Genomic DNA, 115,343 nt, shown 5'->3' on the forward strand with positions numbered 1-115,343 from the left:
GCTTCGCGTTTCCCGAGAAGGTCTGGTTTATGGAAGAGGTTTGGCTCCAGGCACAATCCAATCTCGCTAAGGTTCTCACGCATCAGACCTTTAATACTTGGATCGAACCGATCAAGTATCTCGGATCCAAGAGGAATGTGCTGCTTCTCGAAGCCCCGAACCAGTTCGTCAGGGACCGGGTGAGCGAAAGCTATCTTCCCATGATTCTCGAATCGGTTCAATCCCTTACCGATTCCCAGACCAAGATCGAACTTCTGATCGCAAAACCCAAGCTCGAAAAACCCAAACAGCCTGCGGCCCCCGAAGCCGCTGCCGCGGAACCGGAAACCTGTGCGGGGCCCGATCACTCGACCAACCTGAACCCCAAGTACACCTTCGACACGTTCGTCTGCGGCGGCAGCAACCAGTTCGCCCACGCGGCTGCCCAATCGGTGGCGAACAGCCCGGCCGGCAAGTACAATCCCCTTTTCATATACGGTGGCGTGGGGTTGGGTAAAACCCACCTCCTCAACGCGATCGGCAACCATGTCCTGTCGGTGAACCGCAAGGCGCGGATCTGTTTCTACACGTCGGAAAAGTTCATGAACGAGCTCATCAACTGCCTGCGGTACCAGAAGATGGACCAGTTCAGAAACAAGTTCCGCAAGATGGACATTCTTCTTATCGACGACATCCAGTTCATCGCCGGCAAGGAACGGACCCAGGAGGAGTTCTTCCACACCTTCAACTCGCTCTACGAATCCCACAAGCAGATCGTGGTGACGTCCGACAAGTTCCCCAAGGATATTCCCGGCCTGGAAGAGCGCCTCCGCTCACGCTTCGAGTGGGGCCTCATCGCCGATATCCAGGCGCCCGACACGGAAACCAAGGTGGCGATCCTGCGCAAGAAGGCGGACGCGGACCATATCTCGCTCCCCGACGATGTGGCTCTCTTTCTGGCGTCCAGCTCCACCACCAACGTACGGGAACTGGAAGGAATGCTCATCAGGCTCGGTGCCGTATCGAGCCTGACCGGCAAGAACATCACCCTCGACATGGCCCGGGAAGTCCTCAAGGACATCATTGTGGACAAGTCGAAGGAAATAACGGTTGAAATGATCCAGAAATTCGTGGCCGAGCACTTCGCCCTCAAGGTGGCCGACCTCAAGTCGGACAAGCGGCTCAAGGCGCTGGTGATACCGCGCCAGATAGCCATATACCTGTGCCGCGACCTTACCAAGTCGTCGTATCCGGAGATCGGCGAACGGTTCGGCGGCAAGGATCACTCAACCATCATCCACTCGGTGAAAAAGGTGGAAAAACTCCTCAGCCAGGATTTCGAACTCAGGAATACCGTCGACACCCTGAGGAAAGGGCTGTTGAGCTGAGTGGCAACAACCCTGTGGACAGAGGAGCGGTTATCGACATGCCGTCGCCCCTGTCCGGGCCAGTCCGTGGATAACCCACGCCGTGCCCACAGGACAGCATGCTGAAAAAAACGAGCTGCAAAGGGGCGTTGGACGATTATCCCCATATCCACAGCCCCTACTGTTTCTACTGACGTTTAAAGAAACCATAACCATAATCATGATGACCTGTTGAAAAGGAGGAGCGATGGAATTCACGATTGACAGGGACACCTTCTCGCGGGCTCTCCAGAAGATCCAGGGGATCGTCGAAAAGCGCAACACCATGCCGATCCTCTCCAACGTCCTCATCGAGGCACTGGAAGACCGGATCGAACTGACCGCCACCGACCTGGAAGTCGGGATGAAGAGCTCCTACCCCACAACGGTGGCAGGCCTGGGCAAGATCACCGTATCGGCCAAAAAGCTCTATGAGATCGTCAAGGAGCTTCCCGACGAAACCATCACGTTTCTGACCAAGGCCAACGACTACGTGGAGATCCGCTGCGGCAAGGCCAAGTTCACCATCGTGGGTCTCTCCTCCGAGGAGTTCCCCTATTTCCCCAAGGTGAACGAAGAGAGCTTCATCAGGATCGAAAGCGGCCTGCTGGCCGACATGATAGAGAAGACCTCCTATGCCATCTGCTTCGATGAGACCAAGTACAATCTGAACGGCACCTTCGTGAAGGCGTCCGAGGAGGATGGCCGCTCGATACTTCGCATGGTTGCCACTGACGGCCACCGGCTCTCCATCACCCAGAGGGAATTCAACGGTGTCGTGAGCCCTGAGATGGCCAAGGGGGTCATCTTCCCCAAGAAAGGCATCTTTGAGCTGAAAAAGATGTGCGAGGAGGAGTCGACCCAGCTTTCCCTGGGCTTCATGGACAACAGCGCCGTGATCGTCAAGGGAAACACCGTCGTGGTGATGCGCCTGGTGGACGGCGAGTTCCCGGACTACACCCGGGTGGTGCCCGTGGCCAATGACCGGATCGTCACCGTGGCGCGGGATCCGTTCTTCCATTCGCTGCGCCGGATGTCCATCCTTTCCAGCGAGAAGTTCAAGGGCATCAAGATGGATATCCAGGAGAGCGGCATGGTGATCTCCTCCAGCAACCCGGAACTGGGCGAGGCATCCGAGGAACTGGACGCCGTATTTGCCGGTGATGCCCTTTCCATCCGCTTCAATGCCAAGTACCTCATCGATGTGCTGGCAGTGCTGGATGAGAGCAGCGTGGCACTCCACCTGAAGGACGAGCTGTCTCCGGCCATCGTGAGGCCGGCTGGCGACGACGGTTTCACGGCGGTGATCATGCCCATGCGTCTGTAGGGAGTAGGTATTTCGGAGACGAACAGGCAAAGGCCGCTCCCCGGGAGAGGCCTTTTGCCGTTTCTTGCAGGCCGGTCATTTCATGCACCTGAACACTATCGCCATCAGCGCCTTCCGCAATATCGACCAGATGGAAATCTCGTTCGATCGGCGGTTCAATGTCCTGCACGGTGCCAATGGACAGGGGAAAACATCGGTTCTGGAGGCCATTTACCTCCTGGGGACCATGAAATCGTTTCGGATGGCCAAGGCCCAGGATCTCATCGCCTGGAACGCCCCCCACTCCCTGGTGCGTGGCCACATCGAAAAGGCGGGGGTCAAGCGTGAAATAACCCTCTATCTCGGCCGTGAGGGACGCAAGGCCCGCATTGACCGCAAACCGGTCACCAAGCTTGCGGATTTTTTCGGCGCTGTGAATGCCGTGGTATTTTCACCTGAGGAAATAGGCATGGCTCGCGGCGGCCCCGAACTCAGACGCCGCTACCTGGACCGGGCCATTTTCAACGGCGATCTGGGGTACCTGCTCCTCCACCATGAGTACCACCGGTTGCTCAAGCAGCGCAATGCCCTGCTGAGACGGGGCGAGCGGGACGGTCTGGAGGTCTGGACGATCCAGTTGGCCGAGGCCGGAGCCCGGCTCATGGCAAAGCGAAGGGCCTATCTTGCACAGATAGAGCCGCTGGTGCGGCAGTTTTACCGGGATATCGCCGGTGCGGGCCAGGAGGTGGGACTTACCTACCGCTGCCAGGGATCAGGGGCCGCCAAGGGTGAACGCGATTGTGCGGCGGCCCTCCGGGAGCTCATGGCGGCCCATGAGGCCGAGGAACTGCGCCGGGGGGCCACTGGCGTAGGCCCCCACCGGGACGATGTGGATTTCGTCCTGAATGGCCGGGTCATCCGCCACCATGGCTCCCAGGGAGAGCAGCGGAGCTTTGTCCTGGCCGTAAAAATGGCCGAGATCGAGTACCTGGAGCGGCTCAACGGTGTCCCGCCGGTGCTCCTGCTGGATGATATCTCGTCGGAACTGGACCCCGTGCGCAACGCGAACCTGATGACCTTTCTCCGGGGAAAACGGATGCAGGTCTTCATCACCACCACCGATATCTCGACCCTCCGCCTGGAGGGGATCGACACCCACGCGTCGTTCCGCGTTTCACGTGGAACGGTGACGCCTTCATAGAGGGAGAAGTATGGCTGATCAACAGACTAACGACTACGGCGCGGACAAGATCAAGGTCCTGGAGGGGCTCGAGGCGGTACGCAAGCGCCCCGCCATGTACATCGGCTCCACCGCGGCCCAGGGGCTCCACCACCTGGTCTACGAGATCGTGGACAACTCCATTGACGAGGCCCTGGCCGGCTACTGCAACGAGGTGAACGTCACCATCCATCTGGATGGTTCCCTGACGGTGGTGGACAATGGCCGCGGCATTCCCACCGACATCCACCCCACGGAGGGGAAGCCGGCGGCAGAGGTGGCTCTCACGGTCCTCCATGCCGGCGGCAAGTTCGACAACACCTCCTACAAGGTATCCGGCGGGCTCCACGGGGTCGGGGTCTCGGTCGTGAACGCCCTGTCCAGGAAGCTGGAGCTGGAGATTCGCCGGGACGGGAAGGTGTACCGCCAGTCCTACGCCTGCGGCGACCCCCTCTGCCCCCTGGAGGTGGTGGGAGAAACCAAAAAGCGCGGGACCAAAATCACCTTCCTGCCCGACGACACCATCTTCGAGACCACGGAATTCTCCTTTGACGTTCTCTCCCAGCGGCTCCGGGAGTTGGCCTTCCTGAACGCCGGGGTGAAGATCACCATCAGCGACGAGCGGGAGGAGGGGAAGCACCACGACTTCCACTACGAGGGAGGGATCGTCTCCTTCGTGGAGTATCTGAACAAGAACCGCACGCCCCTCCACCCGAAACCGGTCTACTTCCGGGGGGAGAAGGCCGGCATCGACATGGAGATCGCCTTCCAGTACAACGACTCCTACGACGAGAAGGTCTTTACCTTTGCCAACAACATCAACACCCACGAGGGGGGGACCCATTTGGTGGGGTTCCGGGCGGCCCTGACCCGCACCATGAACTCCTACGCCGGCGCCAACGAGCTCCTGAAAAAGGAGAAGGTCTCCATCTCCGGCGAGGACCTGCGGGAAGGGCTCACGGCAGTCATCTCCGTCAAGATTCCCCAGCCCCAGTTCGAGGGGCAGACCAAGACCAAGCTCGGCAATTCCGAGGTGAAGGGGTACGTGGAATCCCTCATGAACGAGCAGTTGGCGGTCTTTCTGGAAGAGAACCCCAAGATCGCCAAGGACATCATCGGCAAATCCATCGAGGCGGCCCGCGCCCGGGAAGCGGCCCGCAAGGCCCGTGAACTGACCCGGCGCAAGGGTGCCCTGGACATCTCCAATCTCCCGGGCAAACTGGCTGACTGCCAGGAGCGGGATCCGGCCCTGTGCGAACTCTACCTGGTGGAGGGCGACTCCGCCGGCGGTTCCGCCAAACAGGGGCGCGACCGGAAATTCCAGGCCATCCTGCCGCTGAAAGGAAAGATCCTCAACGTGGAGAAGGCCCGGTTCGACAAGATGCTTTCCTCCCAGGAGATCGGGACCCTTATCACGGCGCTCGGCACCGGTATCGGGAAAGACGACTTCGATATCGCCAAGCTCCGCTACCACCGGATCATCGTCATGACCGACGCCGACGTGGACGGCTCCCACATCCTGACGCTGCTGCTCACCTTCTTCTTCCGGCAGATGCCGGAGGTGGTGGAGCGGGGGCACCTCTACATCGCCCAGCCCCCCCTCTATAAGGTGAAGCGAGGGCGCAAGGAGCTCTATCTCCGCAATGAGGCGGCCATGCAGGCCTACCTCCTTGAGGAGGGGACCGAGGACATGGTCCTTTTTCTGGAGAGCGGCGAGAAGACCTACAGCGGCAAGCAGATCATCCCGATCCTCAAGCAGTTGGTGGAGTATCGGACCATCCTGGACAAGGTAGTGCGCAAGGGGATCAACGAGGAGCTCATACGGGTATTCCTGCGGCTCGGCGTCAAGGGGGGGATCGAGGACATGGAGCAGCTGGTGCCGTTCCTGACGAACATCTCCCGGGTCTATGGCGGCGGCGATTTCAGCCCCCTGGACGACGGGCGGGTCATCGTGCGGCTCGGCAACCTCCGGATCGCCCTGGATCAGCATACCCTCGACCTCATCGGTTCCTACGAGTACGGGCTCCTGGTGGAGAGCTACCGGAAGGTCAGGGATATCTTCGGCGACGGCCGGGCCGTGGTCTCCAGCGAGGGAAAGGAACTCTTCGCGACCACCATCGGGCTCGACCTCCTCTCCTTCTTCATGGACAGCGCCAAGAAGGGGCTCTCCATCCAGCGCTACAAGGGTCTCGGCGAGATGAACCCGGAGCAGCTCTGGGAAACCACCATGGAGCCCGTCAACCGGACCCTGCTCCAGGTGAAGATCGAGGACGCCATAGAGGCCGACACCATCTTCACCATCCTCATGGGGGACCAGGTGGAGCCCCGCCGGGACTTCATCGAGCAGAACGCCCTGAACGTGTCGAATTTGGACATTTAGACGATTATGTGGGGGTGTGATTCATCGCGCCCGGGTGCAATGAATCACACCCCTACGGGTGCCATGCCGTTATCGGGCGAGGCATCGTCTCGACCCTACATGTATTTGGAAATAAAGAGGTTTATGAATGCTTGAACAGACCCTGAACAAGACAGCCGTCAACATCGAAGACGAGATGAAGCGCTCGTACATGGACTACGCCATGAGCGTCATCATCGGCCGGGCCCTCCCCGATGTGCGGGACGGGCTCAAGCCGGTGCACCGCCGCTGCCTCTACGCCATGTACGACATGGGCAACGATTACAACAAGCCCTACAAGAAATCGGCCCGGGTGGTCGGGGACGTGATCGGTAAGTATCATCCCCACGGCGACGCGGCGGCCTACGATACCATCGTCCGGATGGCCCAGGACTTCTCCCTCCGCTATCCGCTGGTGGACGGCCAGGGGAACTTCGGCTCCGTGGACGGCGACTCGCCGGCGGCCATGCGGTACACCGAGATCCGGATGGAGCAGTTGGCCCACGAGCTCCTGAACGACCTGGAGAAGGAGACCGTGGACCTGGGGCCCAACTACGACGGCTCCCTCACGGAGCCCCTGGTGCTCCCCTCCAAGTTCCCGAACCTCCTGGTGAACGGCTCCTCCGGCATCGCGGTCGGCATGGCCACCAACATTCCTCCCCACAACCTCTCGGAGGTCATCGACGGGATCGTCGCCACCATCGAGAATCCGAATATCAGCTTCGAGGAGCTCCTGGCCCTCATCCCCGGCCCCGACTTCCCCACCGGCGGGTTCATCTACGGCCGGGAGGGGATCCTCCAGGGGTACCGGACCGGCCGCGGCATCGTCCAGATGCGGGCCCGGGCCTCCATCGAGACCCACAAGAAGACCGAGCGCCAGTCCATCATCGTCACCGAGATCCCCTATCAGGTGAACAAGGCGAACCTCATCACCAAGATCGCCGAACTGGTGCGGGAGAAGAAGCTGGAGGGGATCAGCGACATCCGCGACGAGTCCGACCGGGACGGGATGCGGATCGTCATTGATCTCAAGCGGGACGAGAATCCCCAGGTTATCCTGAACCACCTCTACAAGCAGACCCAGATGCAGACCTCCTTCGGCATCAACATGCTCGCAATCGTGGCGGGACGGCCGCGGGTCCTGATGCTTCGGGATGCCATCGGCCATTTCATCGACCACCGGCGGGAGATCGTCACCCGGCGCACCATCTTTGATCTCAAGAAGGCCGAGGCCAGGGCCCACATCCTGGAAGGGTACAAGATCGCCCTGGACTGGCTCGACGCGGTCATCGAGCTGATCCGCGGGTCCAAGACCCCGGCCGAGGCCAGGGAAGGGCTCATGTCCGGCCTCTTCTCCGACGAGGAGTGGCTGAGGAAAATGGGGCTGCCGCTGCCGGCCATCCATAGCCAGTACCAGAAACCGGTCCGCCTCACCGAGGTCCAGGCCCAGGAGATCCTGAACCTGCGGCTCCACCGCCTCACGGGCCTGGAGCGGGACAAGATCCTCCAGGAGTACGACGATATCCTCAAGTACATCGCCCGGCTCAAGGAGATCCTCGCCTCCGAGGCGGAGATCCTCAAGATCATCGTGGGTGAGCTGCGGGAGCTGAAGGAGAAGTTCGGCGACGAGCGCCGCACCGAGATCGTGGACCGGAGCGCCGAGATCTCCCTGGAGGACACCATTGTCGAGGAGGACGTGGTGGTCACCGTCTCCCACACCGGCTACATCAAGCGGACCGCTGTCTCCCAGTACCGTTCCCAGCGCCGGGGGGGCAAGGGGAAGACCGGCATGAAGACCAAGGAGGAGGATTTCGTCGAGCACCTCTTCGTCGCCTCCAGCAAGGACTTCATGCTCTTTTTCACCGACGCCGGCAAGGTCTACCAGATCAAGGTCTACGAGATCCCCGAGGGGGGCCGGGCCACCCGTGGCAAGGCCATTGTCAACCTTCTGAACCTTCAGGAGAATGAGCAGATCACCGCCATCCTCTCGGTGAAGGGATTCGACGACGAGCGGAACATCCTCATGGCGACCCGGCTGGGGGTGGTGAAGAAGAGCCCGCTGCGGGAGTATGCCAACATCCGGAGCGGCGGCATCATCGCCGTGAACCTGGACGAGGGGGACAAGCTCATCGCCGTGGCCCTGACCGACGGCAGGCAGGACGTGCTCCTGGCGTCGAAGAACGGCAAGTCGATCCGCTTCCACGAAGGGGATGCCCGCCCCATGGGACGGGTTTCCCGCGGGGTGCGGGGTATGACCCTGGAGGACGATGACGTGGTGATCGGCATGGAGGTCATCAATTCCAGCGCCACCGGCTCCACCATATTCACCGTTACCGAGAACGGCTTCGGCAAGCGGACCGAGCTGGACGAGTACCGGGTCCAGTCCCGCGGCGGCAAGGGGATCATCACCATCAAAACCACCGAGCGCAACGGTTGCGTGGTGGACATCATGCAGGTGACCGACGAGAACGACCTGATGCTCATCACGGACCAGGGGAAGATTCTCCGGATCCCGGTGGCCCCCTTTTCGGTCATCGGTCGCAACACCCAGGGGGTGAAGCTCATGACCGCCGAGCAGAACGAGCGGATCGTGGCCGTTGCCAAGCTGGCCGAGAAGGATGAAGGGGACGAGGGGGTCGACAACGGCGATGACCTCCCCGAGGCGGAGGTTGTCGAGGAGTAGCCGCGACGGATCGCGACCCGCCACCGGTCTATGAGTTATTCCGGTTCCTGGTCTCCGGTCCCCGGTCCCCGTTATGGAACGACACCGCACCATCGACATGAGCCTGCGGGAGCGTCGCGATATCCTCGACCTCCTTGAACGCCTTAAGAAAGAGGATCTGACCCCTGCCGAGATGGACGAGATCGGCTCCTCGCTCCGCAAGGAGGGACGCCGTGCCCTTTCCCCACTTTTCCGGCGTTTGCGCCGCGAAACGGACCCGGAGTTGATCGCCCGCTACGCGGGGTTGCTGGAATTCTTCGAGGACGACGCCTGGCTCGACCAGCTCGTGGCCATCACCCTTGCCCGCCGCGACCTGGACGACGAGGGGAAATCGGCCCTTTTGTCGATCCTGAGCGAGTACGGCGTGGACGTCTCCTCGCCCCTCTTCACGCCAATCTCGGACCGGTCGGGGGGGCTGCGCCTCACCCTTCCCCGGCTCCTGGATAGGGGCGAGCGGGGGCTCATCACGTTCGTGGAGGGGCTGGTCACCTACACGCCCGAGGCCCAGCAGGCCGTGGTGCGCGAGCTGCCGTTCGTGGACGACCTGCGGGTTGTGGAGCTCTTCCGGGTCCTGCTGGGCTTTGATGAGCCCGAGACCCTGCGGACGGTCATCGAAACCCTCGGCCGTATCCGGTATCCGGAAGCAGCCGAGCTGCTGCGGGATTTCCTCACCGGTGCGCCGGACGCATACCGGGCCCCGGCTGAGCGGAGCCTGCGCCGGCTTGCCTTTCTGGGGTTCGCGCCGGCGGGCGAGGTTCCCGCTCCCCTTCCCTTTGAGGCGGCCTTTGCCGGCACCGCCGATGCGTCCGGATTCTCCTGCGTGATGGTCGCCCGCTGGACAGGACCCGGCATTATCGATACCCTGTTCATGGAACTCCATGAGAGCGAGGGGATGCGCGACGCCTGGGGGTGGAGCGGCCTCTCCTCCGAGGGGTTCCAGGATCTGCTGCGGCACAACCATGTGGAGGACACCCTCGTGGCGGTGGATCCCGCCTTTGCGGTGCTGTTGGTGCGGGACGCCATCCAGAGGAGCATCGGGAGCGGCTTTTACCTCCCCCCCGAGTTTTACGTCCGCCGTTCGATTTTTGCGGGGGTAGACCTGACGCCGGCCGCCTATGAGCCCCCCTTCGGGGAGGATGACGTCGCGGAGGCCTGCACCCCGTCCCGGATCGCGGCGGGAGACGACCTCATTCGGGACTGGTTTTTCGATGGCTGGTTCATCTTCAACGAACGGGTCCGGCTCCTTGCCGATGAGTTGGACCGGCTGGAGGGGGACCCCTTTGGCCGGGGGGACGAAGCCGCGGTCGACCGGTTCCTGGAAAGCTGGTGCCGGGGCCATGTGGCACCGCGCCGGGAGCGGCTCGTCCGGCGCCTCGTGCTTGCCGCCGATCTGATGGCGCGCAGCGGCCGGGAGCGCCCGCTGGTGGAGCAGAGTCTGGCTGCAGCCCGGAGCATCCGGGAGGAACTGGTCCCGCTCCACCGTCAGCCGCTCATCAGGCGCTGGCTGCTGGATCTGATCGATATGGTCCGGGAGGCCCGGGCCGAGGGATACGAGTTCCCCCCCGCCCGGGAGGACGAGGAGTACGAGGGAGAGTGGGACGAGTGACGGGCAGGACGGCAGCACATCATCGGTTGGGAGTGGCGGACATGAGTGAACGTATCGGGGTGATCGGAGCGGGAAGCTGGGGCACGACGCTGGCGAATCTGCTGGCCCGGAAGGGGCTTGACGTGACGCTCTGGGCCTATGAGGCCGAGTTGGTGGAAGAGATGCGCGCAACGCGGGTCAACTCCTTCTTTCTCCCCGGCATCGAACTCGCTCCAGGCCTCTCGTTCACCAACTCCCTGGAGGAGGCGGCCGCCCGGAAGGACTTTCTGGTTCTTGTCTCCCCCTCCCAGGTGATGCGCGGAGTGCTGGCGCAGCTCGCGCCGCTGCTGCGTGCCGGCGTGGTGCTGGTGAACGCCTCCAAGGGGATCGAGCTCGACACCCTCATGACCATGGACCAGGTCTGCGCGGCGGTCCTGCCGCCGGAGGTCGCCCGGTGCTTCAGCGTCCTGTCCGGCCCCAGCTTTGCCCGGGAAGTTTCCCTGGAGATGCCGACGGCGGTGGTGGCGGCATCGGGCGATGCCGCCGTGGCGGCGGCAGTGCAGCGACTCTTCACCACACCGTCCTTCCGGGTCTACACCAATACCGACGTGGTGGGAGTGGAGATCGGCGGCGCCCTCAAGAACGTCATTGCCGTAGCGGCCGGGATTTCGGACGGTCTGGGCCTCGGCCACAACACCCGTGCGGCCCTGATCACCCGCGGCCTGGCGGAGATGACCCGCCTCGGGCTCTCCATGGGGGCCCAGGCGGAAACCTTCGCGGGTCTTGCCGGCATGGGCGACCTGGTTCTCACCTGCACCGGAGACCTTTCGCGCAATCGGACCGTTGGCATGAAGCTTGGGCAGGGGATGAAACTGGCTGATATCCTGGGAGAGATGCGCATGGTGGCGGAGGGGGTGAAAACCGCCGAGTCGGCGTACCGGCTTGCCCGCCGGACAGGGGTTGAGATGCCCATAACCGAGAAGGTCTACCAGGTGCTCCACGAGGACAAACCGGCCCGCCAGGCAGTGATGGAACTGATGACCCGCGACCTCAAGGCGGAGCGCTGGTAAGAGATCATGGGGCCTCGCAGTCCCTTCACACTGATGAGCGGTACCGTTCGTGTATCCGTGCCCGAAAGAGACCGGCAACGGTCTTGCTGAAGGGATTGCAATGAAATCGTTGCTCGCGATCCGCACAAAAATATTTCTCGCCATCCTGCTCATTCTTCTCGTTTCCTATTCCTTTCTCGTCGTTATCACCATTAGAACCATCGATTCATCCCTCGAGGGGGAACTGTCCCGCAAGCTGGCCGAACAGGTCCGGTATGCCAAGGACCAGTACACGAACCGGGCCGAGCAGATCCAGTATTCTCTCATGCATCCGGCCTCTGCGCCGCCCGTCCGCGAACGCATGGCCGCCCGCGACACCCCTTGGCTGCGGGATGCCGCCCGCCGCTGGATGACGATCCTCCCCTTCGTGGAGCTGATCGTGTTTGTGGATTCACGGGGGACGGTCATCGCCGGCGGGAACCAGTATCGCAGGGACAGAACGTTTGAGCTGACGCCGGTCGTGGAGCGCGCTCTCAGGGAGAGGCGTCCCCTGGTCTCCACGGAACTCGTGACAGCCGACTTCCTCTGCGGCGAAGGGTTGGTAAACTACTGCCGCGGGGGAGGCGCCGGGAAAACGGGCGAGGTCATGATGCTGACGGTGGTGGTGCCGGTCATGGATGCCAAGGGGGCCATGGTCGGCGCTTTTGTGGCCGGAGACATCATCGAGACCGACACCGGGATCCCGTCGCAGGTTCAGGAGGTTTTCGGCAGACAGGTGTACGTGGCCATCACCCACAAAGAGATCATCCCCCCCGACAGTTTCGGCAAAAGCGGTTCCCAGCCCATTCCTGCGCGGATTCTGGAGGGCCTCAGGCAAGGTTTCCCGTTCAGGGCGATGCGGAGATCGGCGGCAAGGTCTACACCGCGGCCTTTGATCCCCTCACCAACAGCAGGGGCGATTTCGTCGGTGCCCTGGCCGTGGCGCTTTCCCGTGAAGACTTCAAAGGAGCCCTGCAGGGGAGCCTGGGCAACATCGTGGCCTCGGCGATCCTGGGCCTCGTGTTGTCCTTTGTCACTGCCTACTGGGTGTCGCTCAGGCTGACGAAGCCCGTTCGCGAGCTTGCGGACGGGGTTCGGCGCATCGAGGAAGGGGAGCTGCAGCAACGGGTCGCGGTCATTTCTTCCGACGAGATCGGAGAACTGGCCGAGGCATTCAACCGGATGGCCGCGGCCATTGACGAGCGCGACCGGACCATCCGGACCAAGGCCCACGACCTGGAAAACCTCAACCTCAAGCTCACGGATATGAACGAACTCCTGGAGCGGCGGGTGGATGAGCGGACCGCCGCGCTGCAGGTGGAAATGGGACGGCTCGAGGCGATCCTCACCAGCATGGCCGAGGGGGTCGCGGTGACCGACCGGGACGGGCGCGTCATCCTGTTCAATCCTGCGGCCCAGCAACTCTTCGAGATGGTGCCCCACCGCGTGGTTGGCCGGCCCATCCTGGACATCTGCAACCAGGGGGAATTCTGCCGGCTCGTGGAGCACATCACTTCCATGGGGGAGAACCGCGGCCTGGCAACGGTCAGGGAAGTGGATCTCGATGCCCGGGGGAAAAAGCTCAAGGTAACCCTGGCGCCCCTGGTCGATGGGGACGGGCACTTTGCCGGCGTGGTCATGTCCATCCGCGACGTGACCGCCGAGGAGGAGGTGGACCGGATGAAGACCGAGTTCATTTCCACCGTTTCCCACGAGCTCAAGACCCCCCTCACCTCCATCAAGGGATCGCTCCAGTTGATCGTTGACAAGAGCAGGGGCTTTGCCGATGTGGAAAAGGAATTGCTCAGCGTCTGCCTCCGCAACACCGAGCGGCTCATCAGGCTGGTCAACGACATCCTCGATATTGCCAAGATCGAATCGGGCAAGATGGAGTTTGCCCTTTCACCCCACTCGCCGGCTGAGCTGGTGGAGTGGTCGGTGCGGGAGCTGGGGGGATTTGCGCGGGAGCACGGCGTGACGGTCGTCAACGAGGTGTCGGCCGATCTGCCCGCCATATACGGGGACGGCGACCGGCTGGGGCAGGTGCTGACCAATCTCATTGCGAATGCGGTGAAATTTTCACCCCGGGGAGCAGTGGTAACCATCTCTGCCGAGCAGAGCGACAACTTTGTCGCCGTTTCGGTCAAGGACCGCGGGCGTGAGATCCAGTGGGCCGACCGGGGAAAACTCTTCAAGCGGTTTCAGCAGATCGACAGCGGCGACCGGCGGCAGCACGGCGGCACCGGCCTGGGGCTTGCCATCTGCAAAGAGATCGTCGAGCGGCACCACGGCAGGATTTTCTACTCCGAAGGAATCGGCGGAGGCAACGTGTTCACCTTCACCGTTCCCATCCACGAGGGAGAGCCATGAGCGGCTACAAGGTATTCATCGTCGACGACGAAGCGGATATCGCCCTCATCCTCAAGCTGCAGCTTGAGGATGCCGGCTATCTGACCCTGCGGGCGCGGGACGGAGTCGAGGCCCTGGAAGCTCTCGAGCGGGAGAGCTTCGATCTGGTATTGCTCGACATCCGCATGCCGCGCATGGACGGTATCGAGGTTCTGGAGCGGATACGGGACCGGTGGCCCGACCTGGTGGTGATCATGATGACCGCCCACGGGAGCGAGGACATCGCCGTGGAGGCCATGAAAAAGGGAGCGGTGGATTACATCTCCAAGCCCTTTTCCTCCGATGACATGAAAAAGCGGGTGGAGCGCGCCATCCAATTCAACCGGACCAAGCTCGAAAACGAGCGGCTGCAGCGGGTGCTCGACGAGGAGCGGCGGAAGATGGGGGCGATCCTTCGGGGGATGGCTGACCTTCTCGTGGCGGTTGACCGCGAGGGGAAGATCATCACCATCAACCGAGCGGCCGAAGAACGCTTCGGCATTGCAGCCGGCGGAGTACAGAACCAGCCGGTTGAGCTTCTCCTGAAAACCGATATCCCGGCTGAGCGGCTCCCCTGCCGCGTGGTGCTGGCCACCGGCGACCCCTGCCTCGACGTGACCTATGCCGTGCAGGCGGGCGGCGGCATGATCCCGGTCCTGTCCAGCGCCACCCCCCTCAAGGGGGCTGATGGGGAAATGATGGGATGCGTGGAAATCATCCGGGACATCTCCACCCTCAAGGCCCTTGAACGGGAGCGCGAGGATTTCGTCTCAATGCTTTCCCACGACCTTAAGACCCCCATCACCGCCGTGGTCGGCTCCATCGACCTGGTGCGGGAGGGGCGGATCGGCCCGGTGAACGCCGAGCAGCGCTCCTATCTGGATTCGGCCATGGAGAGCTGTGCCGAGATGGTGGACATGATCGACACGCTGCTCGACGTCCACCGGTTCGAGGCGGGGCGAATGGTCATGGCGGCCCGGCGCGAAGACCTGGGACCGCTCATGGCCCGGACCCTGGGGCGTTTCGACTCCGTGGCCCGGCGGGCGGGCATTGCCCTGGTGCTGACGCTCCCCGACCATCCCCTGGCCCTGTCGCTGGATCGCAACCAGTTCGCCAGACTCATGGGCAATCTCATTGCCAATGCCATCAAATTCACCCCCGAGGGGGGAGAGATCGAGGTCAGCGCCCGGTGTCTGGGCGACCCGGCGGAACTGGCGGGCCGCATCCCCCGGGAAAGCTATCCCGATGTGCCGCTGCCGCCGCTGAAACCCCACCTGCTCATCACGGTGCGGGACACGGGGGTCGGCATCCCGGCCGATTCCCTCGCCAGCATCTTCGACCGCTTTGTCCAGGCCCGTAACCGCAGGCTGGGAAAGTCGACCGGCACGGGGCTCGGCCTGGCCTTCTGCCGCAAGGTGATGGATGCGCACCAGGGTTTCATCTGGGCAGAGAGCGTCGAAGGGGAAGGCAGCGCCTTCCACATGCTATTCCCCCTCGCGGACGAAGAGTACGCGACGGCGGGAGGGTAACGCGGCATGGACAACGGGCATCGCTGTGCTCCCCGGCGGATTGCGGGCATCTACCTGGTGGTGGGGATGCTCTGGATTCTCTTTTCCGACCGCATCCTGACGGGGATCGCACCGGAAGCGGCGCAGCTCACCCGACTGCAGACCGCCAAGGGGTGGTTTTACGTGGTAGCCACCGCCGGACTGCTCTACTGGCTCGTCCGCCGCTACGCGCTGAGCGCTGAACGGGCCGAGGACGAGCTGCGCGTCCGCAACGAAGAGCTGTGCATGGTGGAAGAAGAACTGCGCCAGCAACTGGACGAGTATGAAAAGAGCCAGATGGAGCTCCACGAAACAAACCAGGCCCTGCGGGAGTCAGAGGAGCGCTATCGCCTTCTGTTTGCCAGTAATCCCCACCCCATGTGGGTGTATGACATGGAGACCCTGGCCTTCATGGAGGTGAACGACGCGGCGGTTGCACACTACGGCTACACGCGCGAGGAATTCCTCGCCATGACCATCCGGGATATCCGTCCATCCGCCGATGTTGCGGCCCTTGAAGAGAGCGTGGCCAAGGCGCGGCGCTGCCCCGGCCTCGATCTGGCCGGTGTCTGGTGCCACCGGAAAAAGGACGGAGCCGTCATGGCGGTGGAGATCACGTCCCATCCCCTTGATTTCGGCGGTCGGCCCGCCGAGGTGGTGCTGGCCAATGACGTGACCGAGCGGATCAGGGCCGATGAAGAGATCCGCCGCCTCAACGCCGAGCTGGAGGAACGGGTGGAGGCGCGCACCCGGGAGCTGCAACGGGCGAATCGCGAGCTGGAGTCGTTCAGTTACTCCGTTTCCCATGACCTGAGGGCGCCGCTCAGGCACATCGACGGCTTCAGCAGGATGCTGGCGGAGGATTACGGGGGGCGGATCGATGCCGAGGGAAAGGGATACATCCAGAGAATCAGGTCGGCTGCCCAGCGCATGGAACGCCTCATCGACGATCTGCTCCAACTGGCCAACGTGAGCCGGAGCGAGCTGGAAAGACGCCAGGTTAACCTGAGCGCGCTCGCCCAGGTGATCGGCCTGGGGCTGAAGCAGATCGAGGGGCGGGAGGATGCGACCCTGCGCATCGCGGAGGGGGTCACGGCGTTCGGCGACCCGCGGCTGCTGCGGGTCGTGCTGGAAAATCTCCTGAGCAACGCATGGAAGTATACCGGCAAGCGCGCCGGAGCCGTCATCGAGTTTGCCGCCGAGGAACAGGGCGGGCGGCCCGTCTACCTGGTCCGGGACAACGGGGTCGGTTTCGACATGGCCTTTGCGGGCAAACTCTTCACCCCCTTCCAGCGCCTGCACAGTGCCGACGAGTTCGAGGGGACCGGCATCGGCCTCGCCACGGTGCGCCGCATCGTGGAGCGGCACGGCGGTACCGTCTGGGTCGAGGCGGCCCCGGACCACGGCGCCACATTTTACTTCACCCTGGGCGAGGAAGAACGCCTCGCCCGGAATTCCGACAAAGAGGACGGGACAACCCCATGACCGAAAAGAAACTGCGGCTGCTTCTCGTGGAGGATAGCGAGGATGATGCCCTGCTGCTCCTCAACGACCTGAAACGCGGCGGCTACATCGTGGAGCACGAGCGGGTCGAAACCGCGGCTGCCATGCGCGAGGCACTGGTGAAGCGGGAGTGGGACATCGTTATCTCCGATTACCGCCTGCCCCAATTCAGCGCGCCGGCAGCCCTTCAGATCCTCAAGCGCAGCGGTCTCGACCTCCCCTTCATCATCGTGTCGGGAAAGATCGGCGAGGACATGCTCGTGGACGCCATGCGCGCCGGCGCCCATGATTACCTCATGAAAGGCAACCTCTCCCGCCTCATTCCGGCAGTGGACCGGGAAATCCGCGAGGCATCGGAGCGCCGGACCCGTCGCCGGGCCGAGCGGTCCATCCGCCAGGGCAAGATCGAGTGGGAAGCCGCCTTCGACGCCGTGTCGGACATCGTGGTCCTGACCGATCCCACCGGCACCATCATCCGCTGCAACAGCAAGCTGATCCAGTACTTCGATACCACCTACAACGACGTGATCGGCACAAACATCAGCGAGCTCTTTTACGGCAACGATCCTGCCGGCGAAAGCATTTTCAACCTCTGTGCCGATCTCAAGGCGGACGAGGACGATGTCCGCTTTCCCCGGCTGCGCGGGTGGTACAATGCCGCCTGCTATCCCATGCACCCCACCGAAAACGAACACGGCTACGTCTATGTGATCAAGGACATCACCAAGCGCAAGCGGATGGAAGAGGAGAAAAAGCTCACGGACCGGGAGCTCCTCACCCTCTATGCCGTGGCCTTTCGCCTCAATTCCCAGCGGGGCTCCAAGCGGATCATGGTGGATCTCCTCTCCCAACTGCACCAGATGCTCCAGATCGACTGGTCCTGCATCCACCTTATGGAGAGGGGAAGCCTGCGCCTCAGCGCCTGGCTGGGGCTGTCGCGGGAGTTTGCCGAGTCCTTCGGCTCCCTGTCGCGCGGGCTCACCTGGGTCAAGGACGTGCTCGACGGCAAAAGCTTCAAGGCCGCCGGGATCGCCGGCCATTTCGGCCCGGAGGCGGAAGCGGCCGCCGAAGCCATGGGCATGGGAGCCTGGTGCGCCCTCCCCCTCAAGATCGGCTCCGGCGTCCTGGGCACCCTGTTCGTGGCCCATCGCCCCAACCGGGAATACACCGACCGGGAGGTGTTCCTCCTCAATTCCATTGCCAACCAGATGGCGGTTCTCATCGAGAACCACACCCTCTACGACCGGATGAAGGAAAAGAACGAGGAGTTGGTCCGCAGCCGCAAGGCCCTCAAGGAGAACCTGGAAGAGGTGAAGCGGGCGAACATCGAGCTGGGACGACTGAATGCCTCCAAGAACAGCTTCATCGGCATGGCCTCCCACGAGTTGAAGACGCCGCTCACCTCCATAATGGGGGGATTGCAGTTTCTCCTCTTCTACAGCGACATCCCCATGACCCCCGAGCAGAAGGAGATGATGCAGTCGGTGTACGAAGGGGTGACCCAACTCAAGGGGATCGTGGACGATCTCCTCTCTATCTCCCGGATCGAGGCCAAGGGGTTTGCCGTCCATACCCGCCCCGTGAAGCTGTCGGATCTTTGCCAGGAAGTACGGCAGACCCTGTTGCTCCCCCTGTCCGAGCGGGACATCCGGCTGGAAATCGCCGACGATCCCTGCCGCGTACCGGCGGACGAGGGCTTTTGCCGCCTCGCTGTCCGCAACCTGATGGAAAACGCCATCAAATTCACCCCCGACGGAGGACGGGTCGCCATTGCCGGCCGCCTGGTCACCCTGGAGGAACTCACGGCGGAAGAGGAACTGCTGCGCCCGTTCTATCGGGATTTTCCCGCCACTATTGAGGGGCATCCCGGGTTCTACCGCCTCGACGTGGCCGACACGGGGATCGGGATTCCTCCTGACGAGGCGGTGCGGATCTTCGAGAAATTCTACGGCGTCGGCGACATCGAATACCATTCGTCCGGCAAGACCGGCTTCATGTCCAAGGGGTCCGGGCTCGGCCTCTCCATTGTCAAGGGGATCATGGACGCCCACGGCGGCATGGTCTGGGTGACGCCGGGCGAGGGGGGCACGGGGAGTGTCTTCTCCCTCCTGTTCCCCATGGACAACACCTGCGTCGTCCCCTCCCGGGGCGAGGCGAGGTAACGGGCGCGTGCCTGCCGCCCTCTCGCTGCACGAGCTGACCAAGCGCTACGGCACCCTCACGGCCGTGGACCGCTTCTCCCTGGAGGTCGAACGGGGTACCATCTTCGCCCTGCTGGGCCCCAACGGCGCCGGCAAGACCACCATCATCCGCATCATCACCACGATCCTCCGCCCGGACAGCGGCACGGCCCTGGTGGAGGGATTCGACGTCCAGCGCCAGGGACGGGAGGTGCGCCGGCTTATCGGCGTGGTGCCCCAGGACAACAACTTGGACCGCTACCTCACCGCCCGGGAAAATCTGGTCATGCAGGCCCGGCTCCACGGCATGCCGCCGGCGGAAACCAACCGGCGGGTTGACGAGCTTCTGGAGCTCGTGGGGCTCTCCGGGCGGCGCAACGATTTCCCCGACACCTTTTCCGGCGGCATGCAGCGCCGGCTCGTGGTGGCGCGTGCCCTCGTGCACCGGCCGAAGGTCCTCTTCCTCGATGAACCGACCACGGGGCTTGACCCCCAGTCGCGGCGCGCCGTCTGGGACTATGTGGCTTCCCTCAAGGATGCCATGACCATTTTTCTCACCACCCACTACATGGATGAGGCCGACGCCCTCTGCGACCGGATCGTGATCATGGACCACGGCCGGCTGCTGGTGGACGGGAGCGCTGCCCAGCTCAAGGAACGGATGGCCCATGCCCACCACTACGAGCTCCAGTTCCGGGCCCATGCCGACCGTTACGAAGCAATGCTGAAGGGGTTCCCCTTTGTCCGGTCCCTCCAGCGCATGGACGACCTGTTCCGCCTCTCGCTTGCGGGCGAGGAATTCCTCAAGCCCCTCATGGATGCCATCGGCACCGAGGACATCCGGAAGGTCTGCCTCCGGGAGCCCACCCTGGAGGACGTCTTCATCGAACTGACGGGTCGTGACGTGCGGGAATGAGAGCGGGCGGGGCAACGGCGGGAAATATGGAAGGGGGGGCATGGCGCCCCCCTTTTCTGTTCAGCGGGATGTGAGCTGGGCAATGGCCTCGCCGGCCGTGCGGTTGGCGGCGGCCACGCAGTCGTTGAGGCCGATGCCCCGGTAGGAGTTGCCGGTGAGGAAAAGCCCCGGCAGGGAAGCGGCCCCCTGCTCCAGGGCGGCCACCCGCCTGGCGTGCCCCACGGTGTACTGGGGAATGGCCTGGTGATGGCGGAAGATGCGGACGAATGAGGGAGATGCCGTGATGCCCATGATGGTGGCAAGGTCATTCTTCACCCGTGCAGTGATCTCCTCGTCGCCCAGGTTGACGTATTCGGGGAAGCAGGCCCCCCCCATCATGCTGCGCAGGAGGACCTGCCCCTCCGGCGCCCGGTTCTCGAAGATGCTCGAATCCCAGAGCGTGCCCAGGGTGTTCATCCCCTCCTCCTTGGGAATGAGATAACCGAATCCGTTCAGGTCGTGGGCGATCCGCTCCCGGTCATACCCGAAGCAGACAACGGTCATGGTGGCGTAGGGGATCTGCCGGAGGACGCCGGCCATGGCGGCGTCCACTCCCTGGATGATGGAGGCGGTGGCGTAGGCTGGGGTCGCCAGGATCACCAGATCCGCATCCATGTCGATGCTCCCGGTCCGTACCCGCCAGGGGAGCTCCCGCCCCGCGAAACTTCCAGCACTTCCTGGCCCGAAACGATAGCGTCCGGGCCGAGACGCCCGGCCAGGATGTCGGTGAGGGCCTGGATGCCGTCCCGGAACGAGGTGAGCACCCCCCCGGGTCCGGCGGCGCTGGCCACCGCTTTGCCCTGGGCAATGTCCTGCTTCTTTTTTTTCGCCAGCCGGATCATGGCCCGCACCAGGCTGCCGTATTCATCCTCCAGCTCGGCGATGCGGGGAAAGCACGACCGAAGGGACATGGTTTCCGGATTGCCGGCAAAGATTCCCGACACCATGGGAGCGATCAGTTTGCGCAGTGCCTCGTCCCCCAGCCGGCGCCGGCCGAAGGCCGCCAGGGTTTCGTCCTCGCCGCCCGCCTTTTTCGGAATGAACGGTTCCATGGCGAGCCGCAGCTTGCCCGGCCAGGAGATGAGGCCGCTCTTGAGGAACATGGGCCCGTTCTCGGGCAGGCGGTTCAGCGCCCCGCCGGTATAGATGAACCGCTTGCGGGCGTTGTCGTTGCTCCGCAGGAGCAGGTCGGACGCTCCCAGTTCCCGGCAGAGGTCGAGGGTCTGGGGTTTGGAGTCCAGGAACCCGTTGGGACCCCACTCGCAGAGATACCCCTCTTCCTTGATGCTCCGGATTTTGCCCCCCAGGCGTTCCTCCCGCTCCACCAGGGTCACGTCCAGTTCAAATCCCTCCTGCGCGGCCCGGGTTTTCAGCAGGTACGCGGTGGCGAGCCCTGAGATGCCGCCGCCGGCCACAATCGCCTTTTTCATGGTTCTCTCTCCTTCCGCTGTAGATAAACTGTCTTTGTACGGTTATTCGAGTTTGCCGAGGACATCCGCAATGGTCTCGAACGCGGTGGCGAGGCGTTCCTGGTCCCCTTCGGGCAGCCGGGCGAAGAGCTGCCGGTAGTTTTCGACGATGCCGTGCCTCAGTTCGCGGATGAGCTCTTCACCCCGGTCGGTGGTGTAGATGATCACCTGGCGGCGGTTATCTTCATCCACGGCCCGATAGACGATGCCCAGGTTGACGAGGCGTTCCACCATCTCGCTGGCTGAACTCATGGCGATTCCCAGCTCCCGGGCCAGCAGGTTAAGGGGGCAGCTCCCCTTGTCGTAAATGGTGAGGAGCATCTTGTACTGGTTGTAGGTCAGGTCCATGCCGTCGTGCACGAGGCTCCTGATCCGCCCCATCACGCGCATGATCACGGGGTACAACTGCGCTATCCGTTCAATCTGTTCCATACGATCATCCCTGTTACGGTATACGAAATGTTCGGGTTCCTAAATATTAGACTGATGAACTGATCCTGTCAACCCCTGTTCATTGACAGGGGGGCAAAGTACCATTACATTCTGAGGGCCACATCATCGTGAAAGGATCTATGTCATGGCGCAGCACGACTATTATGAAACCCTCGGCCTGAAGAAAGGGGCTTCCGAAGAGGAAATCAAGAAGGCCTACCGCAAACTGGCCATCACGTATCACCCGGACAAAAACCCCGGCAACGCCGAGGCTGAGGAAAAATTCAAGGAGATCAACGAGGCTTATGCTGTCCTCTCCGATCCCCAGAAGCGGGCCCAGTACGATCAGTTCGGTTCCAGCGGATTCCACCAGCGCTTCTCCCAGGAAGACATCTTCCGGGGGTTCGATGTGGGGGATATGTTCAAGGATATGGGGGTCGGTACCGACGATATCTTTTCCCGCATATTCGGAGGAGGATTCCGCCAGGGAGGCTTCGGCTTCACAGGGACACGGCAGCGGGGCGAGGATTTCACCATGGAGCTTTCCGTCACCTTCCGGGAGGCTTACGCGGGCTGCGACAAGCGGGTCGCGTACCGGCGGGGCGGCACGCGGGAAGATATCTCCGTCAAGGTCCCGGCCGGCGTCGAAACCGGGGCGCGCCTGCGGGTGGCGGGCAAGGGAGGGTTCGGCAGCGCCAGCCCGGGGGACCTTTACCTGATTGTCAAGGTGGGGGGCGATCCGCAGTTCCACCGGGACGGGGATGACATCGTGGTGGAACGGGAGATCAGGTTCACCGACGCGACTCTCGGCACGAGCCTCGACGTGCGACCCTGGAGGGGACCAAGCGGGTCAAGGTTCCCGCCGGCATTCAGCCCGGTACCAGGATTCGCCTGAAGGGCCTGGGTTTTCCCCACATGGGGAAAACGGGCAAGGGTGATCTCTACGTGCGCATCAGCGTAGCAGTTCCCCGGTCCCTTTCCGCCGAGCAAAAAAATATTCTGGAAAAACTGCGTGAGGCAGGGCTGTAGCGAGGGAGCCGTCTGAATCCCGGCGTAAAGAAGATGGGTATGGCATGAAAAACCCCCCGGAGCCGCGGCTCCGGGGGGTTTTTCATGCTCTACTCTGCTGGGCGGCTACGGCCGCAGTTCGATGGCCGCTCCCTTGCGCAGGTCAGCCACCCACTGGTTGAAGCGGTCTTCCGATTTTTTGCGGTACACCAGGTCCTCCACCTCGGGCTTGACCTGCTCGAACGGCTTGGGGGTGCCGAGGGAGCGCTCCTCCAGCTTGACGATGTGGAGCCCCGTGGCGGTGTAGATGAGATCGCTCACCTCGCCCGGCTGCATCCGTACCAGTTGCTCCTCGAATTCCGGCAGGATGTCCCCCTTGTGGAAGGTTCCCAGATCGCCACCGTTGCCCTTGGCTGCCGGATCGTCGGAATACTGGCGCGCCAGCTCGGCAAAGTCTTTGCCCGCCCGGGCCTCGTGCAGGACGGTCATGGCCGTGGTCATCACCTTTTTCACCTGCTCGGCGGACATCGTATCGTCGAGCTTGAAATAGATGTTCCGCGCCCTGAAGATATCCTCTGCCCCGAACTTCGCCTTGTTCGCCTCGTAGTACTCCCGCATCTCCCGCTCACCCACCTGGATCTTGGAGCGCACTTCCTGGCTCACGAGCCGCAGCCGCTCCAACTGCTCCTTGATCTGGGCCTTGTACTGGTCAAAGGAGAGCCCCTGGTTGGCCAGGGCCGCCACAAGGGCCTCCTGGGAGAGCTTGTTCTGCCGTTTCACGTCTTCAATGGCCTGACGTACCTCCTCCTCTCCCACCCGGATGTCGAGTTCGCGGATCTTCTGTTCCACGAGTTTCTTGTCGATGAGCCGGTTGAGGGCGACCTCGTCCAGGTTGGCAAGGGTCTTGGGGTCGGGAGGCGGCTGCTGGCGCTCGGCTTCCTTGAGAAAAGCCCGTTTCTCCTTGTCCACGGCGTAGGAGGTGACGATCTCATCGTTAACAACGGCGAGGATTCGGCTTATCACCTCGGCTGACGAGAGGGACGTGAGGATGAGGACGATGGCGAGAGATAAAGGTATGAGGCGTTTGATCATGGTCCGTTGTCTGCACATGAAAGAGGAGGGGGCGACCCCTGGTGCGGTACCGCCCCCTCCTGAAGGTGATTACGTCACTACTTGGCGGTGGGTGCCGCGGCAGGCTGGGCGGGAGCGGGATGCTCGGCCGCCGCGCTCTGGCCGCCGAGCCCCTTGAGCACGTCTTCCTTGATGGAGATCGTCGCGCCCTTCTTGATGTCTTCCTTGAGCTTCTGGAAGACTTCCTGCTGCTTGCCCGGCAGGACTGCGGCCTTGATCTGGTCCTTCACTTCCTCAAGGGTACGTTCGCCGGCGGGACGCTTGCCGGTCACCTTGATGATGTGGTAGCCGAACTGGGTCCTGACGATGCCGGAGGTCTCCCCTTCCTTGAGGCCGAAGGCGGCCTTCTCGAATTCGGGGACCATGTTCCCCTTGCTGAACCAGCCCAGATCGCCACCCTTGGCGGCGGCTGAGTCGATGGAGTGTTTCTTGGCCAGCTCTTCGAAGTTGGCTCCGCCCTTGAGCTCCTTTACGATCTCCCGGGCGAGCTTTTCATCCCGCACGAGGATGTGGCTGGCCTTGATCTGGGCGCCGGACTTGAACTTGTCCTTGTTCTGCTCGTAGAACTTCTTGAGTTCCTCGTCGGATACCTTGACCTCTTCCTCGACCTTCTTCTTGAGGTATGCCTCCACCACGACGCGCTTCTTGAGCTCTTCCACCCGGTCGGCAATCTCGGCACTCTTGTCGACGCCGTCTTTCTTTGCCTGCTGGTAGAGGAGCTCGCGCACCACCATGGTGTCCAGCAGTTCCTTTTTCCCCTCCGGCGTGTCCGCCATGGGCTTCAGGTAGGGAGGCAGCCCCTCAAGCTCCTTGTTGAAACTTTCCACGGTGATGGCGTCACCGTTGACTTCCACGAGAACCTGGCCTGCCTTTTTGGCCGGAGCTGCCGTCGTGCCGGACTCGGTCTTGCCCTTGCAGCCGCCGAGGGCAGCCAGGCAGAGGGAGACCGAAAGGATGGTGACGATAGTGTGTCTCTTCACGGACGAACTCCTTTTAGCTAACTGATTTAACTACTGAACAACCTTGCGAAAGCTAGCACATCACCCTAGCCTTTTCAAGAGATTTCTGGCTTCGGCCAGGACCCCCTCGAAGCTGGTGTCGGCCAGTTCCGCCACGAGACGGAAGTCCGGGGTGAACTGATACCGCGTGGGGTTTCCTTTAATGAGACCGATAATGGTGTCGGGCGAAACCGGGGTCTTCTCGTGGAAGGAGAGGCAGAGCCGTTTACCGTCGAACTCGGCCATCCGGACCAGGAAGTGCTTGAGCATGATCCGCAGCTTCATCACGTCCAGGAGGTAGGTGGCCGCCAGCGGCAGCGTGCCGAACCGGTCCACCAGTTCCTCCATGACCTCGTCCACCTCCTCTTCGGCCGCGGCCTGGGTCAGTTTCTTGTAGATGACGAGGCGCTGGTTCGGCTCGCGCACATAGTCCTCGGGGATGAAGGCCGGCACCCGCAGGTTGATTTCCGGCTCCACCCGCTCTACCGGCTCCTCGCCCCTGAGTTTCTGGACCGCCTCTTCCAGGAGCTCCGTGTAGAGGTCGAAGCCGACGGCGGCAATGTTGCCCGACTGCTTGGCCCCCAGGAGATCGCCGGCGCCCCTGATCTCCAGGTCGTGGGTGGCCAGGCGGAAGCCGGCCCCCAGCTCGTTCAGCTCCTGGATGATCCGGAGCCGCTCCCGGGCATCGGACGAGATGGCTCCTTCGCCGGGGATGAGGAGATAGGCGTAGGCCCGCTGCCGGGAGCGTCCTACCCTCCCCCGCAACTGGTAGAGCTGGGCCAGGCCGAAGGTGTCCGCCCGGTCCACGATGAGGGTGTTGGCGCTGGGGATGTCCAGGCCCGACTCGATGATCGTGGTGCAGAGCAGAAGGTTTGTTTCCCCGTGCATGAAGCCGAGCATCACCTTCTCCAGCTCGCCCTCGTCCATCTGGCCGTGCCCCACGGCGATCTTTGCCTCGGGCACGATGCGGCGCAGATGTTCGTACCACGCCCCGATGGACTGGACCCGGTTGTGGACGAAAAAGACCTGCCCTCCCCTTCTGAGCTCCCGCAGGACCGCTTCGCGGATGAGCTCGTCGGAGGTGCGGGCCACGAAGGTCTTAACCGCCAGCCGGTCCACAGGCGGGGTGTCGATGATGGAGAGGTCGCGGATGCCCATGAGCGACATGTAGAGGGTGCGGGGGATGGGGGTGGCGGTGAGGGTCAGGATGTCCACCGCTGCCTTGTACTTTTTCAGCTTCTCCTTGTGGGTGACCCCGAAGCGCTGCTCCTCGTCCACGATGAGGAGCCCCAGATCCTTGAACGTCACATCGCTCTGGAGGAGCCGGTGGGTGCCGATGATGACGTCCACGGTCCCCTTCTTCACCCGCTCCAGGATGTCCTTCTGCTCCCTGGGGGTCCTGAAGCGGGAAACCATCTCGATGGTGACCGGGTAGGCGCCCAGGCGCGTCCTGAAGGTTTCCAGGTGCTGCTGGGCCAGGACCGTGGTCGGCACCAGGACCGCCACCTGCTTGCCGTCCATGACCGCCTTGAAGGCCCCCCGCATGGCCACTTCGGTCTTGCCGTAGCCCACGTCGCCGCAGACCAGCCGGTCCATGGGCCGGTTGCTGGTCATGTCGGCGATGACATCTTCGATGGCAGCAAGCTGGTCGGAGGTCTCCTCGTAGGCGAAGGCGGCCTCGAACTCCCGGTAGAGATCGTCGGGGGGGGAGAACCGGTGCCCCTCGTGGAGCTGGCGGGCCGCGTAGATCCGCAGGAGCTCCTCGGCCATCTCCTGGACCGCCGCGCGGGCCTTGCCCTTGGCCTTTTCCCAGGAGGTGCCGCCGAGCCGGTCGACCCGCGGTTCGATCCCCTCGGCCCCCACGTAGCGCTGCACCAGGCTGAGCCGGTCCACCGGCAGGTAGAGCTTGTCCCCGCCAGCGTACTCCAGCAGCAGGAAGTCGCTGGCGCAGCCGCTGAGCGAAAGGTGCTGGAGCCCACGGTAGATGCCGACCCCGTGGTCCAGGTGAACCATGTGATCGCCCGGCTTCAACTCCGCCAGGGAGGTCATGATCTGCTTCTTGCGCAACTCGGTGATGCCGCGCCGTTTCTGGCGCCTGCCGAAGATCTCCTCTTCGGCGATGACCACGAGCCGTCCTTCCGGCAGCCTGAACCCGCGGGAGATTTCGCCGATAACGATGTCCACCCTGCCGTCGTCCCGCTCCCGCTCCGCCGGGAACGGGCGGTCCGAGACGGTAAGGGGGACCGGGTAATGGGCCAGCAGCTCGTACAGCCGCTGGGCTTGGCCGCGCTGGTGACAGGCGACGATCACCCGCTGCCGCTCCTCGATCCAGCCGGTGAGGCGTGCGGCCAGCGGCCGCAGGACCCCTTCGCTGTCGGGCGAAATATCCGCCTTGAGGTCGGCGTTCGTCTCGGTGGCGATGTCGATGGTCTCCGGGGAGTCACCCTCGTTCAGGTGCAGGAAGGGGATGGTTGCCAGTCTCCCCGCAGCCAGGGCTGCCGCGGTGTCCGTGGGGGCGAGGAAGAGGCTTTCCGGCGCGGGAAAGAGCTCGCCCCGCTCCCGGGCGCGGCCCGCGGCCTCTTCCAGCTCCCGCGAGAGCCGTTCCCCCTCCTCTTCCAGGGCTGCCGGATCGACCAGAACCCGCACGGCATCGCCGGCATAGTCGAGCAGGGTTTCCAGATTCTGGTGAAAGAGGGGGAGGAGCCATTCGACTCCGGCCGGGTAGAGGCCGTTTTGGAGCTGTTCCAGCAGCTCGCGGCGGACCAGGGGGGATATCTCCAGATCGTCGCAGCGCGCCTTGATGCGGGACGCCGCCCCCTGAAGGGTATCGGCAGTCAGGAGCAGTTCCCGCGACGGGAGCAGCAGCAGTTCCTCCAGGGGCTGGAGGGAGCGCTGGGAGAGCGGCTCGAAGCTCCGGATGGTATCGACGAAGTCGCCGAAGAATTCGATCCGCACCGGCAGATCGAAGCCCGGTGGGAAGATGTCGACGATGCCGCCCCGCACGGCAAAGGTCCCCCGGTCCTCCACCAGCGGCACGTTGAGGTAGCCGAGGGTCACGAGCCGGGACAGGAGCTCGTCCCGGTCGCTCTCTTCGCCGGGCAGGAAATAGAGTGAGGCGCTGTCCAGGAGAGAGCGCGGCACTACCCGCTGGCGCAGAGCCTCCGGCGTGGTTACCACGGCAGCGGTCCTGCGGTCCGCCAGCCGGCGCAGGGCTGCCAGACGCTGGGCCGTCACGTCGGCGTGGGGCGATGCCTTTTCAAAGGGCGAGGTGTCCCAGGCGGGAAACAGGAGGATGTCGTCGGGTCTCCCCGTGAAGAACCGGAGTTCAGTAGTGAGCTCGGCTGCGGCATCGGCATCCGGGGCGACCACGAGGAATGGGGCTCCGGTCTCCCCGATGAGCCGGGCCAGCAGGTAGGCTGGCGACGACCCCCTGAGCCCGGCAAGGGTGAGCCGGGCGGCAGGGGGAGTGAGGCGGTCGGCGAGGCGTTTGATGAGGTCGGTATCGGTCTGTGTCATTGCTCGGTTCGTGTCGGATTGCTGGGCGGCCATGATCGCCGGAACAGGATAGCAGATAGGCGCCGGGCTCGCCAATCACATCATGGCGGCGCCCAGTTCACCAAGGGTATGGATGGCCCGCTCCACCCGATCGTCCCACCAGGCGGCGTTCAGGCGGATGCAGTTGCGGTACTTGCCGGTGGCCGAGAAGATGGGTCCCGGCGCAATGGTGATACCCCTGGTGAGCGCCTGCTCGTAGAGAACCAGGGAGTCGACCCGCTCGGGGCATTCGACCCAGAGGACAAACCCCCCTTCGGGCCGGGTCACGCGGGTGCCGGCCGGGAAGGCTCGCCCCACGGCCTCGGCCATGAGGGACATCTGGCGGGCGTAGGTCCTGCGGATGCGCCGCAGGTGGTGATCATAGCCGCCGTTGGCCAGAAACTCCGCCACGGCAAGCTCCGTGGGTGTAGAGCAGGCGATGGTGGTCACCGCCTTGAGCCGCTCGATCTCCTTCTGGAAGATCCCCGGCGCCACCCAGCCGACCCGGTAGCCCGGCGCAACGGTCTTGGTGACCGATGTGCAGTACAGGACGAGCCCCGCCTCGTCAAAGGCCTTGGCCGCCCGGGGGCGCTCCGGGGAGAAACTCAGATCACCGTAGATATCGTCCTCGATGAGGGGAACCCGGCGGGCCGCCAGCATCGCCACCAGTTCGCGCTTGTGGTCGTCGGGCATGAGACTTCCCAGGGGGTTGTTGAAGTTGGCGACCACCAGGCAGGCCCGGATCGGGGTGTGATCAAGGGCGTAGCGCAGGGCGTCGAGGCTGATCCCCGTGCGGGGATGGGTGGGGATCTCCAGGGCCTTGAGCCCCATCAGGTCGATGGCCTGCAAGAAGTTGTAGTACACTGGCGATTCCACCGCCACCGTGTCCCCGGGACGGCAGATGGCCCGCAGCGACAGGACCACCGCCTCGATGCAGCCGGAGGTGGTCACGATCTGGTCCGGTGCCAGGGCGCACCCCACGGCCAGCATCCGCCGGGCGATCTGGACCCGCAGCCGCTCGCAGCCGGGCGGCATGTCGTAGGAAACGCTGGCCACGGCATGTTTCCGGCTCTCGGTGGCGAGCATCCGGTTGAGCCGGTCCACCGGCAGCAGCTCGGGATTGGGAATGGCGGCGCCCAGCGGGACAAGGGCCGGGTTGCGGGTATCCCGCATCACCATCATGGAAAGTTCCGCCGTGCCGACCGTCGTGGGTTTCAGGGGGGGCGCCGTCATTTCCGGCTCGGCAGTCGAGCCGGGGAAGCGGGCTCTCACGTAGTACCCCGACTGGGGGCGGGCCTCGATGAGCCCCCGATCCTCGAGGAGCGTGTAGGCCTCCATCACCGTGGTGAGACTTACCTGGAACTGCCGCCCCAGGGCCCGCACCGACGGAATCCGGTCCCCTGCCCGGAACGTTCCCTCGCCGATGAGCTGGGCTACGCGGTCGGCCACGGATTCGTAGAGGGGTATTTTGCCTCCGCCTTTCATCGTGTTCATCGCTAGCGTCATGGTTCTTGCCTCCCCGGGTGCGTGTTTTCCTTCCGGCACACTCCGTGGATGAAAGTATACGTCGCAATTCCGTATGCCGAATAGACACAGTCGTCCTTCAATTAAACCATAACAGTTGGCTAAATGTCACTATTGTATGTGTACAGATGCGCCCTGCCCTACCCTGTGCCGCGGAAAAAATATGTAAAGGAATCGGAGGATGATCCGATAAGCGAGAGTAGGGAAAGAGGCATGATGCTCTCCGCTCCCCGCTTCAAACCCACGAGAGGCAAGCGTATTCGACTATGCCGAGGTATCTGCTCAGGCTATTCCTGTCGCTCATGGCGGTGGCGTTCATCTGGGGCCACGCCGTCGAGTCCATGGCATCCGCATCCGGGCGGGGGGGTAAAAAAAGGCCCCTCGGCTACGAGGAGTACGTCCGCCTCATTTCTCCCCGGACGGGCGCACCCCGCAAGGCTGCGCGCAAGGAACCGCGCAAAGAGTCTCGCAAACCCAAAGTTGAGGTTGCTGCGGCTGAAAAACCGGCTGCGGCCCAACAGCCCGTGGCAGCGGCTCCAGCGCCGCGCCGTGCCGTAACACCCGCGTCCGGCCGGGACGGATGGCGTCCTTCCCCCGAGCAGGTTCACGAGATCCTTCGCACCTCCCGCAATCTGGCGGGAGCCATCCTGCGCGGCGCCGTATTGGCCGGCTTCGATCTGCGAGGGGTAACCCTGGCCGGAGCCGATCTCTTCGGCGCGAACCTGGCGGGAGCCAATCTCGATGGAGCCAATCTGCGGGGTGCGTCGCTGGAAATGGTAAATCTGCGGGGAGCCAGTCTCAGGGGAGCCAACCTGGCCGGCGCGGGGCTGTTCAAGACTGATCTGGAAGGGGCCGACCTCCAGGGGGCCAACCTTTCGGGCGTGTATGCCGTGTGCGCCAATCTGCGGGGTGCCAGCCTGGCGGGCGTTACTACCGTTGGCGGCCACTTCGCCCAGGCGGCCTTCGATGGCAGGAACCAGGATACCGCGGTGGTGCAGGCACGGGGAGAGGATGCGAAGCGGAGTGGCGTCGTCCCTGTTGTGGGAGGAGAAAAGGCGCTGCCGTCGGACAGCGAAAAGGGGCGGGTCCTGCTTCTGGATTTCTGAAACCGCCGCTGACCATGTCGGGAACCTGAACGGAGCCGGCCCTTTGGGGACCGGCTCCGTTTGTTTCAGCGGTCCGCGCCTTCCTCAAGATATTCCCGCGAGTAGCGCACGTAGTTGTCTGCCGAGCGCCTCAGCCAGGCAATCTCGTCGGGGGTCAGGTCGCGCTTGTACTTTGCCGGCGCCCCCACCCAGAGGGTATGGGGCGGGATGACGGTCCCCTCCGTCACCAGTGACCGGGCGCCTACGAGCGCTCCTTCGCCCACCACCGCATTGTCCATGACCATTGCCTGCATGCCGATGAAGGCGCCATTGCCGATGGTGCAGCCGTGGAGGGTCACGCTGTGCCCGACGGTCACGTCATCGCCGATGACAAGGGGGGCTCCCGGGTCGTCGGCGTGCTTTTTGTGGGTCACATGAAGCATGGAGAGATCCTGGATGTTGCTCCGGGCGCCGATGCGGATGAAGTTGACGTCGCCTCGGGCAACCACGTTGTACCAGATGCTGCTTTCGGGGCCGATGGTCACGTCACCGATCACAACGGCGGTTTCGGCAATGAAGGCCGACGGGGCGATCTGCGGGCTCATCCCCTTGAAAGGGCGAATCATGGGATACCTCTGGCTGTGGTGATAGGTCCGGTGTCAATCCCGGGGGATGGCGATCATCCGGTCCAGGGCGCGCTTGGCCGGCACCCGGATATCTTCGGGGACCTTCACCACCGGCGACATGGCCTGCAGGCTCGCCAGCACGTCTTCCAGTGAGGTCAGCTTCATGTTGGGGCAGATGAGCGCCGGCGAGGCGAGGATAAACTCCTTGTCCGGATTCTCCAGGCGGAGCCGGTAGAGAATTCCCGCCTCAGTGCCGATGATGAACCGCCGTGCCGGGCTTTTACGGCAGTATTCGTACATACCGCTCGTGGAGCAGACGTGGTCCGCAAGGGCCACGACCAGGGGGTTGCACTCGGGATGGCAGATGAAGAGGGCGTCGGGGTGCGCTTCCTTGAGCCTCTGTACGTCGGCGGGCTTCAGCCGCTCGTGGGTGGGGCAGAAGCCGTCCCAGAAGTGGAACGTCTTGCCGGACTGCTTTGCCACGAACTGCCCCAGGTTACGGTCGGGAACGAAGATCACCTCCGGGTCCGGGAGGGAATTCACCACCTTGACCGCATTGGCCGAGGTGCAGCAGATGTCGCTGACGGCCTTCACCGCCGCCGAGGAGTTCACGTAGGTGACAACCGGCACGTCGGGGTGACGGGCCTTCATCTCCAGCAACGCCTCGGCGGTTACCATGTCTGCCATGGGGCAGCCGGCATCCATGCGCGGCAGAAGGACCGTTTTATCCGGCGAGAGGATCGAGCCGACTCGGCCATGAAGTGAACCCCGCAGAAAACAATGACGTCCGCGCCGGTGCGGGCCGCCTCCTGGGAGAGAGCGAGCGAGTCGCCGGTTATGTCGGCAATCTCCTGCACCTCGTCCCTCATGTAGTTGTGGGCCAGGAGCACAGCGTTACGCTCCTTCAGGAGCTTCCGTATGCCCTGGCTGATGTCGTTGGCGTGCATGGCGCGCTCTCCCGTGTCACAGGCGCCCGTATACGGCGCGAAATGGGGTAGATGGTAATCAATGTTCGCCGCGCTGTCAAACCCTTTAGACCGCCTTCTGCAGGCTGCGCTTGACATAACTGGGCAGAACACCTATTATTTTCACAGCCGCGCGGTCTGGTTTCTGTTGCGCGTGCAGCCAGATGCGGCGGATCGGAGGCACCGGCTGCCGAAAAGAGGAGGAAGGACATCATGTTTGGAATCGGGATGCCGGAGCTTATCGTCATACTCGTCATCGCCCTGATCGTCATCGGGCCCCAGAAGCTCCCCGACATCGCCCGTTCGCTCGGCAAGGGGCTGGCGGAGTTCAAGCGCGCCTCGGACGATTTCCAGCGGAACCTGGCTGAAGAGGTCCGGACGCTGGATGATAAGGAAAAGGCGGAAAAGGGGGAGGCCGCTGCCGAGCCTGTCAAGCGGGACCTGGCTGCCGAGGTAAAGGCCTACGAGGACCAGGCCGCCAGTGGGGCGCATCAGGGCGGACCGGCCCCGGTTGCGGGCAACCCGGAATCCGAGGAAAAAACAGCCTAGAACATCGTTGGTCAGGGTACAGAAACAAACAAGGCGGGGTGAAAACCCCGCCTTGTTTCATTTCAGCTCCTTGAGCCTGTCTTTTGCCCGTTTGGCCTCCTCGGAGGCGGGGTAGTCGTCCACGAGCTTGCGGAGGACGAAGCGGGCGCTTTTGGCATCGCCGATCTCAGAGAAGGCCGCTGCCTGCTTGAGCATGGCGGCCGGCACCTTTTCCTTGCCCGGGTAGTTCTTGATGACCTCCTGGAACTCCAGGATCGCCTGTTCGAATTTTTTCTCGCTGTAGTAGGTTTCGCCCGTCCAGTACCGGGCGTTGGCCGCCAGTTCGTGCTTGGGATGCTGTTCCAGGAAGCGGGTAAAGCTTTCGCGGGCAACGCCGTAATTTCCCGCCCGGTAGGCGTCAAGACCCTTCTGGTACAGGGCTTCGGGAGTCGGCTTTTCCGCCTCCTTCGGCGGGGTTGCCTGCTCGGCAACCTTTTTCTGCAGCGCCTCGATCCCTGTCTCGGTCTTGGCCAGGCGCTGGTCAAGGGCCGTAAGCCTGCGCTCCAGATCCTCCCGCAGGAGGGTCAGATCGTCGCCCGGTTTCTTGGCGGCGAGCTTAACGTCGTCCAGGGTGCCCGCAAGGACTTGCATGTCCACCTTTATCCCGTCCATGGCCGCCTGCAGGTCGGCCAGCCCCTTGCGTACTCCGGCCCGTTCCGAGTCCAGGTCCTTGAATGAGCTCTCAATGCGTGCAGTCGCCTCGGTCCGTACGCCGCCGACCTCTTTCTCCATCTGGAACTGGCGGTTCTTGAGTTCGTCCAGATCGCGCCGGACAACGTCAAGGTCACTGCTGGTGACACACCCTCCGAGGGTGAAAAGGGCCAGGGCAGTCAAAGGCATGGTCAACTGTTTCATGGGCTAATCGGTCTCCTTTGGCTGGAGGGACGGTGTTATCATAGAAAAAGGGAGCCGTCAACGGCTCCCCTTCGTGCCAGCCCTTGCGGGATTATTTTACGATCACGAATTCAGCCCGCCGGTTTTTCGCCCAGGCCTCTTCGCTGTGGCCGGGGTCGAGGGGTTTTTCCTCGCCGTAGCTGATGATCGACAGCCGTGCGGCCGGCACGCCCAGGGTGATCAGGTAGCTCATGGCCGCCTTTGCCCGCTTTTCACCAAGAGCCAGGTTGTATTCGTCGGAGCCGCGCTCGTCGCAATGCCCTTCGATGGATACCTTGGCGTTGGGCATCTTCTTCAGCAGCGCCTCGGCATTGCGGGAGAGCGTGTCGCGGGCGGTCTGGGAGAGGACGAACGCGTCGAACTCGAAATAGATGCGTTCAAGGGATGTTTCGGCGGCCTCGGCTCTGCCTGAGGTGTCCGATGTCTGTGAAGCCACCGCCACGGGGGCTTCGGTTATGGTCTGGGCTTTGACCGGTTCCTCTCTGGGCTGGGCAGGCTGCGGCGCCGGCGATGCGGGCGCGGCGGCAACCGGCGGAGCGGCCTGGTCGGGTTTCACCATTTCCTTCTTTGCGCAACCGCCGACGAGAGACAGGGCGAAGCAAGCCAGGGCAACGACACCGAGTGTGCGAGAATGCATGGTTCCTCTCCTTTTCGTTAATGCAGTGGTCGGGCGGGTACGACCCGCGCCGCGTTAACGCGATCAATTATATATAATGGTGATGCTTTTTCAATGGTTTAGGCAGTATACCCCCAAAAAACAGGGTGTTACCATCGTGGTGACCAAGCCGGATGGGATGCTTTTCCCTTGCTTCGGTAGACCCGCGTCTGGCCGCTGCCGTCGGAACGCATGACGTAGATGGCTTCGCCTCCGTCGCGGGTGGAACTGAACGTCAGAAACCGTCCGTCCGGGGACCAGCGGGGATGCTCGTTGCTTCCTTCGCTGGTGAGGCGGGTGTCGTCGGTTCCGTCCGGTGCGATGGAGTAGATCTGGAAGCCCCCCTCCTGACGGCAGTAGACGATCCTGTCTCCCTTGGGCGACCAGCGGGGCGAGACATTGTAGGCGCCGCTGGTTGTGAGCCGCCGCACGTCGGAGCCGTCGGCGTTCATGATGAATACCTGGGGCTTGCCGAGCCGGTCCGAGACAAAGGCGATCCGCTTGCCATCCGGAGACCAGGCGGGTGAAACATCAATGGCCTGGTGGGTGGTGAGCCGTCTGGGCTCCCTGCCGTCCCGGGAAATTACGTAGATTTCGGAATTGCCGTCCCGGCTCATGGCAAGGGCCAGTTGTTTGCCGTCCGGGGACCAGGTGCCGGTAACGTTGATGCCCCGGTGTGACGATACCACCGCTTCCGTTCCGGTGAATATTTCGCGCCGGAAAAGATCCGGATTGCCGCGACGATAGGAGGTATAGGCGAGCTCACGGCCGTTGGGGGAAAAATCGGGGTTCAGGTTGATGGAGCGGTTCTTCGTGAGACGCTGCACGGTGTGCCCGTCGTAGTCCATCAGGTAGATCTCCTTGTTGCCGCTCTCGGTGGAGACAAAGGCGATCTTGCCCGTGAAGGGGCCCCGTTCCCCGGTCATTGCCTGCATGATGTCGTCGGAAAAGGTGTGGGTGATCCGGCGCAGATCCGAGCGTTTGCCGGTATAGCGCTTGGCAGCGAGCTCGCGTCCCTGGGTGGCGTTGTAGAGGCGGAACTCCACGGTGACAGAGTCACCGGCGATGGTGTAGCCGCTCTTGACCAGCAGATCAACGCCGGCGTTCCTCCAGGAGCCCAGGTCGAACTCGCCGGGGCGAATTCCCCCCGGCGCGGTGCCCGCCGGCGGAGCCACCACGCTGAAGGGGCCCGCCAAGGTCATGTCGAACCTGAGTACTTCGGCCATGTCCCGGGCCAGGGCGGCATCGTCGGCACCGCCGAGATTCCGTGGATTATCCACGGCAAGGGTGAGGTTGTGCGCCCCCGAAGCGGTCACCTCGCGGTAGACATCCTCGGAATGGATCACCGCCGGCATGACGGCGGCGACCAGCAGGGCGAGGAGCGTGGCAATGATTCGTACGCGTTTCATTATCTCTTCCCTACCCCCTCCGGCCTGAAGATGAAGCCGGTTTCGAACTCCCCCCCGGACGGCGGCGGAGTGAACGTTTTCTCCGCCATGGCGATGGCCTTCATGACCGATTCCTCGAATATCCGGTCGCCGGTCGAGCGTTCGATCCGCTGGCGCGCTACGCGGCCGTGGGGGTCTATGGTCAGCCGGATCACCACTTCGGGCGTCTTTGACTGGTGGGCGATGGTGTAGCGGAAGGCGTCCCTGAGACGTGACTGGATGTACGCGGCGTAATCGCTTCCGGCCTGGGTGCCGGTCGCACCGGGCATTCCTGCCGGTTCAGCCCGGCCGCTGCCGTTCACTTTGCGCCTGAGAGCATCGAAAGCCGCTTCCTGGCGCCGCTCGTCCACATTGCGTTTGAGCGCGGAAAGCCGATCTTCGAACTCTTTGCCGGTGTCGGCTGTGGTGGACGATTTTTTGCCAACAGCGGCAGGAGCGCGGGGTGCCGGCCGGGAAATGGTCATGGCCTGGCTGGCGGGAGGGGGCGGCTCGGGAGGGGCTCCGCCGACCGTGGGGCTTCCGGCTCTCGGAGATGCTACCGGCAGGTTCACCACGTCCACATAGTAGACCGGGGCCTCCGTGTAGCGCGGTACCTGAAAGCGGACGACCAGGGCCAGTGCGGCGAGGGCCAGGTGAAGCAGAGCCGATGCCGCGAACCCCCAGCCAAGGCCCGATTCTCGATGGGTGATACTGCGATTCATTTCCCCGGCGCGGGCTCCGTCACCATGCCGAGCCGCTCGATGCCGGCACCTTTGATTTCGGCCATGGTCTTGACCACCTGGCCGTAGGGGACATCCCGGTCGGCCTTCAGGAAAACCTCCTTCTTGGCCCGGTTTGCCACCATGGCGGTCAGCTTGGCCGTGAGGTCGCCGGAGGCCACTTCGGTGCTGTTCACGAACACCTTGCCGGCCCGGTCGATGGAGACCACCACCGCCTCGTCCTGGGCGGTCATGGCCTTGGTTTCGGCCTTGGGAAGATTTACCTGGACCCCCTGCTGCATCATGGGTGCAGTCACCATGAAAATGATGAGGAGCACGAGCATGACGTCAACCAGGGGGGTGACATTGATCTGCGACATGGTGCCGCGGTCGCCGCTGTTTCTGCTGCCGACTTCCATACAGACTCCCTATTTTCCCGCAAAGGTCCGCTGGACGATGTTGAGGAATTCGGTGGAGAAGTTGTCCATGGAGGCGATGAGGACCTTGATCTTGTGCTGGAAGTGGTTGTAGGCCATGACCGCCGGGATGGCAGCCACCAGGCCGATGGCGGTGGCGATCAGCGCCTCGGCAATGCCCGGTGCCACGACGGCCAGCGATGCGGAGCCGGTTTCACCGATTCCCTTGAATGCGTTCATGATCCCCCAGACCGTCCCGAACAGCCCGATGAAGGGTGCCGTGGAGCCGGTGGTGGCCAGGAAGGTCACGTACTTCTCCAGCCTGGTGATCTCCGAGGTGGTCGCGCGGCGCAGCGCACGGGCGATGTTCTCGATCCCTCCCAGGTCGGTGCTCACCACGCCCGGCTCGTCCCGCTGTTCTCCTCCTTTGTCGAGAAGCCGGCGCAATTCGGCGTAGCCTTCGCTGAACAGCACCGAGAGGGGGGAGTTTCCGAACCGGTCCAGTTGGGAGCTGATGGCATCGAAACGCTTGGTTTTCCAGAAGAAGTCAAGGAACCGGTCCGACTCGCCGTTTGCCCGGTTGATCTGCAGGAGCTTGAAGAAAATGATGGCCCAGGAAACCACGGAAAAGAAGATGAGCACGACCAGCACCAGCTTGACCACCAGCCCGGTCCCAGCGAAAAGTGTCACGATACAACCTCCGGTTGAGGGTATCCGCCCTCGGAATAATGTAACTAGGAACGAAAAGGTAGCTTAGACCTTGTCCTTGTGCCCGTCAACTGTTTCAGTAGCAGGACGGTCTGCGGTCGGCGAAGCAGGGTATCTGGCCGCGCCATGTCTCCATCACCTGGAAGTCGAGGGTTGCCATGGGTTCGCATGCTTCGTAGCCGCCTTCGGCCAGGAGTTCTCCCTTGGGGCCGATGATCAGGCTGGAGCCGAAGAAGTCCAGCTTGCCCTGTACTCCGCAACAGTTGGCGGCCACCACGAAGAGCTGGTTCTCGATGGCCCGGGCCCGCAACAGCGTCCGCCAGTGTTCTTCCCGCGGTTTGGGCCACTCGGCCGGGACAACGATGATTTCGGCTCCTTCAACCGCCAGCCGTCGCGCCAGTTCCGGGAAGCGAAGGTCGTAGCAGATGAACACGCCGAGCCGGCCCACGTGGGTATCGACCACCAGCCACCGGTCGCCGCCATCCAGGGAGCGATCCTCCCCCATGAGGGAGAAGAGGTGGATCTTGCGGTAGGAGCCGAGCAGTTCGCCATGATCAAGAACATACGCGGTGTTGAACACCTTTTCGCCATGGGGTTCCGGCATGCTGCCGACGATGACCATGTCCAGTTCCCTGGAGAGCCGGCCCAGCTCCGCCACCACCTCTGGGGTCCGCTTGGCCAGTTCGTTGAGTTCCTTGTAGCGTAGCCGGTGCTCCACATCTCGGGGAGAACCGCAAGCCGGCACCCCTGGGATGCCAGTCGCCGCAGGGCCTCCTGGACGTACGCCACGTTGGCGTCAATGTCGCCGAGCCTGACAGTGAATTGTACGGCTCCTGCCTTGACGGTCCGATTCATGGGAAAGCCTCCGGGTTCAGGGGATACAAACCCTGTGGATGACGAAAGAGTGTACCGTTAACCCGCTTATATTTCAACTCAATAGATGGTGGACGGCCGGCTGGGCAGTGGCGTATCATGGGGGGCATGAGTGAGCCGCTGCATCTCTACGTCCATATCCCTTTCTGCCTGAAGAAGTGCCGTTACTGCTCTTTCGTTTCACGGTCGGACGCGCCCCTGGCGATCGACGACTACGCATCCCTCGTGGCCCGGGAGATGGAGATGCGGGTCGCGGCGGCGAATCCCCCCCCCCTCTCTCCAGCGACTACCCTCTACCTTGGCGGAGGGACCCCGTCGCTTCTGTCGCCGGCGGCCGTGGAGCGCATCATCGGTGCGGCAGCGCGCTGCTATGGCCTTGGCCCCGGCGCGGAGATAACCCTGGAGGCCAATCCCGGCACCGTCACCTTCCAGCGGCTCGCCGATTTCCGCTCCGCGGGGGTGAATCGCCTCTCCCTGGGCGTCCAGTCCTTCGACGACGGGATGCTGGCCCTGCTGGGCCGGCTCCACACCGCCCGCCAAGCGAGGGAGGCCGTTGCGGCGGCCCGCCGTGCCGGCTTCGACAATATCGGCATCGACCTCATCCACTCGCTTCCCGGTCAGACGCCCGACCAATGGCGCGAGCAACTGGCCTGTGCCGTGGCTCTTACTCCCGATCACGTTTCGGCCTACGGTCTCACGGTTGAGGAGGGCACCCCCTTCGGGGTCATGGAGGAGCGGGGAGTGCTGGTGCTGCCCGATGAAGAGGGGTCGGCCCTCATGTTCGAAGCCACGGCGGCCGTGCTGGTCTCAGCCGGCTTCGAGCACTACGAGATCGCCAATTTTGCCCGTCCCCTCCGGCGTTCGCGCCACAATCAGGCTTACTGGCTCCGTCGGAACTATCTGGGGTTCGGCGCGGGCGCCCATTCCTTTTTGCGCGTTCCGGCCTTTGGCGTGCGCTGGAAGAATCCCGACGACCTGGAGCTCTATCATGACACCCTTGCGGCGGCGGAGCTTCCCGGGGAGGCGGAGTCGGCCCTTTCCCGCGCCGACGCCATGGCCGAGTATTTTTTCCTCGGGCTCCGACTGCTGGACGGGGTGCGGGAAGAGGATTTTGCCCGGGAGTTCGGCGATACGGTGAAAAACGTGTACGGCTGCGAAGTGGACCGCCTCTGCTCGGCAGAACTCCTCGTGCGCGGGGGGGGGCGGCTGAAGCTCACCCCCCGGGGGACCATCCTCGCCAACCGGGTATTCGCCTCCTTCCTCTGACCCGTCTGCGTCACTCGTCTATCCCCTCTCCGGAAGCGGGAAACCCCCTTGACAAAGCGGGGGTCGGTTGTTACTTTAGCAACCAGTTAGCACTCACGTCCCTTGAGTGCTAATCTGCTTTGTGGGGCCGAGAGATGACAGATATTTCCGAGCGTAACAAGCTTATCCTCGAAGCCATCATCGAGGATTACATCTCGACGGCGGAGCCGGTCGGCAGCCGTGCCGTGACCAAGCGCCACGGCCTGACCCTGTCGCCGGCAACGGTGCGCAACGTCATGGCCGACCTGGAGGAGATGGGGTTCCTCGTCTCTCCCCACACCTCGGCGGGGCGGGTGCCCACCGACAAGGCCTACCGCTTCTACGTGGACTCGCTCCTGGCGGTTCGGCGCATCGACAAGGCCGAGCGGGAGCGGATCCGCAAGCGCTATGTGGGGGCCGGCCGGGATATCGGCGCCGTCCTTCACGAAACGAGCCGGCTGCTCTCCTCGGTTTCCCACTACACCGGGATCGTCCTGGCTCCCCGCTTCTCAGCCACTATTTTCCGGCACATCGAGTTCGTAAAGCTGGGAGGGCGCCGTATCCTCGCCATCCTGGTGGCCGATAACGGCGCAGTCCAGAACCGTCTCATCGAATCCGACGAGGAGTTTTCCTCCGAAGAGCTGATCAGGATGTCCAACTACCTGAACGAGCTTCTGGTGGGGGTGCCGGTGGGCCAGGTCCGCATGCGGATGCTGGAGGAGATGAGGAACGAGAAGGTCCTTTACGACAAGCTCCTCGCCCGTGCGCTCCAGTTTTCGGAGCAGAGCCTGAATGACGACGGGGCCCAGATCTTCATCGAGGGGCAGACCAATATCCTTGAACAACCCGAGTTCGCCGACTCGCGGCGGATGCGGGATCTTTTCCGGGCGTTCGAGGAAAAGAATCAACTGGTGGGGCTCCTGGACCGGTGCCTCGATGCCCAGGGCGTCCAGATCTTCATCGGCGCCGAAACCCATCTCAGCCAGATGGAGGGATTGAGCATCATCACCTCCACGTACCTCACGGGCAAGAACACCCTCGGTGTACTCGGGGTCATCGGCCCGACTCGCATGGGCTATGCCAAGGTGATCCCCATCGTCGACTATACCGCGAAGCTGGTCAGCAGGCTCCTGGAAGGGGAATAGGGGCGGTTCGGCAGCATATTCGCAGGGAGGACAATCAGCGTGGATAAAAAGAAACACGGCACCGCACAGGGTGCAGATGAAACCATCACGGCCGCTGGCCATGCCGGCGAAGCCGCCCAGGGGAAGGGCGAAGACGTACGGCACCTTGCCGGCGACGAGCGGATCGGGCAGCTTGAGGCCGAACTGGCGGCCAAGGAGGCCGAGGCGGCTGCGAACTGGGACAAATTCGTGCGTGAGCGGGCCGACCTGGAGAACTATCGCCGTCGGACCCAGAAAGAGAAGGAAGAGCTGCTCAAGTACGGCAACGAGAGCCTCCTGCAGGACATCCTGCCGGTGGTGGACAGCATGGAGCGGGCCTTGGGCCATGCGGACAGTGAAAGCCTGTCCGCGGTTATCGAGGGAATCAGGATGACCCACGGCATGCTGGTGGGCACCTTGAAGAAATTCGGCGTGGTCGCCGTGGAGGCCGGCCGGGGAACTGTCTTCGATCCGGCGTATCACCAGGCCATGTGCCAGGTGGAGGTTGCCGAGCTTCCCCCCAATACGGTGGTCGAGGTCTTCCAGAGGGGGTATCTGCTGAACGAACGGCTCCTTCGCCCCGCCATGGTATCCGTGGCCACAGTGCCCAAGGATGCCGCGTAAAAATTTCCGCCGACCCCTTGCGTTTGGGGAGAGCGATGACTACGTTGTTTCCAGAGAGACCACAAGGAGGATTATACTCATGAGCAAAGTAATCGGTATCGACCTCGGCACCACCAACTCCTGCGTTTCCGTCATGGAAGGTGGTGAGCCGGTTGTCATAGCCAACGCAGAAGGAAGTCGCACCACCCCGTCCATGGTTGCCTTTGCCGAGAGCGGCGAGCGGCTGGTGGGCCAGCAGGCCAAGCGCCAGGCGGTGACCAATCCGGAGAACACCCTGTTCGCCATCAAGCGGCTCATCGGCCGCAAGTACGATACGGAAGAGGTCCGCAAGGACATCTCCATCTCCCCCTTCAAGATCGTCAAGGCCGACAACGGCGACGCCTGGGTTGAGGCGCGCGGCAAGATGTACTCGCCCCCCGAGATCTCGGCCATGGTGCTCCAGAAGATGAAGCAGACCGCCGAGGACTACCTGGGCGAGACCGTGACCGACGCGGTCATCACCGTCCCGGCCTACTTCAACGACTCCCAGCGCCAGGCCACCAAGGACGCCGGCAAGATCGCCGGCCTGAACGTCCTGCGGATCATCAACGAGCCGACCGCCGCCGCATTGGCCTATGGCCTCGACAAGAAGAAGGACGAGAAGATCGCCGTCTTCGACCTGGGGGGCGGAACCTTTGATATTTCCATCCTGGAACTGGGAGACGGCGTCTTCGAGGTGAAGTCCACCAACGGCGACACCTTCCTCGGCGGCGAGGACTTTGATCAGCGGGTCATCGACTGGATCGCCGACGAGTTCAAGAAGGATCAGGGAATCGACCTGCGCGGCGACAAGATGGCCCTGCAGCGCCTCAAGGAGGCCGCCGAGAAGGCCAAGTGCGAGCTCTCCACCTCCATGGAGACCGACATCAACCTTCCCTTTATCACCGCCGACGCCACCGGGCCCAAGCACCTCACCATGAAGCTGTCCCGGGCGAAGCTCGAAGCCCTCTGTGCCGACCTGCTCAACAAGCTGGAGGGGCCCTGCCGCACCGCTCTCAAGGATGCCGGCCTGTCCCCCTCCGAGGTGGACGAAGTGATCCTGGTCGGCGGCATGACCCGCATGCCGGCGGTCCAGAAGAGGGTCCAGGAGATATTTGGCAAGGTTCCCAATAAGGGGGTGAACCCCGATGAGGTGGTCGCCATCGGCGCAGCCATCCAGGGCGGGGTGCTCAGGGGCGACGTGAAGGACGTGCTGCTGCTCGACGTGACCCCCCTCTCGCTCGGCATCGAGACCCTCGGCAGCGTCATGACCAAGCTCATCGAGAAGAACACCACCATCCCGTGCCGCAAGAGCCAGGTCTTCTCCACGGCCAGCGACAATCAGCCGGCGGTAACCATCCACGTGCTCCAGGGCGAGCGGGAGATGGCGATCGACAACAAGACGTTGGGGAATTTCGAGTTGACCGGCATCCCGCCGGCACCCCGCGGAGTGCCCCAGATCGAGGTAACCTTCGACATCGACGCCAACGGCATCGTCCATGTCTCCGCCAAGGACCTGGGCACCGGCAAGGAGCAATCCATCAGGATCACCGCCTCCTCCGGCCTCTCCAAGGATGAGATCGACAAGATGGTCAAGGAGGCCGAAGCGCATTCCGCCGATGACAAGAAGAAGCGGGAGCTGGTGGAGGCCCGTAATCACGCCGATACCCTCATCTACTCAACCGAGAAGTCCCTCAAGGAATACGGGGACAAGATTGGCGCCGACGAGAAGGCCAAGATTGAAGAATGCCTTGCAAACCTCAAAAAGGCCATGGAGGGAAGCGATGTAGACGTCCTCAAGAAGACCACGGATGAGCTCACCCAGGCTTCCCACAAGCTGGCCGAGGCGGTCTACGCCAAGGCCCAGGCCGAAGGCGGCCAGCCGGGCGGTGAAGCGGCGGGTGAACCCTCTGCCGCGGACGAGAAGGTTGTTGACGCTGATTTCGAAGAGGTCAAGGACGACAAGAAGTAGCCGAATGGGGAGAGGGGTGGCGTGAACGCCCCCCTCTTCCCGTCTACCAATCAACCATGCGGAGCAGCAGGGGAGTGGATCTCGGTGCTGCTTTTTGCATTGGAAAGGATCGATTTTGGCGTCAGAGAAACGCGACTACTATGAGGTTCTGGGCGTCCACAAGAACGCCTCGGATACGGAAATAAAGAAGGCCTTTCGCAAGCTTGCCATCCAGTACCATCCGGACAAGAATCCCGATGACAGGGAAGCGGAGGAGAAGTTCAAGGAGATTACCGAGGCCTATGAGGTCCTGTCGGATCCCCAGAAGCGGGTCCAGTACGATCAGTTCGGCCATGCCGGGGTCGGTGCCGGCGGCTTTTCGGGGGGCGGCTTCGGCGGCTTCGGCGCCGGCACCCCCTTTGGCGACATTTTCGGTGATATCTTCGGCGATATCTTCGGCGGCCGCCCCCGCGGCAGTCGCGGCCGCCGCGGCGACGACCTGCAGTACAACATGGAACTCTCCTTTGAGGAGGCCGCGTTCGGCGCGGAGAAGGAGATTCAGGTCCCCTACGGCAAGCGCTGTGGCGATTGCGGGGGCAGCGGCGCCACGCCGGGGACCGAGCCGAAGGTCTGCCCCACCTGTCGCGGCGCTGGCCAGGTTCGTTTCCAGCAGGGATTCTTCAGTGTCAGCAAGACCTGCAACCACTGCAACGGTGAAGGGCGCGTGGTGGAGAACCCCTGCACCTCATGCCGCGGCAGTGGCATGGTCCGTGACACCAAGACCCTGTCGGTCAAGGTCCCGGCCGGGGTCGAAACCGGCACCAGGCTCAAGCTCACTGGCGAGGGGGGGCAGGGAATCAAGGGCGGGGGCAACGGCGACCTCTATGTGGCCATTGCGGTCAGGGAGCATCCCATCTTTACTCGCGAGGACAACGACGTTCTCTGCGAGATTCCCGTCAGCTTCGTGCAGGCGGCCCTCGGCTGCGAGATCGAGGTGCCGACCCTCGATGGCAAGGTTTCCATGAAGATTCCCGAGGGGACCCAGTCGGGACGCATCTTCAGGCTGCGCGGCAAGGGAGTTCCCCAGCTCCAGGGCTACGGCCGCGGAGACCAGCTCGTCATCATCAAGGTGGAGACTCCGTCAAACCTCAACAAGCGCCAGCGGGAACTCCTGGAGGAGTTCGCCCGCATCAGCGGCGAAGATGTCCATCCCATGAAAAAGAGCTTTTTCGACAAAGTGATGGATTTTATCAGTTGACAGACGGTTGCCCCATCACCTGCGACGGCCGCCATCTTTCATTGAAAAGAGGCGGCCGTTTCTGCTTCTTTCCCCTCCCCTTTTCTTTCGGTCAGCCGTTCAATGGATAGGATGCCTCGCGCCGGTGCAGGGCGCCGTCCGCAGTCAGGGTGCTCGAATAGAGGTGGAATGCCTCCACGGTGAACGGCTCCGTTCTGAACCCGCCCTGTTTGGCCTTAAAAACGGTGAAACCCGTCGATTCGGCATCCTTGAGGCGCGCCAGCGTTATGTGCGGGGAAAACCGGCGCTCCTCCGGGGGGATCCCCGCCGCTGCAACGGCCTTTTCCACCGCGCCCTGCAGGAGGACCAGCCGCTCGTCGGCGGTGATCCCAGCCCAGATCACGCGGGGGCGCCCTGGGGATGGGAAACAGCCGACCCCTGCCAGGGCCAGGCTAAAAGGTGGTGACGTGACGGTCGCCAGGGCGTCTTTGATCCGCTGAAGGCATTCGTTGTCCGCGCCTCCGATAAAGCGGAGGGTCAGATGGAGCTGGTCAGGCGGAACTCTGCGGGCATCGTCCAGTTCCCGGCCGAGATCGGCAAGCTGTGCCCTGATGGAATCGGGCAGATCAATGGCAACGAAAAGACGATACATGGCCTGCTCCATTCACTGCCTGCTGGCGAGCCGCGCATTCGGCTCCGCAGGCGCGACGAGATGGCTGCCAGCGGTGGAGGTGACGACCGTGCCAAAAGGGGCTGACAGGCGATTCAGCCGGTCCACCACGTCCGCTGCCCTGCGGCCCGTGAGGATGGTCGGCTGGAAGCGCACCTCGCGGAAAAGGACGTTGAGGGGTATGACCTCCACAACCGGCGGCCCTTTGCCGAGGGTGACCCGGGCGATGATGCTCCGGTCGGCCGAGGGGCTCCGGCTGCCGAAGGCAAAGTTGCCGAGGCTGTAAAAGATCGGTTTTCCGCGATAGATTTCGATTCCCTGGAGGACATGGGGGTGGTGGCCGATGACGACGTCAGCCCCTGCATCGATGGCGCGATGGGCTGCTTCGATCTGGTGGGGCGATGGTAGCGCGGCCCGTTCCTGTCCCCAGTGGAAGGAGACGACCACATGATCGGCGCTGCTGCGGACCCGTCGGATATCCGCGGGGTAGTGGCCGGCATAGCCGGGCGCGGTGCCGGGGCGTCCCGCAGCGGCGAAGAATTCGATCGGCTGGGTGAGCGAGTAGGCCAGAAAGGCAACGGTCTGCCCTCTGACCGCCACGGACGCTTCGCGCCGGGCATCCGCGATCGACGACCCTGCTCCCGCGAAGGCGATGCCGTTACGATTGAGGTGGCGGATCGTGTCGCTCAACCCCTCGGCGCCAAAGTCCATCATGTGGTTATTGGCCAGTGTCATGACCGAGAAGCCGGCCCGTTTCAGGGCCGCTGCCGCAGCGGGAGAAGCCTTGAAGCGGAAACGTTTGGCGCGGAACTCGCGTCCCCCCTCGGTGAGGGGGGCCTCCAGGTTGCCCACCACCAGGTCGCTGCGTCGCAGCTCTGCGGCGGTGGCGGCAAACGGATAGCTATAGCCGTACCGCTGAAGGGTGTCGGTTGCGCTGCCGGCCAGCATCACATCACCCACAAAGGACAGGCTGATGCGCTCGGCCAGAGCCCCGGCAGGGACCGCGAGCAACGCGAGCACGAGGCTCAATGCGGCGGGGAAGAAGGTCATTTCTGCTCCGGGGGCACAAAAATATTGACTAATTCGCAGGTTAGTGCTAAACACTATAACTTTCATGTCGCAAAAGTAAAGGCTTGAACCAATGCTTGACGCCAAATATCTGCGAGAGAATCTGCAAGAGGTGGAAGCGCGGCTTGCCACCCGGGGCTCCGAGGTGAGTCTCGGCCGGTTTCGCGAGTTGGACGAGCGCCGGCGCACGCTCCTTGCGGAAAGCGAGTCGCTCAAGGCGTTGAAAAACTCCGCATCCGAGGCCATCAGCAAGGTCAAGGACAAGAGCCAGATTCAGGACAAGATCGCCGAGATGCGTGAGGTGGGGGGCAGGATCAAGGGGCTCGACGACGAGTTACGCGGCATTGAGGATGAGCTGCAGATGGTGCTGCTGACGGTCCCCAATGTGCCGCATCCGACGGTACCCGTCGGAGCGTCGGAAGCGGACAACCGTCAGGTGCGGACATGGGGTGAACCCCCCTGTTTTGCGTTTGACCCCAAGCCCCATTGGGAGATAGGCGAAGGGCTCGGCATACTCGATTTTGAGCGGGGAGCGAAGCTTACCGGTGCGCGGTTCACGCTCTATCGCGGCGCAGGTGCCCGACTGGAGCGCTCTCTCGTCAATTTCATGCTCGACCTGCACACCGAGCGGCACAATTATCTTGAAATGCTCCCGCCCTTCATGGTAAACAGGGAAAGCATGACCGGAACCGGTCAGTTGCCCAAGTTTGAGGACGACCTCTTCCATCTGGAAGGGGTCGATTATTTCCTCATCCCCACGGCAGAGGTTCCCGTTACCAATATTCATCGCGCTGAAATCCTCAAAGCCGCAGACCTGCCGCTCAGCTACACGGCCTACACCCCGTGCTTCCGCAAGGAGGCCGGCTCCTACGGCAAGGACGTCCGCGGACTCATACGGCAACACCAGTTCAACAAAGTCGAGCTGGTGAAGTTTGTTCATCCTGCGGCATCCTATGATGAGCTGGAAAAACTGCTCTCCAATGCCGAAGAGGTGTTGCGCCAGCTCGGACTGGCCTATCGGGTCGTTGAACTCTGTACCGGCGACATGGGATTTTCAGCTGCCAAAACATACGATATTGAAGTCTGGCTTCCCGGCCAGGAGACTTATCGGGAAATTTCTTCGTGCAGCAACTTCGAGGATTTCCAGTCCCGGCGGGCCTCGATCCGGTTCAGGGAAGACGAAAAATCAAAGCCTGAATTCGTCCACACGCTGAACGGTTCGGGGCTTGCAGTCGGTAGAACGCTGGTGGCCATCCTTGAGAATTACCAGCAGGAAGACGGGTCGGTAGTAATCCCGGACGTGCTCCGGCCGTACATGGGGGGACTGCAGAAGATCGGCTAGGCTTTCGGAGGGATGGCCGAGTGGTTTAAGGCGGCGGTCTTGAAAACCGTTGAACGAAAGTTCCGTGGGTTCGAATCCTACTCCCTCCGCCATAATTGACAAACAACGATCGGAGAGATGGCCGAGTAGGTCGAAGGCGCTCGCCTGCTAAGCGAGTATACGGGCAAAACCTGTATCGAGGGTTCGAATCCCTCTCTCTCCGCCAGATATCTATAGCCCGTGTCATCGCGGTAAGGTTCTGGAGACGAGGAGGACACGTGAAGGTGTTGTTCAGGCTGGTGGTCGTTGCCCTTGCCGTGGTAGCTGTTGTCGGGTGCTCTCAGAAGGAAGAGCAGAAAGTCGGCGGCGACGCCGGAACGCAGCACGGCCAGGCGACAAAGAAGGAATCGGTAGTTGTTGTCCCGGATAAGGTTAAGGGGAAGTGGAAGTCAGTAAAGATAGCCGTTACCGATAAGGCCGCCAACAAGGAGTCGGTCTATACCGTCAACGTCGGGGCTGAACTGGCAATTCCGGAGAGCAATCTCACGATAGCGGTAGACAATTTCCTGCCTCACTTCACGATGGACGGGACAACTCTTACCTCCCAGTCCAACGAGCCGAAGAATCCGGCTGCACAGATCCGGATTCTGGAGGGGGGAAAAGAAGTTTTCAAAGGGTGGTTGTTCTCTCTGTACCCGACAACCCATGCCTTCAACCATCCCAAGTACGGTTTTACGCTGGTGGATTTTATTCCCGCCAATTAACAATGCGCTCGTAGCTCAGCTGGATAGAGCACCAGACTACGAATCTGGGGGTCAGGAGTTCGAATCTCTTCGAGCGCGCCATTAAAACAAGGGGTTACGGTTTGCACCGTAGCCCCTTTGTCGTTGTATGTGAGACAGTATCGTGACTATAGGCTAACGTGTTGAAATTGCGCAGTCCCGGTAGCCGTTGAATTGCGGGAGGCATGACAAGGCGTGACAGTGCAGAGCCAGAGCCGACTGCCGCCCGCTCGATCTTACCAGAAGACTGGTTGGCTCCGTTGTAGAATTGATCAAAACTCGCCCGGAGCGACCCGATAAAGTGAAGCCGACTTTTGGCAACGTCGAGATAACGCAGAAGAAGGACCTTGGGAGATCGCCCTCAAACAGGAGAAGACATCACCAGCACGGCCCCGCGTTACACCAAGCCCGCTGCTACGGAAGGCTGTAACCAGGCAGGCTGCTATAGGGGGGGCCTGAAATGACCAGCCTCTTCCGTTGATCCCCAACAGGAGAGGCTTTTTGTTCAACTATTCCTACCCCGCTAGGTACAGTGAGTGAACTGACATCGCTGAGTCGGATATCCACCGGCACCTGACACAGAGATCAGGCTTAACGAATTATGCCATAAACAATTCTTGACTAAATTCAGGCAGGCCGCAACTATGGTATGCTTCAACCCAAAACGGCCGGCGAAAGCATTTACCGCAAAGGACTCAGAGGAAGACACGTTGAGCATTTCACCGGCAAGGTGACTGTCTGCCCGCGAAACTAGGTCCCGTGAATGGCCCGTAATTGAGAGGAATCTCCTCCCTAACCCGCAGTGTCCCCTGTGATTAACCCAACGTACCGGATGGTTGCAAAGGCTAACCCCATGGATCTTCTGAAAAATCTCAACCCGCCCCAGCGGGCCGCGGTCCTCCACGGCGAGGGTCCGCTCCTGGTTCTGGCCGGTGCCGGCTCCGGCAAGACCCGGGTCATCGTCCACCGGATCGCTCACCTGGTCCGTGAGCGGGGAGTTCCCGCCCCGCAGATCCTTGCCGTGACCTTCACCAACAAGGCCGCCGGCGAGATGCGCGAACGGGTGCAAAAGCTCGTGGGAGGGGAGGCGCCCCTTATCGCTACCTTCCACTCCACCTGCGCGCGGATCCTTCGCCGGGAAATCCACCACCTGGGCTACGATTCCGCCTTTGCCATCTATGACGACAAGGACTCCGGCAAGCTCCTGAAGGAAGTGATGGCCGGGCTCGGCTTGGACGAGAAGCGTTTCCCCGTGGCTTCGCTTGCCTCGGCCATCGACGACTGCAAGAACCGGGGGCTTGCACCGGAGGATCTCCCTGCGGACACCTTCACCGGTGAGGTTGTCGGCCGTGTCTACGCCGCCTACCAGAAACGGTTGAAGAAGTGCAACGCCCTCGACTTCGGCGACCTCATCATGCTGACCGTGCGGCTCTTCGAAGTGCACCCCGCCGTGCTGGAGCGCTACCGGGACCAGTGGCGCTGGATCCTGGTGGACGAATATCAGGATACCAACCCCATCCAGTACCGGCTCGTGCGACTGCTGGCCGGCGAACACCGCAACCTCTGCGTGGTGGGGGACGACGATCAGTCCATCTACCGCTGGCGCGGGGCAGACATCCGCAACATCCTTGACTTCGAGAAGGATTTCCCCGGTGTCACCACCATCAAGCTCGAGCAGAACTACCGCTCCACCCGGAATATCCTTGCGGCGGCGGGAGCAGTGGTGGCACGCAACCGGGGCCGGAAGGCCAAGGCCCTCTGGAGCGAAAACCCGCCGGGCGATCCCATCGTCTACCGTCGCTTGGCCGACGAGCGGGAGGAGGCCCGCTTCGTCTGCCGCGAGATCGAGCGATACGTTCGCCGTGGCGGCGATCTGCGGGACGTGGCGGTCTTCTACCGCACCAACGCCCAGTCCCGGGTGATGGAAGACGCTCTGGTGGCCGACGGCATCCCCTACCACATGGTGGGCGGCATGCGGTTCTATGAGCGGATGGAGGTAAAAGACATCCTCGCTTATCTGCGGGTTCTGGCAAACCCGGCGGATGAGGTTTCGCTCAAGCGGATCATCAACGTCCCGGCCCGGGGGATCGGCCCCGGCACCGTGGACAAGGTTTCCGAACTGGCCGTCCGCCAGGGGATCACCGTCCTCGATGCCCTGGGAGAAGCGGCCACCGGCGGACTTCTCTCCTCGGCACCCCGGGGTAAGGTGGCTGCTTTTGCCGCAGTCATGGAGAGGTTTTTCGCCCTGCGCGACCAACTCCCCCTGGCAGAGCTCACCACCCGCATCATCGAAGAGTCAGGCTACGCCGACCGGCTCCGGCAGGAGCGGACCGACGAGGCCGCGGACCGGCTCGCCAACCTTCAGGAACTCGTGGCTGCCATGGAAGAGTTCGAGCGGACCAGCGATGAGCGGGGACTTGCTCCGTTCCTGGAACAGGTGGCCCTCGTCTCGGATCTGGAGCGTAGCGGCACGGGCCGCGAGTCGGCAACGCTCATGACCCTGCACGCGGCCAAGGGGCTCGAGTTTCCCATGGTTTTCATGATCGGCATGGAGGAGAAGCTCTTTCCCCATGTCCGCTCCCTGGACGACCCCGAAGCCATGGAGGAGGAACGCCGGCTCTGTTACGTGGGGATGACCCGGGCGCGGGAGCGGCTCTGCCTCACCAATGCCCGGCGCCGGCGGATCTTTGGCCAGGACCAGGTGAACATGCCCTCCCGCTTCATCGCCGACATTCCCCGGAACCTCCTGGATCTGGAGGATGAATGGTCGCAGCCGGCATTCGGCTCCTTCTCGTCCGACGCTGCCGGGCGGGGACGGGAGCCCGCCCGCCACAACCTGGCCTCCATCCTCGAAACCGAGATTGAACCGGATTTCGCCGACGTGGAAATCGTCCCCGACGAGCCCGAGGAAAGTGGAGTCTGGCTCGGCATGAAGGTGCGGCACGGCAAGTTCGGCGTCGGCACAATCCGCAAGATTGAAGGCCAGGGGGACGAGCAGAAGGTAATCGTTTGGTTCAACGCAGTGGGACCGAAGAAGCTTCTGGTCCGTTTTGCCGGTCTGGAGCGGGCCTAGCCCTTATCAGGTGATTCCTTCACGTAAATTCGATTTGTTGGCCGCTGCAGGCACTGTACCTCCTTGACAGAAACCATCCTGCCGGCCTTGCCTGCACCCTGGCCTCGATCAGACTGCCTCGGCCGGCCTTCCCGGGATACCGGACATGCAAAAAGGCCGTCTCTCCTGCCGGAGGGGCGGCCTTTTCATGCGGTGGTACTCTTCATGGTCATGTTTTCTTGTGCATCCTCCTTTCTGCAGGACGGTCCCTAGTTCTTTGCCACCGCCTTGCGGCCTACGCTCTCGGCCACGCCTTTGGCCATTCCGATCATGGTAAGAACCGCGGGGGCCAGTTGTGCCACGATGATCAGTGCACAGAAGCCGAGGAAGATCCATACCAGCACTCCACTATTGTCTTCCCGTGCCCCTGACGCCGCCAGGGCCGATGTTACGCTCCCAAGAACCATTGCCAGTGTGCTGGCTGCAACGTTCGCTTTCATGGCTGTCTCCTTTCCGTATCCCTCTCCGGTGCTGCCTCGGCGGGCAGCACCCTTGTAGGTGTCTGTCAGCGAGTCGTGGCTCCTTCTTCCACCTTCGGCGCGAAGAGTCCCTTCAGCATCGATCCCATCAGCATGAAGGCGGGAACGGTCTGGAAGGCGACAATGGCGGCTCCAAAAGCCAGGAAGAGAGGGGCGAGGAACCCGCCTTCGTCAATGGCGGCGCCACTGGCACCAAAGGCGGTGGTTGCGGTTGCGATCGTGGCGATAAGTGCGATGGCTGTGGTTTTCATGACTCCCTCCTCATTGCCCGCCGGTGGTGACCGGTTGGTTTTGTCTTTTATATAGCAGCGATCGTGCCATAGTGGAGATGAGAGTTGATAAAGCATGTAATCTATTGAAATTAAAGGATTTAATTTTTCAAGACATGAGGAGTGGAGCAGGCATAGACCGTCTATTGTATGGGGTGGGTATACATGAAAAGGGAGCACGGTGGGGGCGAGGGCCAGGGGTGAGGTGCAACTGCTCGAAAACATTGAAGGGATGTGTGCGGCCAGGGTGCATTTAAATTACATACATCTCATGTATGAAGAGTGGCGGCTCCAGCAGGCAGACTCTGTGGCCGATTGAAAAACTGCTGGGGAGGCCGCCTGTTGTGGTGCTCAGCCCTCCGCCTATTCCGCTGATACTGAGACAAAACCTGTTTATGCTGTCGAGTAGGTACCTTGCGTTTTAGCATGTCTCTGGTGCGGTGCTCCGCGCGCTGTATCCGGCCTTCCTTGCTACGTATTACAGCAGCATGCTATGTCCGCCGCCAGCAGTTCGATGTCCTGGTCGCTCGTTTCCCAGGAGCACATGAAGCGCGCCCCTCCGGAGCCGATGAAGGTATAGAAGTGCCATCCCCGCCCATGGAGTGCCTCGGCTACCCCTGGTGGGAGATCGGTAAAGACCGAGTTTGCCTGGCGGGAAAACCGGATGTCGACGCCGGGGATGTCGCGGAGCCGGGCTTCGAGCTTGGCTGCGCAGGCATTGGCATGGGCTGCGCGGGTCAGCCAGGCACCGCTTTCCAGCATGCCGATCCAGGGGGCGGCGAGAAAGCGCATCTTCGAGGCCAGCTGCCCCGCCTGCTTGCAGCGGTAGTCGAACTCCTGGGCAAGCTCCCGGTTGAAGAATACGACCGCTTCACCAACGGCCATGCCGTTTTTGGTTCCGCCGAAGCAGAGCACATCGACCCCGGCCTTCCAGGTGAGCTCGCTGGGGTGGACGCCGAGGGCGGCAACGGCGTTGGCAAAGCGGGCCCCATCCATGTGGACTCGGAGATCCAGGCGTCGAGCAAGATGGCCCAGTTCGCGCACTTCATCCACGGAATAGAGGGTACCCAGTTCCGTTGCCTGGGTGATGCTGAGGGCCTTGGGCTTAGGGTAATGAATGTCGAGGCGTCGTTTGACCGTGTGCTCAACGGCGTCCGGGTCGACCTTGCCGTTGGGGCCGGGAACCAGGAGTATCTTGGTGCCGTTGGAAAAAAATTCGGCGGCCCCGCATTCGTCGGTTTCGATATGGGATGTCTCGTGGCAGATGATGCTGTGGTACGACTGGCAGAGGGATGCCAGCGCCAGTGAGTTGGCCGCTGTGCCGTTGAAGACGAAGAACACCTCGCAGTCGGTTCCAAAGGTGTCGCGCAGCAGGCGGCATGCCCGTTCCGTCCAGGCGTCGTCGCCGTAGGAGCAGGCATACCCCCGGTTTGCCTCTTCCATGGCCTGCCATGCCTCGGGGCAGATTCCGGCATAGTTGTCGCTGGCAAACTGGTAACGGCGTTCGGTGGTCGTGCGGTTGTCAGTGCTCATGTTCGGGTCGTCCTTTTGCAAAGGGTGCGTCGACGCGTCCGGGTCAGGTCGCCGTAGACGTTTCGGGTGATCCGCCGCTGGGGGCAAGCTCCGATATCACCATGCCCGCAAGAATGAGAAGCGCGCCCAGGTAGCCGAGGGTGCCGAGGCGCTCGTCGGCGGCCCAGAAGGCGTAGAGCGCCGCGAAAACGGGTTCGAGGCAAAAGATGAGAGCAGTGTGCGCCGGGCTGAGAACGCGCTGCATGGATGTCTGGACCAGGAAGGCGAATACCGTGGCAAAGACGGCGCAGATCAGCAGCGCCCAGAGAATTCCCGGGTGCCAGACCATGGTCCGATGGCCGCCGACCTCGGCAACAAGGAGGCTCAGGAGCGCCACGGTGCTCAACTGCATGGCGGTGAGCCACCACACGTCGTTATCGCGGGCGAACTTCCCCGTGAGTATCAGGTGAAGGGAGACGCAGACGGCACAGACAGCGGCCAGCACGTCGCCGATGTTCAGGGCGAATGCGCCGTTGGTGCAGAGAAGGAACAAGCCGGGCACGGCCAGAGCCACCCCCCACTTGATTCCCTGCGAGACGGCCTGCCTGAAGAGAAGCGCGCCCAGCATGGGCACCAGCACTACGCTGAGACCCGTGAGAAAGCCCGTGTTCGACGCGGTGGTGAACCGGAGGGCCATGGTCTGGAAGGCGTAGGAGCCGAACAGAAACAGGCCGAGAAACAGCCCGTGGCGAACGGTCTGCATGGTGAGCGACACGCGGCGGCAGATGCAGAACGGCACCAGGAGCACCACGGCCATGAGGAACCGCTGGGCCAGGAAGACAAAGACGTCCACCTGCGCCACGGCGTCCTTGACGATGGTGAAGGTGATTCCCCAGAAGAAGGTGGTGAGGAGCAGGGCTACGATGGCTTTTGCTTTATTCACGGCTCGTCTGGTTACGAAAAGGTGACAAATGGTGTAATATTTTTGAACATTTTGAAGGAAAAGTAAACAGAAATGGCGGTAACCTGCCGACAGACCGGCAAAAAGCCATTGACATCAGGAAAAAATAATCATAAAAGTAGCGTCGTTTAGGCGCAGTAAACATCATTGAATGCCAGTAATCAAGGGAGGAATTATGAACCTCGTGCGTCGTACCCTGATGGTACTCACACTGGCCGCCTTGTGTCTGACGGCTGCAGTTCCCCGGCAGGCCGAGGCAGCGGGCCGTACGGTAACCGTTGCCACGGATGCCACCTGGCCGCCCATGGAAATGGTTGACGCCAACAAGAAGATTGTCGGCTTCGACATCGATTTCATGAACGCCATCGCCAAGGAAGCCGGTTTCGCCGTCCAGTTCAAGAACACTGCCTGGGACGGTATCTTCGCGGGGCTCGGCGCCGGCCGCTACGACGCCATCATCTCCTCCGTCACCATCACCGAGGAGCGGAAAAAGCAGTATGACTTCTCCGACCCCTACATCAACATCGGCCAGATTCTCGTGGTGCCCAAGGCTGAGAAGGGGATAAACCTGGCCGCCCTCAAGGGGAAGAAGGTCGGCGCCCAGATCGGCACCACCGGAGCCTTTGAAATCAAGAAAGTGCAGGGCGTCGAGCTCAAGAACTACGACGAGATCGGCCTGGCCTTCGAGGACATGGCCGCCGGCCGCATCGCCGGCGTGGTCTGCGACGAGCCCACCGCTGCCCACTATGCTCTCCAGAAGACCGAGTACAAGAACAAATTCAAGATCGTGGGCAAGTCCTTTACCGCCGAGTCCTATGGCATCGTAGTGAAGAGGGGCGACAAGGAACTGCTTGCCCTGATCAACAAGGGCATCAAGCCGTCAAGGCCAAAAAGGTCGACGAGCAACTCCGGAAGAAGTGGCTCAGATAAATGATCGATCAGGACAGGGCACGGCCGGCTATCGTCGAGGTCGGTGACGGCGCGGCTATTCCGAGCAAAAGCGACATCGGGCTCTTCACTGCCTGGCGCATCGCCTTCATCGGCGCAATCGGCCTCCTGGCCTTTCTGGCCATCACGAAGCCGGACCCCTATCTCAACATCCTCAAGTTCGTTCCCGACGGTATCCTGGTCACCTTTCAGGTTACCGTCGGGGCCATTCTTCTGGCTCTGGTCATCGGTCTCGTGGCCGGCCTCGGGCGCATTTCCTCCAACCGGGTCATCAACGGCATCGCCTCCCTCTATGTGGAAATCATCCGCGGCATCCCGCTGCTGGTTCAACTCTTTTACATCTACTACGCCCTGGGTCGCTTCGTCCACGTCCCCGACATGGCGAGCGCCATCATCGCCATGGCGGTCTGTTACGGCGCCTACATGGGCGAGGTGATCAGGGCCGGCATCCAGTCGATTCCCAAGGGTCAGATGGAGGCGGCCCGCTCCCTTGGCATGACCAAGGGCCAGGCCATGCGCCACGTGATCCTTCCCCAGGCCGCCAAGGTCGTGCTTCCCCCCATCGGTAACGAATTCATCGCCCTGCTCAAGGATTCCTCGCTGGTGTCCATTCTGGCGGTTGCGACATTCTGCGCCGGGGGCGGGAGTTCGCGTCGGAGAGCTTCACCTATTTCGAGACCTATACGGTCATTGCCCTCGTCTATCTGATCATTACCCTCTTCTTGTCAAAGCTCATCGGAATCATGGAGGAACGGATCAGTGCGGGAACCTGAACGGGGCGGCATGGTAGAAGTACGCGACGTAAGCAAGAACTTTGGCGGGCTCAAGGCCCTCGACCGGGTAACGTTCGACGTGAAGGAGGGAGAGAAGGTGGTCATCATCGGCCCGTCCGGGTCGGGCAAGAGCACCCTCCTTCGCTCTCTGAACAAGCTGGAACAGATCGATACGGGGCGGATCCTGGTGGACGGCATCGATCTCTACGGCCAGGGGACCGACATCAACAAGCTGCGGGAAGAAGTGGGCATGGTGTTCCAGTCCTTCAACCTGTTTCCCCACAAGACCGTCCTGGAGAACATCACCCTGGCCCAGTGCGTCGTGCGCCAGCGGAGCACGGCCGAGGCGGACGAGAAGGCCATTGGGCTTCTGCGCAAGGTGGGACTGGAGGAGAAAGCGGGCGCCTATCCGGCCAAGCTCTCCGGCGGCCAGCAGCAGCGGGTCGCCATTGCCCGTGCCCTGGCCATGGATCCGAAGCTCATGCTCTTTGACGAGCCCACCTCCGCCCTTGACCCCGAGATGATCGGCGAGGTGCTCGACGTCATGAAGAGCCTCGCCCGGGAGGGGATGACCATGGTGGTCGTCACCCACGAGATGGGATTCGCCCGGGAAGTTGCCGACCGGGTCATTTTCATGGACGCGGGAAGGATCGTGGAGGAAGGGACACCCGAGCACTTTTTCCGGAATCCGACCCACGAGCGGACCAGGCTGTTCCTGAGCCAGATACTCTGACTACTTCGACAGTCAGCGACAGCGGCGTCGCTTTCCTCACAAAGAAGGGAGGTGGTTGGACAATCGCTGGTCGCACGACGTGAAGCAGCACAACCCTACAATGTTGTTAATCATCGCAACGAAGGAGGAGTACATGGGTTTCAAGAAATCGCTCATCGCAGTCACCGCAACGGCGGCTATTGCCGCCTCCGCCGTCCCGGCCCTGGCCCTGGAGAATGAATTCCACGGCATGTTCAGGCTGTTCGGGGCGGTGAGTAATTTCAATGGGTCGCTTAGCGGCCAAGGTTTTTTCAATCCATCTTTCCATGATGAGGGTGGAGTCCCCGTCCTGTCCGGTAAAGATGCCCCCACTGCCACCTATTTCGCACAACGGGCCCGCCTCATGTACATTGCCAAGGCCAATGACGATCTGAAGCTCGTGACGCACTTCGAGATCGACTCCCGTTGGGGCGACTCGGCGTACACCAGCGCCAGAAACCAGGGTGGCGCCATCGGGGCCGACACCGTCAACATCGAAACCAAGAGTGTCTACCTGGACTTCAACTGCCCCATTACCGGTGCCAATGTAAAGGTGGGCATGCAGCCCCACGACGACGCCTTCAAAGGGGTCCTCTTTGGCGCCGACATGGCAGGCCTCCTTGCCTCCCGCTCCTTTGGCAATCTCGATGCCTCGGCCGGTTTCTTCCGGTTCGACGATAAAGGGACGCTTCCCGGCAAGAGGGCCCGTGACATGGTGGCAGCCACCGCCAAGTACGCCGTTACCAAGGACATTAGAATCGGTGGCGCCTATTACTTTATCGACGACGACCGCAGCGGCGACTTTGGCTATGTGGACCAGCAGCAGGGTGATACAAACACCGTTCACAACGTCGGCGTCAATGCCGAGGCGAATCTCGGTCCGGTCACCCTTGACGGCTTTTTCCTCTACCAGTTCGGGTCCCTCCGGGCTCCGGCGTCCCGCCACGTCAGTGCCTTTGCCGGCAACGTGGGCGCCCGGGGCAACCTCGGCCCCGGAACCGCGCGGGCTGAGTTCCTCTACGTCTCCGGCGACAAGGGGGGGAGCAGCACCACCAATGCCTTCCAGAGCGTCGACGATGAGCACGGCTTCTACAACGGCAACATGCAGCTCCTGTTCCGTGATGCCTATGCCATGACCATCGATAATGCCGTGGTCTACACTTCCAATAACAGGGATCAGGGTGTCATCGCCGGCTTCGTCGGCTACGACCTTCCCATCACCTCCAAACTTTCCACCAGCGTCAATGCCGGGTTCGCCTCTGTCGCCAAGGAGAACGACAAGACCCTTAACAGCTCCAACGGTAAGTATCTGGGGACCGAACTGAACGCTTCCGTCGACTACAAGCTCTTTGACAACATGACTGCCAGCCTGCGGGGTGCCTATGTTGTCTTGGGCGACTACTACGACGGCGTTGCCGCCGGCGGTGAGACTCCCGACGATCCCTACATGGCATCGCTCATCCTGAACTACGCATTCTAAACACGGCCACGGCCGGGGCGAGTGACTGCCCCGGCCGCATTCGTCCGCCACCTTACCGATCGACAGGAGGTTTATCCCATGAAAAAGATGGCTGTTCTCATGCTGACCGCGTTCGCGTTCTCCGCCACCGTTCCGGCCTTTGCCGCAGAAATGTCCAAGGAAGAGAAGGACATGTGCCTCCTCGCCTCCAAAAACTGCGCCGGCGAGGTCGATAGCCTCCAGAAGAAGGTCAAGAAGCTCCAGGCCGAGATCAAGAAGGGGAAGAGGGTCTACACCGCCGAGGAGCTCAAGAAACTTGAGCAGAAGCTCAAGGAAGCCAATGAGATGGTCGACGTCCTGATGAAACAGGGCGGCGGCAAGTAATTCCCCCTGCTGCACCATTCATTCAACAGGAGGAGCATTCAATGAAATTCAGAAAAATTGCATCGCTGCTGACCGTTGCCGCAGTGGCCACCGCCCTTTCGATGGGCTTTGGCTGCAAGAAGAAGGAAGAAGCCCCGGCCGGCGCACCGGCCGCCGGCGACACCATCAAGATCGGCTTCCTTGGCGCTCTTACCGGCGACGTGGCCATGTTCGGCAAGCCGACACTCGACGGCATGAAGATGGCGGCCGAGGAGCTCAACGCTGCCGGCGGCATCCTCGGCAAGAAGATCGAGATCGTCGAGGCCGACAACCGCGGTGACAAGCAGGAAGGTGCGTCGGTCACCCAGAAGCTCATCAGCCGTGACGGCGTCGTTGCCATCGTGGGCGACCCCACCACCGGCATCACCAAGGTTGCGGCTCCCATCGCCCAGAAGGCCCAGGTGGTCCTCCTCTCCGCCGGCGCCACCGGCCCCGGCGTCGTGGAGAACGGCGACTTCATCTTCCGCAACACCCTGCTGGACAGCGTCGCCATCCCGGCCTGCATCGACTTCTTCGCCAAGGACCTGGGCTACAAGAAGGTGGCGATCATCACCTCCGACAACAACGATTACAGCGTGGGCCTCTCCCAGACCTTCCGCGATGCGGCCAAGAGCAGGGGGGTGGAGATCGTTGCCGACGAGAAGGTGAAGGACGGCGACAAGGATTTCAGCGCCCAGATCACCAACATCAAGGGCAAGAAGCCCGATGTTATCTTTTTCTCCGGCTACTACACCGAGGCCGCCCTCATCATGAAGGAAGCCCGCAAACAGGGGCTCAAGGCCAAAATGTTCGGTGGCGACGGCCTCTTCTCGCCGAAGCTGATCGAGTTGGGCGGCGATGCGGTCGAGGGCGCCATGGCCGCCCTGGGCTTCTCCCCCGAGCAGGCTTCTCCGGTGACCGCCAAGTTCGTCGAGGCGTACAAGAAGAAGTTCAGCGGCGCCGAGCCGGGTCTCTTCGACGCCCAGGGATATGACGGCGTCATGATGCTGGCCGATGCAATGAAGCGCGCCAACAGCGCCGACCCGAAGGTGTTCAAGACCGCCCTCGGCCAGACCAAGAACTATGAAGGAGTCTCGGGGACCATTACCATCCGCGATAACCGCGAGCCGATCAAGTCACCGCTGGCCCTTCTGGAAGTAAAGGGCGGCAAATTCGCCCTGAAGGCCAAGGTCCCGGTCAAGATGGACTAAGAGCCGACTGTTTTTCACGATGTGAAAAAGCCCCACGGGATAACTCCCGTGGGGCTTTTGTTGTTCAATCATCCTAGAGCTGACGTCCGAACCGCCGGTAGAGCGACGGCAGGACCACCATGTTCAGCACCGTGGAGCTCAGCAATCCGCCGAGGATGACAATGGCCAGGGGTGAGAGGATCTCGTTCCCCGGTTTGTGGGCAGCCACGGCAAAGGGGACGAGCGCCAGCCCGGCGGCCAGGGCCGTCATGACCACCGGCCGGAGCCGTTCCCGGGAGCCCCGGTCAACCGCCTCTGCCAGGTGCTGTCCCTCCTCCATCAGGTGACGGTAGTGGGATACCAGGAGAATCCCGTTGCGGACCGCAATGCCGAACAGGGTGATGAAGCCGACAAGGGTCGAGACGTTGATGACCCCGCCGGTAATGAAGACCGCCACGATGCCGCCGATGAACGCGAGCGGCAGGTTGACCATGACGATCCCCACGTCGCGGAATGAGCGGAACTCCAGGTAGAGGACCAGTCCGATAAAGAGGAACGACACCAGGGAGAGGAGCCCGATCATCCGGGTCGCCTCGGCTTCGCTCTCGAACTGGCCGCCGTATTCGATAAAGTACCCTTCCGGAAGCTTCACGCCCGCCTCGATCCGCCCCCGAGCCTCCTCGAAGACGCTCCTCAGGTCGCGTCCGGACACATTGGCCTGGACCACGATCTTGCGCTGGACGTTTTCCCGGCTGATGGCGTTGGGCCCCTTGGCACTGGTTACCTGGGCCACGGCGGCAAGGGGAACCTTCACCCCGCCCGGGGCGTCCACCAGAATGCCGGCCACGGCGCTTCCCGTCGCCCGCGCCTCATCGGGGAAGCGGACCATGACCTCGTAGGTCCGGTCCTTCTCCAGGGTCCTGGTCACCACGGTGCCGGCGGTGGCGGTCTCCACCGCTTCGGCAACGGCTGACACGGAGAGATTGTACCGGGCCATGGCTTCACGGTCGGGGATCACCCGCAGTTGCGGCACGTCAACCTGCTGCTCCACCGACAGATCCTCAAGCCCCGGTACCCCGGCGATGGTCCGCTGGATATCCTGGGCGATGCTCCTGAGCCTGAAGAGTTCCGGCCCGTAGATTTTAATGGCGATATTGGCGGCGGTGCCCGACATCATGTGATCGATCCGGTGGCTGATGGGCTGGCCGAAGGAGACAATCGTGCCGGGAATCCCACCGGTCAGGTGGCGCAACTCGCCGATGACCTCTTCCAGCGTGCGCCCTTTCAGGTCCAGTTGGGCCTCGATCTCCGAGGCGTTGGGGGGCTTGCCGTGCTCGTCCAGGTCTCCCCGGCCGGTGCGGCGGGCCGTGAGGGTCACGTTGGGGTGTCCCTTCACCAGCGTTTCCACCCGGGCGGCGATGTCCACCGACTGCTCCAGGGACGTGCCAGGGGGAGTGGCAAGCGTGATGGTGAGCGACCCTTCGTTGAAGGGGGGCAGGAATGAGCGGCCAGCCATGGCCAGGGGGATGAGGGAGAGGATGAAGGCCGCTGCCGCGAGCCCCATGACCAGGTTCTGCCGGGTGAGCGCAAGGTTGAGGACCGGCCCGTAGGCGTTTTGGAGCCAGGTGAAGACCCGGCCCTCGTCATGACGATCGAGAAAGCGCGCCCGGGGAAGGAGGTAGGAGCAGAGGGCCGGGGTGACGGTGAGGGCCACCAGGAGCGAGGCGCCGATGGAAACCATGTAGGAGATCCCCAGGGGCTTCAGGAGCCGGCCCTCCACGCCGGAGAGAAAGAAGAGGGGGAGGAATACCAGGACAATGATGAGGGTGGCGTTGACGATGGATGAGCGAATCTCCCTGGAGGCATCGAAGATCACCTTGCCGGCGGGTTCCCGCCGGGCCTCGGGCTTGGCGCTGTTCTCCCGCAGCCGTCGGTAGACGTTCTCCACGTCGATGATGGCATCGTCCACGATGACGCCGATGGCGATGGCCATTCCCCCCAGGGTCATGGTGTTGATGGAGATGTCGAAGAGCCGCAGGGTGAAGATGGCGAAGATGAGCGACAGGGGCATGGCCACGATGGAGATGAAGGTGGTGCGCATGCTTCCCAGGAAGAGGAAGATGATGGCCACCACCAGCACCGCCCCCTCCACCAGGACCTTGCGGATGTTGTCCATGGCCCGCTGGATGAAGTCGGACTGGCGGAAGATGTCGCCCCGCAGCTCCATGCCGGCGGGGAGCCCTTTGCGGATCTCGGTCAGCTTGCCGTCGAGCAGGGCCGTGAGGGTCAGGGTGTTGGTCTCCGGGTGCTTGGCCACGGAGATGAGAATCCCCGGCTTGGTATCGACGCTGGCATCTCCCACCTTCAGGGCCGAGCCCACGGCCACGCGGGCAACATCCCGCACAAGGACCGGGATGCCGTTCCAGGCCGAGACAACTACCCGCCCCAGGTCGTCGGCGGTCTGGTAGCGTCCCACGCCGCGGATCAGGTAGTCCTGGCCGCCGCTCTTCATGATGCCGGCGGCAAAGTTCTCGTTGTTCCCCCGGACCGCTTCCAGAACCTCGCCCACCGAAACCCCGAATGAGGCGAGCCCAAGCGGGTCCAGTTCCACCTGGTACTGCCGCTTTTCGCCTCCCAGGACCACCACCTGGGAGACGCCGGGAACAGCCAGAAGCCGGCGCCGGACAACGAAATCGGCCGCCTCCTTCAGTTCCATGGGGGTGTGGCGGTCGCTGGTGAGGCCGATGTACATCACCTCCCCCATGATGGAGGAGATGGGGGTGAGGGTCGGCATCACCCCGGCCGGGAGCGATGCGGTCAGCCCCTGCATTTTTTCGTTCACCACCTGGCGGGCCCGGTAGATGTCGGTGCCCCAGGTGAATTCCACCCAGACGGTGGAGAGGCCGGCAACCGTGTAGGAGCGGACCCGGCGTACCCCGGTGGCGCCGTTCACGGCGCTTTCGACCGGCATGGTCACCAGGGTTTCCAGCTCCTCGGGGGCCATGCCCTGGGCCTCGGTCATGATGGTGACGGTCGGAGCCGTCAGGTCGGGCAGGACATCCACCGGCATCCTGAGGGCCACCACGGTCCCCACCACCAGGATGAGGGCCGACAGGACCACCACGATGAGGCGGTTTTCTATGGATAAGCGGATTATGCGATCAAGCATGGCGGCGCCCCCTTAGTGGCCGTGGCCGGCGTGGGGGTCGGCGGTGGCCCCGCCCTGGGAAGCGAGCTTCACGTAGTAGCCCCCCTTCACCACCAGCCGGTCGTGCTCGTCGAGCCCCGATACGATCTGGACCATCCCCCGGTCTTCGGTTCCGATCTGCACCTCCCGGCGGTCAAAGGTGATCCCCGATATCTGGACGAAGGCGAACCAGCGACCTTCGTCCTCGAAGAGGGCCTCTTTAGGCACGGCCAGGACACCTTTGGCCGTGCCGGTCCGGATGGTGACCCGGGCGAACATCCCAGGCTTGAGGTTGCCGCTGCGATTCTCCACGGTAAAGATCACCGGGAGGGTTCGGGTCTGGGGATCCACCACCGTCCCGTCGGAGACGAGGCCGCTGGTGTGGAATTCTCCCGGGAGTCCCGTCACGGTGAAGACAGTTCCGGCGGCAGCGGGGCGTCCGACCTTGCCCAGGTCCGTTGCCGGCAGGTTCACCCGGAGCCAGAGCCGGCCGGTATCCACGATGCGGACCAGGGTCTGGCCGGGGGCTACCCCGCTGCCGTTCACGGCAGAGATCTCCACCACGGTGCCCGAGACCGGCGCGCGCACGGTGATCCGTCCGCCGCTCCCGCCCTGGACGCTCTTCATGGCAGCCTCAAGGGGGGCTGCGACGGCGCTGGCCGCCTCCAGGGCCGCCTCTGCCTCCTCCAGCCGCTTGCGGGCGGCTATCTTCCCCTGCACCAGCCGCTTGGCCCGGTCGTACTCGGCCTGGGCCAGGGTGAGGCGGCTCACGGCCTGGGCGTGGTCGGCTGCCAATTGGGTCATGCCGCCGCCAAGGCTTGCCGGAGGATCGATCACCGCGATCACCTCGCCCTTTGCCACCCGCTTGCCGGGGAAGGGGAGGGGGCGGGTCGGGGAGACGACCCCTGCCAGGGGAGCGGCCACCACTGCCTCGGCCGTGGCCACCGGGACCAGTTCGCCGACCGCCGCGAGACCGCTGGCCATATCCATCCGCCTCGGCTCGGCCACGCCAAAGGCCACGGCCCACTGCTGCTCCTTGGTCAGGGTGATGGCGCCGACAGCTCCCGATGCGGCGTGTGCGTGGGCTGTGCCGGTTTCGCCGTGCGCCTGCTCTCCTCCATGGTCGCCATGCTCGTCGTGGCTGTCATGCTCTGCATGTTCATCATGGACGTCATGGTCAGCATGGGCGGGCGCTTTTCCTCCGCCCTGCTTCGCCTCCGCGGCGTGATCCCCGTGGCCGTCGCGGTCGTGGGGAGTTCCCTCCTTCCGGTCGCTCGCGGCCGTCTCCTTGTGCCCGTCCTCGCCGTGGTCATGTCCTTCCCCGACCCGGAGAGAGGGGAGTTCGATCTGTTCCCCCCGGGAGCCGCCGATCACCACCGTCACCCGGTAGGCGCCTTTGGCGGGGAAGGTTGCTTCGGCCCGGTAGAGTCCCGGCTTGGTCCCTGTGGCGGCTACTGTGAGGGGGGCTCCCGCGGGCGGGGTTATGACCAGGTGCACCTCCGGTGACGCCAGGGGCTGCCAGTCGGCCGTGCGGGTCAGATAGATGAGGAGCGTCGCCCCCTTGCCCGGTTCAAGCTCGGGATGCTCCAGGAAAACCTCGGTCCGGTCCGACCAGGCGGTCACCTGCACCGGCCCGTGGCCGGCCTCGTTGCCGGCTTCCCGGGTGCCGCTTCCCTTGCTGCAGGCGGCCAGCAGCGTCAGGGCCAGCAGCATCAGGATTCCGTATGTTATCGTGCGTATCACGCTCACTGGGTACCTCCTGTTGTCAGTTCGTCCAGGGATGCGCCCAGGGCCGCCTCCAGGCGGGCACGGGCCGTCTGCCGGGCATGGACGGCCGCCAGGTATGCCCCGTGGACCTCCACGTACTTTTTTTGTTCCTCGATGACCGCGAGGATGCCTGCCTCCCCCAGCCCGTAGGCCTCCTGGACCAGGGCGAGGTTCTCCTTGAGCCGTGGAAGGATATCCTTCGCGTAGAGGCAGAGCACTTCCTCCGCTGCGGCCATCCGGGCATGCTCCGCCTCCACATCCCGTTCCAGCGCGGTGCGGGCTGCGCCGAACCGGGCCTCGGCTCCTCCCCGGCGGGCACCGGCCTCGCGGATGCCGGCCTGGTTGCGGTCAAAGAGAGGGAGCGGCAGGGAGAGCCTTACCCCCATGATGGTGTCGCGGGTTTTTTCCTCGCCGGTGCCGATGGCATCGGTGCTCCGCTCATGGGCCACGAAGAGTCCCACCGTCAGGTTCGGTACCCCCTCGGACCGGGCAAGACTCACCTCTGCCTCTCCCTTGGCCTGCTCGGCGGCCAGGGCCTTGAGGTCGGGGCGGTGTTCCCGGGCCCTGGTCACCAGGCCGGCGACACCGGCGGTAAAGGGTTTTTCGTCGGGCGGCGCGACAACGGCCGCTTCATGGCCGGGCTCAAGGCCCATGAGGGTTGAGAGGCGGGAACGGACCGGCACGATCTCCCGTTCCGCTGCCACCCGCTCGCTGTCGCTGCGCGCCGCCTCGACCCGGGCCAGGTTGACTTCAAGTTCGGGAATGTCGCCCGCGGCGAAACGCTCCCGCGTCAGGGCCAGCAGGCGGCTGCCCAGTTCCGCGGCCTGCTTTGCCAGATCAAGCCGTTGCTGGGCCAGCAGAAGATCGGCATACGCCGTTTTCACTTCCAGGGCAGTGAGGCGCTCCCGATCCGCCAGCCACCACCGGACTGCCTCGACTTCCCGCTCAGCGGCTGCCAGCCGTTTGGTCCGCTTGCCACCGAGCAGCACTTCCTGGGAAATCGCCAGTTCCATGCTGCTTTCGTTGCTGCTGCCGGTGAGGGCGCCGGTGGCCCCTTCCAGCTCCAGGACCGGATTGGGATAAAGCCCGGCCCGGACAGTGCCGGCTTGGGCGGCCTCATGCCCGCTCCGGGCCGCCTTGAGCTCGCCGTTGTGGGCAAGGGCGTGCTCTACGGCCTCGGTAAGGGTGAAGGTTCTTGTTTCGGCAAGGGCATTGCCCGCCGACGCACCGGTGACGGCAAGAAGCAGCAGGACCGCCACCGGCAGGGAAACTGCTCGACTCACGGCAGTACCTCCTCGTGGTGTATCTGAAATGGATAGTCTGCGAGATATGATGGACGGCCCGGAACCGCCGCCGGCGGAGCGTACGTCTCCCGCTACGGCCGGTCGGTTGGTGTCGTCACGGGGTCAGGCGGGATTCTGCAGGGGGTACGAACTTGGACAGATAGACGTCGGGGGGAGGGACGCGGCGTTCGGAAAAAGAAAGGACGTGGATGGACGGGGCATAGCTCAGGCACAGCTCGTCGCCGGCAAGGGGCGCTTGGCAGGGGCAGGAAAGGCAGTTCAGGCAGTGACCTCCGTTGCCGTGCCCGTCATCGGGGCAGCACGGGGCCTCACCGCCGGCATGGGATGCTACGGTGTCCGCCGCGGCAGGGGCGGGGTGGTGGTCCGCGCCAAGACAGATGGCCCCCCCCAGCGTGATGGACGTCATCAGCAGGAGGAGAAGCAGGGCGAGACCTTTTCTCTGGAGCGGGAAACCCATTAAGAACTCTTTCCTCATATAACTGTGGCTAGAACTATAGAAAAATGGAGGGACAACTGTCAACAGCCCTGTGCGAAGTCCCGCCATCAGGAGATGTGGCGCTCCTCCATCCGCATGTTGAAGCGCCGCACATGCTCCCTGGCCAACTCTTCGGCCCGCTTCCCGTCCCGGGCGGCAACGGCCGTAAACAGGGCCTCCAGGTCCTGGTAGTTCTGGCGCAGCACCGTTTCCTCCATGGGGAGGTAGCGCTCGTAGTAGGTGTGGATGTTGTGGTAGACGGTTTCGAGCACCGTGATGAAGAGGGGGTTGTCGGTCATCTCGGCCAGGGTCAGGTGAAACTCCTCGTCGGTCCGGACGAAGGAGTCCCAGTGGGGTTCCCCCTGCTCAAGGTACTTGCCGGCCGTGTTCAGCAGGTCTCTCAGCCGGCCTGTCTGCTCGGGAGTCGCCCGGTTGGCGGCCAGGGCGGCCACGATTCCCTCGACCCCCTCGCGGAATTCGGCCAGCTTCGCCAGAGGCACCTTCTGGTAGCGGATGAGCAGCGCCAGGCTCTCGCTCACCTGCTCGGTGGATACCCCCTTGATCACCGATCCCCCGGCCACGCCGGTCCGGATCTCGATGAGCCCCTTCTGCTCCAGGACGCGGAGTGCCTCCCGGAGGGTGCCCCTGCTTACATTGAACTCTTCCTGGAGTTTCCGCTCCGCCGGGAGCTGGTCCCCCTCCTTGAGCCTCCCCTCCACGATCGCTTCCTGTATCTGATCCACCACATCCTGAAAGATCCGGTTTTGTTTGGCCTTGCGAAACATCTGGGTTGCTCCTTCCGTTGCATCGTAGCAATGCAGGATTACAATGGTTGTACCCATGCCGGCCAGTCGAACAGCCGGCGCGGTCTGCGTCGCCGGCCCAGCTTTCCCGGCATGTTCAGACTGCCAGTTATAGCACCCTGTCATGCTTTTTCAAAGAATAGCATAGCGTGGAGGATAATACTAATGGTTTAACCATTGACACGAAGATGATGGCAGTGGTACTGTTTGATGCAGGTAACTCGACACCATGGGCTATCCGCCTCATATGAACCAACCAAGGAGCGAGCCATGCTAAACAGTGAGTTGAACACGAAGATCGTCAACCGCGGCAGGGAGTTTTTCGGCAGCATTTCCGGCGAGAAGCCCTCCCTTTTCAACAAAGGGGCCTGGATGGGCAAGGCCATGGACTGGAGCATGCAGAACGAGCAGTTCAAGATCCAGATGTTCCGGTTCGTGGACGTGTTTCCCTCGCTGACCACCAGCAAGCTCCTGACGGAGCACATCCGGGAATATTTCGGCAATGAGCAGGAAATGCCCGCGTTCATGTCCACGGGGGCCAAGGTGGCGGGGATGCTCGGGTCCTTCGGCGGGGCCGTGCTGAACAAGGTGCTCACCTCCAATATCGAGGAGATGGCCCGCCAGTTCATCGTGGGCGAGACCACCAAGGAGGCGGTGAAGAACCTGGAGAAACTCCGCAAGGACGGTTTTGCCGCCGTGGTGGACGTGCTCGGCGAGGCGACCCTTTCCGAAGAGGAAGCCGAAGTTTACACGAACACCTACCTGGAGTTGCTTGACGCCCTGAAGGAAGAGCAGGGGAGCTGGAAAGGCCTGCCCGGCAGAGGGGGCGATCCCAACCTGGACTGGGGGCATGCCCCAAGGTGAACATTGCGGTGAAGCCCACGGCCCTCTTCTGCCTGGCCAATCCCCAGGACTTCGAGGGCTCGGTGGTGGCCATCCTTGACCGGATGCGCCGCATCTTCAAGAAGGTAATGGAGCTGAACGGCTTCCTCTGCATCGATATGGAATCCTACCGCCACAAGGAGATCATCCTGGAGGTCTTCCGGCGCCTGAAACTGGAGTACCGCGACTATCCCCACCTGGGAATCGTGCTCCAGGCTTACCTGAAGGATAACGACAAGGACCTGGATGACCTCCTGGCCTGGGCGAAGGAGCACAAGGTCCAGATATCCGTCCGTCTCGTGAAGGGTGCCTACTGGGACTACGAAACGGTCAAGGCGAAGCAGAACGATTGGGAAGTCCCGGTCTGGACCATCAAGGCGGAGAGCGACGCGGCCTACGAGCGCCAGGCGCGGAAGATCCTGGAAAACCACCAGATCTGCCACTTTGCCTGCGCCTCCCACAATATTCGGACCATATCGGCGGTCATGGAGATGGCGCGGGAACTGAACGTGCCGGAGGATCGTTACGAATTCCAGGTTCTCTACGGCATGGCCGAACCGGTGCGCAAGGGGATCCTGAAGGTGGCGGGGCGCATCCGCCTCTATGCCCCCTACGGCAACATGGTTCCGGGGATGGGGTACCTGGTGCGCCGGCTCCTGGAGAACACCGCCAACGAGTCGTTCCTGCGCCAGAGCTTTGCCGAGGACGCCCAGATCGAGCGTCTGCTGGAAGACCCGGCCGTCACGGTCGAGCGGGAACGGGCCGCCCGCGCCGCAAAGCCGAAAAAGGAGCGGAAGGGCCCCGGCGGGCTCACCCCGTTCAACAACGAGGCCATGGTGGACTTTACCCGGGCCGACCACCGGGCTGCTTTCCCGAGTTCAATCGCCCAGGTGCGGACCCGGTTGGGCAAGACCTATCCCCTGTTCATCAACGGGAAAGAGGTCCGGACCAACGACTTCATCCCCACCGTGAACCCCAACAAGCCCTCCGAGGTCCTGGGCCAGATCTGCCAGGCCGGCACCACGGAGGTGGGCGCCGCCATCGCCGCCGCCAAGGCAGCCTTCCCGGCATGGCGCGATACCGATCCCCGGACCAGGGCCGAATATCTGCTTAAAGCGGCCCAAGCAGCCCGTAAGCGGCTCTTCGAGCTCTCGGCCTGGCAGGTCCTGGAGATCGGCAAGCAGTGGGATCAGGCCTATGCCGACGTGACCGAGGCCATCGACTTCCTGGAATACTATGCCCGTGAGATGATCCGGCTGGGCCAGCCCCAGCGGGTGGGCCACGCCCCGGGCGAGCTGAACCATTACTTCTACGAGCCAAAGGGGTAGCCGCGGTCATCGCCCCCTGGAACTTCCCCCTGGCCATCAGCATGGGCATGGCGTCGGCAGCCATCGTCACCGGCAACTGCGTGGTCTTCAAGCCGTCGGGGATCACCTCGATCATCGGCTGGCACCTGGTGGAACTGTTCCGCGAGGCGGGCCTCCCCGAAGGGGTCTTCAACTTCACGCCGGGCCGCGGCTCGGTCATGGGCGACTACCTGGTGGATCACCCGGACATCAGCCTGATCGCCTTCACCGGCTCCATGGAGACCGGCCTGCGGATCATCGAGCGCGCCGCCAAGGTCTATCCGGGCCAGGCCAACGTGAAGAAGATCATCTCCGAGATGGGGGGCAAGAACGCCATCATCATCGACGACGACGCCGACCTGGACGAGGCGGTGCCCCATGTCCTCTACTCGGCCTTCGGCTTCCAGGGGCAGAAGTGCTCCGCCTGCTCCCGGGTCATCGTGCTGGACGCGGTCTACGACAAATTCATCGAGCGGCTCGTGTCCATGGCCAAGGCCACCAGGGTGGGCCCCTCCGAGGACCCGGCCAACTACATGGGTGCCGTGGCCGACGACAAGGCCATGAAGAGCATCAAGGAATACGCGGAGATCGGCAAGCGCGAGGGGCATGTTCTCTACGAGAGCCCGGTGCCAACGGGTGAGGGGTATTATGTCCCCATGACCATCATTGGCGGCATCAAGCCTGAGCACCGCATCGCCCAGGAGGAAATCTTCGGGCCGGTCCTGGCGGTCATGCGGGCCAAGGACTTCGACCAGGCCATCGAATGGGCCAACTCCACCCAGTTCGCCCTCACCGGCGGTATCTTCAGCCGCAGCCCCGAGCACCTGGCCAAGGCCCGCCGGGAGTTCCGGGTGGGGAACCTCTACATCAACCGGAACAACACCGGCGCCCTGGTGGAGCGGCAGCCCTTCGGCGGCGCCCGCATGTCCGGGGTCGGCACCAAGGCCGGCGGTCCCGACTACCTCCTCCACTTCATGGACCCGCGGGTGGTCACCGAGAACACCATGCGGCGCGGTTTCGCTCCCATCGAGGAGGACGACGACTGGGTCGACTAGCAGGCGATGTAACAACCCGTGCGGGCCGGTCTGTGTTGCTGCCGCTCGCACGGAAGCTCAGCGTGCCAGCGGGGGCGGGAGAAGTCCCGTCCCCGTTTTTGTGAAACCATACTAACTTTTCAGAATATCAACAAAAACCCCATCGAAAAGCTTGCACAATCTTTAGTCACTGTGGTATACAGGTCGAACCTGTCGACGGTTTTGCCGTTCAAGGGAATCCCCCGCACTCGCAGTTCGTTGCACCAATCCCAATAACACGTCATAGCCACACCCCGGCGCAGAGAGGAACCGCATGCTCCTGCAGCAGCTCATCAACGGGATCGCCCTCGGCAGCACCTATGCGCTCATCGCCCTGGGCTACACCATGGTCTACGGCATCATCGCCCTCATCAACTTCGCCCATGGAGAAATATTCATGGCGGGCGCATTCGTGGGTCTGCTCATGGTCGCCCTGTTCAAGATGAACATCTTCGTGGCCATGATCCTTGCCATGGTAACCTGCATGGTCATGGGGGTGGTCATCGAGTTGATCGCCTACCGCCCCCTCAGGAAGTCGTCGCGGCTGTCGGCGCTCATCTCGGCCATCGGCGTCTCCATCTTCCTCTCGACACTGGCGCTCATGATCTTCGGCGCCGATGCCAAGGGCTTTCCCGACACCGCCTTTCCGGTCCACCAGGTGAAGATCCTGGGCGCCGAGATCTCGACCCTCCAGCTCCTCATCATCGGCGTTTCGGCCATTCTCATGCTCGGCCTCGAGTTCATCGTCCAGAAGACCAAGATCGGCAAGGCCATGCGCGCCACCTCCGAGGATTACAGCACAGCGGCCCTCATGGGGATCAACGTGAACCGCGTGATCTCCTTCACCTTCGCCCTCGGCTCATCCCTGGCGGCTGCCGGCGGGGTGCTGGTGGGGCTCCTGTTCAACGCGGTCAGCTTCAACATGGGGCTCATGGCAGGGCTCAAGGCCTTCTCGGCCGCGGTTCTCGGCGGGATCGGCTCCATCCCCGGCGCCATGCTCGGGGGGATGCTCCTGGGCGTGGCAGAGGTCATGGGGGTTGCGGCCGGGTACTCGTCCTACCGCGATGCCATCGCTTTTGCAATACTCGTCCTGGTTCTCCTGGTAAAGCCCACGGGCCTGCTGGGGCAGAAAATTCAGAAAAAGGTGTAACGAGCGTATGGGAGAGTCCCTGCAGAGCATCCTCAACCTGGTTGACCCGTATACCCTCCAGATCCTGGTGAACATCGGGATCGCCATCGTCCTGGCCCTGGGGCTCAACGTCATTACCGGCATCACCGGACAGCTCTCGCTGGGGCACGCGGCGTTCATGAGCATCGGAGCCTTCACCAGTGCCGTGATAACCCTGCGCACGGGGCTTCCCTTCAGCGCCAACCTCCTTCTCTCCGGACTGGCAACAGCCTTTGTCGGCGCTGCCATCGGCTATCCCATCCTCCGGCTCACCGGCGACTATCTGGCCATCTGCACCCTCGGTTTCGCCGAGATCGTCAAGGTTGTCTTTCTCAACCTCGACATCACCAACAAGGCCCTGGGATTGTCGGTTCCACCGGCCCGATCGCCGATCCCGATGCCGATCATTGTCTGGGTGGTGGCTATCCTTGCAATCATTTTCGTCAGCTTCATGAAAGAGTCGCGCTTCGGCCGGGCCCTTAAGGCGATCCGCGACGACGAGATCGCCGCCGAGGCCATGGGCATCAACATCGCCCGCTACAAGGTCCAGTCCTTTGCCGTCGGTTCCTTCCTGGCCGGGGTGGGGGGATGCCTGTACGCCCATTTTCTCAGTTACATCAACCCGTCTGATTTCGGCTTCCTCAAGTCGGTCGACATCCTGAGCATGGTCGTGCTCGGGGGGCTCGGCAGCATCGCCGGCACCGTGTTCGGGGCATCCATCCTGGCGGCGGCACCGGAGTTCCTCCGCTTCATGTCCCAGTACCGGATGCTCGTCTACGGCGGATTGCTCGTCTTTCTCATGGTCTTCCGTCCCAACGGCCTGCTCGGCGGGATCAACTTCACCGACCTGGTGCTGCGGGCCATCGGCCGCAAGCCTGCCACGGCGGAAGTCAACGAACGGCATAGAAAATAAACGGATTGGCGAGGTTCCATGTCGCTTTTGAAACTCGATAACGTGACCATCCGCTTCGGCGGGCTGGTGGCCGTCGACAGCGTCAACCTGACGGTGGAGCAGGGAGAGATCCTGGCACTCATCGGTCCCAACGGTGCCGGCAAGAGCACCCTGTTCAACCTCATTACCGGTATCTATTCGCCGACAGCGGGGAGCATCTCTTTCAAGGGTGCTACCATCAGCGGCCAGAAGACCCACCGGATCGCCGCCGCCGGCATTGGCCGCACCTTTCAGAACATCCGGCTGTTCCCCGGACTGTCGGTTCTGGAGAACGTCCTGATCGGCTCCCACACCCGCGGGAAATGGGATCTGGCCGGTTCCATCCTGAAGCTGGCGCCCTGGGTGCGGCGCGAAGAGGGGGAGCTTGTCGAATGGGCCATTGAATGCCTCAAGCAGGTCGATCTGGCGCATCGGGCCTATGAACCGTCCACGAGCCTTCCCTATGGCGAGCAGCGCCGCCTGGAGATTGCCCGTGCCCTGGCGATAAAGCCCGACCTGATCCTGCTGGACGAGCCGGCCGCCGGCATGAACCCCCAGGAAAAGCAGGTCCTGCTGGAGATGGTGCGGAAGATCCGCGCCGCAGGCATCACGGTCTTCCTTGTGGAGCACGACATGAAGTTCGTCATGGGGCTGTCCGACCGGATCGCCGTGCTCGATTACGGGGTCAAGATCGCCGAGGGAAAACCTGAAGCGGTCCGGGCCAACCCGCAGGTCATCGAGGCGTACCTCGGCAAGGCGGCCGTCCACTAGCCCCGCCGCGCCTGAAGCACACTAACCGCGACAAGGATGGCGTATGCTCGTCGTTGAAAACCTTTCCGTCAACTATGGGGCCATCAAGGCCCTCGTTAATGTTTCCTGCCGGGTCGACCAGGGTGAGATCGTTGCCCTCATCGGCGCCAACGGCGCTGGCAAGACTACCATTCTGAACACCATCTCCAGTGTCGTGCCGGCGGCTGCCGGCCGGGTCCTGTTCGAGGGTGAAGACATCACCAGAACCGCCCCCCACGAGATCGTCAAGAAGGGGGTGTGCCAGGTACCCGAGGGGCGCCGCGTCTTCGCCAAGATGAGTGTGCTGGAAAACCTGGAGATGGGTGCCTACATCCGGTCCGACAAGAAGGGCATCGCCCAGGAGATGGAGCGGATATTTCACCTTTTCCCCCGCTTGGCCGAGCGGAAGAAGCAGCTCGCCAAGACCCTTTCCGGCGGGGAGCAGCAGATGCTCGCCATGGGGCGGGCCCTCATGTCCCGGCCCCGGCTCCTGCTCCTGGACGAACCCTCCATGGGGCTCGCGCCGATGCTTGTGGAAAAGATCTTCGAGATCATCGGCGAGATCAACGGGACCGGCACCACCATCATGCTCGTGGAGCAGAACGCCCACATGGCCCTTTCCATCGCCCACCGCGCCTATGTGCTGGAGACCGGCCACATCGTCCTCGAAGGGCCGGCCGGGGAACTGGCGGAAAACCCCGAGGTGAGAAAGGCATACCTGGGAGAATAGGGCTTTCGTGTGACAACGGCACCCCACAGCAAACCGATCGTAAACCCCTACCTGGCAGTCCTGGTGGGGGTTTTTGCCGTTTCGTTCTCCGCGCTCTTCGTGCGGCTCTCCACGGCTCCTCCCCTCATCATCGCCACCTACCGGCTCCTGTTTACCTTCCTGCTGCTGGCGCCGGCCACGGCAGCTTCCCGCTTCAGCGGAGCGCGCTCCATGTCGCGCCGGGAGATCGCTCTCGCGGCGGCCAGCGGCCTGTTTCTCGCCCTCCATTTCGTCACCTGGTTCACCTCGCTCTTCTACACCAGCGTGGCCAGTTCGGTGGTCATCGTCACCATGCAGCCGGTTTTCGTGGTGATCGGCGCGTGGCTCTTCTTCCGCGAGAAAGTCCCCCGGCTGGCCCTGCTGGGAGGAGTGGTGGCACTGTGCGGCAGCATCGTCATCGGCGCAGGTGACTTTCAACTGGGGATGCGCGCCTTTGTGGGAGATCTTCTCGCACTGGCCGCCGCGATCTTTGTCTCGGGCTATCTCCTCATCGGCAGGAAGCTCCGGGGGAGCGTAGAGCTGTCGGGCTATACCTTTGTCACCTATGGCGCCTCCGCCCTTGTTCTCGTCGCCACCAGTCTTCTTACCCGCACGCCGTTCCATCCCTATCCGGCCCTTGACTGGCTGCTGTTTTTCGCCCTTGCAGCAGTCTGCACCGTGCTCGGGCACACGGTCTTCAACTGGGTCCTGCGTTACGTGCAGGCATCGGTGGTGTCCGTGAGCATCCTTGGCGAGCCCATCGGCGCCATCGTCTGGGCCTCCCTGTTCCTCGGCGAAACTCCCACGCCCCGGCAGCTTGCCGGCGGCTTCCTGATCTTTGCGGGGCTCTACATCTTCACGCGGGTTTCGGCCCGGCACAAGGGGTGACGCCGCCTGCAGCCGGCGACATCGCGTATCCCGGAAGCATCCATGAAGCTGGCCGGTTTTCTGTGCGCCGCTGCGAGCATCCTGTTTTCTCCCTCTCTGCCGGGAGGCCGACGGCCAGGGAGAGGCGGGCAGTCCTACGACGGCTCCGGTTCCCGGGCCTGTTTCTGAACAGGGGAACCACCGCCGTTTCCCAGTTGCCTCAGCCAGCCATGGCCGGAGACGAGAACGATGCCGGTAAGGACGAGCAGCGCGCCGGCGAGAAACCCGCGCTCCAGCGGTTCGTTCAGGAGCCAGGCCCCCAGCGCAACCCCGAAGAGCGGGGTCATGAACGAGAGAACCCCGAGCCGCGACGCGACGTAGTGGCGCAGCAGCCAGAACCAGACCAGGAAACTGGCGAATGATACGATCAGGGCCTGGAAGATGAGGCACGCCCAGCCGAGGCGGGTGGGGTTGAAATATGTCTGGCCAAGGCCTGCCGCGGCCGGCAACAGCAGGATGAAGGCCCCCAGGAGCTGGAACAGGAGCGTCTGCGTCGCAGAGCAGGCGGACAGGCGCGAGGTGCGGATCACGACCGTTGTCATGCCCCAGGCCATTCCTGCGGCAAGCCCCAGGAAGTCTCCCCAGATGATGCCCGCCACCGACAGTGCGGCCGTGTGGCCGCCCCGGCCGCAAAAGCTCACCACGATGCCGCCGAACGCCAACGCGATCCCGAACCACTGGACCGGTTTCAGCCGTTCGGAATTAAGTTTCAGGTGGAGCCCAATGGCGGCGAATACGGGTGCGGTGTACAGGAAAATCACCATGTGGGACGCCGTCGTATGCCGCAGGCCCTCTCCGACCAGCAGATATTCCAGGGCGAACAGGAACCCGACCGCGAGCCCGGGCCGCCACATCCCCCCTGCCAGCGACAACCGCTCCCCCCGGACAGCCATCATGATGCCGACCAGCAGCGCCGATATTCCGGAACGGATGGCTATCTGCAGCAGGGGCGCTATTTCGGCGGCCGTCGCCTTCAACGCTACCTGCTGAAGCCCCCAGGTCAGACCGAGAATGATCATCAGGCTGACGGCCAACCCGTCCAGTGCTTTGCGTGAGTCCATGCAGTTCCTCTTGGTAGTGAATCCGGCACAGGAGTATATCCTTTGGCTGAAGCTATGAATATAGTGAAATTGTGACAACTGCTGGCATGTACCTGCCACTGGCCATTCGAAACAGCGGCGGAATGCCGAAAGGGCGGGAGAGGGGAGACGGATCGACTCCGTCGAGAAGGCGCGTTGTTGCGCTGGCCTGCCCCGCCGTGGAGGCGGTGCCGGGCGAAGGGCAATACAGAGGACGTCAAGGCGGCCGACAGCCTGCCGCGGAGGAGTTTCTCTTCATAAACGCAAAAGAAAATGGCCGATCATCTCGTTGATGATCGGCCATGGTTAGTATGGCTCCCCAACCCGGACTCGAACCAGGGACATGGTGGTTAACAGCCACCCGCTCTACCGACTGAGCTATTGGGGAATGTATGGGCCCCGTGACCGTGTGTTCACGAGTTCTTTTCACCTCTTCACGTCGGGCTCGAAGATGAAAAGCGAAGGCTTTTGTACCATACGCCCGACGAGGATGTCAATAAAAATGACATGCTCACTTTTCAGGGGGCAGTTCCACATGGGTGCGGGGATGGGACGGCCTCGGCATGTCTGGCCGGGCAAGCGGCAGCAATTAGGATATGGGCTTCGATAATTCCATTCCCAACCAGTCATCAATAGTGGTATATAGATGCATAGTTTGTGAGCCACAGAAGCCACCTTCTGTGGCTTTTATTTGCTACGTCCATGGAGCTTTGCGTGAAATTTTCTGATTCGTTCGTCCCTTTCCGCGGTTTTTCCCCCCAGGTGTGCTGTGTCGCTATGGCCGTTCTTCTCGGGCTTGCAGGCTGCGCAGATACTGACAAGTCGGTGCCCCAGACGTCTTCCCCGAAGGAAGCCGCCATTAAGACCGAAACTTACAGCAGTGCCGTCCCTCCTGCTCCTGCGCCGGTGTTCGCCCCGGCGAGCAGTGCCCGGCCTACGACGCCCGCCGTCAAGTATGCGGCCGGCGAAGATCCCGATTACGCACGACAGTGCGGGTGGCCGGTACTCTGTCCGCCGACCCCGCCCGGCGCCATCCTGCCGTCAAAGCGGATTGTGGCCTACTACGGCAACCCGCTCTCCAAGCGGATGGGGGCCCTGGGGGCTTATCCCAAGGATGAGATGCTCCAGCGGCTCAAGTCCGAGGTGGCGGCATGGCAGAAAGCGGATCCGTCGCTGCCGGTGCAGCCGGCTCTCCACCTGATCGCCGTCGTGGCGCAAGGGGAGCCGGGCAAGGACGGCAAATACCGGATGGTCATGCCGGATGCTATCGTCAACCAGGTGTACGGTTGGGCGAGGGAGGCAAATGCCATTCTGTTCATCGACATCCAGACCGGCCACGACGACATCCGGGCGGTCCTGCCGCGTTTCGAGTGGATTTTGAAGAATCCGGACGTTCACCTGGGAATCGACCCGGAATTCAACCTGATCTCCAGCAGGGCCAAGCCCGGCAAGAAGATCGGAACTTATGACGCGGCCGATATCAACTATGTGTCCGGCTATCTCAAAGACTTGGTGACCAGGTACAATCTGCCTCCCAAGATTCTGACGGTCCATCGGTTCACGCGCAACGGGGTTACCAACTCCAAGAAGATCGTCCTGCGCCCCGAGGTGCAGATCGTGATGCACATGGACGGGTGGGGGGCTCCCTGGCTCAAGCGCGATTCCTACAAGGATTACATCGTTGCCGAGCCGGTCCAGTACACCGGCTTCAAGCTGTTCTATCACAACGACACCAAGAAGGGGCATCCCCTGCTCACCCCCCGGGAGGTGCTCAGGCTGCACCCGAAGCCGATCTACATTCAGTACCAGTAGTACTCGCATCTTGTGGGCGGAAAGCGTGCGTGCAGGGGGGATTCTCTCTCGCATCAGCCGTTCAGCCGCCGTCGCTGGCCGACTGTAGGCGGCAAGACGAAAAAAGGAGGAGCCGGATGATCCCGGCTCCTCCTTTTGGTATGCACCTGAGTGCGGCGCGGTGCCGCTACTCGTTCCATCCTTCCGGATGAACGTCGCCGATCTGTTCCCAGTGCTCGGGCGAGCGCCAGAGGCTGGAGAGGATCAGCTCGCGCATGTGGAGGAACTCCTTGGGGAGGCGGTCGAAGAGCTTGACGAACAGTTCTTCGTGGGAGATAAGCTCGTTCTGCCAGACGGCGCGGTCCACGGAGGTCAGCTCGTTGAACTTTTCCCGGGTCATATCCAGCCCGTCCCAGTCCATGTCCTCGTAGCGGGGCATCCAGCCCAAGGGCGATTCGACGGCGCCGGCTTTGCCCTGGACCCTCTCGACAATCCACTTGAGGACCCGCATGTTGTCGCCGTAGCCGGGCCAGATGAACTTGCCGTTGGCGTCCTTGCGGAACCAGTTGACGCTGAAGATCCGGGGCGGCTTGGCGATGGAGCGGCCAAACTGCAGCCAGTGGCCGAAGTAGTCGGCCATATGGTAGCCGCAGAACGGCAGCATGGCAAAGGGATCGCGGCGAACGTTTCCGATGGCGCCCACGGCAGCGGCGGTGGTTTCAGAGCCGAGCGTCGCGGCCAGGTAGACGCCGTTGCTCCAGTTGAAGGCCTGATAGACCAGCGGTACGGTGTCCTTGCGGCGCCCGCCGAAGATGAAGGCACTCATGGGCACCCCTTTGGGGTTCTCCCAGTCCGGGTCGATGGAGGGGCACTGACTGGCCGGCGAGGTGAAGCGGGCATTGGGGTGCGCTGCCGGCCGACCGCAGCCGGGTGTCCAGGGGTTCCCCTGCCAGTCGGTGAGCTGGGAGGGGGGCTCGTCGGTCATTCCCTCCCACCAGACATCGCCGTCGGGGGTGAGGGCCACGTTGGTAAAGATGGTGTTGGCGGCGCAGGAGGCCATGGCGTTGGGGTTGGTCTTGGCGTTGGTGCCGGGGGCCACGCCGAAGTAACCGTACTCGGGGTTGATGGCGTACACTTGGCCGTCGGGGCCCGGCTTGATCCAGGCGATGTCGTCGCCGATGGTGGTTACCTTCCACCCCTTATCCTGCAGCGGTTTGGGCGGAATCAGCATGGCAAAGTTGGTCTTGCCGCAGGCGCTGGGGAAGGCCGCTCCCACGTAAGTCTTTTCACCGGTGGGGGACTCGACCCCCAGAATCAGCATGTGCTCGGCCAGCCATCCCTCGTCCTTGCCCTGCTTGGAGGCGATCCGCAGGGCGAGGCACTTCTTGCCGAGAAGGGCGTTGCCGCCGTAGCCGCTGCCAAAGGACCAGATGGAGCGCTCCTCAGGGAAATGGACGATGTACTTTTCCTTGTTGCAGGGCCAGGGGACATCCTGCTGGCTAGGCTCCAGGGGGGCGCCCACCGAGTGGAGGCACGGCACGAACTCGCCCTGTTCGCCGAGGATGTCCAGAACCTTTTTACCCATTCTGGTCATGATCTGCATGTTGACCACCACATAGGGGGAGTCGGATATCTCGACACCGATCTTGGCGATGGGGGAGCCGAGGGGGCCCATGCTGAAGGGGATCACGTACATGGTCCGGCCACGCATGCACCCCTTGAAGAGTTTGTGCAGGTTATCCTTCATCTCCTTCGGATTCACCCAGTTGTTCGTGGGGCCTGCGTCCTGTTTTGAGAGACTGCAGATAAACGTGCGGTCCTCGACCCGTGCCACGTCGATGGGATCGGACCACGCCAGGTAGCTGTTGGGACGCTTTTCCGGGTTAAGCTTCCTGAAGGTGCCGTTTTGCACCAGCAGTTCGCAGAGCTCGTCGTACTCCTCCTGGGAGCCGTCGCACCAGTGGATGCGGTCCGGTTCGCAGAGGGCAGCCACCTCTTCGACCCACCTCAGAAGCCGTTCGTTGTTCGGAAGTTCATAACTCATTCCTCTTCCCTCCCTGTGTAAATGTGTACTTAGTCCCACGAACGCCTTTGTTCGTTATTCGTGAATAAACCAACGAGAACGGCGTCCTTCCCCGCCCGGAAGCGGCAGGTAAGCTCCAATTTTACTGGTAGCGAAAAAACCATACGTTATTATTGGCAGAATAAAATAACAGTTTAGAGCAAAAATGTAACCCCTTAATATCCATAATTACCATTTTTGTCATCGCCGTTGGCCAGGGACATCGCTCAATGTCCTTATCCACGGGCGCTTCGGACGTTTGGGCGGGACGTTGTCCCACTATTGACACCCGCTAATTCCCTGGTTAAGTAGAAAGGAAAACCCTGTGGCCGCATGGGGGCATGGGGGGGAGGGTGCCGTGAAACGATTCAGGCGCATCATTTGTGGAATGCTGGCATCTGCCGTCCTCCTGACCGGGTGCGGGTCGGGCCCGGATTCGTCGGCGCCCCAGCAGGGCAGCGCCGTGACCCTTGATCCGCTGGTTCTGCTTGCCGACATCAGTTCCAGCCTCCAGGGGCCCCTTGTCAGGTCTCTCGGCGGATGGGAGTGGGTCCGCTTCGTTTCTTCCTTTGGCACGGCATTGACCGCACGGAAATATGAGCTGGTTCTGCAAAAGGTCAGCTACGCTTCGATCGGTGCCGACGGCCAACCCCGCACGCTGAGCGGTCTGCTGATACTGCCGCGCTCCGGTAGTGTCAGGCCGTCTGTCCCTATTCTGCTGTACCAGCATGGCACCGAACCCTATCGTCCCTATTCCCCCTCCCGCTACCTGGAGAACCGTCTCCGGCCCATCGATTACCCTGAGGTCATGGTGGCAGCGGCCATAGCCTCCACCGGTTACGCCGTTGCCATGGCCGATTATGAGGGGCTTGGGGACAGCACAGGCACTCAGCCATACGTCCATGGCGCGTCGCTCGCCCGCCAGGTCGTCGACATGCTGCGGGCGAGCCGTTCCATCATTGCCGCCAGTGCATCTCCGTGCACCTGGAATGGCCAACTCTTTCTCATGGGGTATTCCGAGGGGGGATACGCCACCATGGTGACAACGCGCGAACTCCAGGTAAACCACGCGGCTGAATTCACCGTCACCGCCTCGGCTCCCCTTGCCGGCCCCCACGATCTGTCCGGTGTCATGCGCGGGGTCATGCTGTCGGACTCCCCGTCCAAGGCCCCCTATTTCCTCCCCTTTGTACTTAATTCATATAACTATGTCTACGGTGGGCGGACGACACTGTTCAGCCCCGACTCGACCCTGTTGCCTGCCTACGCCGGCGTGCTCCCTCCGCTGTTCGACGGTAATACCCCTGCGGACAGGATCAGCGAGGCGATGGGAATGTCTTTCAGCCCGCCGCAACTCATCTTGCCCAAGAGTACGCTCACGGACTCGTTCATTGGCCAGTTGGCGCTCGACACGAGCTCGGCAGTGGCCTTCCTGAGGGAAAACGACTCTTATCGCGGATGGGTTCCGTCCGTGCCGATACGCATGGTTCACCACGGCGATGACGAGCTGGTCCCCTTCGCCAACTCACAGGTTGCGTTCGCGGCCTTCAGCACGGCCGGCGCCAAGCGGTGGGTAGCGCTCGCGAGGGAAACGCTCGCCATTCCCGTCACAGCCGACCCCGTCATGACGACCCACGTCTCCGCCGCCTTCCCGATTCTATTCAATGGCTGGTCGTGGTTGGATACCTTCAAGCGGTAAGTTCATGCCACCCTGTCCGCGGTCGGCCGCCCGGCCGCGGATCACCCCGGCGCACGCGGCAGGCTGACCTGTGCCCCCGGGGAGTGCCCGTCGCCCCTCTCTGCCTTGTCATTTCCCCCCATTCGTGCTACAAAATACCGCTCACCCCCCATGTTTTTCCCCAAGGGAGACCACCCATGAAAATCACGCGATCCGATGTCGAGCATGTGGCAACGCTTGCCCGTCTCGAACTTGCCGAGGACGAGAAGGACAGATTCACCGGCCAGCTCGACGCCATTCTCGCCTACGTGGAAAAGCTCAATGAGCTGAACACCGACGGCATCGTCCCCACATCCCATGCCGTTCCGGTCGAAAACGCCTTCCGGGAGGATGAGGTCCGTCCTTCCATCGGCGTGGAAAACGCGCTGGCCAACGCGCCCGACAGGGTGGAGGGTTTCTTCCGTGTGCCCCGAGTCATCGAATAAGAATCCCACGAGTGAAGAGCTGGAGGTCGCCATCGAAGAGGTGCGGCGCCGTTTTGCCGAACTTCCCGACGGAACCTGCAAGAAGCGGATTTTCTACAATCGCCTGAAGAACCTGGGCCGCTTCGATGCCGAGCCGGTCGACTACCAGAATCCGGAGGAGGTCGCGCTGCCGCGCGAGATCGAGGTGGGCTTCGCCGTCTGCCATCCCGAGTGCGGCAACCAGGCGCTCCTTGTGGTGGAGGGCGGCCCCCAGGCCTGCGACTGTTGCGGCGCCACCATGTACCCCATTGAAGTGGCCCCGTACCGGCTGAAGAAGAAATGACCCGGCCCGGCCACTGCCAGGCCCACTGACTGGAGACAGAGCGACATGGAGCTGTTTGAGCTGACCCTGTACGAACTGCATGAGAAATTGGCGAAACGGGAGGTTTCCTCCGTGGAGGCGACCCGGGCGCTGCTCGCCCGCATCGAGGCCACCGACTCCCGGGTGAACGCCTATATTACCGTTACTCCCGACGAGGCCCTCGCGGCCGCCGAAGCGGCGGACCGGCGCATTGCCGCCGGCGCCATGACCCCCCTCACCGGCGTCCCGGTTGCACTCAAGGACATCTTCGTCACCCGCGGGATTCGCACCACCTGCGGCTCGAAGATCCTCGGGAAGTTCATCCCCCCCTATGATGGGACGGTCGTGGCGAAGCTCCGGGAGGCGGGGGCGGTCATTGTGGGCAAACTCAACCAGGACGAGTTCGCCATGGGCTCCTCCGGTGAATCCAGCGCCTTCGGCGCCACCAACAACCCCTGGAACCTGGCGTGCACCCCCGGCGGTTCGTCCAGCGGCTCGGCCGCGGCCATCGCGGCCCGCTCGGCCACGGCCACGCTCGGCACCGACACCGGCGGCTCCATCCGGCAGCCCGCCTCCCACTGCGGCTGCGTGGGGCTGCGCCCCACCTACGGCCGGGTCTCCCGCTACGGGGTCATCGCCTATGCCTCGTCCCTGGACCAGGTGGGGCCCGTGACCCGCGACGTGACCGACTGCGCCCTTATGCTGGGGGCCGTGGCCGGTCACGACCCCCTCGACTCCACCAGCATCGATCTGCCGGTGCCCGATTACGCCGCAGCCCTCACCGGCCGGGTGAAGGGGCTCAGGCTGGGCCTGCCGAAGGAGTACTATCGCGAGGGGCTCGACCCGGACGTGAAGCGGGCACTGGATGCCGCCATCGAAACCTACCGGGGGCTCGGCGCCGAGTTCGTGGAGGTTTCGCTCCCTCACACCGACTATGCCGTGGCCACCTACTACCTCATCGCCACCGCCGAGGCCAGCTCCAACCTGGCCCGCTACGACGGGGTCCGCTTCGGGCACCGGGCGGACGGGGCCGCGAACCTGATCGACATGTTCCGCCGCAGCCGCGCCGAGGGATTCGGCGCCGAGGTGAAGCGCCGGATCATGATCGGCACCTACGCCCTTTCCTCGGGATATTACGACGCCTACTACCTGAAGGCCCAGAAAGTCCGTACCCTGATCATGCAGGACTTCATGAAGGCCTTCGAGCAGGTGGACGCCCTGCTCACGCCGGTGGCTCCGACACCGGCCTTCAAGATCGGCGAAAAGGTGGATGATCCGCTCCAGATGTACCTGTCGGATATCTTCACCATCCCCGTGAACCTTGCCGGCACCTGCGCCATCTCCGTGCCGGCCGGCATGAGCGCCGCCGGTCTTCCCATCGGCCTGCAGCTCATCGGCCGGCCCTTTGGGGAGGAAACCATCCTGCGTGCCGCCCACGCCTTCGAGCAGGCAACGGAATGGCACCGGCGCACAGCCCAACTCTAAGCTCCACGGAGATTTCGATGAACTACCAGGCCGTCATCGGTTTAGAAGTCCACGTCCAACTGAAGACCGACACCAAGATCTTCTGCGGATGCTCCACGAAGTTCGGCGCCGCCCCCAACTCCCAGACCTGCCCGGTCTGCCTCGGCATGCCGGGGGTGCTGCCGGTGCTCAACAAGAAAGTGGTGGAGTTCGCCATCAGGGCCGGCCTCGCCACCAACTGCCGGATCGCGCCCCGCTCGGTCTTTGCCCGGAAGAACTATTTCTACCCGGACCTGCCCAAGGGCTACCAGATCAGCCAGTACGAACTTCCCATCTGCCAGAACGGACATCTGGACATCGAGGTGGACGGCCAGGTCAAGCGGATCGGCATCACCCGCATCCACATGGAGGAGGATGCCGGCAAGCTGGTGCACGCCGACATCCCCGGCCTGGGGAGCGGGTCCGGCGTGGACCTGAACCGTGCCTGCACGCCGCTGCTGGAAATCGTCTCGGAACCGGACATCCGCAGCGCCGACGAGGCGGTGGCCTATCTCAGGAAGCTCCACCAGATCGTGGTCTATCTGGGCATCTGCGACGGCAACATGGAGGAGGGGAGCTTCCGCTGCGACGCCAACGTGTCGGTCATGCCCGTGGGGTCCACGACCTTCGGCACCCGTACCGAGACCAAGAACGTCAACTCGTTCCGCTTCGTGAAGCAGGCCATCGAGCACGAGATCGAGCGGCAGATCGAGCTGATCGAGGAGGGAGGGAAGGTGGTGCAGGAGACCCGCCTCTTCGATCCGAATACCGGTGAAACACGCTCCATGCGCGGCAAGGAGGAGGCCCACGACTACCGCTACTTCCCCGACCCCGACCTGGTGCCGCTGGTCATCTCCAACGACTGGGTCGAGGACGCGCGGCTTTCCCTTCCGGAACTCCCCGATGCGCGGCGGAGCCGCTACCGCTCCGAGCTGGGGCTTTCCGACTATGACGCAGAGGTCCTCACCGCCACCCGGGAGATGGCCGAGTACTTCGAGGCCTGCCTTGCCGCGGGCGCCCCGGCCAAGGGGGCGGCCAACTGGGTCATGGGCGAGGTGACCCGCGCCCTGAACGAGGCGGGCACGGGCATCGCCGAATGCCCGGTTACGCCGGCCCGTCTCACGGCCCTGCTGCAACTGATCGAGAAGGGCACCATCTCCGGCAAGATCGCCAAGACCGTCTTCGACGAGATGTGGCAAAGCGACAAGGCACCTGAGGCCATCGTGGAGGAGAAGGGGCTCGTCCAGGTCTCCGACACCGGCGAAATCGAGAAGATCATCGACGAGATCATGGCCGCCAACATGGGCCAGGTGGAGGAGTTCCGCGGCGGCAAGGAGAAGGTCTTCGGCTTCTTCGTGGGCCAGGTGATGCGGGCCTCCAAAGGCAAGGCCAACCCGGCGGTGGTGAACGAACTGCTGATGAAGAAGCTGAAAGGCTAAACACGACGAGGTTCCCATGTCCTTCAGAACCATAGAGTGGCGCGACGACAAGGTTGTCATGATCGACCAGACCCGCCTGCCCGGCGAGGAGGTCTACTGCGAGTACGCCGACTACAAGAGCGTGGCCGAGGCGATCCGGGGGATGGTCATCCGGGGGGCTCCGGCCATCGGAGTGGCGGCGGCCATGGGAGTGGCCCTGGGCGCCCGGGAGATCATCGCCGACACCTATGAATCGTTTTTCCGGCAGATGGAGAATGTCTGCGAGGTCATGGCCCGCACCCGCCCCACGGCGGTGAACCTCTTCTGGGCCATCGAGCGGATGAAGCGGGTGGCCAGTGAACATCACGACAGGCCCCTGGACGAGTTGCGCGAGATCCTCAAGGCTGAGGCGATCCGGATCGAGCAGGAAGACCTTGAGCTCTGCAAGGCCATTGGTCGGCACGGGTCGGCGCTGATTCCCGAGGGGGCCACGGTCCTGACCCACTGCAATGCCGGCGGGCTCGCCACGGCGGGCTACGGCACGGCCCTCGGGGTCATCAGAGCGGCCCACGAGGCAGGGAAAAAGATCCAGGTGTTCGCCGACGAGACTCGCCCGTGGCTCCAGGGGGCGCGGCTTACCGCCTGGGAGCTCATGAAGGACGGCATTCCGGTGACCCTCATCTCCGACAACATGGCCGGCTTCTTCATGAAGCGGGGCGAGATCACCTGCTGCGTCGTGGGGGCCGACCGGATCGCCGCCAACGGCGACACGGCCAACAAGATCGGCACTTACAGCGTGGCAGTCCTGGCCAGGGAGAACAACATCCCCTTCTACGTGGCGGCACCCACCACCACCCTCGATCTCTCTCTGGAGAACGGGGACCAGATCCCCATCGAGGAGCGCCACTCCCGTGAGGTGACCCATCTGAACGGATTCCCGGTGGCACCCGAGGGAATCCGGGTACGCAACCCGGCGTTCGATGTGACGCCCGCCCGCTACATATCCGCCATCATCACCGAGCAGGGGGTGGTGAGCGGTGATTACGCCACCGGCCTTCGGGGCCTCGTGGCGCCATGAGCCGCAGTAGCGAGTTCGTTCGACGAATCGAAGAGGCCCTGGCCGCCGCTGGGGACAGCGGCGGCGATCAACCCCTAACGGAGTTGCTGGAAAAGGAGGGGTTCGTCTACCCGGCCCGTTCGGCCGCCAACCTGCGCCTGCTCCAGGGAACGCTGCCCGATCGGATGGTGGCTGAGCTGGCCGCCGCCTCCCTTGCAGCTCCCCTGCCCGACATGGCCCTGAATGGCCTCGAACGGGTCGGGGGCGTGGCAGACCGGCAGGAACTCATCGACGTCTGCAGCCGCAAGGAGCGCCGTGCGCAGTTGCTCGTGCTGTGCGGTTCGTCCCCCTTCCTCGTCAACATCCTCTGCCGCGATCCCGCCTTCTTCCACCAGTTGTTCGTCACCAGAGCCATCGATATCAGGCGCAGTGAGCAGGAGATGCTGGCGACGCTCCGCTCCCAGGCCAAGGGGGTCGACCATGCCGACCTCTTTCCGGTCCTGCGTCGGTTCAAGTTTCAGGAGGTTCTCCGCATCGCCGCCCGGGACCTGAACGGTCTCGCTTCCCTGGAGGAGGTGACGGCCGAGCTTTCCGCCCTGGCGGCGGCTACTCTCCAGGTGGCCTGCGATGCCGCGCGGCGCAAGCTCGTAAAGGATCACGGCCACCCCCTCATGGTGACCGCCGACGGCTCCCGGGAGGCGGAGTTCACGGTCATGGGGATGGGCAAGTTCGGCGGCCGCGAGCTCAACTTTTCCTCGGATATCGATCTGATCTATTTTTACTCCTCGGATAAGGGCGAAACCGAGGGGATCGACGACGGCCGGGGGGGCAAGCGGGGCAAGATATCCCTCCACTCCTTTTTTGTGAAGATGGGAGAGATGGTCACCAAGGCCATCTCCCAGGTGACGGCCGACGGGTTCGTGTTCCGGGTGGACATGGGGCTGCGCCCCGAGGGGAAGAGCGGCGATCTGGCCTGCTCCCTCCACTCGGCCGCCACATACTACGAGTACTGGGGCCAGTCCTGGGAGCGGGCGGCCATGCTGAAGGCGCGCCCAGTGGCGGGCTCCATCGAGCTGGGGAACCAGGTGCTCCGGGCCATCGAGCCGTTTGTCCATCGCAAATACCTTGATTACAACCTGATCGAGGACATGATGGTCATGAAGAAGAAGATCGACGCCTCCATCGCCCGGCAGCAGGAGAGCGAGTGCAACATCAAGCTGGGCCGCGGCGGAATCCGTGAGATCGAATTCTTCATCCAGGCTCTGCAACTGGTGTATGCCGGCAAGAATCCCCATCTGCGCGAGCGCAATTCCCTCAAGGCCCTGGCCTCGCTGAGGGATGCCAGGCTCATCGGCGAGGACGATGCGGGAGCGCTCACCGAGGCCTACCGCTTCCTCCGGACCGTTGAGCACCGCATTCAGGTGGTCCAGGAGCGGCAGACCCACTCCCTGCCGAAAAAGGACGATGAAATGCTCGCCCTTGCCCGGCGCTGCGGCTTTCTCCGCAAGAACGGCCTGGAAAAGTTCCGGGAGACCCTTGAGCATCACCGGAGCCGGGTGTCGGCCGTTTACGGCGGTCTGTTCCTCTCCCGTGACGAGCGCCTGAGGGAAGAGGTCCGGCCCGAAACCTACAGTTTTTTCGATCGCGCCGCCGATCCCGACCTGGTCAAGGATATGCTGGCGGAGCGGGGCTTCAGGAACGTGGATACTGCCTACGAAAACCTGCTGCTCCTGCGCGACGGTCCGCCGCGGGCCCACCTGACCGAACGGGGCCGGCGGCTGCTGGAGAAAATTTCCCCGCTCCTGCTCCAGGAGATCTTCGGCTCGCCCGACCCGGACCTGACCCTCAACAACCTGGAGCGCTTCCTGGGAGCGGTGGGCTCCCGCTCGTCCGTCTATGCCCTTCTGGCCGAAAACAGGGAAACCATCAAGCTCCTGATTTCCCTGTTCGGGACATCCGAATTCCTGTCCAAGATATTTATCGGCCATCCCGAACTTCTGGACAGCCTCGTGTCCCGGGCCGGCGCCACCTACATGAAGAGCCGAAGCGTCATGGAGGCCGAATTGCAGGGGATGCTCGACGCGGCAGACGATTACGAGGAACGCCTCGACATCCTCCGCCGTTACCGCCACGAGGAGTTTCTCCGGATCGGCATGAACGACATCTACGGCAAGTTGGGACAGTCGGAGCTCACCTTCCAGTTGACCGGGCTGGCCGAGGTCTGTCTCGCCGCGGCCTGCCGCATGGCCAAGAAGGAACTCGCCCGGTTCGGTCGGCCCATGTACCGGGATGCCGACGGCGATCTGCGCCAGGCCCATTTCGCCGTGGTGGCCATGGGCAAGATGGGGGGCAACGAGCTCAACTACCACTCGGACCTGGATATCATCTACATCTACGACCAGCAGGGGACGACCGAAGGAGGGGCGCGCCAGGTATCCAACCACGAGTATTTCGCCAAGCTGGGCCAGAAGATCATCTCCATCCTCACCACCCAGACCAGGGAAGGGTACGTCTACAAGCTCGACACGCGGCTGCGGCCGTCGGGCAATGCGGGGCCCCTGGTCACCTCCATTGGTTCGTTCCGGGAATACCACCGCACCGAGGCCCAGATCTGGGAGCGCCAGGCCCTGACCAAGGCACGGGTGGTCTTTGCCGATGAGCGGCTGCGGAAAGAGATCGAGGAGGTCGTCCAGAGCACGGTGTACGGTAGCGGGGCCGGCGAAGAGGAGCGCAAGGAGATCCACCGGCTGCGGACTCGCATGGAAGTAGAGCTGGCCAGGGAGAAGGCGGGAAGCTTCAACATCAAGACCGGCCGGGGCGGGATCGTCGACATCGAGTTTCTGGTCCAGTACCTCCAACTGCGCGAGGGACATGCCCACCCGGAAATCCGCAGCACCAATACGCTCCTGGCGCTCAAGGCCATGCACCTGTTCGGCATCCTCGCCGAGGACGACATCGTCACCCTCCAGGCGGGCTACAAGTTCCTCCGTCGCCTGGAAAACCGGCTGCGGCTCATCCACGACTACTCCATCAACGATCTGGGAGGAGACCAGAACTATCTTGACGCACTGGCCCGCCGTCTGGGGTATGACCCGAAGCTGCGGCACCCGGGCAACGCTCTCATGAAGGAGTATGAAGAGGTTACCGAGGCGGTCCGGCAGGTGTACGAGCGGATTCTCGGCGACATCCGCGGGTGGGCCTGAGGGGGTGCGCGACCGGCTCATGGCGGTCTACGACCAGCTCTTCGCGGCCTACGGACCCCGCCACTGGTGGCCCGCCGACACCCCCTTCGAGGTCTGCGTCGGTGCGATCCTGACCCAGAATACCAACTGGGGCAACGTGGAAAAGGCCATTGCCCGGCTCAAGGCAGCAGGGCTCCTCTCCCCGGAAGGGCTGCGCGATGTACCTGTGGCCGCACTGGCGGAGACGATCCGGCCGGCCGGTTACTATAACGTCAAAAGCGTGCGGCTCAAGGATTTTGTCGGTTTTCTCTTCGAACGCTTCGACGGGAAGCTGGAGCGGATGTTCGCGGGGGAGTGGCGGGAGCTTCGACGGGAACTGCTCGGGGTGCGGGGGATCGGTCGGGAAACCGCCGACTCGATCCTGCTCTATGCGGGAGAAAAGCCCACCTTCGTGGTTGATGCCTATACGAAACGTCTTTTTTCCGCCCTGGGTCTCGTGGAGCCGACGGCCGACTATGAGTCCGTCCGTGCGCTCTTCATGGGCAACCTTCCCGACGATACGGCGCTGTTCAACGAATATCACGCCCTCGTCGTGGAGCACTGCAAGCGGCACTGCACCACCCGCCCCCGTTGCGGCGGGTGCGGGCTCCACCTGCTATGTCGAGCCTGACATGAGCTCCACCCGGTTGCGACCGTTCTGCTTGGCCCGGTAGAGGGCCTCGTCGGCCTGCCTGAAGAGGGAGTCGGTCCCCTCCACGCGGGGCGACGGATAGGTGGACACGCCAAGACTGATGGTGATGACCTGCCCGTGGAGGCTGCCGTCGAAGACATGGTCCTGCACCTCCAGCCGGAGCCGTTCGGCAATGGCCTGGGCCTCCTGCAAAGGGGTTTCCGGCAGCAGCAGGACAAACTCTTCGCCCCCGTAGCGGGCAGCCACATCGTAGCTGCGAAGCCGTTGGCAGACTATCCCGGCAAGGGTCACCAGGACCTTGTCCCCCTCCTGATGACCATAGGTGTCGTTGATCTTCTTGAAATAGTCGATATCAAGAATAACCAGGGAAAGGGCGCCACCCTTGCGGGAGGCCCGCTGGAACTCCTTGTCCACCATTTCCATCAGATGGCGACGGTTATGCAAGTGGGTGAGGGGATCGGTGATTGACAGTTTGCGCAGCAATTCGTTGGAACGCTTCAACTCGTCCTGGAGCCCCTTCACTTTCAACTGGACCCGGACCCGGGCAACCAGCTCTCCCGAGTCGAAGGGCTTGGTGACGTAGTCGGATGCCCCCTGCTCAAGCCCGCGGATTTTCGTGTCCCGGTCTTCCCGGCTGGTCAGCAGGATGATCGGAAGATCCTGGAGCTCACCCCGGGACCGGGTCATGGAAAGGAAGCGGAACCCGTCCATCCTCGGCATTTCCAGGTCGCAGAGCACCAGGTCCACCTTGTTGTTGAGGAGGATCTTGAACCCTTCGAGGCCGTCCCGGGCTTCCAGGTAGGTCTCGAACAGCCGGGCTTCCTTGAGGGTGCGCACTATTTCCTCGCGCAGGACTTCCGAATCGTCGATTATGAGGGCTGTCATCGCCATGGTTTCATGCTTCTCCGCGCGATGGAGAATCCGTGGGATCGTCCCGCCCCGGTCTCATGACCGGGGGAATACCGTGTTGAGAAACTGCGAGAGTATGGCGGCCGTGAGCCCCCATATTTCGTCGTCCAGGTACCGGTAGAAGTGGACGGGATGGGTCCGTCCCCGCCACGTCCAGTCTTCGGTTCTGAAGACTTCGGGCAGCAGCAGGTGCTTCAGCGGTACGACAATGATCCGTTCGATCTCGTCGGGGTTCACGGTCAGGGAGCGATCCCCCCGGATGATTCCCACGCAGGGGGTCACCAGGTAGTCGTGGATGGAATAGAAATCATCCAGTGTGCCGAGGATGTCCACGTCGCCGGGCGGAACGCCCACCTCTTCCCAGGTTTCCCGCAGGGCCGTATCGCAGGGCGAGGCATCATCGGGATGGCGCACCCCGCCGGGAAACGAGATTTCTCCCCGATGGTGGTTCAGATGTTCCGTCCGCTTGGTGAAAAGGACCCGGACCTCGCCGTCCCTCTCGAAGAGGGGAAGCAGCACCGCGGCCGGACCGGTCCCGGCGCCATCGGCACCCTTGTCCGCCCGGCCAGGGTCGTGCGGATCCGCACGGCAAGTTCGGTCAATCCCGGCACATCCATTTCTGTCGCTTTCGGATACCAAATAGCGGCCAATGGCCGCGTAGTTACAGTATCGGCTCTTTTGCCCGACGCTTTAGCTCTTTTATGGTCGCTTCATAGTCGGGGCTGCCGAAAACGGCGCTGCCGGCCACGAAAACGTCGGCGCCGGCATGGGCGATGCGGGCGATGTTGTCGATTTTCACCCCGCCGTCCACCTCAAGCTCTGCCTCGCAGCCGCGGCGGTCGAGCATGGCCCGCAGCGCCTGGATCTTGGGAATGCAGGCCTCGATGAACGACTGGCCGCCGAATCCCGGATTGACGGTCATGAGCAGCACCAGGTCCAGGTCTTCGAGGACATAGTCGAGGCAGTTGAGGGGAGTGGCCGGATTAAGGGATACCCCTGCCTTCTTGCCCAGGGACTTGATGAGCTGGATCGTGCGGTGGAGGTGAATGGACGCCTCCGCATGAACCACGATGATGTCCGACCCAGCCGCGGCGAAGTCGGGGATGTAGCGGTCGGGGTGCTCGATCATCAGATGGACGTCCAGGGGAAGCTCGGTGACCCTGCGCACCGCCTCCACCACCAGGGGGCCGATGGTTATGTTGGGCACGAAATGTCCGTCCATGACGTCCACGTGGATATAATCGGCCCCGGCCGCCGCCACGGCACGCACCTCGTCGCCCAGGCGGGAAAAATCGGCGGACAGGATCGATGGGGCAATTTTTTTCATGGGAACCTCCGGTAACTGCTCGATGCGGTGCCGCATCAGGCCCGGCGAAGGCGGGCGGCAAAAAAGCCGTCCATGCCGTGGCAGTGGGGCCAACTGCGGAACATGCCCCGGCCGGTGATGAGTTCCGACAGGCAGGGGAAATGATAATTCAAGTCTTCTAACATGAAATCGGCGTGGTGCGAAAGAAAATCCTCGATAATTGACTCATTTTCATCCGTTGTGGTGGAACAGGTGGAGTAGAGGAGCGTGCCCCCCGGCTTCAGCAGGGAAGCGGCTCCCGCCAGTATCCGGCGTTGGCTCTGGGCCAGCCGGGCCACGTCGTCGGGGGTCTTCCACCACTTCCCCTCGGGGGTGCGGCGCAGCACCCCCAGGGCTGAGCAGGGGGCATCCACCAGAATCCGGTCGAAGGGGGCGACGGTCTGCTCCGGATTCCGGGCATCGGCCACGGCGGGCCGGATGATGCCGATGCCCAGACGGCGGGCATTGTCGGTGATCGGAACGAGCTTTTTCTCCGCCACGTCCCAGGCAATGACCTCGCCCCGGTCGCTCATGATCTGGGCAAGGTGGGTCGCCTTGCCGCCGGGGGACGCACAGGCATCGAGGACCCGCTCGCCGGGCCGGGGCTCCAGGAGGAGCGAGGCCAGTTGGGACGATTCGTCCTGCACGATGGCGAGCCCCTCACCGAAGCCCGGCAGCGCCGCCACCGCTGTCCGCGAGAGAATACGGATGCCGTGGGGAGAATGGCGCGTGGGCTCCGCTTCCGTACCCGCTTCCTTCAGAAGGTCGAGGTACGCCTCGCGTGACGTCCGCAGCGTGTTGACCCGCACGGTGAGGGGAGGGGGCGTCGCCATGACGGCGGCAAGCGCTTCCGCATCTTCGAATCCCAATTGGGCGATCCACCCCTCCACGATCCAGCGGGGATGGGAGTGGCGGAGGGAGAGGTAGCCGGCCGGGTCCAGCTCCCGATCGGGCCAGGAGACCAATGACCGTTCCCGGTCGGACCGGCGGAGGACCGCATTAACGAGGCCGCTGGCCCGTGGCGCCTTCTCCCGGGCCAGCGTCACCGTTTCGTTGACTGCGGCGGACACCGGAATCCGGTCAAGGAAGAAGATCTGGTAGAGCCCCAGGCGGAGCAGGATCAGGACCGCTCGCTCCAGCTTGGCGGCCCGCGTGGCGCAGAAAAGGTCCACCAGGTAGTCGAGGGTTGCCGTCCGGCGCAGCACCCCATAGACGAGCTCGGTCAGGAGCCCCCGGTCGGGGCCCCTCAGAATGCCGCCGGACAATTCCCGGTCGATGAGCGGTTCGGCAAAGGTCCGCTCCCGTTCGACGCGGACGAGGATATCATAGGCCGAACGGCGTGGGTCGGCGGTGGACTGGTTCACGGATGCTCCCGGTGTCGGAACTGGATGGCGCGACGGTATGCCGCAGGATGCAGACGAGATTTCATTATAGTTCAGGTAGCGGTCCATCCGCAAGAAAACCGGCGGCAGAGGGCTACCGGCGGGGCTCTGTTGCTAGCGGGCTGTTTTTACGGTACAAAATAAGGGGTCCGCAGCCATGCCGCAATGGGGCGGCTGTACACTGCCGGACCGGAGTCCGCGTGCGACGAGGTTCTCGCACCGCAGCCGAGGGATGGGGTGTGATTTCGTACTTGAATGACGCAGTCCTTTTTGTGTGCGCGGGAATCGCTGCGGCCCTTTCGGTGGGCTCGGCGGGTCACGCCCTTGTCATGAAGCGAGACCCCCGGTCGGCCCTCGGCTGGATCGTTGTCTGCCTCACGGTTCCGCTGTTCGGACCTTTCTTTTACTGGAGCATGGGTGTGAACCGCATCTTTCGCCGGGCCCGCAAGTGGCAGGAAACGGGGCGGCGCCTGGCAGGGGGGGAGCATTTCCGTTCAGCCCACGAGCATGGAAGTGCGCCGGTCTCCCCGGCAGGGACCGAATACCTCTCCGAACTACGTCATCTGGCCGACCGGGTGGTGGGCGCTCCCCTGATCCAGGGAAACCGCATCGTCCCCCTTGAGGGTGGCGAAGAGGCGTACCCCGCCATGCTGGAAGCCATTGCCCGGGCCCGATCCTCGATCCATCTTTCCACCTATATTTTCGATGCCGACAGCACCGGGCGCCGGTTCGCCACTGCCCTGGCCGAAGCCGCAGCACGCGGTGTCACCGTGCGGGTGGTCATCGACGGCGTCGGCGAAAAGTATTCATGGCCCCGCGCCAGGACCCTCATGGCTGGGACGGGGATCAGGGTCGAGCGATTCCTGCCGTTGCGCCAGGGGATCTACATGAACCTGCGCAACCACCGCAAAGTCTTGGTGGTGGACGGCCATCTGGCATACACGGGGGGGATGAACATCGGGGGCCGGCATGTGGCTGAACAGGCGGGAGACGCCGTGTCGCGGGATGTTCACTTCTCGGTGGCGGGGCCGGTGGTGGCGGGGCTCCAGCAGGTCTTCCTGGAGGATTGGTACTTCGTCACCGGCGAACTTCTGGATGATGTCCGGTATTTCCCCCAGATCCCGCCGGCCGGCCACGCGCTGGCCCGTCCCATCGGCGACGGCCCCGACAAGGAGTACCATACGCTCCACTGGATCATCATGGGGGCCCTGTCGTGCGCCACGCGGACGGTCCAGATCATGACGCCGTACTTCATCCCCGATCGTTCCCTGGTCTCGGCCCTGGTCACTACGGCTCTGCGGGGGGTGGAGGTCACCCTCGTGCTGCCGGCGAAGAACAACCTTCCCTTTGTCCACTGGGCCACCCGGGCCTACCTCTGGGAACTCCTGCAACAGGGCATCCGGGTGTTTTACCAGCCGCCCCCCTTTGCCCACACCAAGCTCTTCATCGTTGACGGTCTCTGGAGCATGATCGGCTCGGCCAACCTGGACCCCCGCAGTCTGCGGCTCAATTTCGAGCTCAATCTGGAGGTCTATGATCGGGAGCTGGCAGGAACCCTTTCCCGCCACTTTGCCGCTACCGTTGCCACCTCGCGGCAGGTGAGCCTGGCCGAGATGGACGGCCGCCCGCTCCCTGAAAAAGTGCGGGACGCCACGGCCAAGCTCTTTTCTCCCTACCTGTAGCCTTGATCTATAACGGCCCGCCGCGGCGGGCCGTTGTCATTTCCGGTATCGCTCGATGGCAACGAGCGCCCTGTCCAGGGTTGCCGGGCAGTGGGCCTCGATGGTCCAGACGGCCTGGGGGGCGTGCCGGGCCATGAGGGAAAAGAAGATGTCGAAGTCGATGGTCCCTTCACCCAGCGGCAGATGGTCATCGCGGGTGCCGAAATTGTCGTGGATGTGCGCCTCCGCCACGAAGCGCCCCATGGCATCGAACCATTCCTCCATCCCCACCGTGTGAAAGAGATTCCAGTGTCCCACGTCGAAACAGTGGCGGAAGCGGGGATGGTCGATCTCTTCCAGCAGGGCCTTCAGGGTTGAGGGCTCCTCCTCGAAAATGTTCTCCACCGCCACGGTGCAGCCGATGGGTTCGGTCCGCTCCAGCACCCACCCCCACGTCTCAATGCTGTGGGCGAGCCAGATATCCTGGCTCTCGCCGTAGCGCCAGCGGTCGTACCCCGGGTGGAAGACGATCACGTCGGGCGTGAGGATCGCCGCGGCATCGATCACCTGGTTGAGCCGGTGGCGGGTAGCCTCGCGGATGAGGCGTTCGGCCGAGCCGGGGTTCAGGTCCACGAACGGCGCATGAATGGTGGAACGCAATCCTGTGGTGTTCAGGGTATTGGCAACGGCTATCAGCTTTTCAGGGACAAGGGAGTCCAGGGCCTCACCCGAAAAATGGACTTCGGGATTGACCCCACGGGCGGTGACGGCCGCGAGATTGTCGGCCAGCATCGGGTAGGGGACATGGGCATGGATACGATCGGACATGGTCGGGGTGCTCTTTCTTGTGTTGTTATGATGGCGTCGGCACAGGAGTGGCAGGCTGCCAGTTGCTCCAGCGTGGCAAAGGTACGGTTTCCCCGGACGATGACGGTGAGGTAGCGGTTCTGCCGCGCCCAAGGATACTATCCGGCACCGTAAATGGCAAGGGCGTAAGGGTGCTTCGTAACAGACCTTTCTTTTTTAAAACATGCTAACTCCTGCTTGACAATCCCTGTATACTGTATACAATAAGTCAGCCCCCGCCGGAGTGGAGTTTTATGAAAAAACCGATGGAGAAGCACCTCACCCTCAGGGAAAAGATCCTCGAAACCATTCGCGATGCCATCATGACCGGCGCCCTCAAGCCGGGCGAAAAGGTAGCAGAGCCCGACCTCGCCGAACGATTCGGCATCAGCCGCACACCGATCCGGGAGGCGTTCCGCCAGTTGGAATCGGAGGGATATCTGACCGTGATTCCGCGCAAGGGCGCGGTTGTCACGTTCTTCTCTCCCCGGGACGTGGAGGAGTTTTACGCCATCAAGAGTATTCTTGAGGGGTACGCTGCCCGGCGCGCCTGCGAAAAACTCACGGACAAGGAAATCGAAAAACTCCGGACCATCAACGAAAGGCTGCGTCACCTGGCGAATGAGGGTGACGTGCGGCACTTTTTCCGGATTCACAACGATTTTCACGAGTTGTTCCTCCGGGCCGCCGACAACGAGAAACTCTCGGAGCTCGTCACCAACCTTGTCCGGAAGTTCCAGCGGCTCCGCTATGCCTCCCTCAGCCTGCCCGGCCGAATGCATATTTCCGTGAAGGAGCACGAACGGATCATTGAGGCATTCCAGTTCCGCAATGCCGACATGGCCGAAACCCTTGTCCGCAAGAACGCAGAGTACGGCGGCCGGGTCCTCATGCAGGAAACCGATGGCGCGCCTCCCCTCAAGCCCGCCGAACAGGCCGCAGCCCTGCAACTCGATATCTAGCCCGGGGTACGATTCCGCTTCCCACGCGCCCCCGCCCCTCTTCATCTTGTCCCTTGCCCGCCTTGACAGTCCGGAGCCAATCTGGTACTGAGGTCTAAGCTGGCCTTGCGCCGCCATTTTTGTGCCCGGGGAGACGAGCGTGACCCTCTTTAGCCGCATTCCCAAGGTTGACCGCATCCTTGAGCAGGACGAAGTCAAGCGATTGCTGGCAGGCCATCCCCGCCCCACGGTTCTCGCCGCCATCCGCATGGTGCTCGATGCCCTGCGCGCCGAGGCCCGCGCAGGATCCTTGCGGGAGGAAGACCTGGAAGACGGTCCGGTTGCGGCCCGGGTCGGCCGGGAAGTGGCCCGCAGCACGGCATGCAGCCTTCGCCGGGTGGTGAATGGCACCGGCGTCGTCATTCACACGAACCTGGGGCGTTCTCCCCTGGCGGAGCGGGTGCGGCAGCGTGTCGACGACACCGCCTACGGCTACTCCAACCTGGAATTCGATCTGGAGCGGGGCGAGAGGGGGAGCCGCTACTCCCATGTGGAGAAGCTTCTTTGTGAACTGACCGGCGCAGAGGCCGCGCTCGTGGTCAACAACAACGCAGCGGCGGTTCTGCTGGCCCTGTCCGCCCTGGCCGGCGGAAAAGAGGTCATTGTCTCCCGGGGAGAACTGGTGGAGATCGGCGGGTCGTTCCGCATCCCGGACGTCATGCAGCAGGGCGGGGCCGTTCTCCGCGAGGTGGGAACCACCAACCGGACCCATCCCCGCGATTACCGCCAAGCGGTGACATCCGAAACGGGGCTTTTGCTCAAGGTTCACTCCAGCAATTTCGCGGTGGTCGGCTTTACCGCAGAGGTGACGGCCCCGGAGATGGTCGCCATCGGCCGCGAATTGGGCCTGCCGGTCATGGCCGACATCGGCAGCGGTTGTCTCATCGATCTCTCCCGCTTCGGCATCCGGGGGGAGCCCACGGTGCAGGAATTCGTCTCCGCCGGGGTGGATGTGGTCACCTTCAGCGGCGACAAACTCCTGGGCGGGCCCCAGGCGGGAATCATCGTGGGGCGCAAGGCGCATGTGGATCCCTTGAAAAAGCATCCCCTGCTCCGGGCTATCCGTATCGACAAGCTGACCCTGGCGGCCCTCGAGGGAACCCTGCGCCTCTACCGGGATGAACGCCAGGCCCTGGCGGAGATTCCAACCCTGCGGATGTTGACCGCCTCGGCCGAGGAACTACGGCTGCGTGCCCGGCAATTCATGCGTCGTTTGCGCCGCGGCATTCCCTCTTCCGTACGGCTTGCTTCCCTTGACGGTGTTTCCCAGGTGGGAGGTGGTGCCTATCCCCTGCTGGAGTTGCCCACGACACTCATCGCCGTTGACGTGGACGGGGTGTCTCCCCAGGAGATGGAGGCGCGGCTCCGGCGCATGGCCGTGCCGGTGATCGGACGCATCAACCGGGGACGCTTCCTGCTCGATGCGCGGACCCTCCTGGACGACGATGCCCCGGCGGTTGTCTCCGCCCTGCGGGAGCTGGCCGGCTGACGCGGCCGGGGGCACTCCTTCGCACTACTTTTGGCTGGTCTTTTAGCGATCCTTCGGTATAATCAGCTCATTCCGGCCCGACCGGCGCCGTTTTCCGCGCAGGCCGGGCCGTATTTGTGGCGCCGCCCAGCACGGCGCCAGGGGAAGAAACCATGGCCGTTTTCGCCCTGGTCCCGGCCGCCGGCATGGGTAAGCGGATGGGGGCCTCCATCAACAAGCAGTACCTCCTCCTTGCGGGGAAGCCGATTCTCGCCCATACCCTGAGCGTTTTCGAGGGGACGTCCTTTGTTGACGGCATATTTGTCATCACTCCCGAGGACGAGATTCCCTTCTGCCGTGAACAGGTAGTCGAACGCTACGGTTTCGCCAAGGTTCGCGGCATTGTTGCCGGCGGTGCGGAGCGCCAGCACTCGGTCCTGAACGGGCTGCGGGCCATGGAGGGGGTTGCGGCGGATGACGACGTGGTCCTTATCCATGATGGGGTCCGCCCCTTTGTCAGTGCGGACGTGCTGGCCCGGGCCGCCGCCGTGGCCCGGGAGGACGACGGAGCCCTCGTGGCCGTGCCGGCCAAGGACACGGTGAAGACGGTCGAAGACGGTATCATCACCGGCACCCCCCCCCGGGAGACCCTTTGGCTCGCCCAGACGCCCCAGGCGTTCCGCTACGCCGTCATCCGCGCGGCTCACGAAATTGCCGATGCGGAACGCTTTCTCGGCACCGACGATGCCATGCTCGTGGAGCGCCTGGGCCGTAGCGTGAGGATCGTCGTGGGAGATTACCGCAATATCAAGATCACGACGCCCGAGGACATGGTCCTGGCCGAGGCGTTTCTGAAGGAGATCGCGGCGTGAGTGGGCGACCGGCTCCGCGCGTTGCGAAAGAAAGGTGCATACCATGAGGATCGGCCACGGCTATGACGTTCACCGCCTGGTGATGGGACGAAAACTGATCGTCGGCGGCGTCGACATTCCCTACGACCTGGGCCTGCTGGGGCATTCGGATGCCGATGTGTTGCTCCACGCCATCTCAGACGCCATTCTCGGTGCCCTGGCCCTGGGAGATATCGGCAAGCATTTTCCCGACACCGATCCCCGGTACAAGGGCGCCGACAGCCGGGCACTGCTCCGCCACGTCATGGAACTGGCGGACCGGCACGGATTCCGCCTCGGCAACCTGGATGCCACCATCGTGGCCCAGCGCCCCAAGATGGCGTCCCATATCCCTCTCATGCGTGAACATATCGCCGCCGACCTGATGGCGGACCCCGATCGGGTGAACGTCAAGGCGACCACCACCGAAGAGCTTGGGTTCGCGGGGCGTGGCGAGGGGATCGCCGCCTACGCGGTGGTGCTCATGGAAGAGAAATAGCAGCCCATAGAATTGCGCGAGGACAGCCCAATGTCGACCACTGAACCAGCCCACGTCACCAACTTCCTGCGAACCATCGTCGAGGATGATCTCAAGAGCGGCAAGCACCGGACCATTGTCACCCGTTTCCCCCCCGAGCCCAATGGCTATCTCCACATCGGCCACGCCAAATCAATCTGCCTCAACTTCGGGCTGGCGCGGGATTTCGGGGGACGCTGCCATCTCCGCTTCGACGACACCAACCCGGTGAAAGAGGAGACCGAGTACATCGAGTCGATCAAGGAGAGCGTCCGGTGGCTCGGCTTCGAGTGGGGGGAGCACTGCTATTACGCCTCCGACTACTTCGAGCAACTCTACCAGTGGGCCGAATACCTCATCATGCAGGGCAAGGCCTACGTGGACGACTTGACGGCCGATGAGATCCGCTCCTACCGCGGCACCCTCACCGAGCCGGGCAAGGAGAGTCCCTACCGCAGCCGCACTGCGGAGGAAAACCTGGATCTGTTCCGCCGGATGCGGGCCGGGGAGTTTCCCGATGGAGCAAAGGTGCTGCGGGCCAGGATCGACATGGCCTCGCCCAACATCAACCTGCGGGATCCGGTCATGTACCGGATTCTCCATGCCCCGCACCCCCATGCCGGCGACAAGTGGTGTATCTACCCCATGTATGACTACGCCCATGGCCAGTCGGACGCCATCGAAGGGATCACCCACTCCGTCTGCACCCTGGAGTTCGAAGATCATAAGCCGCTTTACGAGTGGTTTCTGGATAACCTGCCGGTACCGACCCGGCCGCGTCAGTACGAGTTCGCCCGCCTGAACCTCACCTATGCGGTCATGAGCAAGCGCAAGCTGCTCCAGTTGGTGAAGGACGGCGACGTGACCGGCTGGGACGACCCACGCATGCCGACCATCATGGGCATCCGCCGCCGGGGCTTCACCCCCGGGGCGATCCGGAATTTCTGCGACACCATCGGCGTGGGACGCAGCGATAGCTGGATCGACATGAGCATTCTGGAAGAGAGCGTGCGCCAGGATCTGAACGAACGCGCCCCCCGGGTCATGGCGGTCTTGCGGCCCCTTCGGCTGGTGATCGAAAACTATCCCGAGGGGGCGGCGGAGGATCTCACCATTGCCTATCACCCCCAGCGTCCCGACCTGGGCGGCCGGCCGGTCCCCTTTGGACGGGAGCTTTTCATCGAGCGCGACGATTTCATGGAGGTCCCTCCCAAGGGGTTCAAGCGTCTTTCGCCGGGCGAAGAAATCCGCCTGCGGGGCGCGTACATCGTGAAATGCACCGGGGTGGAGCGTGATGGCGAGGGGAACGTGACCACGGTACGCTGCACCTATGATCCGGAGACCCGCAGCGGCCTTCCCGGTTCGGAGCGCAAGGTCAAGGGGGTCATTCACTGGGTCTCGGCGACCCATGCCGTGACTGCCGAGGTCAGGCTTTACGATCGGCTCTTCACCGTTCCCAACCCCTCGGGCGACGACTGGAAGGAGCTTCTCAATCCCCTGTCGGTGGAAATCGTTCGGGATTGCCGGCTGGAGCCCTCCCTGGCTCTGGCCCGGCCCGAGGATCGCTTCCAGTTCGAGCGTCAGGGATACTTCTGCGCTGACCGCGTCGATTCGCAGCCCGGCGCGCCGGTCTTCAACCGGACCGTGACGCTGCGGGATTCGTGGGCCAAGAAGTAATACGTAGAATTAAGAATCTGAAAGGGCTTTCCATGGCATTGCGCGTCTACAACACGCTTTCGGGCACAAAGGAAGATTTCGTCACGCTTGAGCCGGGCCGGGTGAAGATGTACGTCTGCGGCGTCACGGTCTATGACCACTGCCACATCGGTCACGCCCGGGCCAACGTGGTCTTCGACATGATCTACCGCTACCTCCGCCACGCAGGCTACGAGGTGACCTATGTCCGCAACTATACCGACGTGGACGACAAGATCATCAATCGGGCCAACAAGGAGGGGGTGCCGTTCAACGTCATCTCCGAGCGTTTCATTGCCGAGTTCGACCGGGATATGGCGGCTCTGGGGCTCGATCTGCCGACCTATCAGCCCAAGGCCACCGAGCACATCGCCGAGATGATCCAGGTCATCGAGCGTTTGGTGGCAAAGGGTTTTGCCTATGCCGCCGACGGAGACGTCTACTTCAGCGTTGAGGCCTTTGACCAGTACCTGAAGCTCTCCAAGCGCAACCTTGAGGAAATGCAGGCCGGCGCACGCATCGAGGTGGGAGAGAAAAAACGCCATCCCATGGACTTTGCCCTCTGGAAAGGGTCAAAGCCGGGCGAGCCCTGCTGGGATTCCCCCTGGGGCCAGGGGCGTCCCGGCTGGCACATCGAGTGCTCCGCCATGAGCATGAAATATCTGGGCGAAACCTTCGATATTCACGGCGGCGGCAAGGATCTGGTATTTCCCCACCACGAAAACGAGATTGCCCAGTCCGAGGCGGCCAATGGCAAGCCCTTTGCCCGCTACTGGATCCATAACGGCTTCGTGAACATCAATGCCGAGAAGATGAGCAAGTCCCTCGGCAATTTCTTCACCATCAAGGAGGTGCTGGAGAGCTATGACCCCGAGGTGCTCCGGTTCTTCCTCCTGTCGGCCCACTACCGTTCCCCCATTGATTTTTCGGATCAGAACCTGAAGGAGGCCGCGGCGGGGCTGGAGCGGATCTACAATGCCCTGGCCGGCATCGACGAGGCCGTGGCCGCGGGCGGCACGGGCACGGGCCGGATCGACGAGGAACTGGCCGAAAAGACGGCCGGGCTTCCGGCCCGCTTCCGTGAGGCAATGGACGACGATTTCAATACGGCCCAGGCGTTGGGCTATGTCTTTGATCTGGTGCGGACGGTCAACCGGGTGCTTGCAGAGGGTGAGAGCGGCCGGGTCGCACTGGCCGGCGCGCGGGAGGCAATCGATCGGGTGGGGGCGGTGCTTGGCCTGTTCTCGTCGGAGCCGGGCGCATTCGTGGAGCGGCTCAAAAGTCGCAAGGCAGCGGCTCTGCCCATCGAGGCCGCCGAGATCGAGCGTCTGATCGATGAGCGGAACGCGGCCCGCAAGGCCCGGGATTTCCGCCGTGCCGACGAGATTCGCGATACCCTGGCGGACCAGGGGATTCTGCTTCTGGACTCGGCCCAGGGAACAACCTGGAAGGTGAAATAGGCGCTCTGAAACGAAAAAAACGAGCCACTGCGGATCAGTTCCGCCCGGTTCGCTTCATCTGACGACGATGTGCGGGGCATCCCATGCCAGGGATGCCCCGTTTTTTTGTGAAGATCAGGCGGCCTTCTGGTCTGTAGATTGAGATTGCTCGAGCTGGACAGAGAAGAGCTCCATGGCTTCCCTCATGATGTCCGATACGCTCTTGTGGGTGGCTTCCATGATCGCCTGCAGACGATCACGCTCTTCGTCGCTGATCCTCATGGAGATAACGTTGTACCGCGGATTTTCTCTCATTTTTCCCATGTCTGGTATCCTCCGTCCATTGATTGGCATCGTTGATATCGAATTTAGGGTGTAATATGCCATATGCATGCCAAGTTTGGAGGTTAAAGAGGAGAGTTGTAACACGTTGAAATCGTTGTTAAGTTGAATATAAAAATAATCTAATAAAAATCTCTGTATACATGTCTGTGTCATGGATGGCACAGGTTTGGCCAAAAATGCACACTATGGTCTGTCTTCCCGTGGCATATCCCGCACGTCCTTTTCCTTGAGGCGATACTTGTCGAGCAGTCGGTAAAAAGTGCGACGGGGGATGTTGGCGAGCCGCGCCGCGCGGCTCACGTTGCCGTTGGCTTCGGCCAGGTAGCGTTGGATCAGCTTCTTCTCGAGTTTGACCACATGTCTTTCGCGCTCGGCCCGGAAGGAGGACCGCATGTCCAGGTCGGCGGTCGGGCTTCCTTCCAGGTTTTCCGAAAGGGCCAGAGGGAGGTTCTCCAAGTGGATGACATCGTCGTGGGCAAGGACCGCGGCCCGCTCGATGACGTTCTGCATCTCGCGGATGTTGCCGGGCCAGGGGTACGTGGTGAGGGCGATCACGGCCCGCTCTTCGATGGCGGAGAGCCGCTTGTTCAGTTTGGTGCTGGCCTTTTCCATGAAGTGGTGCGCCAGGATCGGAATCGACTCCACCCGGTTGCGCAGGGGCGGCATGGTGATGGTAAAGACGTTGAGGCGATAATACAGATCCTCGCGGAACCAGCCCTCGCGCACTCCTTCTTCGAGGTTGCGATTGGTTGCGGCGATGAGGCGTACGTCCACCTTGCGTGCGGCCGTGCCCCCCACGGGGCGGACCTCGCCCGTATCGAGGACCCGCAGCAGCTCCGCCTGTAGCTTCGGCGTAATATCGCCGATTTCGTCCAGGAAGATGGTGCCGCCGTCGGCTGCCTCGAACAGCCCCTTTTTCTCGGCGATGGCGCCGGTGAAGGCCCCCCGTTTGTGTCCGAAGAGCTCGCTCTCCAGAAGGGAGTCGGTGATGGTGGTGCAGTTCAGGGTCACCAACGGCTTGTCGTTGCGCTTGCTGAAACGATGAATGGCCCGGGCGGTGAGTTCCTTGCCGGTCCCCGACTCGCCCCGGATCAGAACCGTTGTCGGCGTCGGCCCCACCTGCTTGATGAGGTCGAGGACTTCCAGGGTCTTGCGGTCGTTGCCGACGATGAATTCGTCGGTGTACTCGCGGTCGAGCTCCCGGCGGGCGAGCTCGTACTTCTGGATCAGGCGCCCCCGGTCTTCTTCCAGTTGCTGGAGGTTGTAGGGAAGGCACATCTCGATCTCGGCCAGACCCTGGTAGACCGCCGCGGCGTACTCGCGGCAGGTGCGGTAGCCGCAGGCGCGGCAATTGAGTTCGTCCTTGACCGAATACTTGCTGGTGGCCTGGAGAATCTTGCGGACGTCGTTCCCCTTCGGCGACTCCAGGCGCGCGTGCTTGCTGGCAAACGTGCGGGTCAGGCCGGCCTGCTCGCGGGGGGAGAGGTGGTGGGGGGCTGTCTCGTGGGGGATATCCTGCTTGTAGTGGTTGATGATCAGGTTGCGGCGGTAGAACTCGGTCAGATCGCTGTTGCGGCCGGGGCCGCCGATGCACCCGTCATAGCAGAAGCGCAGGTCGGCAAAGCGGGGGGCGATCCTGCCGGCAGCCATGTCCTTGATGATGCCCATGACGTTCACCTCGCCACAGGCGGAAACTACCTCGGTGTCCAGGGGGTTCGACGGCATGGAGAACGACCGGAACGTCCCCCCGTTGATGGGGAAAAGCCTGCCCACCGTAGGTGTGAGCCCGTCAAAGGGAAGCGCCTCAAGGGTCGGGAGGGAAATCTGCCGGCTGCGGAAAATGCCCTCCAGCTCGCGATAGGTGAGCACAATGTCTATGGCTCCCCGCGTTTCCGTCATCTGGGTTTCAAACTTTGCGGCAATGCAGGAACTGATATAGACCACCTTGGCCTTGGGGCCAAGAACTCCCTTGAGATAGCGCCCCATGGCAATCATGGGCGAAACGACGGGCACCAGGTTCCTGAGCAGTTTCGGGTAGTGTCGTTCGATCAGGTCGACGATGGCCGGGCAGTGGGACGAAATGTGGGTCCGGTCGTTGTCGCCGGTGATGCGGGCATAGTCCCCGGCAATCAGTTCAGCGCCGTAGGCCCCTTCGTGGACTTGGCGGAAGCCGATCCGCTTGAGGCCGGCCACCAGTTTGCCAGGTGCAACGTTGTGAAAAAAGGCCGGAAATGATGAGCCGAGCACGGCTATCACCTCGTCTTCCGAGGTGAGGAGGCTCTCGGTGACGCCCACCTTGTCGGCCACCATCTTTGCGCGTTGGGGGCAGTTGCTCAGGCAGTTGCCGCAACCGATGCAGCGGTCGAAGATGATCTCGGTGTAGCGCTTTTCAACCTTGATCGCCTTGACCGGGCAGCTCCTGACGCAGCAGTAGCACTTGCGGCACTTTTCCTTGTCGGTAATGATCGGCTCCATGGCACCTCCTGTACACATGCACCATACACCATGGAAAGGCGGTGTGCAATAAGTGACACACAAAGTATACACTGTGCCAAGTGTGGCGCAGTGGGCTGGTGGCAAAAAAACACCCTAGCGACTAGGAGGGAAAGTCGGCTAGGGCATAATGAGGATCTCTCGACCCTCGCAACTCTTTTTCTATCTAAACTATAACGCGATCATTCTGGCTCCGCAAGTAAATAGGACAAGATAATTTGTTGTATTTAAAGAGTTTTTCATGTGAACGCTCTCGTGGCCCGCATGTCGTTGTCGATCGGCCCGGCCCGATTGCGCGCGCCCCTGCGATTGTGGTATAACCTCCACAACCCCCGCAGAGGGGATTCTCATCCCCAAAGGAGAATCGACCATGGACCTGAGCATGGACGAGCATAAACTCATCATCGAATTCAGGCGCCTGTCGGACAGCGGCAGAAAGAGCCTGCTTGATCGTGCCGCCGTGCTTGTGCGGCAGGAACTGGACAGGGGCGAGCCGGACAGCCCCGCCCCAGAGAACCGCTGCTCCGTACCCCAGAGCGAGAAGCGCCCTGAAACGGCAAAGGAGCCGATTTTCACGGAATAGATGTCCGCCATGGCGCGGCCGTCCGACGCAAGTCGGACATCGCGCCGTTTTCAGCGCCGTTTCGAGCCCAGCACGCCATGCATATGCCCCGTACCCTTGTCAGGATCATAGTCGTTTTTCTTGTCACGTTCCTTCTCCAGTCCACTGCCCGGGCCGGGGATTCCCGGCTGTCCGCGCCACTCCTGGCGAAGCCGCCCGGGGGCGAGCGGTGGTTCGGCATCTTCATGGGCGGTGAGCGGACCGGCTTCGGCCGGCAGGTGATAACCGCGGTGGACGACGGCTACGAGATGACGGTGGAGGGGAGCGTCAGGATGGTTGTCCTCGGCTTTTCGCGCGAGGCGGCTTCCCGCGAGGTCTATCGGGTGGGGCGTGACCTTGCCCTCCGCTCCTTCCGGGTGGAGCAGGTGCTCGACGGTACTCCCCAGCGGCTGGAAGGCGAAACGACGCCGTCGGGCGTGAAGGTATGGCTCGAACGGGGAGGCAGCCGGAGGGAGAAGCTCCTCAAGACCAAGGGGGCAGTATACCCGCCGCCGGCCCTGAACCTCTATCCGCTCATGAAAGGGGCCGTTGCGGGAAGGCGCTACAAGGTAACCATGCTCGATGTGGAAGGTGTTTCCCTGAAAAGCGTCGCCATCACCGTGCAGGGGGCGGATACTGCGGCAGGCGGGATACAGGCCGTCCACATGGTGAACGACCTCTACCCCATGGTCGACAATGAAGTCTGGGTGGACCGGGATGGGAACACCCTCCGCGAGTCGGTGCGTGACGGCCTGGTGGAGACCGTGGCCGAGGACGGCGACGCAGGGCGGCGATTCCTGGCCGAAGCCACCCTGTCCCGGCGTGACATGATCCTCGACTTCAGCCTCGTGCGGCTGAATCCTCCCCTCGAGCGGGTCCGGGCGCTCAAGAGTCTCGTGATCAATCTTGAGGGAATCCCCCGGGAGATGTCGCTGCCCGATGGGGGAGGGCAGAGCGTGCGGCGTCTGGGCGACGGACGCGTGCAGGTCACGGTGGAGCCGGTGGTGCCGTCCGCTACGGCGGGTGGAGACAGCGCACCTGCGGTTGATGCTGCTGCCCTGGCTCCCTGGCTGGCCCCTACCGATCTCCTGCCGGCGGATCATCCCGAGATCGTGGCCACGGCCCGGCGGGTGATCGGGGATGAGGCCTCCGCCCGAGGCCGGCTGGCAAAGCTGGTGACCTGGGTGAGCAGCTACGTGAAAGACAGTGTCACCGATGCCCCGTCTCCCCTCGACACGCTTGCCTCACGCACGGGCAACTGCCAGTCGCATGCCCGCCTTTTCGTCTCCCTGGCCCGTGCTGCGGGCATTCCGGCGCGGTTCGTGTCAGGACTCGTCGCCCTGGACGGAAAGGGCCTGCTCTATCACAGTTGGGCCGAGGTCCTTGTGGATGGCGCCTGGCAACAGGTGGACCCTACCTTTGACCAGGTGCCTGCCGATGCCTCCCATGTGAAGTTGGTGGAGGGGGAAAGCCCCGACCGGCTGGCGGTCATTGCCGCCGTGGTCGGCAGGATCAGGGCCCGGGTGGTTGAAATGAAGTAGGAAATTCCTTGGCGTAGCGTCGCAGCACCTGCTCCACCCGCCGCTTTGCAGCAGCGGTGACCGGCCCGACGGCCACGAGGTTGAGGGCGGCCGGGGCAAAGAGCCGCCATGCGACCGCCTGGAGGGTGGCCTCGTCCACGGCCCCCATCTCGGCCCGCTCCTCGTCGATTCCCTTGACCATTCCCATCAGCTCGCCCCACCCGTAGCGCGCCTGCATCTCGAAGGTTGAGTCTTCGCTATAGGCGAGGTCAAAGAAATATCCCTGCCGAACCCGGCGGAGTTCCTCCGCGCCAACCGGCTCCGTAGCCAGTTTCCGGGTTTCCTCAAGGACCTCCTCCACGGCAGTGAGCAGATTTTCCGGTGCAGTGGACAGCTCGATGGAAAAGCAGCCGGTCTCGTCGTAGGCGGCAACCTGGGCGTCAACGGAGTAGACGATGCCGAGCCGCTCCCGCAGGTTCAGGTGGAGGCGCGAGCAGCCACCTCCCGCCAGAACGCGCCGCAGGAGACGGGTTGCCGCCAACTGCGGGTCGGGGCGGGAGAATCCGCGAAAGGTTATCTGCAGATTCACCTGGCTGTCTGCGTCCTTCACGAAGAGGTTGCGGGGTTCGTCCTGGTCCGACGGGGGCGGCAGCCGGCCGGGTGCCGCCGGTCCCGCCCAGGTGCCGAAGGCATCGGCGACGGCTCCGAAGACATCGTCGGCCTTGACCCGTCCGGCTGCTACGACCACCGCGTTGGTGGGCACGTAGTAGCGGGCCATGTGCCCCCTCAGGTCGGCCTCGGTGATGGCCGAGATGGTGTCCAGGTAGCCGATGGTCGGCATGCCGAGGGGGTGGCCGGGCCAGAGCATGCTGCTGGAGAGGTTGTCGGGGTTGATGTCGTCACCGTGGTCGTTGATGTCTTCCAGGGCTTCCTCGGTGATGATCCGCTTTTCGATATCAATGCCCGGAAAGGTCGGCGTGAGGATCATGGCTGCCAACAGGCGCAGCCCTTCGGCCACATGATCGGGGTGGACGCGGGAATAGTAGCTGGTGGATTCGGCGTCGGTCGCGGCATTGACGCAGCCGCCGATAGCCTCGAAGGCGGCCTCCAGCTCCAGGTTGGTGGGGTGCTCGGCGGTGCCCCGGAAGAGCATGTGCTCCAGGAAATGGGCGAGACCGGCCGTGGCACGGCTGTCGTCGCGTCCGCCGACGCGTACGTAGACCGCGATCTCGGTGCTGTGAAGGTGGGGCATTTCCACCGCCACCACGCGCAGGCCGTTGGGGAGGGTTTTCCGGTGGGCGGCTGCTGTCATCGGGCCTCGGCGCTGATGGCCCGGATGGCGTCGAATACGACCCCGTCGTACTTGTCGCGGGAGAGGGCCAGGGCCACGGGGGGGATGCGCAGCAACGACTTGACGAGGCCGAAGCGCATGTCGCGGGGAAGGATGTCGATGTAGCGGACGAGGTTTTCCTCCTGATCCGGCGCCAGTGCCCCGTTGCCCGTGAGGGTGGTGACGATGTCGCTCATGGTGACCGCCTGCTGGTCGTCCCGCTGGGCCCTGAGCTTTTCCGCCACGCTGTCCCAGTGATTGAGCACTTCGGCGGCGGTTACGGGCCGGGCCGCATGGTCGGCGCACCAGCGCAGGAAGGCGATGGCAGCCTCCTTGCCGATGATGCCGGCGTAGATCTCCATCTCCAGTTCCCGGGGGAAACGGCACTGCCGGCGCAGGATACTCACCATTTCCCAGCCCCGCTCGGTGGGTTCGGCGTCCATCTCCAGGGGGCTTCCCTGGCTGGCCAGGAGCGAGGTGTTGGCCGCCAGGAACCGGCGCACCCCCTGGTCCAGGTCCCTGGCCGCGGCGTAGCGGGCCCAGCACTGGTAGTCGGTTTCCACGTAGAGCATCACCATCCGGTCGATGAGGGCCCGGTCAAGGGTCGCCACCTGGTAGGTGCCGTCAGGCGGGTTGATGGTCACCACCACCTTGTGCCGGGGGTGGAGGGTGTGAGTGTGGAGCGCACGGCGGTTTCCCTCGGAAGGGGGCTCCACGAACTGGAAGATGGCCTGGAGGGTGTCCTCCTGCTGGGCACGGTTCAGCTCATCGCAGTGGATGAGCGTGTCCGGGGCGCCGTCGTCTGGCCACCAGCAGGGACGCGACCAGTACATGACGTCCTTTTCGCGATAGGGGATGCCCACCAGATCCCCCACCTCCATCTGGCCGAGGCGAACGGCTGGTAGCGGCGGCCGGTCTCCCGGCAGAGCTGTACGATGCCGGCGGTTTTGCCGACCCCCCGGTGGCCGACGATGCACGGCGTCAGGTCGGTCCTGGCGAGGATCTCCCGCAGGACCACCTTCATTTGTTCGACATTCATTGCGTTGTCCGACCTCGTTGCGAATATGTTTCAACCATAGCATGTTTTCAACGGGCAGGTCCATACTTCCGCCGGCACGTTCGGGGGAACGCCCTTGACTCGGTCCGGGCGAAGTGCTATAACCCCTCCCTTTGCAGGCGTCGGCAGACGGATTAACGGCCATTGGCCACGAGGGTACCAATGATGAGCGGCAGACCGATTTCAGCGGGAGATATCATAGAGGCGCGCTGTACCAAGTGCAGGGCGGTGTTCAATCACACCATCGTGGCCATGGTGGGGACGCGGGTAGTGCGGGTCCAGTGCAACACCTGCGGCGGCCAGCACAACTACCACTCGCCCCAGGAAGAGAAGAAAACGGCGACGCGCCGTCCGGCCGGGGAGAAGCCGCGCCGGGCTTCGGCCGCGGCGGGCCCTTCGGAATGGGAGCACGCCATGGAGGGGCGCGATCCGGCCTCAGCGGCCTCCTATGCCATGGACGCCTCCTTCCGGGTCGATGCGCTGGTGAACCATCCGACGTTCGGCATCGGCATCGTGACGGCGGTCATCAAGCCGAATAAGGTCGAAATCCTGTTTCGGGACGGGAAGAAACTGTTGCGCTGCAGTCTCTGACTCACGTCCCCTCGGGCGGAGGCGGGCTCGCGTCTCTGCCCGGAGGGCACTGTTCCGGAGGCAGCGTGAAAAAGAACGCCGCCCCCCGGTCCGGTTCCGCATCGGCCCAGATGTCCCCCCCGTGACGGTGGATGATCCGCTGCACGGTGGCGAGCCCGATGCCGGTTCCCTCGAACTCAACCGGTGAATGGAGTCGCTGGAAGGCGCCGAAGAGCTTATCGGCGAAGGCCATGTCGAACCCTACGCCGTTGTCGCGCACCAGAAACGCGTCGCGTCCGTTGCGCCGCTCCACAGCCACCTCGATGACCGCACGTTCCCGTTTCGAGCTGTACTTCCAGGCATTGCCGATGAGATTTTGGAGCACGAGCAGGAGCAGCCGGCGGTCACCCCAGGCGGTCATTCCCTCCGTGATCCGCACATCGATGTTCCGGCCGTCATCCCCTTCGCGCAGATCCTCGATCACACCCCTGGCCAACTCCGTCAGATCAACCCGTTCGCACTCCATCTCCGCCCGGGACACCCGCGACAGCTCCAGCAGGTCGTCGATGAGTTGCCCCATGCGGTGGCTTGCCGCCTGAAGGCGTTGCAGGAAATGCTGCCCCTGCTCGTCCAACAGGTGCAGATAGTCCTCCAGAAGAATCCGGCTGTAGCTGTTGATGTGCCGCAGGGGTGCCCGCAGATCGTGGGAGACCGAGTAGCAGAACGACTCCAGTTCCCGGTTGGAGCTCTCCAACTGGGCGGTCCGCTCCCGGACCCGCTCCTCCAGGGCGACGTTGAGCCTGAGGATTTCTTCCTGCACCTCCTTCAGGTGGGTGATGTCGTTGCCGATGCTCAGGATCTCCCGCAGGTTGCCCCGCTCGTCCGTCAGGGGCTTGTTGGCCCAACTGATCCAGACCCGTTCGCCGTTGCGCAGGATGTTCTCGTTGACGTTGTGGGTGTATCTGTCCGGGTTACCACAGACTTCCCCGACCATGACCGCCAGATCCCTGCCCGTCGATTCCCGTTCCGGGGTGATGGTACCCACGACGTTTTTGCCCACGAGCTCTGTGGCCGGGTACCCGAAAAAGCCCTCGGCGAACTCGTTCGCGTAGGTTATGTTCCCGCCCGTATCGAAGCGCAGGATGATGCTGTTGGCGTTCTGCACCAACTGACGGTACTCCTGCTCGGAGGTGCGGAGCCTGCGCTCAAGCAGGGTGCGCTGGCGCAGCATGGCGACGAGCAGGGCAATGATGCCGCACAGCACCAGGAAGGCCGCCGCGGCAATGGCCAGTTCGCGGCGGTAGGTATGCAGGGGGCGGTTCGGCTCGTTGACGATTTCGCTCCCGGCCGGCAGGCTGTCGCGGTTGATGCCGAAGCGCTCCAGCTCGCGGTAGTCGAAGCGGAGGACCGGCGGGACCGCGCGATCTATCCCGATGGTTTCGGGCCGTTCGCCCCTGAGGATGCGCAACGCCATCCGTCCGGCGGCTTCTCCCTGCTGCCGGCCGGACAGCAGGCTGCCGCCGACGATGCCCTTGCCCAGTTGGAAGGTCCAGAGGCCGTAAATGGGGACGTTGGTCCGGTCATGCACGAACCTCAGGACCTCTTCATAGGTGAAGGACCGTCCCTGACGGTCCCGGTTGAAGGCGCCAAGGACGATCAGGCTGTCGTTGCCCAGGCGTTCAACGGCCGTGGCCAGCTCCGTCATGGTCACATTCTGGATTATTTCGATGCTGGCCCGGGCGCGGTAATGACCCATGGCCTGCCGGACGCCGTCGGCGATGACCCGGCCGGTTTCGGTCGTATCGCTGATGACAACCACCCGGCGGCGGTCGGGATGGAGGGAGAGGGCGAGAGTGATGGTCCTGAGTGGATCGGCTTCCTCCACGACGCCGGTGATGTTGGTCCGTCCGGCCAGGGTGCTGTCGGAAAATCCGTTCAGGCCGCAGAACACGATGGCCGCTTGGGGAAAGATCTCGGCCCGGTGGTTGGCGGCAAAGTCGAAGGCGGCATTGTCGGTGGCGACGACCACCTGGAGGTCGGTGCCGGCATACTTGTGGCGGAAGAGGTCCGTAAGGAGCCGTTCGTAGGCCGGTCCGCCGTAACGCTTGGCATCCAGGTATTCCACAAACGGGTCCGCATCCGGATCGGCCTTCCTGAAGGCTGCCATGATGCCGGCCGTCTCTTCGCTGGTCCAGGTGAAGCCGGGATGGTACGAGTGCAGCACAAGGATCCTGCCGAGGAGGGAGCCGGGAGCGGATGCGTGGGCCGTCTGGGCGGGAGAAAGGG

The 115,343-nt window shown here is 62.9% G+C and carries 82 protein-coding genes, 4 tRNA genes and 10 pseudogenes (1 of these 96 running past the window's edge); 57 read left to right on the forward strand and 39 right to left on the reverse strand.

Annotation, left to right across the window (positions count from 1 at the left end; all coding sequences use genetic code 11):
• Positions 1-29: 29 nt before the first annotated feature.
• From A2G06_00005 to A2G06_00060, 12 genes and pseudogenes are all read left to right on the forward strand, one after another.
• Positions 30-1,367, forward strand: coding sequence for a chromosomal replication initiation protein DnaA (locus A2G06_00005; protein ID ANA41545.1), 1,338 nt, complete (start codon positions 30-32; stop codon positions 1,365-1,367).
• A 226-nt stretch (positions 1,368-1,593) separates the two neighbouring features.
• The gene (locus tag A2G06_00010; GenBank protein ID ANA39047.1) at positions 1,594-2,712 is read left to right on the forward strand and encodes a DNA polymerase III subunit beta; all 1,119 of its coding nucleotides are present in this window, start codon (positions 1,594-1,596) and stop codon (positions 2,710-2,712) included.
• Positions 2,713-2,794: 82 nt separating this feature from the next.
• Positions 2,795-3,892: a DNA recombination protein RecF gene (locus tag A2G06_00015; GenBank protein ID ANA41546.1), complete on the forward strand. Its 1,098-nt coding sequence runs from the start codon at positions 2,795-2,797 to the stop codon at positions 3,890-3,892.
• Positions 3,893-3,902: 10 nt separating this feature from the next.
• Complete coding sequence (locus tag A2G06_00020; protein ANA39048.1) at positions 3,903-6,290, forward strand: DNA gyrase subunit B; 2,388 nt, start codon at positions 3,903-3,905, stop codon at positions 6,288-6,290.
• 127 nt (positions 6,291-6,417) lie between these two features.
• Positions 6,418-8,991 (forward strand): DNA gyrase subunit A, encoded by a 2,574-nt coding sequence (locus tag A2G06_00025; protein ID ANA39049.1) that lies wholly within the window; start codon positions 6,418-6,420, stop codon positions 8,989-8,991.
• Positions 8,992-9,064: 73 nt separating this feature from the next.
• Entirely contained in the window at positions 9,065-10,636 is a 1,572-nt protein-coding gene (locus A2G06_00030; GenBank protein ID ANA39050.1) for a hypothetical protein, read from the forward strand.
• A gap of 41 nt (positions 10,637-10,677) precedes the next feature.
• A complete protein-coding gene (gene gpsA / locus A2G06_00035; GenBank protein ANA39051.1) occupies positions 10,678-11,685 on the forward strand; it encodes a glycerol-3-phosphate dehydrogenase in 1,008 nt (335 codons plus the stop codon).
• Positions 11,686-11,785: 100 nt separating this feature from the next.
• Positions 11,786-14,073: pseudogene (locus A2G06_00040) on the forward strand (PAS domain-containing sensor histidine kinase).
• Positions 14,070-15,620, forward strand: coding sequence for a hybrid sensor histidine kinase/response regulator (locus A2G06_00045; protein ID ANA39052.1), 1,551 nt, complete (start codon positions 14,070-14,072; stop codon positions 15,618-15,620). Before A2G06_00040 ends, A2G06_00045 begins: the two are co-directional and overlap by 4 nt.
• A 6-nt stretch (positions 15,621-15,626) precedes the next feature.
• Complete coding sequence (locus tag A2G06_00050) at positions 15,627-17,123, forward strand: PAS domain-containing sensor histidine kinase (protein ANA39053.1); 1,497 nt, start codon at positions 15,627-15,629, stop codon at positions 17,121-17,123.
• Positions 17,120-19,303 (forward strand): hybrid sensor histidine kinase/response regulator, encoded by a 2,184-nt coding sequence (locus tag A2G06_00055; protein ANA39054.1) that lies wholly within the window; start codon positions 17,120-17,122, stop codon positions 19,301-19,303. The genes A2G06_00050 and A2G06_00055 overlap by 4 nt, the downstream gene beginning before the upstream one ends.
• Positions 19,304-19,310: 7 nt before the next feature.
• The gene (locus A2G06_00060) at positions 19,311-20,237 is read left to right on the forward strand and encodes an ABC transporter ATP-binding protein (GenBank protein ANA39055.1); all 927 of its coding nucleotides are present in this window, start codon (positions 19,311-19,313) and stop codon (positions 20,235-20,237) included.
• A gap of 60 nt (positions 20,238-20,297) precedes the next feature.
• Here the strand turns inward: A2G06_00060 and A2G06_00065 are convergent.
• A pseudogene (locus A2G06_00065) lies at positions 20,298-21,706 on the reverse strand (protoporphyrinogen oxidase).
• 42 nt (positions 21,707-21,748) lie between these two features.
• Positions 21,749-22,177 (reverse strand): MarR family transcriptional regulator, encoded by a 429-nt coding sequence (locus A2G06_00070; protein ANA39056.1) that lies wholly within the window; start codon positions 22,175-22,177, stop codon positions 21,749-21,751.
• Between the two features lie 145 nt (positions 22,178-22,322).
• Between A2G06_00070 and A2G06_00075 the strand changes: the two are divergent.
• Positions 22,323-23,206 (forward strand): annotated as a pseudogene (locus tag A2G06_00075) (integrase).
• Between the two features lie 105 nt (positions 23,207-23,311).
• Here the strand turns inward: A2G06_00075 and A2G06_00080 are convergent.
• The 4 genes from A2G06_00080 to A2G06_00095 form a co-directional block, all read right to left on the reverse strand.
• The gene (locus A2G06_00080; GenBank protein ID ANA39057.1) at positions 23,312-24,277 is read right to left on the reverse strand and encodes a peptidylprolyl isomerase; all 966 of its coding nucleotides are present in this window, start codon (positions 24,275-24,277) and stop codon (positions 23,312-23,314) included.
• A gap of 77 nt (positions 24,278-24,354) precedes the next feature.
• Positions 24,355-25,296 carry a peptidylprolyl isomerase gene (locus tag A2G06_00085; GenBank protein ID ANA39058.1) on the reverse strand — a complete coding sequence of 314 codons (942 nt, stop codon included), beginning with the start codon at positions 25,294-25,296 and terminating at the stop codon, positions 24,355-24,357.
• A 60-nt stretch (positions 25,297-25,356) separates the two neighbouring features.
• Entirely contained in the window at positions 25,357-28,830 is a 3,474-nt protein-coding gene (locus A2G06_00090) for a transcription-repair coupling factor (GenBank protein ANA39059.1), read from the reverse strand.
• 75 nt (positions 28,831-28,905) lie between these two features.
• Positions 28,906-30,342, reverse strand: a complete 1,437-nt coding sequence (locus A2G06_00095) for a GntR family transcriptional regulator (protein ANA39060.1) — start codon at positions 30,340-30,342, stop codon at positions 28,906-28,908.
• Positions 30,343-30,638: 296 nt separating this feature from the next.
• Here A2G06_00095 and A2G06_00100 point away from each other — a divergent pair, with 296 nt between their 5' ends.
• Positions 30,639-31,478, forward strand: coding sequence for a hypothetical protein (locus A2G06_00100; protein ANA39061.1), 840 nt, complete (start codon positions 30,639-30,641; stop codon positions 31,476-31,478).
• A gap of 65 nt (positions 31,479-31,543) precedes the next feature.
• On the opposite strand, the gene A2G06_00105 is transcribed toward A2G06_00100, so the two are convergent.
• Positions 31,544-32,083 (reverse strand): gamma carbonic anhydrase family protein, encoded by a 540-nt coding sequence (locus tag A2G06_00105; protein ANA39062.1) that lies wholly within the window; start codon positions 32,081-32,083, stop codon positions 31,544-31,546.
• 33 nt (positions 32,084-32,116) lie between these two features.
• Positions 32,117-33,030: pseudogene (locus A2G06_00110) on the reverse strand (quinolinate synthase).
• A 231-nt stretch (positions 33,031-33,261) separates the two neighbouring features.
• Here A2G06_00110 and A2G06_00115 point away from each other — a divergent pair.
• Positions 33,262-33,597: a preprotein translocase subunit TatA gene (locus A2G06_00115; protein ID ANA39063.1), complete on the forward strand. Its 336-nt coding sequence runs from the start codon at positions 33,262-33,264 to the stop codon at positions 33,595-33,597.
• Between the two features lie 57 nt (positions 33,598-33,654).
• Here A2G06_00115 and A2G06_00120 read toward each other — a convergent pair whose 3' ends face one another.
• The 7 genes and pseudogenes from A2G06_00120 to A2G06_00150 all read right to left on the reverse strand — a co-directional run bounded on the left by A2G06_00120 (position 33,655) and on the right by A2G06_00150 (position 39,310).
• A complete protein-coding gene (locus A2G06_00120) occupies positions 33,655-34,491 on the reverse strand; it encodes a tol-pal system protein (GenBank protein ID ANA39064.1) in 837 nt (278 codons plus the stop codon).
• A 91-nt stretch (positions 34,492-34,582) separates the two neighbouring features.
• Complete coding sequence (locus tag A2G06_00125; GenBank protein ID ANA39065.1) at positions 34,583-35,167, reverse strand: peptidoglycan-associated lipoprotein; 585 nt, start codon at positions 35,165-35,167, stop codon at positions 34,583-34,585.
• Positions 35,168-35,295: 128 nt separating this feature from the next.
• Positions 35,296-36,594 carry a Tol-Pal system beta propeller repeat protein TolB gene (locus A2G06_00130; GenBank protein ID ANA39066.1) on the reverse strand — a complete coding sequence of 433 codons (1,299 nt, stop codon included), beginning with the start codon at positions 36,592-36,594 and terminating at the stop codon, positions 35,296-35,298.
• Positions 36,594-37,334, reverse strand: coding sequence for an energy transducer TonB (locus A2G06_00135; protein ANA39067.1), 741 nt, complete (start codon positions 37,332-37,334; stop codon positions 36,594-36,596). Before A2G06_00135 ends, A2G06_00130 begins: the two co-directional genes overlap by 1 nt.
• Complete coding sequence (locus A2G06_00140) at positions 37,331-37,750, reverse strand: protein TolR (protein ID ANA39068.1); 420 nt, start codon at positions 37,748-37,750, stop codon at positions 37,331-37,333. Before A2G06_00140 ends, A2G06_00135 begins: the two co-directional genes overlap by 4 nt.
• Positions 37,751-37,759: 9 nt before the next feature.
• On the reverse strand, positions 37,760-38,437 hold the full coding sequence (locus tag A2G06_00145) for a Tol-Pal system subunit TolQ (GenBank protein ANA39069.1): 678 nt from the start codon (positions 38,435-38,437) through the stop codon (positions 37,760-37,762).
• 94 nt (positions 38,438-38,531) lie between these two features.
• Positions 38,532-39,310, reverse strand: a pseudogene (locus A2G06_00150) (carbon-nitrogen hydrolase).
• Between the two features lie 126 nt (positions 39,311-39,436).
• On the opposite strand from A2G06_00150, the gene A2G06_00155 reads away from it, so the two are divergent.
• The 5 genes from A2G06_00155 (at position 39,437) to A2G06_00175 (ending at position 45,626) form a co-directional block, all read left to right on the forward strand.
• A complete protein-coding gene (locus A2G06_00155; protein ID ANA41547.1) occupies positions 39,437-40,594 on the forward strand; it encodes a coproporphyrinogen III oxidase in 1,158 nt (385 codons plus the stop codon).
• Positions 40,595-40,728: 134 nt separating this feature from the next.
• Positions 40,729-41,757, forward strand: coding sequence for a heat-inducible transcriptional repressor HrcA (locus A2G06_00160; GenBank protein ANA39070.1), 1,029 nt, complete (start codon positions 40,729-40,731; stop codon positions 41,755-41,757).
• Between the two features lie 39 nt (positions 41,758-41,796).
• Positions 41,797-42,399 (forward strand): nucleotide exchange factor GrpE, encoded by a 603-nt coding sequence (locus A2G06_00165; GenBank protein ID ANA39071.1) that lies wholly within the window; start codon positions 41,797-41,799, stop codon positions 42,397-42,399.
• 79 nt (positions 42,400-42,478) lie between these two features.
• Positions 42,479-44,389, forward strand: coding sequence for a molecular chaperone DnaK (dnaK, locus tag A2G06_00170; protein ID ANA39072.1), 1,911 nt, complete (start codon positions 42,479-42,481; stop codon positions 44,387-44,389).
• Positions 44,390-44,504: 115 nt separating this feature from the next.
• Entirely contained in the window at positions 44,505-45,626 is a 1,122-nt protein-coding gene (locus tag A2G06_00175; protein ID ANA39073.1) for a molecular chaperone DnaJ, read from the forward strand.
• Between the two features lie 91 nt (positions 45,627-45,717).
• Here A2G06_00175 and A2G06_00180 read toward each other — a convergent pair whose 3' ends face one another.
• Positions 45,718-46,257, reverse strand: a complete 540-nt coding sequence (locus A2G06_00180; protein ID ANA41548.1) for a 2'-5' RNA ligase — start codon at positions 46,255-46,257, stop codon at positions 45,718-45,720.
• A gap of 12 nt (positions 46,258-46,269) precedes the next feature.
• Positions 46,270-47,325 (reverse strand): capsular biosynthesis protein, encoded by a 1,056-nt coding sequence (locus tag A2G06_00185; protein ID ANA39074.1) that lies wholly within the window; start codon positions 47,323-47,325, stop codon positions 46,270-46,272.
• 91 nt (positions 47,326-47,416) lie between these two features.
• On the opposite strand from A2G06_00185, the gene A2G06_00190 reads away from it, so the two are divergent.
• The 6 genes from A2G06_00190 to A2G06_00215 all read left to right on the forward strand — a co-directional run bounded on the left by A2G06_00190 (position 47,417) and on the right by A2G06_00215 (position 52,519).
• Positions 47,417-48,685: a serine--tRNA ligase gene (locus A2G06_00190; protein ID ANA39075.1), complete on the forward strand. Its 1,269-nt coding sequence runs from the start codon at positions 47,417-47,419 to the stop codon at positions 48,683-48,685.
• 6 nt (positions 48,686-48,691) lie between these two features.
• Positions 48,692-48,777, forward strand: a tRNA-Ser gene (locus A2G06_00195).
• A 19-nt stretch (positions 48,778-48,796) separates the two neighbouring features.
• Positions 48,797-48,890 (forward strand) — tRNA-Ser (locus A2G06_00200).
• Positions 48,891-48,942: 52 nt separating this feature from the next.
• The gene (locus A2G06_00205) at positions 48,943-49,428 is read left to right on the forward strand and encodes a hypothetical protein (GenBank protein ID ANA39076.1); all 486 of its coding nucleotides are present in this window, start codon (positions 48,943-48,945) and stop codon (positions 49,426-49,428) included.
• Positions 49,429-49,432: 4 nt separating this feature from the next.
• Positions 49,433-49,509: transfer RNA gene (locus A2G06_00210), tRNA-Arg, on the forward strand.
• A gap of 790 nt (positions 49,510-50,299) precedes the next feature.
• A complete protein-coding gene (locus tag A2G06_00215) occupies positions 50,300-52,519 on the forward strand; it encodes an ATP-dependent DNA helicase PcrA (protein ANA39077.1) in 2,220 nt (739 codons plus the stop codon).
• A 248-nt stretch (positions 52,520-52,767) separates the two neighbouring features.
• On the opposite strand, the gene A2G06_00220 is transcribed toward A2G06_00215, so the two are convergent.
• The 4 genes from A2G06_00220 to A2G06_00235 form a co-directional block, all read right to left on the reverse strand.
• Positions 52,768-52,998 carry a hypothetical protein gene (locus A2G06_00220; GenBank protein ID ANA39078.1) on the reverse strand — a complete coding sequence of 77 codons (231 nt, stop codon included), beginning with the start codon at positions 52,996-52,998 and terminating at the stop codon, positions 52,768-52,770.
• A 65-nt stretch (positions 52,999-53,063) separates the two neighbouring features.
• A complete protein-coding gene (locus A2G06_00225) occupies positions 53,064-53,288 on the reverse strand; it encodes a hypothetical protein (protein ID ANA39079.1) in 225 nt (74 codons plus the stop codon).
• 489 nt (positions 53,289-53,777) lie between these two features.
• On the reverse strand, positions 53,778-54,839 hold the full coding sequence (locus A2G06_00230) for a threonine aldolase (GenBank protein ID ANA39080.1): 1,062 nt from the start codon (positions 54,837-54,839) through the stop codon (positions 53,778-53,780).
• A gap of 43 nt (positions 54,840-54,882) precedes the next feature.
• Positions 54,883-55,761: a hypothetical protein gene (locus tag A2G06_00235; protein ID ANA39081.1), complete on the reverse strand. Its 879-nt coding sequence runs from the start codon at positions 55,759-55,761 to the stop codon at positions 54,883-54,885.
• A gap of 193 nt (positions 55,762-55,954) precedes the next feature.
• On the opposite strand from A2G06_00235, the pseudogene A2G06_00240 reads away from it, so the two are divergent.
• The 6 genes and pseudogenes from A2G06_00240 (at position 55,955) to A2G06_00265 (ending at position 61,323) form a co-directional block, all read left to right on the forward strand.
• Positions 55,955-56,709: pseudogene (locus A2G06_00240) on the forward strand (amino acid ABC transporter substrate-binding protein).
• Positions 56,710-57,500, forward strand: a pseudogene (locus A2G06_00245) (amino acid ABC transporter permease). It abuts the pseudogene before it with no gap.
• 10 nt (positions 57,501-57,510) lie between these two features.
• Complete coding sequence (gene glnQ / locus A2G06_00250) at positions 57,511-58,233, forward strand: glutamine ABC transporter ATP-binding protein (protein ID ANA41549.1); 723 nt, start codon at positions 57,511-57,513, stop codon at positions 58,231-58,233.
• Positions 58,234-58,366: 133 nt separating this feature from the next.
• Positions 58,367-59,731, forward strand: coding sequence for a hypothetical protein (locus tag A2G06_00255; protein ANA39082.1), 1,365 nt, complete (start codon positions 58,367-58,369; stop codon positions 59,729-59,731).
• A 78-nt stretch (positions 59,732-59,809) separates the two neighbouring features.
• Positions 59,810-60,094 (forward strand): hypothetical protein, encoded by a 285-nt coding sequence (locus A2G06_00260; GenBank protein ANA39083.1) that lies wholly within the window; start codon positions 59,810-59,812, stop codon positions 60,092-60,094.
• Positions 60,095-60,135: 41 nt separating this feature from the next.
• On the forward strand, positions 60,136-61,323 hold the full coding sequence (locus tag A2G06_00265) for a branched-chain amino acid ABC transporter substrate-binding protein (GenBank protein ID ANA39084.1): 1,188 nt from the start codon (positions 60,136-60,138) through the stop codon (positions 61,321-61,323).
• A 73-nt stretch (positions 61,324-61,396) separates the two neighbouring features.
• Here A2G06_00265 and A2G06_00270 read toward each other — a convergent pair whose 3' ends face one another.
• From A2G06_00270 to A2G06_00290, 5 genes are all read right to left on the reverse strand, one after another.
• Complete coding sequence (locus A2G06_00270; protein ANA39085.1) at positions 61,397-64,471, reverse strand: multidrug transporter AcrB; 3,075 nt, start codon at positions 64,469-64,471, stop codon at positions 61,397-61,399.
• A gap of 12 nt (positions 64,472-64,483) precedes the next feature.
• Positions 64,484-66,238, reverse strand: a complete 1,755-nt coding sequence (locus A2G06_00275) for an efflux transporter periplasmic adaptor subunit (protein ID ANA39086.1) — start codon at positions 66,236-66,238, stop codon at positions 64,484-64,486.
• A complete protein-coding gene (locus A2G06_00280) occupies positions 66,235-67,539 on the reverse strand; it encodes an RND transporter (GenBank protein ANA39087.1) in 1,305 nt (434 codons plus the stop codon). Before A2G06_00280 ends, A2G06_00275 begins: the two co-directional genes overlap by 4 nt.
• Before the next feature lie 115 nt (positions 67,540-67,654).
• The gene (locus A2G06_00285; protein ID ANA41550.1) at positions 67,655-68,035 is read right to left on the reverse strand and encodes a hypothetical protein; all 381 of its coding nucleotides are present in this window, start codon (positions 68,033-68,035) and stop codon (positions 67,655-67,657) included.
• A gap of 68 nt (positions 68,036-68,103) precedes the next feature.
• Positions 68,104-68,820, reverse strand: coding sequence for a GntR family transcriptional regulator (locus tag A2G06_00290; protein ID ANA39088.1), 717 nt, complete (start codon positions 68,818-68,820; stop codon positions 68,104-68,106).
• 288 nt (positions 68,821-69,108) lie between these two features.
• Between A2G06_00290 and A2G06_00295 the strand changes: the two are divergent.
• The 6 genes and pseudogenes from A2G06_00295 to A2G06_00320 all read left to right on the forward strand — a co-directional run bounded on the left by A2G06_00295 (position 69,109) and on the right by A2G06_00320 (position 76,663).
• A pseudogene (locus tag A2G06_00295) lies at positions 69,109-72,121 on the forward strand (1-pyrroline-5-carboxylate dehydrogenase).
• 292 nt (positions 72,122-72,413) lie between these two features.
• Positions 72,414-73,289 carry an ABC transporter permease gene (locus A2G06_00300; GenBank protein ANA39089.1) on the forward strand — a complete coding sequence of 292 codons (876 nt, stop codon included), beginning with the start codon at positions 72,414-72,416 and terminating at the stop codon, positions 73,287-73,289.
• A gap of 7 nt (positions 73,290-73,296) precedes the next feature.
• The gene (locus A2G06_00305; GenBank protein ID ANA39090.1) at positions 73,297-74,220 is read left to right on the forward strand and encodes a branched-chain amino acid ABC transporter permease; all 924 of its coding nucleotides are present in this window, start codon (positions 73,297-73,299) and stop codon (positions 74,218-74,220) included.
• Between the two features lie 18 nt (positions 74,221-74,238).
• Positions 74,239-75,009: an ABC transporter ATP-binding protein gene (locus tag A2G06_00310; protein ANA39091.1), complete on the forward strand. Its 771-nt coding sequence runs from the start codon at positions 74,239-74,241 to the stop codon at positions 75,007-75,009.
• Between the two features lie 43 nt (positions 75,010-75,052).
• Positions 75,053-75,757, forward strand: a complete 705-nt coding sequence (locus tag A2G06_00315) for an ABC transporter ATP-binding protein (GenBank protein ANA39092.1) — start codon at positions 75,053-75,055, stop codon at positions 75,755-75,757.
• 9 nt (positions 75,758-75,766) lie between these two features.
• A complete protein-coding gene (locus tag A2G06_00320) occupies positions 75,767-76,663 on the forward strand; it encodes a hypothetical protein (protein ID ANA39093.1) in 897 nt (298 codons plus the stop codon).
• Between the two features lie 134 nt (positions 76,664-76,797).
• Here A2G06_00320 and A2G06_00325 read toward each other — a convergent pair whose 3' ends face one another.
• Both A2G06_00325 and A2G06_00330 read right to left on the reverse strand, forming a co-directional pair.
• Positions 76,798-77,763, reverse strand: a complete 966-nt coding sequence (locus A2G06_00325) for a hypothetical protein (protein ID ANA39094.1) — start codon at positions 77,761-77,763, stop codon at positions 76,798-76,800.
• Positions 77,764-78,093: 330 nt separating this feature from the next.
• Positions 78,094-78,169: transfer RNA gene (locus A2G06_00330), tRNA-Asn, on the reverse strand.
• A 326-nt stretch (positions 78,170-78,495) separates the two neighbouring features.
• Here A2G06_00330 and A2G06_00335 point away from each other — a divergent pair.
• Positions 78,496-79,593: a hypothetical protein gene (locus A2G06_00335; GenBank protein ANA39095.1), complete on the forward strand. Its 1,098-nt coding sequence runs from the start codon at positions 78,496-78,498 to the stop codon at positions 79,591-79,593.
• 166 nt (positions 79,594-79,759) lie between these two features.
• Here A2G06_00335 and A2G06_00340 read toward each other — a convergent pair whose 3' ends face one another.
• Entirely contained in the window at positions 79,760-81,616 is a 1,857-nt protein-coding gene (locus A2G06_00340; protein ID ANA39096.1) for a phosphoenolpyruvate carboxykinase, read from the reverse strand.
• A 343-nt stretch (positions 81,617-81,959) separates the two neighbouring features.
• Between A2G06_00340 and A2G06_00345 the strand changes: the two genes are divergently transcribed.
• The 8 genes from A2G06_00345 (at position 81,960) to A2G06_00380 (ending at position 91,967) form a co-directional block, all read left to right on the forward strand.
• The gene (locus tag A2G06_00345; protein ID ANA39097.1) at positions 81,960-83,333 is read left to right on the forward strand and encodes a hypothetical protein; all 1,374 of its coding nucleotides are present in this window, start codon (positions 81,960-81,962) and stop codon (positions 83,331-83,333) included.
• 176 nt (positions 83,334-83,509) lie between these two features.
• Complete coding sequence (gatC, locus tag A2G06_00350) at positions 83,510-83,797, forward strand: asparaginyl/glutamyl-tRNA amidotransferase subunit C (GenBank protein ID ANA39098.1); 288 nt, start codon at positions 83,510-83,512, stop codon at positions 83,795-83,797.
• The gene (locus A2G06_00355) at positions 83,775-84,119 is read left to right on the forward strand and encodes a hypothetical protein (GenBank protein ID ANA39099.1); all 345 of its coding nucleotides are present in this window, start codon (positions 83,775-83,777) and stop codon (positions 84,117-84,119) included. Before gatC ends, A2G06_00355 begins: the two co-directional genes overlap by 23 nt.
• Positions 84,120-84,164: 45 nt before the next feature.
• The gene (gene gatA / locus A2G06_00360) at positions 84,165-85,622 is read left to right on the forward strand and encodes an aspartyl/glutamyl-tRNA amidotransferase subunit A (GenBank protein ANA39100.1); all 1,458 of its coding nucleotides are present in this window, start codon (positions 84,165-84,167) and stop codon (positions 85,620-85,622) included.
• A 17-nt stretch (positions 85,623-85,639) separates the two neighbouring features.
• Entirely contained in the window at positions 85,640-87,079 is a 1,440-nt protein-coding gene (locus A2G06_00365; GenBank protein ID ANA39101.1) for an aspartyl/glutamyl-tRNA amidotransferase subunit B, read from the forward strand.
• A 16-nt stretch (positions 87,080-87,095) separates the two neighbouring features.
• Positions 87,096-88,136, forward strand: coding sequence for an S-methyl-5-thioribose-1-phosphate isomerase (locus tag A2G06_00370; protein ANA39102.1), 1,041 nt, complete (start codon positions 87,096-87,098; stop codon positions 88,134-88,136).
• The gene (locus tag A2G06_00375) at positions 88,133-91,318 is read left to right on the forward strand and encodes a glutamine-synthetase adenylyltransferase (GenBank protein ID ANA39103.1); all 3,186 of its coding nucleotides are present in this window, start codon (positions 88,133-88,135) and stop codon (positions 91,316-91,318) included. The genes A2G06_00370 and A2G06_00375 overlap by 4 nt, the downstream gene beginning before the upstream one ends.
• Positions 91,319-91,322: 4 nt before the next feature.
• Positions 91,323-91,967: an endonuclease gene (locus tag A2G06_00380; protein ANA39104.1), complete on the forward strand. Its 645-nt coding sequence runs from the start codon at positions 91,323-91,325 to the stop codon at positions 91,965-91,967.
• Here the strand turns inward: A2G06_00380 and A2G06_00385 are convergent.
• The 4 genes and pseudogenes from A2G06_00385 to A2G06_00400 all read right to left on the reverse strand — a co-directional run bounded on the left by A2G06_00385 (position 91,953) and on the right by A2G06_00400 (position 95,606).
• Positions 91,953-92,879, reverse strand: coding sequence for a diguanylate cyclase response regulator (locus A2G06_00385; GenBank protein ID ANA39105.1), 927 nt, complete (start codon positions 92,877-92,879; stop codon positions 91,953-91,955). The genes A2G06_00380 and A2G06_00385 overlap by 15 nt on opposite strands.
• 54 nt (positions 92,880-92,933) lie before the next feature.
• A pseudogene (locus A2G06_00390) lies at positions 92,934-93,514 on the reverse strand (coenzyme A pyrophosphatase).
• A gap of 44 nt (positions 93,515-93,558) precedes the next feature.
• Positions 93,559-94,224 (reverse strand): ribulose-phosphate 3-epimerase, encoded by a 666-nt coding sequence (locus tag A2G06_00395; protein ANA39106.1) that lies wholly within the window; start codon positions 94,222-94,224, stop codon positions 93,559-93,561.
• Between the two features lie 35 nt (positions 94,225-94,259).
• Positions 94,260-95,606, reverse strand: coding sequence for a 16S rRNA (cytosine(967)-C(5))-methyltransferase (locus A2G06_00400; GenBank protein ID ANA39107.1), 1,347 nt, complete (start codon positions 95,604-95,606; stop codon positions 94,260-94,262).
• A gap of 257 nt (positions 95,607-95,863) precedes the next feature.
• Between A2G06_00400 and A2G06_00405 the strand changes: the two genes are divergently transcribed.
• Positions 95,864-97,306: a cardiolipin synthase gene (locus A2G06_00405; GenBank protein ID ANA39108.1), complete on the forward strand. Its 1,443-nt coding sequence runs from the start codon at positions 95,864-95,866 to the stop codon at positions 97,304-97,306.
• A gap of 36 nt (positions 97,307-97,342) precedes the next feature.
• On the opposite strand, the gene A2G06_00410 is transcribed toward A2G06_00405, so the two are convergent.
• The gene (locus tag A2G06_00410) at positions 97,343-98,113 is read right to left on the reverse strand and encodes an AP endonuclease (GenBank protein ANA39109.1); all 771 of its coding nucleotides are present in this window, start codon (positions 98,111-98,113) and stop codon (positions 97,343-97,345) included.
• Between the two features lie 272 nt (positions 98,114-98,385).
• On the opposite strand from A2G06_00410, the gene A2G06_00415 reads away from it, so the two are divergent.
• The 6 genes from A2G06_00415 (at position 98,386) to cysS (ending at position 105,162) form a co-directional block, all read left to right on the forward strand.
• On the forward strand, positions 98,386-99,093 hold the full coding sequence (locus A2G06_00415) for a GntR family transcriptional regulator (protein ID ANA39110.1): 708 nt from the start codon (positions 98,386-98,388) through the stop codon (positions 99,091-99,093).
• A gap of 139 nt (positions 99,094-99,232) precedes the next feature.
• A complete protein-coding gene (locus A2G06_00420) occupies positions 99,233-100,621 on the forward strand; it encodes an L-seryl-tRNA(Sec) selenium transferase (GenBank protein ANA39111.1) in 1,389 nt (462 codons plus the stop codon).
• Positions 100,622-100,773: 152 nt separating this feature from the next.
• A complete protein-coding gene (locus A2G06_00425) occupies positions 100,774-101,472 on the forward strand; it encodes a 2-C-methyl-D-erythritol 4-phosphate cytidylyltransferase (protein ANA39112.1) in 699 nt (232 codons plus the stop codon).
• Between the two features lie 43 nt (positions 101,473-101,515).
• A complete protein-coding gene (locus A2G06_00430) occupies positions 101,516-101,989 on the forward strand; it encodes a 2-C-methyl-D-erythritol 2,4-cyclodiphosphate synthase (GenBank protein ANA39113.1) in 474 nt (157 codons plus the stop codon).
• Between the two features lie 30 nt (positions 101,990-102,019).
• Positions 102,020-103,684, forward strand: a complete 1,665-nt coding sequence (locus A2G06_00435; protein ID ANA39114.1) for a glutamine--tRNA ligase — start codon at positions 102,020-102,022, stop codon at positions 103,682-103,684.
• 32 nt (positions 103,685-103,716) lie between these two features.
• Positions 103,717-105,162 (forward strand): cysteine--tRNA ligase, encoded by a 1,446-nt coding sequence (gene cysS / locus A2G06_00440; GenBank protein ID ANA39115.1) that lies wholly within the window; start codon positions 103,717-103,719, stop codon positions 105,160-105,162.
• Between the two features lie 114 nt (positions 105,163-105,276).
• Here cysS and A2G06_00445 read toward each other — a convergent pair whose 3' ends face one another.
• Positions 105,277-105,465: a hydrogenase expression protein HypE gene (locus tag A2G06_00445; protein ANA39116.1), complete on the reverse strand. Its 189-nt coding sequence runs from the start codon at positions 105,463-105,465 to the stop codon at positions 105,277-105,279.
• A gap of 204 nt (positions 105,466-105,669) precedes the next feature.
• Positions 105,670-107,961, reverse strand: coding sequence for a sigma-54-dependent Fis family transcriptional regulator (locus A2G06_00450; protein ID ANA39117.1), 2,292 nt, complete (start codon positions 107,959-107,961; stop codon positions 105,670-105,672).
• A 388-nt stretch (positions 107,962-108,349) separates the two neighbouring features.
• Between A2G06_00450 and A2G06_00455 the strand changes: the two genes are divergently transcribed.
• Both A2G06_00455 and A2G06_00460 read left to right on the forward strand, forming a co-directional pair.
• Positions 108,350-108,562, forward strand: coding sequence for a hypothetical protein (locus A2G06_00455; GenBank protein ANA39118.1), 213 nt, complete (start codon positions 108,350-108,352; stop codon positions 108,560-108,562).
• Positions 108,563-108,639: 77 nt separating this feature from the next.
• A complete protein-coding gene (locus tag A2G06_00460; protein ANA39119.1) occupies positions 108,640-110,121 on the forward strand; it encodes a transglutaminase in 1,482 nt (493 codons plus the stop codon).
• Here the strand turns inward: A2G06_00460 and A2G06_00465 are convergent.
• Together A2G06_00465 and A2G06_00470 are read right to left on the reverse strand one after the other, a co-directional pair.
• Complete coding sequence (locus A2G06_00465) at positions 110,093-111,412, reverse strand: peptidase M16 (protein ANA39120.1); 1,320 nt, start codon at positions 111,410-111,412, stop codon at positions 110,093-110,095. The genes A2G06_00460 and A2G06_00465 overlap by 29 nt on opposite strands.
• Positions 111,409-112,469: pseudogene (locus tag A2G06_00470) on the reverse strand (hypothetical protein). Before A2G06_00470 ends, A2G06_00465 begins: the two are co-directional and overlap by 4 nt.
• 183 nt (positions 112,470-112,652) lie before the next feature.
• Here A2G06_00470 and A2G06_00475 point away from each other — a divergent pair.
• Positions 112,653-113,078 (forward strand): hypothetical protein, encoded by a 426-nt coding sequence (locus A2G06_00475; protein ANA41551.1) that lies wholly within the window; start codon positions 112,653-112,655, stop codon positions 113,076-113,078.
• 1 nt (position 113,079) lies between these two features.
• Here A2G06_00475 and A2G06_00480 read toward each other — a convergent pair whose 3' ends face one another.
• Positions 113,080-115,343, reverse strand: the 3' portion of a protein-coding gene (locus A2G06_00480) for a histidine kinase (protein ID ANA39121.1). 124 nt of this gene lie beyond the right edge of the window; 2,264 of the gene's 2,388 nt are visible here — the last part of the coding sequence; its start codon lies beyond the right edge, outside the window; the stop codon is at positions 113,080-113,082.

It is taken from the genome of Geobacter anodireducens, assembly GCA_001628815.1.
GTDB lineage: Bacteria > Desulfobacterota > Desulfuromonadia > Geobacterales > Geobacteraceae > Geobacter > Geobacter anodireducens.

Coding starts and splice junctions, on each gene's coding strand:
- A2G06_00005 (ANA41545.1), top strand. CDS start 30: ATGGAAGAGGTTTGGCTCCAGGCACAATCCAATCTCGCTAAGGTTCTC.
- A2G06_00010 (ANA39047.1), top strand. CDS start 1,594: ATGGAATTCACGATTGACAGGGACACCTTCTCGCGGGCTCTCCAGAAG.
- A2G06_00015 (ANA41546.1), top strand. CDS start 2,795: ATGCACCTGAACACTATCGCCATCAGCGCCTTCCGCAATATCGACCAG.
- A2G06_00020 (ANA39048.1), top strand. CDS start 3,903: ATGGCTGATCAACAGACTAACGACTACGGCGCGGACAAGATCAAGGTC.
- A2G06_00025 (ANA39049.1), top strand. CDS start 6,418: ATGCTTGAACAGACCCTGAACAAGACAGCCGTCAACATCGAAGACGAG.
- A2G06_00030 (ANA39050.1), top strand. CDS start 9,065: ATGGAACGACACCGCACCATCGACATGAGCCTGCGGGAGCGTCGCGAT.
- gpsA (ANA39051.1), top strand. CDS start 10,678: ATGAGTGAACGTATCGGGGTGATCGGAGCGGGAAGCTGGGGCACGACG.
- A2G06_00045 (ANA39052.1), top strand. CDS start 14,070: ATGAGCGGCTACAAGGTATTCATCGTCGACGACGAAGCGGATATCGCC.
- A2G06_00050 (ANA39053.1), top strand. CDS start 15,627: ATGGACAACGGGCATCGCTGTGCTCCCCGGCGGATTGCGGGCATCTAC.
- A2G06_00055 (ANA39054.1), top strand. CDS start 17,120: ATGACCGAAAAGAAACTGCGGCTGCTTCTCGTGGAGGATAGCGAGGAT.
- A2G06_00070 (ANA39056.1), bottom strand. CDS start 22,177: ATGGAACAGATTGAACGGATAGCGCAGTTGTACCCCGTGATCATGCGC.
- A2G06_00080 (ANA39057.1), bottom strand. CDS start 24,277: ATGATCAAACGCCTCATACCTTTATCTCTCGCCATCGTCCTCATCCTC.
- A2G06_00090 (ANA39059.1), bottom strand. CDS start 28,830: ATGACACAGACCGATACCGACCTCATCAAACGCCTCGCCGACCGCCTC.
- A2G06_00095 (ANA39060.1), bottom strand. CDS start 30,342: ATGAACACGATGAAAGGCGGAGGCAAAATACCCCTCTACGAATCCGTG.
- A2G06_00100 (ANA39061.1), top strand. CDS start 30,639: ATGCCGAGGTATCTGCTCAGGCTATTCCTGTCGCTCATGGCGGTGGCG.
- A2G06_00105 (ANA39062.1), bottom strand. CDS start 32,083: ATGATTCGCCCTTTCAAGGGGATGAGCCCGCAGATCGCCCCGTCGGCC.
- A2G06_00115 (ANA39063.1), top strand. CDS start 33,262: ATGTTTGGAATCGGGATGCCGGAGCTTATCGTCATACTCGTCATCGCC.
- A2G06_00120 (ANA39064.1), bottom strand. CDS start 34,491: ATGAAACAGTTGACCATGCCTTTGACTGCCCTGGCCCTTTTCACCCTC.
- A2G06_00125 (ANA39065.1), bottom strand. CDS start 35,167: ATGCATTCTCGCACACTCGGTGTCGTTGCCCTGGCTTGCTTCGCCCTG.
- A2G06_00130 (ANA39066.1), bottom strand. CDS start 36,594: ATGAAACGCGTACGAATCATTGCCACGCTCCTCGCCCTGCTGGTCGCC.
- A2G06_00135 (ANA39067.1), bottom strand. CDS start 37,334: ATGAATCGCAGTATCACCCATCGAGAATCGGGCCTTGGCTGGGGGTTC.
- A2G06_00140 (ANA39068.1), bottom strand. CDS start 37,750: ATGGAAGTCGGCAGCAGAAACAGCGGCGACCGCGGCACCATGTCGCAG.
- A2G06_00155 (ANA41547.1), top strand. CDS start 39,437: ATGAGTGAGCCGCTGCATCTCTACGTCCATATCCCTTTCTGCCTGAAG.
- A2G06_00160 (ANA39070.1), top strand. CDS start 40,729: ATGACAGATATTTCCGAGCGTAACAAGCTTATCCTCGAAGCCATCATC.
- dnaK (ANA39072.1), top strand. CDS start 42,479: ATGAGCAAAGTAATCGGTATCGACCTCGGCACCACCAACTCCTGCGTT.
- A2G06_00180 (ANA41548.1), bottom strand. CDS start 46,257: ATGTATCGTCTTTTCGTTGCCATTGATCTGCCCGATTCCATCAGGGCA.
- A2G06_00185 (ANA39074.1), bottom strand. CDS start 47,325: ATGACCTTCTTCCCCGCCGCATTGAGCCTCGTGCTCGCGTTGCTCGCG.
- A2G06_00190 (ANA39075.1), top strand. CDS start 47,417: ATGCTTGACGCCAAATATCTGCGAGAGAATCTGCAAGAGGTGGAAGCG.
- A2G06_00215 (ANA39077.1), top strand. CDS start 50,300: ATGGATCTTCTGAAAAATCTCAACCCGCCCCAGCGGGCCGCGGTCCTC.
- A2G06_00220 (ANA39078.1), bottom strand. CDS start 52,998: ATGAAAGCGAACGTTGCAGCCAGCACACTGGCAATGGTTCTTGGGAGC.
- A2G06_00225 (ANA39079.1), bottom strand. CDS start 53,288: ATGAAAACCACAGCCATCGCACTTATCGCCACGATCGCAACCGCAACC.
- A2G06_00230 (ANA39080.1), bottom strand. CDS start 54,839: ATGAGCACTGACAACCGCACGACCACCGAACGCCGTTACCAGTTTGCC.
- glnQ (ANA41549.1), top strand. CDS start 57,511: ATGGTAGAAGTACGCGACGTAAGCAAGAACTTTGGCGGGCTCAAGGCC.
- A2G06_00255 (ANA39082.1), top strand. CDS start 58,367: ATGGGTTTCAAGAAATCGCTCATCGCAGTCACCGCAACGGCGGCTATT.
- A2G06_00260 (ANA39083.1), top strand. CDS start 59,810: ATGAAAAAGATGGCTGTTCTCATGCTGACCGCGTTCGCGTTCTCCGCC.
- A2G06_00265 (ANA39084.1), top strand. CDS start 60,136: ATGAAATTCAGAAAAATTGCATCGCTGCTGACCGTTGCCGCAGTGGCC.
- A2G06_00270 (ANA39085.1), bottom strand. CDS start 64,471: ATGCTTGATCGCATAATCCGCTTATCCATAGAAAACCGCCTCATCGTG.
- A2G06_00285 (ANA41550.1), bottom strand. CDS start 68,035: ATGAGGAAAGAGTTCTTAATGGGTTTCCCGCTCCAGAGAAAAGGTCTC.
- A2G06_00290 (ANA39088.1), bottom strand. CDS start 68,820: ATGTTTCGCAAGGCCAAACAAAACCGGATCTTTCAGGATGTGGTGGAT.
- A2G06_00300 (ANA39089.1), top strand. CDS start 72,414: ATGCTCCTGCAGCAGCTCATCAACGGGATCGCCCTCGGCAGCACCTAT.
- A2G06_00305 (ANA39090.1), top strand. CDS start 73,297: ATGGGAGAGTCCCTGCAGAGCATCCTCAACCTGGTTGACCCGTATACC.
- A2G06_00310 (ANA39091.1), top strand. CDS start 74,239: ATGTCGCTTTTGAAACTCGATAACGTGACCATCCGCTTCGGCGGGCTG.
- A2G06_00315 (ANA39092.1), top strand. CDS start 75,053: ATGCTCGTCGTTGAAAACCTTTCCGTCAACTATGGGGCCATCAAGGCC.
- A2G06_00325 (ANA39094.1), bottom strand. CDS start 77,763: ATGGACTCACGCAAAGCACTGGACGGGTTGGCCGTCAGCCTGATGATC.
- A2G06_00340 (ANA39096.1), bottom strand. CDS start 81,616: ATGAGTTATGAACTTCCGAACAACGAACGGCTTCTGAGGTGGGTCGAA.
- gatC (ANA39098.1), top strand. CDS start 83,510: ATGAAAATCACGCGATCCGATGTCGAGCATGTGGCAACGCTTGCCCGT.
- gatA (ANA39100.1), top strand. CDS start 84,165: ATGGAGCTGTTTGAGCTGACCCTGTACGAACTGCATGAGAAATTGGCG.
- A2G06_00365 (ANA39101.1), top strand. CDS start 85,640: ATGAACTACCAGGCCGTCATCGGTTTAGAAGTCCACGTCCAACTGAAG.
- A2G06_00370 (ANA39102.1), top strand. CDS start 87,096: ATGTCCTTCAGAACCATAGAGTGGCGCGACGACAAGGTTGTCATGATC.
- A2G06_00375 (ANA39103.1), top strand. CDS start 88,133: ATGAGCCGCAGTAGCGAGTTCGTTCGACGAATCGAAGAGGCCCTGGCC.
- A2G06_00385 (ANA39105.1), bottom strand. CDS start 92,879: ATGGCGATGACAGCCCTCATAATCGACGATTCGGAAGTCCTGCGCGAG.
- A2G06_00395 (ANA39106.1), bottom strand. CDS start 94,224: ATGAAAAAAATTGCCCCATCGATCCTGTCCGCCGATTTTTCCCGCCTG.
- A2G06_00410 (ANA39109.1), bottom strand. CDS start 98,113: ATGTCCGATCGTATCCATGCCCATGTCCCCTACCCGATGCTGGCCGAC.
- A2G06_00415 (ANA39110.1), top strand. CDS start 98,386: ATGAAAAAACCGATGGAGAAGCACCTCACCCTCAGGGAAAAGATCCTC.
- A2G06_00425 (ANA39112.1), top strand. CDS start 100,774: ATGGCCGTTTTCGCCCTGGTCCCGGCCGCCGGCATGGGTAAGCGGATG.
- A2G06_00430 (ANA39113.1), top strand. CDS start 101,516: ATGAGGATCGGCCACGGCTATGACGTTCACCGCCTGGTGATGGGACGA.
- A2G06_00435 (ANA39114.1), top strand. CDS start 102,020: ATGTCGACCACTGAACCAGCCCACGTCACCAACTTCCTGCGAACCATC.
- cysS (ANA39115.1), top strand. CDS start 103,717: ATGGCATTGCGCGTCTACAACACGCTTTCGGGCACAAAGGAAGATTTC.
- A2G06_00445 (ANA39116.1), bottom strand. CDS start 105,465: ATGGGAAAAATGAGAGAAAATCCGCGGTACAACGTTATCTCCATGAGG.
- A2G06_00450 (ANA39117.1), bottom strand. CDS start 107,961: ATGGAGCCGATCATTACCGACAAGGAAAAGTGCCGCAAGTGCTACTGC.
- A2G06_00455 (ANA39118.1), top strand. CDS start 108,350: ATGGACCTGAGCATGGACGAGCATAAACTCATCATCGAATTCAGGCGC.
- A2G06_00460 (ANA39119.1), top strand. CDS start 108,640: ATGCATATGCCCCGTACCCTTGTCAGGATCATAGTCGTTTTTCTTGTC.
- A2G06_00465 (ANA39120.1), bottom strand. CDS start 111,412: ATGACAGCAGCCGCCCACCGGAAAACCCTCCCCAACGGCCTGCGCGTG.
- A2G06_00475 (ANA41551.1), top strand. CDS start 112,653: ATGAGCGGCAGACCGATTTCAGCGGGAGATATCATAGAGGCGCGCTGT.